Source organism: Agrobacterium radiobacter, assembly GCF_040801995.1.
Taxonomy (GTDB): domain Bacteria; phylum Pseudomonadota; class Alphaproteobacteria; order Rhizobiales; family Rhizobiaceae; genus Agrobacterium; species Agrobacterium radiobacter.
Genome location: NZ_JBEGHX010000002.1, coordinates 455,856 through 571,198, shown reverse-complemented (window position 1 = coordinate 571,198; position 115,343 = coordinate 455,856). Strand labels below are relative to the sequence as shown.

The following is a 115,343-nucleotide window of genomic DNA, read 5'->3' as shown; positions in this document are numbered from 1 at the left end:
TGCATCCGGCAGCCCCTCCGCACCCGGCGTGACGGACAGAATGGAGGAGCGGACGGAGGCCTGCGGGAAACGAATGCCAAGCTGGCGGCAAAAGGACGACGCCCAGGCCCCGCCGGACATGATGGCGGTTTTGGTGCGGATCGTGCCTTTTTCGGTGACAACGGCGCTGACACGGCCGCCTTCCGTCTCAAGCCCGCGCGCGGCGCAATTCTGATGCACCGTGCCGCCCAGTTTGATGATGGCGCGCGCCACGGCGGGTGCCGCCATGGAAGGATCGGCCGTACCGTCTGTCGGTGAAAACACACCGCCCTTCCAGCGTTTGCCCGTAGATCGGCCGCGTTCGCTCGCCTCATCGGCGCTCAGCATATGGGTCGTCACGCCTGCGGTAATGGCAAAGTCACGCCAGCGCGCCCAGCCGGCAAGCTCGGCTTCATTGTCGCTCAGATAAAACAGCCCACAGCGCCGAAAGCCCGTGTCCTCGCCGCTCTCTGCGCCAAATTCTTCCCAAAGCGCCAGGCTCTTGGTGGAAATCGGCAATTCGCGGGCGTCGCGGTTCTGCTGGCGGCACCAGCCCCAGTTACGGCTGGATTGCTCCGCCCCGATCAGGCCCTTTTCGACCAGCGCCACCTTCAGACCGCGCCGGGCGAGGTAATAGGCGGCGAAGACACCGACGATGCCGCCGCCGATAATGACGGCGTCCGCAGATGTCGGCAGTTCCGGCGATGTCGTGATCTGTTGCAGCGGGGCGGGCATGGTCGGACTCCTTATATTCGTCCTAATTTACCTCAGCTGGCGTGTAAACGCTGCCAGACTGGGCGTCTTGCCGGAATCTCATGCTGTTGGTGGCCACGTCTGCAACTCTTTATGCTGCACCAAAAAAACATCTCCACGTCGACAGGGCGCGCCCATGTGGTAAGATTTCCGATACCGCGCCAGAATTTTATGCCGCGTGTTCAAAAAACAAAAAAGGGGTTCCGCACGTGATGAAACTTGACCGGATCGATATCAAGATCCTCTATGAACTGCAGAAAAACGGTCGCATCACCAATGTCGAGCTGGCGGAGCTTGTCAATCTGTCGCCCAGCCCTTGCCTGATGCGGGTAAAGAAGCTGCAGGCGGAAGGTTATATCGAGGGTTATTCGGCGCAGATCAACATCAACAAGCTCGGCCAGACGCTGACTGTTTTCACCGAGATTACGCTGAAGAACCACCGCCAGATCGATTTCGCCCGCTTCCTCGGCGTTGTCGAAAAGATCGACCAGGTGGTGGAGTGCCACCTCGTTTCCGGGGGTTACGACTACCTGCTGAAATTCGTCACCTCTGGCATCGTCGAATACCAGTCGATCATGGAGCGACTGACCGATATGGATGTCGGCATCGATAAATATTTCAGCTTCGTGGTGCTGAAATCACCGATCATCAAGTCGCATATGCCGCTGACCAGCCTGTTTCCGCTTTGAGGTGTGGGAAACGGCCCTTTGCAGGGCCGTACTATCTCGTTCTCACCGCTTCGAAAACGCCCGCACCAGCTCCGCATCCTGCTGCAGATTGTCGAGCCATTTCGGGTCGAGTTTCGGCACCGAGGAGAACAGCAGTTTCGAATAGGGGTGGGTCGGCGACTTGATCGCTTCCGTCTCCAGATGCTCTACCTTCTGTCCGCCATACATCACGACGATTTCGTCACAAATGGTCTCCACCACCGAAAGATCATGGCTGATGAAGATGTAAGAGAGGTTCAGCTCCCGCTGCAGTTCCCCGAGAAGATCGATGATCGCGGCCGCGACCACGGTATCGAGCGCCGAGGTGATTTCATCGCAGATGATGAGCGATGGTTCGGCGGCAAGCGCCCGGGCGAAATTGACACGCTGCTTCTGCCCTCCGGAAAGGCCGGAAGGATGGCGATGGCGAACCGAGCGCGGCAGCTTCACCATATCGAGAAGCTGGTCGATCCGAGCATCGCGCGCCTTGCCCTTCATACCGTGATAAAAGGTCAGCGGCCGGCCGAGGATGTCCTCGATGGGTTTGGACGGGTTGAGTGCCGTGTCGGCATATTGGAACACGATCTGCATGCGGCGAAGCTGATCGCCGGTCCGTCGGCGTGCATCGGCATCCAGTTCCTTGCCTTCGAAGATCACATGGCCGCTTGCCGCCGGCAGAATGCCGGCAATGGCGCGCGCAAGTGTCGATTTTCCGCAGCCGGATTCGCCGATAATGCCGAGATTGCGGCCGGGATAGACTGAAAGACTGACGGAATCCACCGCACGCACCAGCGGCATCTTGTCTCCGCCCTTCGTTCCATATCCGGCGATCAGCTCCTCGATATCCAGGAGGGGCGTGGCCTGCTCCTGTTTGACGGGTGTGACAACGCGTGCCTTGTCGTGAAAAGCCGTCAGCAATTCCGTAGTATAGGGATGCTGCGCATTTTCGAGGATATCCGCCGTGGTTCCGGTTTCCTGCACCTCGCCGCCTTTCAAGACCACGATCCGGTCGGCAATCTGGGCGACGACGGCAAGATCATGCGAGACATAAACGCCGCCGATACCGCCCTTGCGCATTGCCGATTTGAAGGCGCGCAGCACCTCGATCTGGGTCGTGACATCGAGCGCCGTGGTCGGCTCGTCGAAGATCACCAGCTTCGGGTTGCCGATCAGCGCCATGGCGGCGGAGAGGCGCTGAAGCTGGCCACCGGACACCTGATGCGGGTAGCGCTCGCCGATGGTCTCAGGGTTGGGCAGCGACAGGGCCTTGAAGAGTTCCACCGCCCGCACCCGCGCCTCCTGCGGCGGCATCAGATGGTGGATGCGGGTGACTTCGATCACCTGGTCGATGATCCTCTGCGCAGGGTTAAAGGCGGCGGCCGCACTTTGGGGCACATAGGTCACCTTCGTGCCGCGGATCGTTGCTCGCTCGGCTTCGGAAAGCTGCACCATGTCGCGACCCGCCACCTTGACGCTGCCGCTGGAAATGCGGCAGCCCGGGCGGGCATAGCCCATCAGCGTCAGCGCAATGGTGGTCTTGCCGGAACCGCTTTCGCCGATCAGCGCAACGATCTCGCCATCGGCGATGTCGATGTCCACACCCTTGATGATGTCGATGCGGCGGCCGGAATCGGTGGTGGCCTCGACTTTCAGTCCGCGGATTTCAACGAGATTGCTCATTATTCACTCCTGTCGCGGATTTTCTGCGGCAGATTGTCGATCAGCAGGTTGACGCTGATCGTCAGGCTGGCAATCGCCAGGGACGGGAAGATGACGGCGGGTGCCGCGAACGGCAGGCCGCCGATGTTTTCGCGCACCAGCGCACCCCAGTCCGCATTCGGCGGCTGCAGGCCAAGGCCAAGGAAGGAGAGGCCCGACAGCAGCAGCACGATGAAGACGAAGCGCACGCCAAGATCGGCCAACACGGGACGGACGATGTTCGGCAGGATTTCGGAACCGATGAGATAAAGCAGGCTTTCGCCGCGCACGCGGGCGACGGTGACGAAATCCATGGTGTTGACATTGACGGCGAGCGCCCGGGCGAAACGATAGGCGCCGGGCGTATAGATGACCGAGAGCGTGATGATCAGCACCGGAATGGACGAGCCGACGGCGGCGACGACGACGAGGCCGAAAAGCTTGCTCGGAATGGAATTCACCGCATCGAGAAACCGGCTCAATGCCGCATCGAACCAGCCGCCGATGACGGCGGCGCACATGCCGAGCACGACGCCGGAGGTGCAGGCGATGGTGACGGCTGCGAGCGATATGCCGACCGTGAAACGCGCGCCCATGAGAATGCGGGAAAACACGTCACGGCCGAGGTAATCGGAACCGAGCCAGAGATCTGATGTCATCGGCCCGAAATAATCGAGATCGACGATTTCACCGACTGGATGCGGTATGAGATACGGCGCCAAGATTGCGACCATGGCCCAGGAAAAAATCATGAGAAAGCCGAAAACGCCGACTGCGTTGATCTTGTAACCCAAACGCGAAGTCCCCGAAGTTGTTTTGATATTGTCGGCCATCAGCGCAGCCTCGGATTGGACATGATGGCGATAATGTCAGCCGTCGTGATGAGGAGGAGATAACCGACGCAGAAGATCATCGCGCAGCTCTGGATCAGCGGCAGGTCGCGGGTTGCGACGCCATCCACCATCAGCTTGGCGATGCCAGGATAATTGAAGATCGTCTCAACGATGATGACGCCGCCGACGAGATAGGAAAGTGACAGCGCCACCGCATTGACGATGGGGCCGAGCGCATTGGGAAGCGCATGGCGAAGCACGATGCGCATGCGCGGTGCGCCCTTCAAAAGCGCCATTTCGACATAGGGCGTATCCAGCGTTTCGATGACGGCGGCGCGGCTCATGCGGATCATCTGCGCTGAGACGACGAAGGTCAGCGTGATGACCGGCATGGCATAGACCCGCAGTACATCGAAAAGCGTGTGAACCTCGCTGACCAGCGAAAGCGCCGGCAGCCATTTCAGGTAAACGGCGAAAAGCAGCACGGCGAGTGTGGCGATCATGAATTCCGGCACCGAGATGACACCGATGGTCAGCACGGTGACGGCCCGGTCATAAAGCGTTCCGCGCAGCATGGCGGAGCTGATGCCAAGCGTGAGCGCCAGCGGCACGGCGATGATGGTGGTAATGCCGGCAAGCTTCATGGAATTGACGAAGCGCGGACCGATAAGATCGGCAATCGCCATGTTGTTGGCATAGGAGGTGCCGAGCTCGCCATGCAGCAGGCCAAAAAGCCAGCGGACGAAACGCAGCAGGGCCGGGTCGTCGAGATGCATGGCGGTGCGCAGGCCCGCCACGGCTTCCGGCGTCGCCGCCTGGCCGAGAAGGATCGTCGCCGTGTCGCCGGGCAGCAGGCTGGTGGCGGAAAAGACGATAAACGACACGATCAGCAGCGTCGTCAGCATGACGACCAGCCGCCTGGCGATAAGGGACAATATCCGGCTGTTCATTCACATGCTCCTGCGACCTGCCTGATTGTGGAGGCTTCCCGCATCCTGCGGAAAACGTGCCGGGCGCATTTTCGCGCCCGGCCCCATGATCTATCAGGCTTCAAGCCAGACGTATTCCGCAAAGGAATAACCCATCATGCCGCCGAGCGGATTGGCTTCCAGCCCCTTTAGCTTGGAGGTGATGGCGTCGACATTCGAAATATAGGCGGGGATGATGGTGCCGGCTTCGTCGGCGATCATCGTTTGCAGTTCGAAGTAGATCTGCTTGCGCTTCTCCATGTCGAGCATGCCGCGTGCTTCCAGCATCAGCTTGTCGAATTTCGGCGACTTGTACTGGCTTTCGTTCCACGGGGCGTCTGAAGCATAGAGCAGCGAGAACAGGATGTCCGGCGTCGGGCGCGGGTTGATGTTGCCGAAATGGACCGGCGCCTTCAGCCAGTAATTGCTCCAGTAACCGTCGGAGGGAACACGCTGCACATCCAGCTTCACGCCGATTTCGGCGGCCGAAGCCTGGATGATCATCGCCATGTCGACCGAAGAGCTTGCTGCATCCGATGCGATGACCGGAATGGACTGGCCGATGAGGCCTGCCTTCTGGAAGTGGAATTTCGCCTTCTCCGGATCGAAGGCTTTCGGCTTGAGATCCGGATTGTGATAGGGGTTCATCGGCGGAACCGGCTGGTCGTTGCCGACTTCACCGAGGCCGCGCAGGGCCGCCTTGACGATCTGCTCGCGATTGACGATCGACTTCATACCGGCAATGAAATCGGCATTGTTGCCGGGCGCCTGGTCGAGACGCATGTTGAGGTTGGTGTAGTTCCCCGATGTCGTCTTGGACAGAACGACACCTTCCTGCTTGTCGAGCAGGCGAAGCGCACGTGGGTTGATGGAGGCCGCGAGCTGGATATCACCCGAGAGAAGGGCGTTGACGCGGGCATTGTCGTCCGAAATCGCCATGAATTCGAAACTGTCGATGTGCGGCCCGCCGGACTTCCAGTAATTGGTGTTCTTGGCCATGATCGAACGGACGCCTGGCTCGAATTTCTCGAGCTTGAAGGCGCCGGTGCCGTTGCCCTTGGAGAAATCCGTGGTGCCGTCGGCAACGATCATGAAATGGTGCAGAGCCAGAATGGATGGCAGGTCGGCATTCGCGTTCGCCAGCGTGATTTCGACCGTGCTCTTGTCGAGAGCCTTGAAGCCGGTCATCTGCGCGGCAATCTTGGCGACCTTGGAGCCGACGGCCGGATCGAGATGGCGCTTCAGCGAATAGACCACGTCGTCGGCGGTCAGGGCCTTGCCGTCATGGAAGGTGACGCCGGAACGCAGCTTCACCGTCCAGGTCTTGGCGTCCTTCGTTTCGATGGCTTCGGCCAGCTCCAGCTGCGGCGTGCCGGAAACATCGAGGAAGCTCAAACGGTTGTAGAGCGCGCAGCAACGAACATAATCCGTCGAAAGCGAGGCTTTCGCCGGATCGAGCGTATCGGCGGTGGAGGAGGACCAGCCGGCGGCCTTTAGCGTGCCGCCGGAGACCGGCGTTGCGGCCACGGCATTTGAGGCGCGACCGAGAATGGCCGAACCGGCGGAAAGGGCGACACCACCCGCCAGCAGCATGTGAAGCAGCTCGCGCCGCGTTGCGCCGCGTCGGATCGCCTGTTCAACGGCGGCATCGTCGGAGCGGGTCCAGTTTGTAATCCTGTCACTCATGGTCTTCCCCTTTTGTATGATTTGTTGAAATGCATCTGAAGAAATTTCAGGCATGCCGCATCCCAGTTCGCGGCACGCCACTGGCGGTGCGGCTTAACCGCCCGTTTGCCTCGCGGCGTCGGCAAGGCCGGCCATTGAGGTAAAGTGATAGTCCGGCTCGGTGAAGTTTTCCGGTTCGATGGTGCCGCCATATCCCTTCTGGGCGTGACGCCGCTCGATCCAGCAATTGGTCATGCCCAGTTTCCGGGAAATGCCGATATCGTGATACTGGCTTTGCGCGACATGGAGAATGTCATCCTTCGATGCGCCTTCGCTCTCCACAAAAGCGAAAACCTTTTCGAAGAAGGCAGGATCGGGTTTTTCCGTGCCGGTATCATCCGCCGTGAAGGCCGCATGAAAGGGATTGCCGAGCTCCTTCGAGAAATATTCGAAGGCCCAGCGCTGGGCATTGGTCATGGCGATGAGGCGATGCGTCTTGGCAAGCTCGGCCATGGCGGCGCGGCTGTCTTCAAAGCCTTTCCAGCTTTTTGCCGCGTCGCGCAGGCGCTCGCCGAAAGCGCGTTCTGCCGGCAGTCCAAGTTGCGGAGCGATGATCAGATAAACGCGGACGAGATCGTCCGGAAACAGGTCGGTCGCGTCGGAGTAACGGGCTGCGCGATAAAGGGCGAGCGCCTTTTCACCATCGACCTCCACGCCGTTTTCCGCGCCGATTGCGGCCAGCGTCGATTTCAGGCCGCCTTCGAAATCGATGAGAGTTCCCACCACGTCGAAGCTCATATATTTGAAGTCGCTCAGTTTTTTGGGCAATGTCGGTCTCCGCTTGGCCGCCTCGGCCTCTTGGGGAGGCTGCGGCAGATTATTCTGTTCCCGGACGGGATCCTTGCCCCGTTCCCATTTGTAATTACGCCCTTTTTTATGGCGTTTAGTGCCTTTTGCATTAATAGTTTGGCACTTTCGGCACGCCGGATACGCCGAAATGGATCGGCTCTTCGGCAGAATATTGCGAATATGCGGTGCGTTGCGACATTTCGAGAGGGTGCCGCAACGCTGCCCTTCTATCGGCTCAGGCCATGGCGGCCCTGACGGCCGGGTCTTCGAGTGTCTGGTCGAGCGTCTTCAGCGTCCGCTCGATAATGGCGTCGATCTCACTATCGGTGCAGCAGAGCGGCGGCGCGTAACCGAGAATGCCGTTTGCAAAGGCGCGCACGATCAGGCCGTTTTCCCAGGCGCGGTCGAAAACCTTGCGTGCAGGGGCCGCTGCAGCCGGCAGCGGCGTCTTTTTGTCCTTGTCGGTCACAAGTTCGATGGCGGCAAGCATGCCGCGGCCGCGCACATCGCCAACAAGCGGATGGTTTTTCAGGCCTTCCAGGCCGGCCATCAGCCTTTGACCGGCACGGCGGCCGTTTTCCAGCAGTCCACCCTCGTAAAGTTTCAGCACTTCGAGACCGACGGCGGCGCTGACAGGGTGGGCGGAGTAGGTGTATCCATGCCCCACGGCGGCATCGCCGGCAAAGTCAGCTATTGTATCATAGACGTGATCCGCCATGAAGACAGCGCCCATCGGCACATAACCTGACGTCAGACCCTTTGCGGCCGTGATGAAATCAGGCACGATGTCCTCGTCGGTGCAGGCAAAGAGCGGTCCGGTGCGGCCGAAGCCGGTGATGACCTCATCGGCGACGAAGAGAATGCCGTAGGAACGGCAGAGGTCGCGCATGGCCTTGATCCAGCCCGGCGGCGGCACCAGAACGCCGCCCGAGCCCTGAATGGGTTCCGCATAAAAGGCGGCGACCCGGTCCGGGCCGATGGCCTCGATCTTGTCTTTGAGAATTTGCAGGGAGGAGGCGATGATCGCGGCCGGATCGTTGCCGGCCGGATTGCGGTAGGCGTAGTGCGACGGAATTTTGTGCTGCCAGTCATAAGGCACACCGAAACCCGCATGGAAAGCGGGTAGCGCCGTGAGACCCGACCCAGCGGTAGTGGAGCCGTGATAACCCTGTTCGATGGAGATGAACTGGTCGCGTTGCGGCTGGCCTTTCGCGTGCCAGTAATAGCGGATGAAGCGGATGGTGCTGTCCACCGCATCGGAACCGCCAAGCGTGAAATAGACATGGTTGAGATCACCCGGCGCGCGGTCGGCGAGTTCGGAAGCAAGCCGGATCGCCGGTTCACTGCCGATATCGAAATAGGCAGTGGCATAGGGCAGCTCACGCATCTGTTTGGCTGCCGCTTCGACGATGCTGTCATGCCCGTAACCGGCATTGACGCACCAGAGGCCGGCAAAACCGTCGATGAGCTGGTGACCGGTCATGTCGGTGACCGTGGCGCCGCTTGCCGATTTCAGCACCCGCACACCAAGCTTCTCATGGCCGCGGAAGGAGGAGACGGGGTGCACCAGATGGGCGCGGTCCAGTTCGATCAGTGAATTGCTTAACATGGGTCTCTCCAGATTCAGCCCAGTGCCTGGCTGGTCAATGCGAATGTTTTCAGTTTTTTGTCCGCGGGGATTTCGGTTTTCGACCGGCGCATGGCGATGCCGCCGCCGACATGGGCAAGGCCACGTTCGGCAAGCCAGGGGCCAAGACCGGTATCGGCGGTGGTATCCACGCGCAGGAATGCGCCGGGGCGCTCGGAAACTGCAAAGGCGATCAAATCCCTAGCGATTTCAGCATTTTCCGCCACGACCGGGCCGATGACCTCGCCGCGCCCGAAGGTGCGAAGGGCGGCAAAACCCTTGATGACGCCCTGTTTCTCAACGATCGCGAAACGTGCCCTGTCGGCAAGCGCTGCAAAGAGCGCCGTGCGATCCGCGCCGAAAGCCTCCGCATCGAGTGCCGCAAGCGCGGCCGGATCAATGGTTTCGACCCAGATGACACCGGTTGGCCTGTCGGTCGTCACCGGAATTCCCTGATGTTGACGCACCTCGCCGCAGGCGACGAAGCCCAGTTTTTCGTAGAGCGGCAGGCCGTCGGCCGTGGCGACCAGACGGCATTCGCGGTCTTCTGCTGCGTCCATTGCCGCCTGCATCAACTGACGCCCGAGGCCGCGGCCGCGCATGCTCTCATCCACGATCACCATATTGACGGTGGCGCAGCTTTCTCCGAGAAGCGTCGCCATGGCGGTGCCGACGACGCGTCCGTTCTCAAGGGCGACAAAACCCTTGCTCAGGGAAAGGACCAGCGCCCAGTCTTCCTTCCGGTGCGGCCAGCCGGCCTGGCGGGAAAGTTCAACGGCCGCGTCGAGGTGGTCCGGTTGAAACATTTGGATATCGATCAGGCTCGCCTGCATGCCGGAACTCCGTTTTTTCTTACTCTTCATTGATAGACTGACGCCGGAAGAAGATTGTCCCGACAAATGGGAAGGTTCGATATGTTTCGCTGTTGCTTTTATCCGCCGCCGCATCTTATGCCGCATCTTGTCCGCACCCGGTCGTAAAACCGGGACGGGCGGCGGCTTTCGGTTGGGCTCAACGCAACTCTCTGCCAAACTGGCGGCTGCATACGCAACAATCTGCTTCCGCTGATGGCAATTGCGGTGCGCCGACCGGGCAAAGGCTTTCTATGATCAATTCATTCCGGCACGGCCGATCCCCAAGCAAGGATGACGACGATATGACCATCTTCCGCCCGAAATACATCTCCTTTGATTGCTACGGCACGCTGATCAATTTCCAGATGGCAGAGGCCGCCCGTGATCTCTATGGTGATCGCCTGGATGAAGCGCAGATGCAGCAGTTCATCAAGAATTTTGCGGCCTACCGTCTTGATGAGATCATGGGCGACTGGAAGCCCTATGCTCAGGTGGTCCACAATTCGCTTTCGCGCAGCTGCAAGCGCAATGGTGTCGCTTTCAAGGATGAAGATGCCACCTTCGTTTACGAGCGCGTTCCGACCTGGGGGCCGCATGCCGATGTTCCGGCCGGCCTTGCGAAGGTTGCGAAGGAAATTCCCCTCGTCATCCTGTCCAACGCCATGAATTCGCAGATCATGTCGAATGTCGAAAAGCTCGGCGCACCCTTCCATGCGGTCTATACCGCCGAGCAGGCACAGGCTTACAAGCCGCGTTTCAAGGCCTTCGAATATATGTTTGACATGCTCGGCTGCGGTCCGGAAGATATGCTGCATGTTTCCTCCTCGTTCCGTTACGATCTGATGTCGGCCCACGATCTCGGCATCAAGAACAAGGTCTGGGTCAATCGCGGCCACGAGCCCGCCAATCCCTATTATGGTTATGTCGAGATATCAGATATTTCCGGCCTGGCAGGCGTGGTTGGATTGTAAGGAAAGGTCGGGACCATGAAGTTCGTCTCCTATTGGCACGATACCGCGCCGCAATTTTCAGGTGCCGCGCAAGGTCCCGTCGAAGGTCATTATGATGTCGCCGTCATCGGCGGCGGCTTCACCGGTCTCGGGGCCGCGCGCCAGCTGGCCAAGGCGGGCGCGCGGGTGGTCGTTCTCGAAGGGGAGCGGGTCGGTTGGGGCGCCTCTGGCCGCAATGGCGGGCACCTCAACAATGGCCTTGCCCATTCCTATCTCTCCGCCAAGGCGGAACTGGGCAAGGAACGCGCGATCGCCCTCTACAAGGCGCTGGACGATTCAGTCGACACGCTGGAAGCACTGATCGCAGAGGAGGGGATTGATTGCAATTTCCGCCGCTCCGGCAAGCTGAAGCTCGCTTCCAAGCCGCAGCATTTCGAAGGTCTGGCAAGGAATTTCGACGCGCTGCACGCCGAGGTCGATCCCGATACGGCTCTCTTGTCGGCTGCTGATCTCGAGGCGGAAATCGGCTCGCCCTTTTATGGCGCCATGCTCTCGAAGAAAAGCGCAATGATGCATATGGGCCGCTATGTGGCCGGCCTTGCCGAAGCCGCCAGCCGCCATGGCGCGGTGATCTTCGAAAAAGCGGCGGTGACGAAACACATCCAGAACGGCAAGCTCCATGATCTGGAAACTGCCCGTGGCAAGGTCACGGCCAACAATGTGCTTGTTGCTACCGGGGCTTACACACCCTCCGGATTCGGTTATTTCCGCCGCCGCATCATCGCGGTGGGTAGTTTCATCATCGCCACGCGGCCGCTGACGGATGCCGAAATCAAGGCTTCGGTTCCCGGCAACCGCACCTATGTCAACTCCATGAATATTGGCAATTATTTCCGGCTCTCGCCTGACAACCGGCTGATCTTTGGTGGCCGCGCCCGTTTTTCCGCAACTTCGGATCAGCGTTCGGACTCCAAAAGCGGTGCGATCCTGACGGAAAGCCTGCATCGCATTTTCCCGCAGCTTGCCCATGTGCCGATCGATTATTGCTGGGGCGGACTGGTTGACATGACCAAGGATCGTTATCCGCGCGCAGGTTTCCATGACGGCGTCTGGTACGCCATGGGCTATTCCGGCCACGGTGCGCAGCTTTCCACCCATCTCGGCATGATCATGGCCGACGCCATTCTCGGGCGGCCGGACAACAATCCGCTGAAGGGGCTGGACTGGCCGGCGGTGCCGGGTCATTTCGGTAAGCCCTGGTTCCTGCCGCTGGTGGGATTCTATTACAAGATGCTGGATAAGATTCAGTAGAAGGGCTGTTAGTTCTTCCGTCATGCCGGACTTGATCCGGCATCCAGCCACCGCGCGTCTGCGCGGTGAAAGAGTTTCTTGCGATCAATGACTTGATCGCACTGGACCCGGACCGAGTCCGGGGCGACGGCGTGTAAATGCTGCCGCTTTTTTCAATCCCACGCTTCAAAAAAAGAAGGGCCGCAGAGCGGCCCTTTAGGCGGGGATGAGAAAAAGGCTCAAGCGAGCCCACCGATATGGAAGGTCTTGATCTCCAGATATTCCTCGATACCGACCTGCGCGCCTTCGCGGCCGAGGCCGGATTGCTTCACGCCGCCGAAGGGGGCGACTTCGGTGGAGATGAGGCCGGTATTGAGGCCGACCATGCCGAATTCCAGCGCTTCGCCCACACGCCAGGCGCGCTTGAGGCTCTCGGTGTAGAAATAGGCGGCGAGGCCGAAGGGCGTGCCATTGGCGATGGCGAGTGCTTCTTCTTCCGTCTCGAAGCGGAAGAGCGGTGCGACGGGCCCGAAGGTCTCTTCGCTTGCCAGAAGCATGCCGGTCGTGGCGTCCGTCAGCACCACCGGTGCCGTATATTGCGGACCTTCCGGCAGATTGCGCGGCTTGGTGATGATCGTCGCGCCCTTGGAAACGGCGTCGTCGATATGGGCGCGGATCTTGGCGATGGCCGGCTCGTTGATCATCGGGCCGATGGAGACCCCCGCTTCCGTGCCGGGGCCGACCCGCATGGCATCGACGCGATCCGCCAGTTTTTTCGCGAAGGCGTCGTAAACACCAGACTGGACGAGAATGCGGTTGGCGCAGACGCAGGTCTGGCCGCCATTGCGGAATTTCGAAATGAGGGCGCCTTCAATGGCGAGATCGAGATCGGCATCGTCGAAAACGATGAAGGGCGCATTGCCGCCCAGTTCCAGCGACAGTCGTTTTATGCTGTCGGCGGCGCCACGCATCAAAAGCGAACCGACGCGGGTGGAGCCGGTGAAGGAAATCTTGCGAACCGTCTCGTTGGCCATGATTTCGTTGCCGATTTCCGTCGGCATGCCGGTGACGATGTTGATGACACCTGCGGGAATGCCGGCCCGTTCGGCGAGCACGCCGAGCGCCAGAGCCGAATAGGGTGTGAATTCCGATGGCTTGATGACCACGGTGCAGCCGGCCGCGAGTGCGGGCGCGACCTTGCGGGTGATCATGGCGTTCGGGAAGTTCCATGGCGTGATGATGCCGCAGACGCCAACAGGCTCCTTCAGCACCACGATGCGCCGGTCCGGCGTCGGTGAAGGAATGGTGCCGCCGCCAATGCGCCGCGCCTCTTCCGCAAACCATTTGACGAAGGATGCGCCATAGCGGATTTCGGCCTTTGCCTCCTCGAGCGGCTTGCCCTGTTCCGTGGTCAGGATCAGGCCGAGATCGTCTATATGCTCGATCATCAGCGCAAACCATTTTTCGAGCAGCGCCGCACGCTCCGCATGGGTCTTCTTCTTCCACGGGCCGAAGGCGGCGTTGGCGGCCTCGATGGCCGCGCGCGTTTCCGCGCTCCCCATATCGGGAACGGTACCGATCACGGCCTGCGTCGCGGGGTCGATGACATCGACCGCCTTGCCCGACGCCGCCGTCTTCCATGCGCCGCCGATCAAGCCCGTCTGGCGAAAGAGTTCTTTGTCCTTCAAGCCCTGCATCATAATTCTCCGAAATCAGTCGAGTGCCGCAAGAATCGCGGCGGTGATGGCGTCTGTCTTGTCCTTACCCGGCACCGTGCCGATACCCCGGCCGGTCGCCGTTTCCAGCGCCGTCATGATGCGCACTGCTGCATCTTTTTCGCCGAGATGCTCGAGCATCATCGCGCCGGACCAGATGGCGGCAATGGGGTTGGCTATGCCGAGATGGGCGATATCGGGGGCCGAACCATGCACCGGCTCGAACATGGAAGGCGCGCTGCGGTCAGGGTTGATATTGGCGGAAGCGGCAAAACCAAGACCGCCCTGAATGGCCGCGCCGAGATCGGTCAGAATGTCGCCGAAGAGGTTGGAGGCGACCACGACATCAAGGCTTTCCGGGGCCATCACCATGCGTGCCGCCATGGCGTCGATGTGATAGCTGGAAACTTCGACATCGGGATATTCGGCAGCGAGCTTGTGTGTCACCTCATCCCAGAAGACCATCGAATATTTCTGGGCATTGGACTTGGTAATGGAAGCGAGCTTGCCGCGACGCTTCTGCGCCTGCTCGAAGCCGAAACGCAGGATACGCTCCACGCCCTTGCGGGTGAAGATCGAGGTTTCGACCGCAACTTCATCATCGGTGCCCTGATGCACGCGGCCGCCCGCGCCGGAATATTCGCCTTCCGTGTTTTCGCGGATGCAGAGAATGTCGAATCCATCGGCCTTCAAAGGTCCCTGCACGCCGGGCAGAAGCCGGTGAGGGCGGATATTGGCATATTGCACGAAGGCCTTGCGGATCGGCAGCAGCAGGCCGTGCAGCGAGACTGAGTCCGGCACTTCCGCCGGCCAGCCGACTGCGCCGAGCAGAATGGCGTCGAAGCCGCGCAGGGTTTCGATACCGTCCTTCGGCATCATCGCGCCGGTTTCCTTGTAGAAGGCGCAGGACCAGGGGAATTCCGTGCCTTCAAGTGCAAAACCGGAGGTTTGGGCGGCGGCGTTGAGCACCTGCCAGGCGGCATCAGTTACGCTTTTGCCGATACCGTCTCCGGGAATGAGTGCGATGCGATGCGTTTTCAAGAGAATTCCCCTGTTACAGTCCAATCAGGACGCTTTTGCTCTTGCGGTTGGCGAGATAGGCCTCCCGTCCGAGATCCTTGCCGATGCCGGAGCGTTTGTAACCGCCTGTCGGCAATATGTGGTCGCGGGAGCGGCCGTAACGGTTGACCCAGATCGTTCCGGCCTGAATGGCGCGTGACAGGCGCATCACACGCGAGACATCACGGCTGAAAAGACCCGCCGCCAGACCGTAAGTCGGATGATCGGAAAGCGCCAGAGCCTCTTCTTCCGTCCGGAAGGTCTGCAGCGTCAGCACCGGTCCGAAGATTTCTTCGGTGACGGCGGGCGATGTCTGGTCGACATTGGCGATCAGTGTCGGCTGGTAGAAATAGCCGGGGCCGTCCATGTTCGCACCGCCTGTCAGGCATTCGCCTCCATGAGCGACGGCGGCCTGAACGATGCCGTCGATGCGCTTGCGCTGCACTTCGGAGATAATAGGCGAATATTGCGACGCCTCGTCCCATGTCGGGCCGGGCTTCACCGCCTTCATGCGGGCGATGATCGCAGCGGAAAGGGCATCTGCCGCACTTTCTTCAACGATGATGCGGGAACCGGCCACGCAGGCCTGCCCGGCATTGGAGAGAATATTGCCGGCGATTGCCGCCGCCGCTTTTTCGATATCGGCATCGGCAAAGACCAGTTGCGGGCTCTTGCCGCCGAGCTCCAGCGTCATGGGCTTGATGCCGGTGCGGGCGATATTGGCCATGATGGCGGCGCCCGCGGCTGTGGAGCCGGTGAAGCTGACCTTGGAGATATCAGGGTGCCCGGTGATGGCATTGCCCGTCACAGGCCCGTCACCCAGTACGATATTGATGAGACCGGCGGGGAGCCCCGCCTTGATCGCCAGCTGTGCCATAAAAATGCTGGAGAAGGGCGTCATTTCCGAGGGTTTCAGCACCACGGCATTGCCGGCGGCAAGCGCCGGGCCGAGCTTCCAGCCCGCCATGGAGACGGGGAAATTCCATGGCGTGATGGCGCCGACGACACCATAGGGTTCGGTCATGATCATGCCGAAGCTCGCATCGTCGGTCGGCACCAGATCGCCGCCTTCTTTGTCGGCGAATTCGGCAAAGAAACGGATTTGCTCGGCGGTGACGGCGATATCGCCGGCGATCAGCTGGCCCACGGGCCGCGTCGAGGAGAGCGCTTCGATTTTCGCCAGCGTCTCGGCTTCCTGTTCGATCAGGTCGGCCCAGCGCTGCAAGACCTTTGTACGCTCACGCGGGCGCACGCCGCCCCAGTTGCTGCTCTTCAACGCAGCCTTGGCAGTCTGCACCGCTTCATCGACCAGCGCTGCATCCGCCTTGGGACAACCGGCATATCCAACGCCATCGGATGGGCGGTGCATGTCGATGCCGTTTGCCGCCGTAACCAGCCGGTCGCCGATAAAATGGCCGATCGGCAGGGACAAGCTGTCTGGATCGAAGCTGAGCGTCATGTGGAATCCTCTCTGGATATGCCCCAACGCTAACCCCTGATGGCAAGCAGCATCGACCGACTGCGGCGCGGGCGGTGAATGAAAATCCTGTTTTGCCACCGGCAGACAGCGCAATCTTCGGCGGCGAAGGCAGGCCGCCGGTCAAACGCCGTAGCGGGCGCTTATCTGCTCGAAAATCTCGGCCATCCGCTCGCAAAGGGGGCGGGGATCATCGCCTTCGTTTTCGACCGCTTCAAACACCCGGTGTTTCAGGAAAAAACGCCATCCCACAGGCGATTTTTGCAGGAATTGGGTCAGAAGATCATAACGTTCCCTCGTCCAGACCGCCTCGAAGGCGAGCCGCTCCGGTCCATAACTGATGATATCGTCCGTCTTTCGGCGCGGTGTGGAGCGCAGGGCGGCCGTCGCTTCTTCATCGATCTCATCGCCGATGAGCGCGACCCCGTAGTGTCTTGCAGCATTTTCTGCCGAGACCGCACCACGCCGCACATCGCGAAGCACGGCCTGTTGCGGGCGGGTGAAGGGGTCGCCGTAACCGCCGGCTCCCGGTCCGATGACACGAATGACATCGCCCGGGCCGCAATGGACGATATCGGTATTGCCGAGCGAGATTTCGCCCTCCGTATCGGGATTGCGGAGAAAGCGGGAAATCAGCCCCGGGCCCGCACCATTGACGCCCCAGCTTGCCATCAGCGAGCGATTGCGGTTGCGTGCCGTGACCACCGTTTCCGGCGAGGATATTTCAAACTCCATGATGGCCGAAAGCCCGCCGCGAAAACGACCTGCCCCGCCGGTATCGCGTTGCAACCCATAACGACGGAAGAGGATCGGCACTTCCGCTTCGCTGATTTCGATCGGCGTGTTGCGCAGAAAGCCGGTGGCGCCACCGGCGCCGTCACTGCCGTCGCAGAAGGGCGTACCGCCGCCACCGCCGCCAACCGGGCCGATGGAGGCCATGACCGGGCGGCCGCTCCGGTCGCTGGTCTTGATGTTCATGATGGCGTTTCCGCCGGGGGAGGCCGCGGGAATAAGCTCGGGCAGGGCCTTTGCGAAAGCGCCGATGGTGACGATCTGGGTCATGGCGCAGGTGAGTGAGCGCATGCCGACAGCGGCCGGGCGTTGACAATTGACGATCGTGCCTTCCGGCAGCACGGCCCGTACCGGGCGCAGGGTGCCGGCGTTCAGAAGCAGGCTGTTATCGAGCGTATAAAGCACATAGGTCAGGCCGACCATGACGAGTGAATGTCGCTCGCGACCGCCGGTCGGCATATTCAGCGACGAGCCGAGCTGCGGATCGCTGCCGGTATAGTCGAGAACCGCCTCGCCGCCGCGGATTTTCAGCGTCAGCGCCACGCGGCATGGCCGGCCGCCAACGGAATCCTCGTCGGCATAGTCGGCAAAGAAGTAATCGCCATCGGGAACCCTGGTGAGGATTTGCCGGGTCTGCTCTTCCGCATAGTCGAAAATCTGGCGCACACCGTCCAGAAAATCATCAAAGCCGAAACGGGCAACGATCTCCTGCATCTTGCGTTCGCCGATGTTGACGGAGGCGATCTGGGCGTGGAGGTCGCCGATATTCTGTTCCGGCATTCGGACATTGGCCTTCATCATGTCGATGATGAAGGGGTCGAGCCTGCCTTTGCGAACGAGCTTGACCGGCGGGATGCGCAGGCCTTCCTGCTCGATTTCGGAAAGCGAGCGGGACAATGAGGCGGGAACCGCGCCGCCGACATCGGTATTGTGGATGTGCCCGACCACGAAACAGGCAATTTTGCCCTCGTGGAAGACCGGTTTCCAGATGTGGATATCCGGCGAGTGGGTGGCGACGAAACCGCTATAGGGATCGTTGGTGATGCAGATATCGCCGTCTTCATACTCCTCGAACATGGAAATCAGCGGCGCGTAATCGATGCCGCTATACCAGGGCGCGCCGAATTGCCGGGGATTGGCGAAGGCGAGCCCCTCGCGCGTCACCACCTGGCAGGAAAAATCCTCGGTTTCCTTGACGAAGGCGGAATGGGCGGTGCGCATCAGCGTGAAGGCCATGGCGTCGGCGGCGGCAGAGCAGAAATTGGCAAGGACCTTGAGGTTGCGGCGATCGATGGCCATGGATCAAAACTCCCTCTTGGTAATGACGAGATTGCCGAAATGGTCCACATGGACGGAGAAGTCGGGCGGCACCACGGTGGTGGTGTCGTCCTGAAGGATGATGGCGGGACCATCGAAATCGTGTCCGGCCGCCAGATCGGCACGATGATAGATAGCCATGTCGTGTTCCATGCCACCAAACCAGCCTTTCGCGTGGAAGCGCGGTTTAGCGGGACCGGTGGCCATGCCTGTCTCCCGAAGAGGGGGCTTCGGTGTTCGGCCGGAAACGACGAGTCTGAGGTTGACCATCTGTACGGCCGCCCGTTCATCGGAATGGCCATAAAGACGGGCATGTTCTTCGTGGAAAGCCTTGTTGATCGCGCCGGCGTCACCTCTGCCCAGCCATTCCGGCTGCAGCGTGGTTTCGATTTCGTAGGACTGGCCGCGATAGCGCATGTCGGCGGAAAGCCGCATGTCGCAATCACCGTTAAAACCCTGTTCCTTCAGCCAGTTGCGGCCGGTCTCCTGCATTTCGGCGAGAAGGGGGGCGAGATCAGAGGCCGCCCTGTCGTCCACCTCGCAATAGGTGGTGCGGATGAAATCATTCTTGAGATCGGCAATCAGGCCGCCGAGCGCGGAAACGACACCGGGGGTGGGCGGCACCACCACACCTTTCATATCCAGTTCGCGGGCAAGGAAACAGGCGAGCATCGCGCCCGCGCCGCCGAAAGCGAAGAGGTGAAATTCGCGCGGGTCGATGGCGAAGCGGGAGGTCAGGGCGTTCACCTCCGCATACATGCCCGAGACGGCGATATCGACGATGTTGCCGGCGAGCGCCTCGACGGAAAGGCCGAGTTTTTCGGCAAGCGGCAAGAGGGCGGCGCGCGCTGCGGCGTGATCGACGGTCACTGCGCCATAACCAAGCGGCATGTGGCCGATGAGGTTGGCGGCCGCCATGGCATCCGTGATCGTCGGGCGGTCGCCGCCCCGTCCGTAACAGGCCGGCCCCGGCGTCGAACCGGCACTTTCCGGTCCCACCTGCAACAGACCGAGACTATCCACCCACGCGACCGAGCCGCCGCCCTGGCCAACGGAACTGACGGAAACGGAGGGAACGTGAATCTGGAAATCGCCGATCAGCTCACCGACCCCATATTGGGCCTCGCCATCAAGAATAACGGCCACATCGGCGCTGGTGCCGCCAATGTCCAGGCTCATCACACGCTCAAAGCCGCTGGCCTTCGCCAGATAACCCGCGCCGATGACGCCGGAAGCGGTGCCCGACAGGATCATCTGCACACATTCGCGCCGCGCCTGATCGATGCCCATGACGCCGCCATTGGTCTTGGTGATGAGCAGCGGGCAGGCAATGCCTTGCCTGCGCAGAACCGTTTCAAAACGGTCGAGATAATGTGCGACGCGCGGCTGGACGTAACCGCTGATGACGGCGGTGACGGTGCGCTCATATTCACGGATGATCGGCCATGTCTCGGCAGAGGAGACCACTGGCAATTGCGGTGCGATGCGCTCGATCATCGCCTTCACGGCCCGTTCGTTTTCGGGGTTACGGTAGGAATGCAGGAAGGCGAGAACGATGCCGTCGCAACCGGCTGCAATTGCTCCGGCGACAGCCTTCGCCACATTCTCTTCGTTCGGCGTGAGCTTTATCTCGCCGGTCGCCAACATACGCTCGGCTATGCCGAAAACCCGTTCACGCGGGATGAGCGGTTCCGGCCGCACGGAATAGAGATTGTGGATCTGCGGGATTTTCAGGCGTGCAACATCAAGCACGTCCTCGAAATTTTCCGTGGTGAACAGGGCGACGTTCTGGCCGTTGCGCTGGATCACCGTGTTGACACCGACGGTGGTTCCATGGGTGAAATAGGAAACGTCCTTCGCTTCGATGCCGTCGCGCTTTTTCAGCGTATCGAGCGCGAGAAGGATTTCTTCTCCCGGCGCATCGGGGCGGGAAAACACCTTCAGGGTGGAAAGCGAGCCGGTCCCATCGTCAAACACGGCAAAATCCGTAAATGACCCGCCCACATCAACGCCAATGCGATATCCCATCTCTTCCGTCTCCTTTTCCAGTCCTGATGATGCTGTCATCGGGACCGGAAAAGGGCCAAGCATTTATGGGGTAAGGGTCATAGCTCCAGGTTATGATGATGGCCGACATGACGTGCAAGTCAGGCTGATCAGCCTTCGCCGGGTTTTGGCACCGTCATGTAATATTCGGGATGCGGTGCGGCGCGATAGCCGGCCTTTTCATAGACGCCATGGGCGTCGCGGGTCGCGAGCATCCAGCTTGATACCGTTGAGAGCTCCGGATGCCTGCGTATCTCGGTGGCGATCCAGGAAGCAAGGCCGCGACCGCGATGATCCTCCACCGTGAAGACATCGCGCAGATAGCCGAAAACGGCATAGTCCGTCACCAGACGGGCGAAGGCGGCCATGGAACCATCGGGGGCGTAGACGCCGACCGGCAGCGAATGCGAAAGCGCCCGCTTCAGCCGGTCGGCGGTCATTCCCTGCGCCCAGTAGGAATCGCGGGCGAGAAAACCATGGACCAGATCGAAATCCACACGCGTCGGATCGGTGCTCAGCACGTAGCCGTCGCGGGTGATTTCGAAAATGGCCGGTTCCCAGTTCATCCGTTCACCGTAACATAGATCTTGCGGACGGTTTCAATGGTTTTCCATACGCCGACGAAGCCCGGCTTCATGACGAAACTGTCGCCCGCCGTATAACGCAGCGGTGCGCCGCCTTCCGGCGTGATTTCGATGACGCCTTCGAGAATATGGCAGAATTCGAAGGTTTCGCCCTTGATCGAACGGCTTTCGCCCGGCGTCGCTTCCCAGATGCCGGTGTGGACGGTGCCGTTGCGGGCTTCGTCCAGCGGCCAGGTTTTGAAGGACGGATCGCCGGAGATGAGGCGTTCCGGCAGGGCCTTGGAAGCTTTCGGTTCGAAGGCGGGATGGGTGTCGATGGTCTTGAGAAGCGGCATGGGTGTCCTTTCCTGGAACGGTATGATCAATATCCGCGGTTGCGGTCGACGAGGCCGAGCGGCTCGAGGCCGGACTGGTATCGTTTGATGTTTTCGACAACGGTGCGTGCTGCCGAATGCGGCTGGGTGACGCTGGCGATATGCGGCGTCAGAAGAATTTTCGGATGGGTCCAGAAACGATGCTCTTCCGGCAGAGGTTCGGGTTCGGTGACGTCGATCACCGCGCCCGAGAGCCCGCCATTATCCAGCGCATCGATGAGGGCGTCGTGGTCGAGCTGCCTGCCGCGCCCGGCGTGAACGAGGCCAGCGCCTTCCGGAAGCATTGCCAGACGTTCGCCGTTCAGAAGTCCCACGGTCTCTTCGGTCAGCGGCAGCAGGCATACGAGAATATCGCTTGTCGAGAGGATGGCGGCCAATCCGGCTTCGCCGTGATGGCAGGTGACGCCGTCGATCGCGCGCGGGGAACGACTCCAGCCAGAAAGCGGAAAACCGAAGGGTTTCAGCCGCTCCAGCGCCGCAACACCCAGCATGCCGAGGCCGAGAACGCCCACGCGGCACTCTTCCGCCTGACGTTGCGGCAAAGCCTTCCAGAGTTGCTGGCGCTGCTGTTTTAAATAGACCGGCAGGTTGCGGTGAAGCGCCAGCACGCCAAGGCTTACATATTCCTGCATCATGCGGATGATGCCTTCATCCACCATGCGCACGACCTTCACATGCGCAGGGACCGCATCGATGTGGAACTGATCGACACCCGCACCGATGGAAAACAGGATTTCGAGATTGCGGTAGCGGCCGATATCATCAGGCACGGTCCAGGTGATGAGGTATCGAACCGCATCGGCATCAACGCTGTCGGCATCCATCGAGAAGGGCAGCTCCGGCAAGTCGCGGGCCAGGGCCTGCCGGAAAATCTCGCCGCGCTTCGCGTCGGAATTGAAGAAAAACGTCATCTGATATCCGTGGTTCCGAAGGTTTAAACCGTGCAGCGGTTCGCCAGTGTTTCCAGCATTGACTGGCAGGCCGAAAGTTCGCCGGCCGTTATGAATTCGTCCGGCTTGTGGGCGCGGCCGATATCGCCCGGACCACAGATGATGGCGTCGATGCCGGCCGCCTGAAAAAGCCCGGCCTCCGTGCCGTAGCTGACGGCGGCGATGCAGGGCGCGCCGGTTAATTCCTCCAGAAGCTTCACGAGCGGCGCATCGGCGGCGAGGGACATCGCCGGATAATCGCTCATCGGTGCCCATTCTATGTCGATGCCCTCAGCGGCGAGCGCTTCGACGCCGTCACGCACCGGCTGGAGCAGGGCGAGCGGCGACACACCGGCAATTGCTCGTGCTTCCAGTTCGATGGCGCAGAGATCGGGAATGATGTTGATCGCCTGTCCGCCTTTCACCGTGCCGATCTGCAGGGAGGAATAGGGTGGCTCGAATGTCGCCTCGAAGGGGCCTTGCGTCAGGGCCTGTGCGGTCTCGACAGCCTTCGCCATGATGCCGGTGATCAAATGGATGGCGTTCACGCCCTGATCCGGCCGCGAGGAATGGCCGGAGCGGCCGCGAATGGTGATGCGTGCAGCGGCCTTGCCCTTGTGGGCGCGCACGGCACGCAGATTGCTCGGTTCGCCGATGATCGCGCCCGCCGGTTTTGCGCATAGTTCCGGCAATCGGGCAATGAGGTGCGGGACGCCGCGGCAGCCCGCCTCTTCGTCATAGGAAAAGGCAATATGAATGGGGCGATTCAGCGCCATGCGCGAAAATGCCGGTGCCGCGGCGAGAACCGTGGCCAGAAATCCCTTCATGTCGGTGGTTCCGCGTCCGTAAAGACGCTCGCCTTCCGCTCTCAGGGTGAAGGGATCGGAGGACCATTCCGGCTCACCGGCAGGCACCACATCCATATGGCCGGACAGGATGTATCCGCTGGTATCTGTCGGCCCGAAGCTGGCGAAGAGATTGGCGCGGTCGCCCTCGGGACCGGCAAGCAGCGATACTTTCGCGCCGTGACTATCCAGATAATCGGCGATCCACCCGGCGATATCGCCATTGGCGGTTCCGACGACCGATGGGAAGCCGACAAGACGCTCCAGAATTTCGATTGCGTTCATGGCTGTCTCCGCCGCTTCAACGTCGAAAAGCTTAGAGTGGCCGGCGGCGTTTATCTGCTGAAATAGGGGTGTTTTCGGTAGATTGTTGTGTCTTTCCAGCGCTTTCGGAAAATTCCTGCCGGCAAGGCTGGTTATCTTCGGATGTCGTGGGCTGGGCTGCCGGGATCAAGGTTCCGCGCCGGAGGGAATGAGAGCCGTTTGTCATGGAGCTGCTCAAGGTCGATAGTTTCGAGTTGCGAACCGTGGATATCGCCGATGTGGAGGCCGATCATCTGCATGCCCTCTCCATGGCTGTCGGATGGCGATACCACGCGAATGAATGGTGTTTCCTGCGTCAATGTGGCATCGGCCTTGCCGCGCTTGACGAAATCGACCGCGTTGTCGCAACCGCCATGCTGTTTCCTTATGATGAAGGTTTCGCAACGGTCGGCATGGTCATCGTTTCCCCCCGTTTGCAGGGACAGGGCGTCGCACCATGGTTGGTGCGGCAACTCATGGCAGATTACCCTGACGCTGCACTGCGGCTGAACGCTACGGAAGCGTCACGGCGGCTTTTTGCCCGGCTGGGTTTTGCCGGAGATGCGGAAAAAGTACATCTCCTTCGTGGCAGGGCGCGCTGCCCTGCCGAGATGCCGACGCTCGGAAGAAAACAGAGGATCGAGCCGCTTTCGGGGGACCATTTGTCCGCTGTTGCGGATCTGGATCAGGCGGCTTTCGGTGTCTCGCGCCAGCGCGTCCTGCAGCGTCTCCTGCGGGAAAATAAGGGTTATGGCCTGTTCGAGGCGGATCGTCTCGTGGCCTTTGCATTGCGGCGCGCAGCGGGACGGGGCCATATTGTCGGCCCGGTCGTTGCGGGTGAGGAAACGCAGGCCATTGCGCTGGTCAGGCGGCATTTTTCCGATCTGGACGATCAGCTCGTCCGTCTCGATGCCGTGCGTGACAGTGGTCTTCTGACCGACTTTCTGACGCAATCCGGCCTGGTGGTGATCGAAACGCTTACCACCATGTCGAAAAACGTGCCGCAACCGGCTGGCTCTGGTTCCGCAATGATTTTCGCCCTGGCTGGCCCGTCTTTGTGCTGAGGTGCGGCACTATCGCAATTGACGCCCCGCCCGTTGCCCCTTATGTGAGAAAGCGACGGTTCCTGCAGCCGAAAGGCGAAGGGATTAATAGGGAACATGGTGCGGGCGATCTTTTTCGCCCAATGCCGTGGCTGCCCCCGCAACTGTAAGCGGATTGTCGTTCATCCCAGTGACGCTTCAAGGCGTCATGCCACTGTATTCTCTGGAATGCGGGAAGGCAGATGAGTGACGCAAATCCGTGAGCCAGGAGACCTGCCGTCAAAATATGAACCATCGTTACGGGCGGGGAAGCCCGGAGGAGGAGATTGTAATGTTATTTCATAACATTTGGTTTGCGTCCCGTCGTCGTTCTCCGTACAAGACGTCCCGCTGTTGCTGCGCGTTCTGACGCCTGCTGCTCTGGAATAAGTTTTACTTTCGACTGGAGAACACATGTTTCATTCTAGACGCCTGCCGGTCCATGCCGGCTTTCTGGCCGCCGCGTTTGCGGTTTTGCCTCTTGCCAACGCTAACGCTGCCGAAACCACTTACCCCCTGACGATCAACAGCTGCGGTCAGGAGATCACCTTCAAACAGGCTCCCGCCCGCACCGTATCCGTCGGCCAGAGCACGACCGAGGTTCTTTATCTGCTCGGGGTTGCTGACAAGGTGGTCGGCACGGCGCTGTGGATCGGCCCGGTTCTGAAGGGCTACGAGGAGGCCAATGCCAAGGTCGAGCGACTGGCCGATAATGATCCGAGCTTTGAGGCGGTTGTCGGCAAGAGACCCGACCTCGTAACGACCCAGTTCCAGTGGCAGATCGGCCCTGAAGGCGTCGTCGGAACGCCGGCGCAATTCGCCGAACTCGGCATTCCCGTCTATACCTCGCCTGCCGATTGCATCGGCAAGGATAATTCCGGCGGTGGCGACGGCGTGCGCAACACCGGCTTCACCATGGATCTGATCTATCAGGAAATCCGCGATCTCGCCAAAATCTTCAACGTGCAGGATCGCGGCGAGGAAGTCGTTGCCGACCTGAAAAAGCGTGAGGAAGCCGCCCGCGCCAAGATCGCCTTGGCAAATGGCAAGCTTTCGGCCGTCTTCTGGTTCTCCAGCGCCGAGCTGGATATCGACCCCTATGTGGCTGGCCGCAACGGCGCGCCCGGTTACATCATGTCCGCGCTGGGCTTAAAGAATGTCATCGAAAGCGATGAGGAATGGCCGACCGTCGGCTGGGAAACCATCGCCAAGGCAAATCCCTCCGTCATCGTCGCCGGCAAGATGGACCGCCGTCGCTTCCCGGCTGACGATGTCGCCGTCAAGCTGAAGTTCCTCGCCAGCGATCCCGTGGCCAGCATCATGCCCGCCGTCAAGGAAGGTCATGTCTTCGAGATGGATGCGCAGGCGATGAACCCGACCATTCGCACCATTGAAGGCATCGAAACGCTGGCTGAAGCGATTTCGGCTGCCGGCCTCGCCAAGTGAACGGTCTTTCCGTCCATTTCGGCAGGGTGGGACTGGCTTTCGCCGCGCTCGCCCTGCTGCTCGTCGCGCTGATGGCTGGAGCGGCCATCGGCGAGACCGCCATTCCTTTTGACGTCGTGGCGAAAACTATCGCCAACCGTGTCTTCCATGCGGGTTATCCGTTGGAGCCGCTGGATGAGGGCATTGTCTGGAGTTATCGCCTCAGCCGCGCCGTTGTCGCCGCCTGCTGCGGGGCTTCGCTGGCGCTCGCCGGGGCGGTGCTGCAATCGCTTCTGCGCAACCCGCTTGCCGATCCCTATATTCTCGGCATTTCCGCCGGCGCCTCCACCGGTGCCGTCGCTGTCGCGCTTCTGGGTTTTGGCGCGGGTTTCCTGACGATGCCGGCCGGCGCGCTCATCGGTGCTTTTGTGGCCTTTTCTCTGGTCAGCCTTCTCGCGGTGCGGGCGGGACATGGCAACAGCGCCATCATTCTGGCGGGGGTGGCCGGGTCGCAGCTGTTCAACGCCATGACCTCTTTCATCGTCACCAAATCCGCCAATGCGGAACAGGCGCGCGGCATTATGTTCTGGCTGCTCGGCAACCTCTCGGGCGTGCGCTGGCCGGATGTCTGGCTGGCGCTGCCGGTCAGCCTTGCGGGTCTTGCTGTGTGTCTCTGGTATGCCCGGGCGCTGGATGCCTTTGCCTTCGGCGGTCAAGCCGCCGCTTCACTCGGTATCCCGGTGCGGTGGGTCTATGCGGTGCTGATCTCGGTTTCGGCAATCATGACGGCCGCGATGGTGTCGCTGGTCGGCTCCATCGGTTTCGTCGGGCTCGTCATTCCCCATGCCGCGCGCATCTTCGTCGGCGTTCGCCATGGCATCTTGCTGCCGGTGACGGCACTGACCGGTGCGGTTTTCATGATAGTCGCGGATATTCTCTCGCGCATCGTCATTCCGGGGCAGGTGCTGCCCATCGGCGTCATCACCGCGCTGGTCGGCGCGCCCGCCTTCGCTTTCATCCTGGGGCAAAAGAGGGCGCGGTCATGAAGTTATCCGCCCACGGCCTGCATTTCCATGCCGGCAATATCGATATCGTGCGCGGCGTTTCGCTCAATGTCGGTTCCGGGGAGTTTCTGGGCATCATCGGCCCGAATGGTTCCGGCAAGAGCACGCTGCTTTCCATGCTGGCGGGAATTCGCAAACCACGCCGGGGGCACGTTACGCTTGGCGAGGAGCCGCTTGCCTCGCTGGGACGCCGCGACCTTGCCCGCCGGCTCGCCTTCGTGGAGCAACAGGCTGAAACGACAGAGCGCATCACCGCACGGCAGGCCGTGGAGCTTGGGCGCACGCCCTATCTCGGGCCGCTTTCCGCCTGGTCACAGAATGACGACGCCATTGTTGATGCGGCACTTGCCAATGTCGACATGGCCGACAAGGCGGAGCGCAACTGGCATCATCTTTCCGGCGGCGAACGCCAGCGTCTGCATATCGCGCGCGCATTGACGCAGGAGCCACATATCCTGCTTCTGGACGAACCGACCAATCACCTCGACATAGGCCATCAGATCGGCCTGCTCGATCTGGTGCGCCGGCAGGGCCTGACCGTCGTTGCGGCGCTGCACGATCTCAATCACGCCGCTATGTTCTGCGACCGCGTCGCCATCATGCATCGGGGTGAGATGATCGCGGTCGGCCCGCCGCGGGACGTTCTGACACCGGCGACAATAGCCGAGGTTTTCGGAGTCAAATGTGTCGTCACCACGGACGAGGGCGGCTTTTCCCATATTCGTTTTCTGCCGGCCCATGGGCGGGCCGAGCACCCAAGGAAAGTATTGGCACGATGATGATGTTGACGATGCTCGCAAACGCCGTTGCAAAGACCAGACTGTTTTGCGCCGCTGCCGCAATTGCCGTGACGGTCACGGGCTTTCCGCTTCAGGCTTCAGCCGAGACCTTCGAGGTGAAAATGCTGAACCGGGGCGAAAAGGGCCCGATGGTATTCGAGCCCGATTTTCTCGAAATCGCGCCCGGCGACCGCGTACGCTTTGTGCCCACTCACAAGAGCCACAATGCCGCGACCATCGATGGCATGGTTCCGGAAGGTGTCGAAGGGTTCAAAAGCCGGATCAATGACGAGTTCGAGACCGGGTTCGAAAAGCCGGGCTTTTACGGCATAAAATGCTCGCCGCATTACGGCATGGGCATGGTCATGCTGATCAAGGTGGGCGATGCGACCCTGCCGCAGAGCTACAGGACGGTGGACGTGCCGGGTCGCGCCAAACCACGGTTCGACGATCTTTTCGAGCAGGCGGAAAAATAAAGCGATGTCGGAGGCCCAGCTGCGGCGGTTGATGTCGCCTCAGCTTTTGCCAGTAACATCCGGCTTCACCGCACATACCGCATAACGATGCTGCAGCCCGCGCAGGACGCCTTTTAGAAGGCTGAAGTTTTTCGCCTGGGCGCGGTGAATGGCCTGAAGTTCCTGATCGATCGCGACAGGTTCGAAACCGGTCGTGCGTAACAGCGCCGCGACATCGCCGGCCCTTGCGCCCTTCGAAAAATAGACCCGCGAGAGGATGCTGTTGAAGGTATTTTCCGGGTCCGCCGGCTTGTGCGGCTGGTCCGGTTTAATGAGGCCGATGTTTTCGAGGCTGGCCGCCAGTTTCTTCACCAGCTTTTCGCGCCAGCCGGTATTCACGAAATCGCCGTCAACGATCAGAAGCCGCCCGCCGGGTTTCAAGACACGGAACCATTCGGCAAAACTCGCCTGTGGGTCCACCAGCGTCCAGACCAGATGACGGGTGATGATGACGTCGGCGCTTTCATCCGGCTCCATGGTGTTTTCGGCATCGCCGACGAAAAAGCGGATGTTGCGTCCACGTTTTTTCGCTTTTTCCCGGGCAAGGGCCAGCATCGTTTCCGACCAGTCCATGCCGGTAACCTGAAAACCGAGATCGTCCATCAGGTGTGAGATGACGCCGGTGCCGCTGGCGAGATCAAGCGCCTTGCGGCCCTCTCCGCGGCCCAGATGTTTCAGGATAAGCGCGTGCCAGGCTGCACGCTCGTCTTCGGAGAAAATTTCATGCCCGGGCGAAAGGTCGAAAGTCGCGGCGCGGCCGGACCAATAGGATTTGATTTCGTCTCTCAGACTGTCGTTTTTGCCGTATTGGATGGTATCGATCATCGGTGTTCAACTCATGTACCGGTCAGTTAAGAATGGCTCTAAAACATAAATGTTGACTAGTACAGTCAGAAAATAATACAGCCGCGCCAGTCAACACTGGAGAGCAATATCCGATGCGCATCTCAGCCAAATCTGCGGCACTTGCCCTTGGCCTTCTCGTATCCGCCGCATGGCCGGCATTCGCCGAAAAGGTCACCGTCAAGGATGTGACGGGCCGCGATGTCGAGGTCAATGTGCCCGTATCGCACGTCATCCTCGGCGAAGGTCGCCAGATTTATTTCCTGGCTGCGCTCGACAAGGAAAACCCTTTCCAGCACGTCGTTGGCTGGCGCGACGATCTGGCGAAAGCTGATCCGGAAACCTATGCCGCCTATCTCGCCAAATATCCCGAGGTTGCCAAGCTGCCCACTTTCGGCGGCATGAAGGACGGCACCTTCGACATCGAGCAGGCCGTTTCGCTGAAGCCTGACGTGATCCTGATGAATATCGACGCCAAGACGGCGACCGAAGAAGCAGGCTATATCGAAAAGCTCGCCAAGGTCGGCATTCCGCTGGTTTACGTCGATTTCCGCGAAAAGCCGATGGAAAATACCGAGCCGAGCATGCGCCTCATGGGCCAGCTGACCGGCAAGGAAAAGATCGCCGAGGACTTCATCAAGTTCCGCGCCGACTCCATCGCCAAGGTCACCGATACGCTTGAAAAGGCCAATCCGAAGAAGCCTGTCGTGTTCATGGAGCGCGCCGGCGGTTACTCCGACGATTGCTGCATGTCTTTCGGCAACGAGAATTTCGGCAAGATGGTCGAGCTTGCCGGCGGCATCAACATGGCCAAGGACATCATTCCCGGCACCTTCGGCAACGTCAATCCGGAACAGATCATCGCCTCCAACCCGGAGCAGGTCATCATCACCGGCGGCAACTGGAACGGTTATGTGCCGGGCGGCAACTGGGTCGGCGTCGGTTATGGCGCGGATCTGAAGGAAGCGCATCGCAAGCTTGAAAACCTGACCAAGCGCCCGGCTTTCACCGGTGTGCAGGCGGTGAAGGACGGCAATGTCCACGCCATCTGGCATCAGTTCTACAACAATCCCTACCAGTTCGTGGCCATTCAGGAAATCGCCAAGTGGCTGCATCCCGACCTCTTTAAGGATCTGGACCCCGAGGCGACCTTCAAGGAGCTGCATGCCCGCTTCCTGCCGCTCGACTACAAGCCCGGCTACTTCGTTTCACTGAAGGACGCCAAGTAATACAGGGACGGTGAAGGGGAGCGCCGTCCGACCGATGGATAAAGCCGCAGCCATGCGGCTTTATCGCTTTGTTTTGGAACTCAATGAGGACTTCTCATGCGGCTCAACGCTCTCAGGCATCTTGCGGTGCTGGCCTTCTCCCTTCTCGCCGTGACGGCTCGTGCCGGGGAAATCACCGATGTCACCGGGCGCAAGGTTGAGCTGGACCTGCCAGCCAAGCGCGTTATCGTTGGTGAAGCCCGTCAGGTGCACGTCATCGCGGCGCTCAAGGGCGAGCAGACCTTTGATACCATCGTCGGCTGGCGTGACGACCTTCTCAAGAAGGATCCCGACAGTTATGCCGCCTATGTCGAGCGTTTTCCGCAGATCGAGAAACTGCCGCGTTTCGGTTATGTGCCGCAGGGCGATTTCAGCCTGGAAACCGCCATCACCCTTTCGCCGGATGTGATCACCCTCAATCTGGAAGCGGAGAAGTCCGCGAAGGAAAGTGGTTTCGAAGAAAAGGCCGCCGCCGCCGGTATCAAGATCATCTATCTCGATTTCCGCATCGATCCTGAAAAGAACAGCGAAGCCTCGGTCGAGATTCTCGGCAAGCTGTTTGGCGCCGAAGAGCGCGCGAGGGAATTCATTGCCTACCGCCGTGCTGAAATCGCCCGCGTGACCGATCGGCTAGCAAGCGTCAAGGACCTGAAGCGCCCGAACGTCTTCATCGAACGTGCGCCCGGCATTTCCGGCGAAAACAATTGCTGCCGCACTTTCGGGCCAGTCAATTTCGGTGCGATGGTCGATCTTGCCGGCGGCCACAATATTGCCGACGGCATCATCAATACGACGTTCGGCGATCTCAATCCAGAGCAGCTCGTCGTTGCCGATCCGGACCATGTCATCGTCACAGGCTCCAACTGGGCGGCCGAATCCGACATCAACCAGTTCGTTCCTGTCGGCCGCGGCGCGGATATGACCCTTTCCCGCGAAAGGCTCGCCAACCTGATGAAGCGCACGCCGTTTCCTGAACTGAAGGCCGTGAAGGAAGGCAATGTCCACGCCGTCTGGCATCAGTTCTATGGCGCGCCTTACGAGTTCTTCCCGATCCAGCAATTCGCCAAGTGGTTCCATCCCGATCTCTTCGCCGATCTCGATCCCGAAAAGAATTTTGAGGAGTTTCACCGCAAATTCCTTCCCGTCACCTACAAGCCGGGCTATTTCGCCTCGCTGGAAAAAGGTTTGAACCAATGAGTTCGCTGAATGAAAGCGCGGTTGGCATCAGTGGGCGCGATCAATATCGCGCCCTTGCCGCGCGCAGGATCATCATCCTCTTCGGGCTTTTTATCGCCCTGTGTTTCAGCATGGCCGCCGACATGGCGCTCGGCCCGGCGCGCTACACGCTCTCCGAGGTTCTGGCGACCATTGCCGATCCGGCTGCCGTCGGAAACCAGCTCCGGGTGGTGATCTGGGATATCCGCATGCCGATCGCGCTGATGGCAGTCACTGTCGGCGCGTCGCTTTCGGTTGCGGGCGCACAGATGCAGACCATCCTGTCAAACCCGCTCGCCAGCCCCTTTACGCTCGGCATTTCCGCCGCGGCAAGTTTTGGTGCGGCGCTGGCGCTGGTTGGCGGCGTGGCGATCTTTCCGGGCGCGGTGCATTACATGGTGCCGATCAATGCCTTCATCATGGCCATGGTCGCGGCCCTCTTCATCCATTTCGCCTCGACGCTTCGCGGAGTGACGGTTGAAACCATCGTGCTGCTCGGCATCGCTCTGGTGTTCACTTTCAATGCGGCGCTGTCGCTGCTTGAATATCTGGCGTCTGAACAGGCGCTTGCCGCCGTGGTTTTCTGGACCATGGGCAGCCTGACCAAGGCGACCTGGGACAAGGTCTATATCACGGCTGCCATCCTCCTCGTCACCGTGCCGATGTTCATGCGCAATGCCTGGGCGCTGACGGCGCTGAGGCTCGGCGATGACAAGGCGGCCAGCATGGGCATCAATGTCCGGCGGCTGCGGTTGACGACCATGCTGACGGTCAGCCTTCTGGCGGCCATTCCGGTTTCTTTTGTCGGCACCATCGGTTTCGTCGGGCTGGTCGGTCCGCACATCGCCCGCATGGTTGTTGGCGAAGACCAGCGTTTCTTCCTGCCCGGCTCGGTGATCTGCGGCGCGCTGCTTCTGTCGGCAACCTCGGTCATCAGCAAGATCCTCATTCCCGGTGCGATCCTGCCGATCGGTGTCATCACCGCGCTTGTCGGCGTACCCTTCTTCTTCGCGCTTATTTTCGGCAACAGGAGACGCGCATGGTAGCGCTCGCACTGAGAGATGTCGGCGCCGCCTATGGGCGCATCACTGTACTCTCCAAGGTCGGCATCGATACGCTGGAAAGCGGTAGTGTTACGGCCGTAATCGGCCCGAATGCCGCCGGCAAGTCCACGCTTTTCAAACGCATCGCCAGCCTGATTTCTGGTCCCGGTCTGGTCGAGCTCTCGGACACGGCGCGTGGCAACCGCGCCATCTGCTATATGCCGCAGGATACCGGTGCGAACGCCGTGCTGACTGTCTATGAATCCGTGCTTCTTTCCGCCAAGCAGGGCGGCGGCTGGCGGGTTCACGATGACGAGCTGTTCGAGATCGACGCCATTCTCAAGGCGCTGAAAATCCACGATCTGGCTTTCCGCGGCCTCGGCGAGCTATCCGGCGGCCAGCGGCAGCTTGTTTCGCTGGCGCAGGCGCTGGCCCGCAAGCCGGAAGTGTTGTTGATGGACGAGCCGACCTCCGCGCTCGATCTCCACCGGCAGATTGAAGTTCTGGGCTTCGTTACCGATCTTGCGCAGAAGACCGGCATGATCGTGCTGATCGCCCTGCATGACCTCAACCATGCGCTTCGTTATTGCGAAAATACGATGGTGATCGCGCGCGGTGAAATGGTGGTGAGCGGCAGTACCGAAGCGGTGATAACCCCTGAAATGCTGCGCGATATCTATCGCATCGATGCCCGTATCGAGCCCTGCTCGCAGGGCAGACCCATGGTCATCGTCGACGGGGCCATCTGACCGGTCAAGACCCGGCCGCATCCGTTGCCGGGTCCGCTTGCCGACGGGCGCTTGGATTCGCAGCCTGCACAAATTCTTGATGATAAAAGTCATGAAATATCTGTTCGAGCCACGGTTTGGATGCTAGAGCTTTGGACGGCAAAACTGCGCGGCCATTCGGGGGACGGCGGGTTTGGTCGATCCCTCAAATTTCTCTCGGTTGAGACATGGGCATACGGGAAGATGACAAGCGTTATAACGCTTACGTCGCGCATAGGGTCGACCTGATCAAATATGCCACCCTCATTCTGGGGTCGCGGGCGGATGCGGAGGACGTGGTTCAGGAAGCATTCCTGAAATTCGTTCCCGAGGCCTCCGGCAATCCTTCCAATCTCAAATCCTATCTCTTCCGCATCGTTCGCAATCTTGCACTCGACAATATCAGGCGCAGCCGCCAGGACCTGAGGGAACGGCCGGACGATACGCCGTTCTGGGGCATGCCGCAGGACAGTGGCACACCGGAGGAACATGCGCTTTTCTGCGATGAAGTCCGGCAGATGCGGACTATTTTGGCCGGTCTGCCGGTTCAGGCAAGGGTGGCATTGGAAATGCACAGATTCGGTGGTTACAATATGGAGGAGATTGCGCGTCACCTCGGCGTGTCCGTGGCCAGCGCACACCGCCTGATCAAGGGCAGCATTGCCGCGATTACCAAAGAAATGAAGTAAATTGTCCTGATTGTGCCGCCCTGTGAAAAAAAACTCTTCGTCAAACGTCTTTATAGCAATGCAGAAGACGACGCTTCTCCTCCGCCCCCCAAAGGAACTGGCCCGGTTCAATGACCATTGATCCAGAGAAAAAAATTGAACTGCCGGCCGGGAAGGCGGAAGAGGCGGCCGACTGGCTGCTGCGTTTGCAGTCGGGCTCAGCCGAACCGCGGCTGAAGGCGGAATTTGAAAAATGGCTGGCGGCTGCGCCCGCAAACCGTCTCGCCTGGGAACGAACATGCAAGACGTGGCGGAACCTCGGTCTGGTAGAGCCGGAATTCAAGAGCCTCTGGGAAGACGCGCCACATCTGCCGGGTGAGGCCGCGACAAAGCCGCAGCGGCGGCGCTGGTCCGTGCGGCATTATGCCGGCGCGGCCGCAGCGGCAGCATCGCTCTGTCTTGCGATGCTGTTCGTTCCAGCATTTTTCGTTCGCCTGGAGGCTGATTATCAGACCACCACCGCTGAAAACCGCACGATAACGCTGGAAGACGGCAGCAAGGTGCAGCTTGCGGCGGCGAGCGCGCTTTCAACGGATTTCACGGATGGCCGTCGCAATGTGACGGTGCTGAAGGGTGAAGCTTTTTTCGATGTCGTGCCGGACAAAACCCGTCCCTTTGTCGTGAAGGCAAAAAGCCTGACCGTTCAGGTGCTGGGCACGGCTTTTGACGTCGACCTGACGGATGGAGTGACGCAAGTGGCGCTGGCGCATGGTTCCGTGGAAGCGTCCTTCCGCAATGAGCCGTCAACGCGGCTCGTGCCGGGCGAGATGCTGATTGTCGATGCTTCCGGCGCGATCCGCAAAGAGACTGTTTCCGTCGAGGATATTGGCGGCTGGCGCAACGGTGAACTCTACGTGGTCGATGCGACGATAGGCTCGGTCGTGGAGCAGATCCAGCGCTACCATCCGGCATGGCTGACGATGGCCGACAAGCGGCTTGCCGAACAGAGGGTGACGGGTTTTTACGATCTGCGCGATCCGGATCGCGCGCTGGAGGCGCTGGTGGAACCGTACAAGGGCAAGGTGCATGCGATTGGCGGCAGCGCCCGCATCATCACCCGTTTCTGAAACACTTCGAAACAAAAAATCATATTTATTTTCAGTAATTTATAAAATTTCTCCCGAAAGTCTGAAAAAAATCGACGAGGCAATCGTCTTTTTGTTGAGTAATCCGGTCAAGATATATCCGGAGCGAAAGACAGGAAGACGAAAGCAATATGCGCCTCCAGACATGCAAGACCGGTTCAGAGGAAAAAGCGGCAAAGCAGGCGCGCAGGGGCGTGCTGCTGGCGACAACGGCGATCGCCGTTTCATTCGCCGCGCCTATTTTTGCTCAGACCGGGACTGACACCGCAAATTCTCAGCGCCCCGGTGGTGAGCAGGGGGCAACGCGGCCATTCAATATTCCCGCCCAGTCACTATCCTCCGTCGTGGGCGCTTTCGGGCGTCAATCCGGCCTTCAGGTCACGCTTGCCACCCCGTCTGCCGGCAATGTGCGCACCAATGCCGTCACTGGCAGTTTCACGGTACGGGATGCGCTGTCGCGGTTGCTGGCGGGAACGGGGGTCAATTTCCGCATCACCGGAAACGGCAGAACCGTCATCATCGGCACGGGGCAATCGACCGTCGATCTCTCGGGGACGGAGGGGACGACGGTTCTCCAAACCATTACCGTGACCGGCAAAACCGGGCGTAATTCCATTGCCGGCTCCGGTTATCAGGGCACGCCCGACTGGGTTTATGAAACGCCTGCCAGCGTCAGCGTGGTTGGCCGTGAGGCGATCCAGTCGGCCGGCGTGCGCAACACGCGCGATGTTTTCAACCGGGTTTCGGGCGTTTATGCCGGCGAAGGCAATGGTAGTTTCCCAACCGTTTCGCCCAATGTGCGCGGTTTGCAGGAAAGCGGCCGCGTGGTCGTCTCCATTGATGGTGCGCGGCAGAATGCGCAGCGTGGTGCGGCTTTCGGCGGCGCGACGAGCTACACCGCAAGCGCCGGGCAGGGTTATGTCGATGTTGCTTTCATCCGTGCCGTCGAAATCGAGAAAATAACCAATGCGCGCTCAGGCAATGCCGGCTCTCTGGGTGGCAAGGTCGAGTTCCGCACCGTCAGCGCCGATGATCTGATTGCCGCAGGTGAGAACAAGGGTGGGGAAGTGAATGTTTCCCGCGGCACCAATGGCTATGATTTTCAGGGCTCGGTTCTCGGCGCCGTCCGCTCGCCGGATGGTCCTCTTTCCTTCGTCGCCGGCTACAGCCGCACGATCATGGATGAATACAAGATCGGAACAAAGGGTGAGGCCCGAAGCACCGCGCTGACGATGAAAGACCTGCTCGGCCGCGATGGCTGGTCCACCTTTTTCAAGGGTGAAGGCGACTTCGGCGACGTGAAGGCCTCGCTTTCCTGGATGCATCAGGAGAATGATTTCGTTCAGGGCGCGTCCACGGTGATCGACCGGGAAAGCGTGCGAAACGACAGCGTTGTTGCGAAGCTGGACTGGGACCCGGAGAGCGAGCTCATCGACTTCAAATCGTCGCTGTGGCTGAACGATAATATGACGCATGAACTTCGTGCGGCGCGCAATAAACTCGATGGAAGCGCTGGCTATGCTTCTGAAACCAATCTCGACATGGGCCTGCGCAGCTTCGGCGGTAGTCTGGAAAATACCAGTCGTTTCGACACGGTGGCGGGTGCACTCAGCCTGAATTATGGAGCGGAAGCCTTCCGGGACATCGCTACCTCCGTGGCCACGAGTGCCACAATCGTGCAAAATCCCGCTTATGCCAGCAGTTACACGGCTTTCAGTCCCGCTGGAAGGCGCGATGTCGCAAGTCTGTTTTTAAACGGGGAATTGGAGCCGGCGGATTGGATCACGCTCAGCGGCGGTGTGCGTTATGATTGGTCGCGCCTGAAAGGGTCAGCGACTTATTACAGCACCCGCAGCTATCTCATCGACACGTCTGTTGCTTGCGATCCCGTTCGTAACCACTATACGGCTCTAGACTATTTCAATCGGGTCTTTCTTCCGGCAAATCCGAGCTGGGCGACACGTTATGCGCTTTATCTCGCGCGTGCCTGGCCCAACGCCTCGGCGGGCTGCATGCCGGGAACCGGTACAACCACGCCGCCGATACCCGTCACCGAATACCCTGAGCACAATGTCGATATCGATCGCACCTACAGCGACTGGCTCCCCTCGGCCACCATCGAACTGAAACCCGTCGACTGGTTCCGCCCCTATGTGAGCTATTCCCAGAGCCTGCGTCCGCCGACAATTCTCGAGGCATTTTTCGCCGGTGCGCGTCCGGGCGATAGCGCCGGATACGAATACGCTCCGAACCAGGCCCTGCGCGCCGAAAAAGCGACGACCTATGAAATCGGTGCGAATATCAGCTTCGATGGCGTGCTGCTGGACGACGATTCCATCCGCATCAAAATGGCCGCCTTTCGCCGGGAGGTGAAGGACTACATCGCTCTCGGTTATCTCGTCACGGATCAGGTCCTCGACCGCACCTATACCAGCTTCATCAATCTTGATGGCACGACCTATATGCGCGGGCTTGAATTTGAGGGCAATTACGATGCCCGCAGTTTCTGGATCGGCGGCTCGGCGACGTTTCTGAAGACGGAATGGCCTGAAAAGACACAGGTTTTCTCCAACAGCACTACCACGACAACGGGTGAGATCGTCGCCTGGCCCGGCGATGTCGCGCCCAAGGTGAAGCTGACGCTCGATGGCGGCATGCGTTTCTTTGATGAGAAATTCTCGTTGGGCGCAAGGCTCAACCACGTCACGCCAACGCAGTCGCGCACGCTCGATACGGAGGGCAATCTGCGTGAGGTGACCGATCCCTACACGACGGTGGATCTCTACGGTTCCTACGCCTTCAACGACAAGGCCACGCTTCGCTTCGCCGTCAACAACCTGACGGACCGCAAATATATCCCGGCAGCCAGCGCCTACACGGCGCCGGGCCGTACCTTTATCGCGACGATGAACGTGAAGTTCTGAAGCGTGGAAGAAATTCTCCGGGCTGGGTTGCAGCCCGTCCCGGAGATGAAACGCCTTCGCTACAGGACGAAGGTACCTCTATTGGCCAGCAAAGGAGTACACCTATGGCTACCACAATTCAACTGACGCAGTCTTCCTCCGACCTGATCGGTTACCTCAACGGTTGGACGAGCGGTTTCGGTTCGACCTATGGTGCGTTCTACGACGCTCAGACCAGCTCTCTCGCCACCACCACCATCGATCCGAACACGACCTATGAGGCGTGGGGCGATGGCAGCTCCGGCGGCAAGGGCATCGTCATGAGCGGCGCTCTGCAGTACTCCCAGGGCAACCTGACGGGTTCGGTCGACAGCATCGTTCTCGGCACCGGCTACAGCCAGTCCACGAGCGGCATCGCCGTCAGCCAGCAGGAACTGCTGATCGATCCCGACAGCGCCTATTCGCTCGCCGGTGCTCGCGATCTTCTCGATCTCGCGGTTTACCAGCTTGCCCGCTTCGGTTCGCTGGCTGGATTCTATGATTATTTTGCCGCCACCGGCACGGTGATCGAGGACACGGCTGCCTCCAACACCCTGACCGGCTTTGCCGGCGCGGATACCTTCGTATTCTCCGGCGGTAATGATGTCGTGCAGGCCGGCCCAACCGGAACCTACGGCTATCAGGATGGCACGGATACGCTCGATGTTTCCGCCTGGGGCGCAACTTCGGTGGACGATTTGTTGTGGTATAATGATAGCGGAAATGCCGTTATCCTTTCTGCAGCAGACACTTCCGTCTCCATCACGCTGAATGGCGTTGATGCAAATGTGCTCGATGCATCGGACTTCATTTTTGCCAACGCATCGGCGCTTGCCGCGTAAAGGAAAAACAGGCTGTGGGCTTTCAAAACCACCAGCAGACGCCGCCGCAGTCCCTCACTGCGGCGGTTGTTTCGCCCCTTAAAAGCACGTTTCTCGGCGTCGCGCTCGTCAGTGGCGTGGTCAACATACTCGCGCTGACGTCGCCGCTCTTCATGCTGCAGGTCTATGACAGGGTGCTGGCAAGCGGCAGCCTGCCGACACTGGTCGGGCTCGCTCTTCTCGCACTTGGCCTTTACGGCTTTCAATGCCTGCTTGATATCATCCGCGCCCGCGTCCTGATCCGTATCGGCGAAGACTTCGATATGCGCCACTCCAGCAGGGTGCATGACGCCGTGGTGCGCCTGCCGCTCGTCAATCGCATGCCGGGCGATGGTCTGCAGCCGTTGCGCGATCTCGATAATGTGCGCGGTTTTCTGTCCGGCACGGGGCCGACCGCGTTTTTTGATCTGCCGTGGATGCCGCTTTATCTCGGCATATGTTTTCTGTTTCATTTCTGGATCGGCGTTACGGCCCTTGCCGGCGCGATACTGCTCGTCTCCCTTACGATCCTTACCAATATTTTCTCGCAGAAGCCGATCCGCGACACCATGGTGGAAAACATGGCCCGCAACCGGCAGCTGGAGGCCTCGCGCCGTAACGCCGAAGTCGTGCAGGCCATGGGGCTGGGTGGTCGGCTTGGCAACCGCTGGCAGAATTCCAACGAGGCCTATCTCGCCGCCAATCGCAAGGCGGGTGATGTGGCCGGCGGTCTCGGTAATATTGCAAAATCCCTGCGTGTGGTGCTGCAATCGGGCATTCTTGCGGTTGGGGCATGGCTTGTCATCAACCAGGAAGCGTCCGGCGGCGTGATGATCGCCAGTTCGATCATGATGGGTCGGGCCTTGGCGCCCGTTGATCTTGCCATCTCCAACTGGAAGTCCTTCGTGGCCGCCCGCCAAAGCTGGGCGCGGCTGAGGGAGCTTTTCGCGCAGATGCCAGCCAATGCCGCCGCCATGGCGCTGCCGAAGCCTGAAAAGGAATTGCGGGTCGAAAACGTCACCATCGTTCCGCCAGGAGAGAGAAAGCCGACGGTCACCGGTCTCGGTTTTGTCGTGAGCGCTGGAAACGCGCTCGGCGTTATCGGCCCCTCCGGCTCGGGTAAATCCACGCTTTCGCGCATTCTCGCCGGCGCGTGGATGCCGGCTGCCGGCAAGGTACGACTGGACGGCGCAAGTTTCGATCAGTGGGACCGGGAAACGCTCGGCCGCCATATCGGTTATCTGCCGCAGGGCGTTGAACTGTTCGACGGCACGATCGGTGAAAATATCTCCCGTTTCGAGGATAATCCCGATCCCGAGGCCATCATCGCGGCGGCCAGGGCTGCCGGCGCGCATGAGCTGATCCTGCGTTTCGAAAAGGGTTATGACAGCGATATCGGCGAGGCGGGTTCGGCGCTTTCCGCCGGGCAGCGCCAGCGCATCGGTCTTGCCCGGGCTCTTTATGGTGATCCCTTCATCGTCGTGCTGGACGAGCCGAACGCCAATCTCGACGCGGAAGGCGAAGCCGCCGTGGTGAAGTCGATTTCTTCGGTCAAGGCGCGGGGCGGTATCGCCGTCGTCGTCGCCCACCGGCCGAGCGCCATCGGTGCCGTCGATTTCATTCTGATGATGGAAGAGGGACGGATGAAGGCCTTCGGCCCGCGCGACGAGGTGTTGTCGAAGGTGCTGCGCGCTCCGCAGGCGCAGACAGCCAAGGGATTTACCGCATCCGCCCAGACGGTCTCGCCGCTGCGCGTCGTCGCCAATACCCAGCCTCAGGTTGCTGTGTTGGAAGAGGTCCGTGAAGAAAGCAGCCAGGAAGGAGATGCGGATGTCAAACATTGATCAGCGCAGCCATGTGTCCCACTCCATCCGCAAACATCTTCTTGCCGGTCTTGCCACTGGCGTTGTGCTGCTGGGTGGTGTCGGCGGGTGGGCCGCGACGACCAATCTTGCCGGCGCGGTGGTTGCCTCCGGCCATCTGGTGGTGGATTCCTACAGCAAGAAGGTGCAGCACCCGAGCGGCGGTGTCGTCGGTGAAATTCTGGTGAACGAGGGCGACAGGGTGAAGGCCGGCGATGTGGTCATGCGCCTCGACGCGACCCAGACCCGCGCCAATCTCGCCATCGTCACCAAACGTCTGGATGAGTTGAATGCGAGGATGGCAAGGCTGGAGGCCGAGCGTGACGATCTGCCGGAACTCGTCTTTCCGCAGACTCTCATCGTGCGAAAGGACGATCCCGATGTCGCCTCCGCCATGCGCAGTGAAACCAAGTTGTTCGAATTCCGCAAATCTTACCGCGAAGGGCGGAAAGCGCAGCTTTCGGAACGCATCACCCAGTTCGAACATGAGATCGAAGGGCTGAAGGCGCAGGAAGTCGCCTATGATAACGGCCTCGCCGTGCTGGAGGCGGAAATTACCTCGCAGAAATCCCTGCGCGAACAGGGTGTCGTGTCCGTGCAGCGGCTGAACAGCCTGCAGACACAGGCCGCGACATTCGGCGGTGAGCGCGGCGAAAAAATCGCTTATCAGGCGCAGACGGCGGGCCGCATCACCGAAACCAGACTGCAAATCCTGCAGATCGATCAGGAATTACGAACCGAGGTCGGTCGGGAACTGCGCGAGATACAGGCCCAGATGGGGGAATTCGTCGAGCGCAAGGTCGCCGCCGAAGACCAGCTGAAGCGCATCGATATCGTCGCGCCGCAATCCGGCATGGTGCATGAAATGGCCGTGCATACCGTGGGCGGCGTGGTGACCCCGGCCGATCCGATCATGCTCATCGTCCCTGACGGCGACGAGCTGGCGCTGGAGGTGCAGATCGTTCCGAAGGATATTGATCAGCTGCAGGTGGGGCAAAAGGCGATGTTGCGCATGACTGCCTTCAACCAGCGGGTCACGCCGGAACTGGAAGGCCATGTCAGCCGCATTGCGGCTGACATCACCACCGATCAGCGTAGCGGCCTCTCCTATTATCTGGCACGAATTTCCGTGCCGGTCTCCGAGCGGCAGAAGCTGAACAATGCGCCGCTGGTGCCGGGCATGCCGGCCGAGGCCTTCATTCAGACCAGCGAAAGGACGGCGCTGTCCTATATCGCCAAGCCGCTGACGGACCAGATCAGCCGCGCCTTCCGGGAGGAATAGGAATTCGAACCCGGCTTCCGGGCGTTATCCATCGTCGCCAAAACGGAAGCCGGCGAACCCTTTTGTCTGTGTCGGGATCGCCCAGACGCCGCCCGAAAATGGTGCTTTGTTCAGCCGGTCCTCGGACATGTTGTGGCGGTGTGATGTCAGGAACAGGATATTGAAATCGGGCCCTCCGAAGCAAGGCATGGTGGGGTGCGGGACAGGGGCCGCGATGACCTCCGCCTGCTTGCCGTCGGGCGTGAAAACGTTCAGCAGACCGGCGGAAACGCCTGCGCTGTAATAAGTGCCGTTGTTATCGAGACAGCCGCCATCGGGTCTTCCTGTCTCTTCCGTCATCTGGGCCACCAGCACGCCTTCATCGAACCTGCCGTTCCTGCTGTCGAATTTTCGCCGTCGTATCCATTTCTGGACGGAATCGCTCTGCCACATGATCGATCCGTCCTGGGAGAAGGCGAGCCCATTGGGGCATGTCAGCCCGGTCTGCATGCGCTCGGTGTTCTTTTCGGTGATCCGCCAAAGTTCGCCATATGGCTCCATGTCCGGGAGCGGCACATTGTGCATGGTTCCCACCCAGAAAGCGCCGTCGGGGCCGATCCGGCCGTCGTTCAGCCGGCAGGGGATGCCGTCCGGTGCCGGAATGGAATGGAGAAGGCGCGTTTTGCCGCTATCCGGATCGAGGATGATAATATCCATACCGCAGGCGACGATAAGATCGCCGTTCTGACAAAGCCCGAGGCTCGATACCGTGTGCGGGAACGACCATTCGCGATAGAAGCCCGGCTCAAGCGCTGCAGATCGCACCGTTCTGCCGAGGATGTCACACCAGAAAAGCACCTGTCGCCGTTCGTCCCAAACAGGGGATTCCGCAAGTGTGCTCATCGTGTCGCAAAGAAGTTTCGCCTGCGACATGGCAAGCGTTTGTGCGGGATTTGCCGTATTCATGATGCTCGAACCGTTGAGAAAGATGCCGCAGAATTATTCGAAATAGTCCTGATGGTTCTCGAAAACCTGCGAAAGAATGCCGAGGACGCGCCTTAAGTGCTTGCGCAAATCGTCGGCCGCACGGGCTTCGTCCCCGGCCTTGATCGCGTCGTAAACCGCCTCGTGTTCGGAGAGCAGGCGTGCCATATGCGCCTCGTCGGTGATGGCGAGTGCACGCAGGCGATCCAGCCCCGCCTTTTCGCGGATCAATAGCGTTTCCAGTCTCTCGAGACCCGTCGCAGCAGCAAGCGCGCTGTGGAACTGGTCGTCATGTACGCGGAAAGCCTTTCTGTCTCCGCGGCGCATGGCTGCACGCTGGCCATTCAGGGCGTGTTCGATCTCCAGCTCGGCTTCCGCCGTCAGGCCGATCTGGCAAAGCCTGCTAACCGCTGCAACCTCCAAGGCCTCGCGGATGAATTGCGCGCTGCGAATGTTCTTTTCCGATAACCTCGAAACATAGGTCCCGCGGCTTGGCAGGGTGACGATCAGGCCGTCATCCCGCAGGCGGCTCAGCGCTTCGCGCACCGGCGTTCGGCTGGAACTGAAGGATTGCCCGATTTCGTTTTCCGAAACCGCCTGGCCGGGAAAAAGCTCCCGCGAAAGGATGGCCGATTTCAGCGCGGAATAGATCTGGTCAACGACCGGACGGTGAAGGTCCAGTCGTTCCATCGTCGGCACGGTGCCACCTGTTACGGGAATTTTCGGCATATACCCTCCAGCGTTTTCATAACCGGTATACCGGAACACAAGTGTGTTGACAACCGGCATACCGGTATGCAAATGATTGCGCATTGGGAAGGAGGCTCCCGAAATGCAAAATATCAAGACCTGCGTCATCGTCGGTGCCGGAATGGTAGCGAAGACGCATGTGCTTGCCTGTGCGGCAAGCCCAGAGAAAATTCGCCTGAAGGGAATCGTTGATGGTGGTTCCGGCCGCGCCAGGGCGCTGGCCGCGGAAGCGTCGAAACACACCGGATACGATGTCGTCGTTTATTCCTCTGTCGAGGAAGCGGCGCGCGATGCGGATGTCGATTTCGCCATCATCGCGACGCCACCGAATGCCCGCATCGATATCGTCGGACAGCTCGCGAAAGCGGGCAAACACATCCTGATGGAAAAGCCCGTCGCCCGGAATACGCAGGAAGCCAATGGTCTTGTGGCTCTCTGTCGTGACGCTGGCGTCACGCTCGGCATCATCTTCCAGCACCGCATGCGGGCTGCATCGCAGAAAGCCCGTGAGCTTGTCGATGGCGGCACGCTCGGAGCGCTGGGGCTCTGCGAAATTTCTGTGCCGTGGTGGCGTGCGCAATCCTATTATGATGAACCGGGCCGCGGCACCCTGGCGCGCGATGGCGGCGGCGTTCTGATCTCCCAGGCAATTCATACGATCGATCTGGCATTGAGCCTCACGGGGCCGGTCGCCCGTGTTCAGGCCATGGCGGCGACGACGCGTTTCCATCGCATGGAAACCGAAGATTACGTTTCTGCCGGTCTGCGCTTCAAGAACGGCGCTGTCGGTTCGCTCGTCGCAAGCACCGCAAGTTTCCCCGGCGCTGCGGAATCGATCCTCCTGCATTTCGACAATGCCAGTATGCGGCTCGCCTCCGGCCTGTTGCATGTCGACTGGCGTGATGGCCGGCACGAGACTTTCGGCGGCGCGGCCGCCGGCACGGGCGGCGGCGCCGATCCCATGGCTTTCACGCATGAATGGCATCAGGGCGTCTTCGAGGATTTCGCAGACGCCATCTCTTCAGGACGCCCGCCGGTCGTCACCGGTGACGCGGCTCTTTTGTCTCACAGATTGATCGACGCGATCATCAACTCGGCCGACACCGGCAAGGAAGTGGAACTGCAGGATGACTAAAGCAATCAAGTTCGTCGCTCTTGGCATAGAGCACCGGCATATTTTCGGCATGGCCCAGAATCTGCTGGACGCCGGTGCGGAATTTGCCGGCTGGTGGACCGAAGGCGAGCCCGATGTCGTGGAGGGCTTCGTCAAACGCTTTCCGAATGTGCCGCGTGCCGCTTCCAAGGAAGCCCTGCTTGCAGATGGCACCATCGACCTCGTGGTGATTGCCGATATCCCCTCCAAGCGTGCCGATCTTGCCATCGCCGCCATGGAAGCCGGCAAGGATGTCATGTCCGACAAGCCCGGCTGCACCACCTTCGAACAGCTCGATCGCCTTCGCCAGACCGTGGCCAAGACCAAGCGCATCTGGACAGTCGATTTCTCCGAGCGTTTTGAAGTTCCGAGCGTGACCAAGGCGGCTGAACTCGTCGCGCAGGGCGCCATCGGCCGCGTTATCCAGACCGTCGGCCTCGGCCCGCATCGTCTGAACCGCCAGATCCGTCCGAAGTGGTTCTTCGAGCGTGAAGCTTACGGTGGCATCATCACCGATATCGCCAGCCACCAGATCGACCAGTTCATGTTCTTCACCGGCTCGACCGAAGTGGAGATCGTGGCTGCCACCGTTGCCAATTATGCCAACCCTGATGATCCGGGCCTGCAGGATTTCGGCGAAGTCGTGCTGCGCGGTGACAAGGGCCACGGTTATATCCGCGTCGACTGGTACACGCCCGATGCGCTGCCGACCTGGGGTGACGGCCGCCTGACGATCCTCGGCACCGAGGGTTACATCGAGCTGCGCAAATATGTCGATGTCGGCAATACGGAAGGCACCGACCGCCTCGTTCTCGTGAATGGCGACCGCTGCGAGTATATTGATGCTTCCGATGCTGGTTTGCCCTATTTCGCCCGTATCTGCGACGATATCCGCAACCGCACGGAAACGGCAATGACGCAGGAACACGTCTTCAAGGTCTGCGACCTCTCGCTTCAGGCACAGGCCAAGGCTGAGGGAGTCTCGAAATGATCGGTGTTGCCATCATTGGCGCCGGCATCGGCGCCCAGCATCTGAGCGGCTATCGCGCACTGCCCAAACGCTTTGTCGTCAAGGCGATCTGCGATCTCGATCTGGAGCGCGCCCGCTCCGTCGCCGGCGATGATACCTCCATTCGTCTGACTACCGATCTCGATGAGGTTCTGGCCGACGAGAGCATCCAGCTCATCGACGTCTGCCTGCCGCCGCACCTGCATTTCCCTGTCACGCTGAAGGCGCATGCTGCGGGCAAAGATGTGGTCTGCGAAAAGCCCCTGGTCCGCTCGCTGGAAGAGGCCAACGCGCTGATCGACTCCGTCAAGAAGACCGGTCGCGGTGTGTTTCCGGTCTTCCAGTACCGTTTCGGACACGCCATGCGGCAGCTGCGCGCGCTGATCGATGCCGGTCTTGCGGGCAAGGCCTTTGTCGCAAGCTCGGAAGTCCATTGGAACCGGGGCGCCAGCTATTACGACATTCCGTGGCGCGGTACATGGAAGGGCGAGTGCGGCGGCGCGATCCTCGGCCACGCCATCCACGCCCATGATCTTCTCTGCCACGTTCTCGGCCCAGTCGACGAAGTTTTCGCCATGGCCGACACGCGCGTCAACAAGATCGAAACCGAAGATTGCGCGGCGCTCAGCTTCCGCATGAAAAGCGGTGCGCTGGCGACGAGCTCGGTCACGCTAGGTGCCGCCGAAGATACCTCGCGTCTGCGCTTCTGCTTTGAAGGGTTCACTGCCGAGAGCGGCACGCTGCCCTACCGCCCGGCTGAAGACACATGGCGTTTCATCGCCCGTGCACCGACGACGCAGGATCAGATCGACGCCGTTCTGGCAACGGTGGCCGATGGCGAAAACGGCTTTGCCGGTTTTGTCGAAGCCATTGCCGACGCGATGGAAGGACGCGGCGGCAAGGAAGTGACGGTTCATGACGGCTTGCAGTCCATCGAACTCGTCACCGCCATCTATCGCTCGGTCAGGGAAGGAAAGCCGGTTCGCCTGTCCGACGCCGCTGAAGGCGAGTGGATCAAGGGCTGGGCACCGCGCGCATCCGCCAACGCATAATCATCTAAAGGGAGGAAACCAGATGACCAGAAAATACAGCATGGCACTGGCGCTCGCCATTGGCGCAGCGTCCTTTGCTGGCGCCGCCCAGGCGGCGCAGGAAGTGCGCTTCACCTGTGCTTATGACGGAAACGGCTGTGAGATCCTCAAGGACATTCTCGCCCGTTACGAAAAGCAGCATACGGACGTCAAGATCGTCACTGACGTCGTGCCTTACAAGGCGCTTCTGGAAGGCCTGCCCGTGCAACTCGCCGGTGGCAGCGGCCCGGATTTCGCAACCGTAACCGACCTTGGCGGTCTCAACCGCTATTATCTCGATCTCACGCCCTATGTGGACGCGAAATATTGGGAAGACAATTTCTCGAACGTGCTGAAATGGTACCGCAGCGGCCCTGACGACAAGGGCATCTACGGCATGCACACCCAGCTCACCATCACCGGCGCTTTCATCAACCGCACCCTGTTCGATCAGGCCAATGTGGCCGTACCCGGCAAGGATGCAACGCTGGACGATTGGGCGAAGGCTGCTAGTGCCGTCGCCAAGGCAACCGGTACGCCCTATCCGATGGCCATCGACCGTTCCGGCCACCGCATTGCCGGTCCGGCCATTTCCTATGGCGCAAAGATTTTCGACGCCGATGGTAAGCCCATTCTCGTCGATGAAGGCTTCACGACCTTCGTGAAGAAATTCGTCGAATGGAACAAGGACGGCACCATGGCGCGCGACGTCTGGGCCGGACAGGGCGGTAACACCTATCGTGACGCCGCGCAGGAATTCATCAACGGCCAGCTGGTCTATTATTATTCCGGCAGCTGGCAGACCGCGCGTTTCGACAGCCAGGTCGGCGATGCGTTTGACTGGGAAGTCGTGCCGCAGCCCTGTGGTGGCGCTGCCTGCACCGGCATGCCTGGTGGTACCGGCGTTGTCGGCTTCAAGCAGACCAAGAACCCGAAAATCGTTGCCGACATCCTGAACTTCCTCGCTCAGGATGAGAATTATCTCGACTTCACCGTTCGCACCCGCAACGTTCCGGCCCACAAGGCCGTGGCCGACAAGGGCGTGACCTATACCGGTGCGACGCCTGCGACGCAGAAGGCCATGAACGCCTGGCTGGACCAGATCCCCGGCCTCAGCCCGATTGCCTACACCTATCAGGGTTACAAGAACAATCGCGCCATGTTCAACATCTCCGTCCAGCGCATCACGCAGGCCATCGTCGGTGAAAGCACCGTTGATGAGGCCATGGCCCGCGCGAAGACGGACCTCGAGGAAGCGTTGAAACAGGCAAAGTGATCCATCGCCTTCCGGCGCGGTGCATGCCGCGCCGCGCCGGATCGAAGGAGGACCCTCATGTATAAATTTCTTGCGCCCGTCATGGGCATCGTCGAACTGCCCTTTGCCTTCCTGCAGAAGGTTCTCGGCCATCGGCGGATCGCGTGGGTATTTCTCACACCAAACCTGATCCTGTTCGCGGTCTTCGCCTTTCTGCCGATCGTGCTGAACATGGCCTATTCCGTGACCGGCAGCGAACACATATTGCTTTCCGAACGCCCTGCCGTGGGCGGCGAAAATTTCTCGGTCCTTCTTTCCTGTCAGAACTACCTCGACCCCAATTCCTGTGAGCGTGACCTGTTCTGGCGCTCCGTCTGGAACACGGTTTTCTTCGTGGTGCTGCAGGTGGGTTTCATGGTCGGCTTTTCGCTGATCACGGCCATCGTGCTCAACCGCGATATCCGGGCGCGGGGGTTCTTCCGTGCCGTCTTCTTCTTCCCCGTGCTGTTGTCGCCCGTCGTTGTGGCCTTGATCTGGAAGTGGATTCTCCAGCGTTTCGGCGTTCTCAACGCCGCGATGGAGGGCCTCGGCCTCGGTTCGGTCGACTGGTTGCTCGAAGCCAATCTTGCCTTCGGCTGGTCGGTCTTCCTCTCAGTCTGGGCGCATATGGGCTTCTACACGCTAATTCTTCTGGCCGGCCTGCAGGCGATCCCGCGCGATGTCTATGAGGCGGCGCAGCTCGACAAGGCAAGCCCTTGGCGCATCTTCCGGCGCATTACGCTGCCGCTGCTTGCACCCACCATGCTCGTCGTTCTCGTCCTGTCGCTCATCAAGGGCGTGCAGACCTTCGATGAAGTCTTTGCCTTCACGGGTGGCGGCCCGGGTTCGGCGACCACCTTCATCATTCAGTTTATCTATCAGACCGGCTTTGCCGGGACGCCCCGCAATTTCGGCCTTGCGGCTGCCGCTTCGCTGCTGCTCGCCGTGGTGCTCGTGGTGCTGACCGCCCTGCAATTCCGGGCAAACAGGAGCAAGGTCGATGGCTAGGATTGGCGCATTTCTGACCCGTACCCGCGGCCGCAACGGTAAGCTGCACTGGACCGACTGGCTGTCCTACGCCTATCTCGGCGTGGCCGTGCTGATGATGTTCGGCCCCGTCGTCTGGCTGGTGCTCTCCTCGTTCAAGACGGAAGCCGATCTGCAGCGTTTCCCGCCGCGCCTCCTGCCCTATGCGCAGGAAACCGTGGTGGTGGACGGGCAGGCAGCGCCGCTGCCGGCCTATGTCGACAAGGATGGCCGCAAGTTCGGCATGATCAGGCGCATCGGCCTCGTTGCCCAGGTGGTTGACCCGGCAAAGCCCACTGAAGTCCTGAAGATGCAGTTCAACGAGCTGAAGCCGGCTGAAAAGGTGGCGCTCGCCACGGAAAACTACACCGAGCTTTTCCAGCGCTTCAATTTCCCGCTCTATTTCTGGAATTCGACCTTCATCACGGTGACCTCAACCCTCATCATGCTGATCGTCAACTCCATGGCGGCCTTTGCGCTCTCGAAATACCAGTTCAAGGGCAGGGGCGTGGTGCTGGCGCTGGTTGTCGGCACGCTGATGATCCCGCAGACCGTTGTGCTGGTGCCGCTGTTTCTCATCACCAGCCAGCTGGGCATGATCAACAGTCTCTGGGGCGTCATCATTCCCGGTGCCGCCACCCCGACCGGTGTCTTTCTGCTCCGGCAATATATGCTGACGATCCCGGATGAAATCCTCGATGCCGCCCGCATGGACAAGGCGAGCGAATGGAAGATCTACTGGCGCATCATCCTGCCGCTCTCGGCGCCGGCGCTTGCCGTTCTGGCGATCCTTGCGATCATGTGGCGCTGGAACGATTTCCTCTGGCCGCTGATCGTGCTGACCCGCAATGACAACTTCACCCTGCAGCTGGCGCTCAACTCCTTCCAGGGGGAGATGACGACGGAATGGAGCAATCTTCTGGCCATGACGGTGCTGACGCTTGCGCCGATCGCGCTGGTCTTCATGTTCCTGCAAAAATACATCGCCACCGGCATTGCATCGACGGGCGGCAAATAATCCTCAGGGAGGAAATACGACAATGGCAAGTATTCAGCTTCGTCAGGTCAAAAAGACATATGGTGCCCTCGATGTGATCAAGGGTGTCGATCTCGATATCAAGCACGGCGAATTCTGTGTTTTCGTTGGCCCTTCCGGCTGCGGCAAGTCGACCCTGCTGCGCATGATCTCGGGCCTTGAGGAATTGAGCGGCGGCGACATCGTCATTGGCGGCGACGTGGTCAACACGGTGCCGGCCGCAGATCGCGGCCTTGCCATGGTGTTCCAGTCCTACGCCCTTTATCCGCATATGACGGTTCGTGAAAACCTGTCCTTCGGGCTTGAGAATATCGGCACACCCAAGAAGGACATCGTTGAAAAGATCAACCAGGTGGCCAAGATGCTGCAGATCGACCAGCTTCTGGAGCGTCGTCCGAAGGATCTGTCCGGCGGTCAGCGCCAGCGCGTCGCCATTGGCCGCGCCGTCGTGCGCGAACCGCGCGTGTTCCTTTTCGATGAGCCGCTTTCCAACCTCGATGCGGAACTGCGCGTCGACATGCGCGGCGAGATTTCCAGCCTGCACCGGCGTCTCGGCAATACCATGATCTACGTGACACATGATCAGGTGGAAGCCATGACCATGGCCGACAAGATCGCCGTTCTGCGCGCCGGCAAGCTCGAACAGTTCGGCGTGCCGCTCGATCTCTATAACCGCCCGGCCAATCTCTTCGTGGCGGGCTTCATCGGCTCGCCGAAGATGAACTTCTTTGCCGGCGAAGTGACCTCAGATGCAACGCCGTCCCTGAAGATCGCCACCGGCGAACTGATCCCCCTGCCGCAGACCGGTTTTGCCTACAAGCCCGGTCAGAAAGTGACGCTCGGTGTCCGTCCGAACCATGTGCAGGCGGGTGGCGAAGGCGCACTGACCATGTCTGTGCGCACCGCCGAACAGCTGGGCGGAGAGTCCTATCTTTACGGCACTCTCGGTGATGGCACCCGGGTGACGCTGCATCTTTCCGGCCAGACCTCGACATCGGCTGACGAAGTCATCCGTCTGTCGGTGCCGCTGGAATACATCCATCTTTTCGATACGACGAGCGGGCTGACGCTCCGGCAGGACTGACAGCTCCAGGCGCAACCCGCAACGCAGGACCATTGACATGACCGATAAAAAACTCCGTTCCGACCGCTGGTTCGCGCCCGACGACCTGCGCAGCTTCGGCCACCGCTCGCGCATGATGCAGCTTGGTTATGCGGAGGAGGATTTCGTCGGCAAACCCGTCATCGGCATCCTGAACACATGGTCGGAGCTCAACACCTGTCATTCGCATTTCCCAGAGCGGGTGAAGGATGTGAAGCGTGGTGTCCTGCAAGCGGGCGGCTTCCCCGTCGAAATGCCATCGCTCTCCGTCGATGAGAGCTTCACCAAGCCGACATCCATGCTCTACCGCAACATGCTGGCGATGGAGACGGAAGAAATGATCCGCTCGCATCCGCTTGACGGCGTGGTGCTGATGGGCGGTTGCGACAAGACGACACCCGGCCTCGTCATGGGCGCGATTTCGGCCGGCGTGCCGATGATCTATCTGCCTGCAGGCCCGATGTTGCGCGGCAATTATGCCGGCAAGGTTCTGGGTTCCGGTTCGGATGCCTGGAAATACTGGGACGAGCGACGTGCCGGTAACGTCACGGACGAGGAATGGCGCGGCGTGCAGGGCGGTATCGCCCGCTCCGCCGGTGTCTGCATGACCATGGGCACAGCTTCGACCATGACCGCCATCACCGATGCGCTTGGCCTCACCCTGCCGGGAGCTTCCTCCATTCCGGCGGTAGATGCCGAACACCAGCGCATGTCGGCAGGTTGTGGCCGACGTATCGTGGAGATGGTGGGCGAGGAGCTGACGCCGGACCGTATTCTGACCGCGACGGCGTTTCGCAATGCCGCCATCGTCGCCATGGCGACCGGTTGCTCCACCAATGCCGTCGTGCATCTGATCGCCATGGCGCGCCGCGCCGGCGTGCCGATGACGCTGGACGAGCTGGACGAACTTGGCCGGGTCACGCCGCTCATCGCCAATGTCCGCCCCTCCGGCAAAGACTATCTGATGGAGGATTTTTATTATGCCGGCGGTCTGCGCGCGCTGATGAAGCAGCTGGAAAGCCGTCTCGACTGTTCGGCGCTGACCGTGACCGGCCGCAGCATGGGTGAAAATCTCGAAGGCGCGAAGGTCTACAACGACGACGTCATTCGCTCGCTCGACAATCCGGTTTATGCGGAAGGCTCGCTTGCGGTGTTGCGCGGCAATCTTTGCCCTGACGGCGCCGTCATCAAGCCCGCTGCCTGCGATCCGAAATATCATGTGCACGAAGGCCCGGCGCTGGTCTTCGACAGCTATCCGGAGATGAAGAAGGCGATCGACGACGAGAACCTTGATGTCACGCCGGATCATGTTCTGGTGCTGCGCAATGCCGGTCCGCTCGGCGGTCCCGGCTTTCCCGAATGGGGTATGCTGCCCATCCCGAAGGCGTTGATCAAGAAGGGCCACCGCGACATGGTGCGCATTTCCGATGCCCGCATGTCCGGCACGTCCTATGGCGCCTGCGTGCTGCATGTCGCGCCGGAAAGCTTCGTCGGCGGCCCGCTCGCGCTCCTGAAAACAGGCGATATCGTGCGCCTCGACCTGCCGCAGCGACGCCTCGACATGCTGGTCAGCGAAGAGGAAATCGCCAGCCGCCGTGCCGCCTGGCAGGCACCTGCGCCGCGTTATGAGCGCGGTTATGGTTATCTCTTCTCCAAGCATGTCACGCAGGCCGATCAAGGTTGCGATTTCGACTTCCTGCAGACGGATTTCGGCCGCACCGCCGGCGAGCCCGATATTTTCTAAGGGGCACCATCATGTTGAAGCGATTGCTCATCACCGGTGCCGGCGGCAAGCTGGGCAGCATGCTGCGCGGGCGGCTTGGCCATGTCGCCGAAATCATTCGTCTTTCTGACGTCGTTGATCTCGGTTCACCAGCATCTCACGAAGAGCTCGTTCGTTGCGCGCTTGAGGACGAGCAGGCGGTCCATGATCTCGTGAGGGGCTGCGAAGGCATCGTTCATCTCGGCGGAGTTTCCGTCGAGAGGGCCTTCGACCCGATTGAGTCTGCCAATTTGCGCGGGGTCTACAATCTCTACGAGGCGGCACGGCTGAACGGCCTGCCGCGCATTCTTTTCGCCTCCAGCAATCACACGATCGGTTATTACCCGCAGGGCAAACAGCTTGCCCCCGATTCCCCCTTTCTGCCTGATGGTCTCTACGGCGTCTCGAAGATTTTCGGCGAGGCGATGGCGAGCCTCTACCATTCCAAATTCGGCCAGGAGACGGCCATTGTCCGCATTGGCTCTTGCGAAGAAAAGCCCTCCAACTGGCGGATGCTGTCGACCTGGCTGAGCTACGGCGACTTCGTTTCGCTGATCGAGGCCACCTTCTGCGTGCCGAAGCTTGGATGCCCGGTCATCTGGGGCGTTTCCGCCAATGATGACAGCTGGTGGGATAATTCCCATGTCGATTTTCTCGGCTGGCAGCGGCGCGATAATGCCGCGCGCTACCGCGCGGAAATCGAACGTGATGTGCCGCGCCCCGATCCCGAGGCTGCGATCGCAAAATATCAGGGCGGCGTCTTCATAGACGAGCCCATTCACAGAACTTGAAACACATCCATCCGCCCATTGCGAGGAGACAGACATGAACAATGAAACGCGCGAAAAACTGATGACGATTTCCGTCGCCACCCTGGCGACGGCGCTTTACAAGCGCGGCCTGCGCAACCAGGTCATCCAGGGCGTGCGCCCGCTGGGCTACAAGGGCAAGAACATGGTCGGCCCGGCCTTCACCCTGCGCTACATGCCGGCCCGCGAAGACCGTAACCAGCTCGTCGAATTCCGCAATCCCGCCCATCCGCAGCGCGTCGCCATCGAAACCTGCCCGCCGGGCCACGTGCTTGTCATGGACAGCCGCAAGGATGCCAGCGCCGCCTCGGCCGGCGATATTCTGGTGACCCGCCTGATGGTTCGCGGCGGTGCGGGCATCGTTTCCGATGGCGGTTTCCGTGATGCGGCCACCATAGCCGAGCTGGATATTCCGGCTTACCACACCCGTCCTTCCAGCCCCACCAACCTGACCAAACACGAGGCGATCGAAATCAACGGCCCGATAGGCTGCGGCGATGCGCCGGTCTTTCCCGGCGACATCATCGTTGGTGACGCGGATTGCGTCATCGTCATCCCCGCGGGCATTGCCGACGAAGTTGCGACCGAGGCGGTGGAAATGACGGCTTACGAAGATTTCGTGGTGGAGCAGGTCAAGGCCGGCCAGACGATCATCGGGCTTTACCCCTGCACCAAGGAAGAACACCAGACGGCTTTTGCCGAATGGCGCAAGAAGAACAACCGCTGAACCTTATAGCCAGCCCAGTGCTTTCGCCGCGCGGATCGCCTCCGCGCGGCGTTTGCAATCCAGCTTGCGGAACAGGTTGCCGAGGTGAAACTTCACCGTCACTTCGGAAATGTTAAGCGTCTGGGCGATCTTCTTGTTCGACATGCCGCTGGCCAGAAGTTGCAGCATCTGCGCTTCCCGCTGCGAAAGCCCGCCATGCAGGGCGCGTGCCTGCGGTGAATTCACCGAGGCGGCGAAAATCGACAGCGCGGTGCGGACATCGGAAGAGGTTTCGATGAAACTGCGGATGCGGCGATTGTTGAGAAGCGGTGATAGGAAGACGCGCTCTTCCGACAGGACGCCGCTGCAGCCAAGGCGGGTTGCCGATTCAAGCGCGGTCAGAATATGGGCACGGGCGGCGGCATTGTCGCGACGCTGGTGCGCGGCATAGCTCTGCCATATTCTGAGCGCGACTTTCTCGCGGTTGGTGACCTTGGGGTTGGCGATCATCGCGTCGATCTGGCGGGAGAGATAGGCGCGCGGCGTGAAAAGATGCACCGCATCGCGCAGCCAGGCCATGACATAGGCGATTTCATCGCGCCGCGTCAGCCGGGAGAGGTCGTCATGTGCGCTCTCCACCCAGTTGCGGCCCATCGGCATGCGGATCGCGGAAAGGGTTGCAGCGGCATCCGCCCAGCGGTTGGCGTTCTGATAGGCGATGGCCGTCCTGATTTCCATCATCGCATGAAATTGCAGCCCTTCCGACAGATGAATCCACAGACCGTCTAGAAAACCCGGGCGAACGGTCATCGGAAAATGGTCGATCAGCACCTGCGAAGCATAATGCAGGGCGAACTGCATGAGGCTCGGCCATATCTCGGCCGCAGCAAAATGATCGAATTCATGTTCGACGAAATGCAGGAGATCGCGGGGCTTTCCGGCCTCATAGGCAAGGCAGGCTTCCGCCAGTCGCAGCATCCGGAACTCCTGCACCGCATCATGCGGCACCTGTTCCAGCCGCGCGCGGGCCTCCTGTGCTGCGTGACGCGCCAGAAGCACATCACCGCTCATCAGCCGCAACACGATCTGGTGCAGGTGGATGAAGAATTCGAGCAGGGGCTGCCCGCCCATCTTGCGCAGATAGATCAGCGCACGGGCAGCAGCCGCCTCCGCCTCGCGGAAATTACGGCGGCGAATTTCAAATTCCAGCAGTGCATTGTAATAGGCCGCCCACTTGCCGTGATCGTCCATGGGATAATCGGCCATGAACTCGGCGAGACGCGTTATCACCGCGTCATTGGGCGTCAGATCTTCGGCAATCATCAGGTTCAGCCGGAAGGTGCGGGCGGCAAAGGAAAAACGCGAACCACGGGCGAGCACCTTCAGCGGATCGAGATAATCCGATCCGAGGCTTTTGCCGAGCAGATGGCGCACGCGCTGCAATTCACCCTGTTTCAGCAATGCGCGGGTAACGGCAAAGAGCACGGTTTCATTCGTTGCGATCATGTCCTGCGAAAACCGCATGATGATCTCGCGAAACCTGTCGACGCTGCTTCGGTAGATCAGTTCGCGGCCATGGGCGCGTTCAAGAATTTGCGCGGCATGGGTCTCATAACCGCGGTCGAGCAGCATCGCCATGGCCGGGAGCGCATGTCCAGCCTTTTCAAAAGCCGATGCGACCTCCACCACGGCGCTGCCGGCCTGCAAGGTGGAGAGACGTTCTCGCGCAGCCAGGGTGAGAAGCCGTATTAGGGTGGGGTGATTTTCGGGGGTTCCAGTCAGGAAGGGCGGCAGCAGTTCTGTCCATTCCGCCTCGGGTTCTGCGGAGGGGTTTTCGAGCCAGAATGAAAGCTCAACCGTCTGGGCGGGTGAAAGATGCGGCAGGTAGTTTTCCCGAAGATAGTCGGCACACAGCTTTTCATCCGGATGCCGGGCAAGCGACAGAAAGGCCGGCCATCCTGCATAATCCTGCAGTACCAGACGCCGCTGTTGAGGGGGGAGGCTTTCGGTCTCATCTTGCCCTAGCGCCAGTTCATCCGGTCCGATGGTAAGCGAACCGCGATGCAGGATCTGCCGGGCCAGTCCGCTTATCCGTTGATCCGGGCGGCAGGCAATGACCATAAAACGCACCGTTTCCAGAATGGCGGCGGGCATGCGCACCGCCCGTGCGAAAACCGGCACGTCCCATAGAAGGCAGTCATTTGCTGCATCGTCGCTTCGCGGCTGGTGCGTGCGGCATATCTGCGTTCCCAGTTCCTTTGCGAGCATTTCCAGCAGCACGCTTTTTCCCGCGCCCGCCGGGGCGCGCAGAAAGATTACGCCGGCGGTTTCGCTGACGATTCGGCGGCAGAGGCGGGTGCGGGGCAGGAGTGTCATTCACAAAGCGATAGGGTATTTAAGCTTGAAAACCTATACTCATCTTTCAAAAAACTATACCTTTCAGAGATTGTTCAAAAGGGGTGGTGGTGAAAACTTGTGCTCAGGCAACTGATGCACAAGGAACGTTCCACCGATGCAGCAACATCCGCTGGTCGCGATTTTGAACAGGCTCGGCGCTTTCGTGCTGGTCATGATCGCCCTGTCCATCATGATTTTCGTTCTCGCCCGCGTGGTGCCGGGTGATCCCGCCCGCATGGCGCTCGGCCCCGCGGCAACGCAGGAACAGGTGGATGCGCTGCGCGGTGAGATGGGCCTCGATAAGCCGCTGGCCGTGCAATATCTCGACTATATCGGCAATGCCCTGCACGGTGATCTCGGCTTCTCGCTGGTGTCGCAGCGTTCTGTCACGACGGATCTGGCACAGACCGTTCCGGCCACCGTCGAGCTGGTTCTGGTCTCGGTTATCTTCATGTTTGCCGTCGCCATCCCGCTCGGTGTCATCACCGCGCATTACCGCGACCGTCCGCTCGACCATATCGGCCGCATCCTGTCGCTCACCGGCGTGACAATCCCGAGCTTTCTTTTCGCCATTACGCTGCAATTGCTGGCCGCCCGCTTTGTCTCCGGCTGGCCGATTATCGGCAGGATCGATCATGCGCTCGGCTGGCAGGGTGGCCCGACGGGTTTCCTCCTGATCGACGGTACGCTGGTCGGACGGTTCGATGTGGTGCTGGATGCGCTGAAGCACCTTGCACTGCCGGCTTTTGCGCTCTCCATGGCCGGCATCGGCCAGATCACCCGCATCACGCGTTCCTCGATGATCGAGAACCAGCGCAAGGATCACGTGCTTACCCTGCAAAGCTTCGGCGTGCCGGAGCGGGTCATCATCTTCCGTTATCTCTTGAAGCTGTCCTCCATCGCGCCGCTGACGATCATGGGGCTCGAATTCGCCTCGCTGATAGGCAATGCCTTCGTGATCGAAATGGTCTTCGCCTGGGGCGGCTTTGCCTCCTACGGACTGAATTCCATCCTTCAGAAAGACCTCAATGCCGTGACCGCCGTGGTGCTGGTGGCCGGCCTGTTCTTCATCGTTGCGAACCTGATCGTTGATGTCCTGATCTCGATCATCGACCCGCGCCTGCGCCGCAAGGAGGCTCGCTGATGGCTGATATGAAAATGCTCGAACCCACCGATCGCGGTTTAAGCGCTGGTTACATGATGTGGTACCGCTTCAGCCGCAATCCGGCGGCGGTCATCGGTTCGCTGATCCTGTTGTCGGTGCTGGTTCTGGCAATCTTTGCGCCCTGGCTCACACCCTATCCCAAACATATCGGCGCTGTCGTCGATTTCCGGGCGCGTCACATGCCGCCGGATCTGGAGCACTGGTTCGGCACCGACAAGGCTGGACGCGACATCTTTTCCCGTACCGTTTTCGGGCTCAGGGTCTCGCTTCTTCTTGTTGTCGGTGTGCTCGGCATTTCGGTTCCCGTCGGCACGGTGCTTGGTCTGATGGCCGGTTATTTCGGCGGCTGGACTGAAAAAATCATCAGCGGCCTGACGAATGTGATGCTGGCCATGCCGCCGCTCGTCATGGCGCTGGCGGTCTCCAACCTTTTGGAACCGACGCTGATGAACGCCATGATCGCGATCACGCTGCTTTGGTGGACCTGGCATGCGCGGCTGATCTATTCGGTATCGAAGTCCATCGCCTCTGAAGACTACATCGAGGCCGCGCGTCTTGCCGGGGCCGGCCCGTTGCACATTCTCTTTCGCGAAATCCTGCCCAATTGCGTCTCGGTCATATCGGTCAAGACGACGCTGGATGCCGCCTTTGTCATCCTCTTCGGTGCGACGCTGAGCTTCCTCGGTTTCGGCGTCAAACCGCCAACTCCCGACCTCGGATCGATGGTTGCCGACGGGCGCCAGTTCATGCCGGATTTCTGGTGGGAGGTCCTCTGCCCCGGAGCGGCAGTGCTTTACGTGACGCTGGGTTTCAATCTGCTGGGCGACGGCCTGCGTGACATGTTCGACGTGGAAAGCTAAAGCGATGACTGAACCGCTTCTCAAGGTCGAAAACCTCAACGTCACTTTCACCAATTATGGCCGCACGCGGCAGGTGTTGCGCGATGTCGCCTTCACGGTTGCCGCCGGCGAGCGCGTGGCGCTGATCGGTGAAACCGGATCTGGCAAGTCGGTCACCGCCAAGGCGATCATCGGCACCCTGCCGAAGAATGCCGCAATCACGTCCGGCGCCGTCGTCATCGATGGCCGGGATGTGCTTGCCATGCCGAGAAGGGAGCGCGAAGCGCTGAAGGGAACGGCGTTTTCGCTGATCATGCAGGACCCGCTGTCGTCCTTCAATCCGGTCTTCAAGATCGGCACGCATCTCGACGATGTCATGCGCTTTGCCGACAAGCGTGACGGCATCAACTCGTCCAAGGCAGAGCGCCGTACTCGCATCGCGGCGGTTCTGCGCCGCGTGCAGCTTGCCGATACCGAGCGGGTCATGAATGCCTACCCGTCCGAGCTTTCGGGAGGCATGCGCCAACGCGTACTGATCGGGCTTGCGCTGTTGCATCAGCCGAAGCTCCTGATCGCGGATGAGCCCGGTACGGCGCTCGACGTGACCACACAAGATGAAATCCTCAATCTCATCAACCAGCTGGTTGCCGAAGAAAATATGGCGCTGTTGATGATCACCCATAATCTCGGCGTCGTGCGCAAGGTGGCTGACAGGGTCGTGGTCATGCACCATGGCGATATCGTCGAGACCGGCCCCTGCACGCAGATCCTGCATGCTCCCGCTGCGGATTACACGCGTTCGCTGCTGGATGCGGTGCCGCCGCTCTACGGCCCACGCGTCACCGATCTGGCGCAAAGCACGCGCCCGCCGATCGTCACCATCGAAGGGCTGAACAAGATTTACGGCAGGCGTAACGGTTACCACGCCGTGCGCGACGTGAACATAACACTGAAGGATGGCGAGATTTTCGGCCTTGCGGGTGAATCCGGCTCCGGCAAGACCTCGGTTGCCCGCATGATTATGGGCCTTTCGCGCCCGACCTCCGGCAATCTCGTCATCGACGCCCCATCTCCGGGGCGTGGCAAACGGCTGACTCAGATCGTCTATCAAAACCCGGGCACTTCCCTCAATCCGAAGCGCACCGTCAGGCAGACGCTTACCCTACCGCTGAAATCCATCGGCATGGATGGGCAGGCGCGCGAAAACCGGATGCAGGAACTGATGGGGCTGGTGCGGCTGCCGCAATCCTATCTCGGCAAATATCCTCATGAGCTTTCCGGCGGACAGAAGCAGCGCGTCGCCATTGCCCGTGCGCTGGCGGCCGAGCCGAAAATCCTCATCCTCGACGAGCCGACGGCGGCGCTGGACGTTTCGGTGCAGAAGACGGTCATCGACCTCCTGCTGCAGCTGCGGGAGGAGCTTGGCCTGACCTATCTGATGATCTCGCACGACCTGTCGCTGATGCGCAATTTCTGCTCGCGCATCGCCATCATGCTGCGCGGCGAGATCGTCGAGGAAGGGGTGACGTCTGCGGTTTTTGCCGAGCCGGAGCATCCCTATACCCGCGCGTTAATCGCGGCGATCCCCGTCGTCACCGACGAGGAAGAGCGTCTGAAACCCACCGTGACCGAGGAAGAGCGCATGCGCTTCCTCGTAAAAACGACCGATTGATAAAAGAGGAGCCTGACGTGTATCGCGTTGGAATTGACGTCGGCGGCACAAATACCGATGCCGTTGTGTTACAGGATAAAACCGTTCTGGCGGGGGTGAAAGCCTCCACCACCGAGGATGTGACATCAGGTGTCATCGAAGCCCTTGAAAAGGTAATCGAGGCGTCGGGCATCGACAGGGCACACATCGGTGCCGTGATGATAGGCACCACGCATTTCACCAATGCGGTGATCGAGCGGCGGCATATGGACGAGGTCGCCGCCATCCGGATCGGCCTGCCGTCCGGCGCCGGCCTGCCACCGATGGTCGACTGGCCGGATGACCTCCGGGAAATCGTTGGTAACCACGGTTATCAGGTCCGCGGTGGATATGAATTCGACGGACGCGAAATCTCAGCCCTCGATGAGGACGAGATTGTCCGCATCGCCGCCGATATCCGCGCAAAGGGCCTGAAGGCCGCGGCCGTCACCTGCGTCTTCAGCGGCATCAATGATGCGATGGAAGTGCGGGCGAAGGATATCCTGCAGGAGCGCTGCCCCGGCCTCCCGGTGGTTATGTCCAAGGATATCGGACGGCATGGTCTGCTCGCCCGCGAAAGTGCTGCGATCATGAATGCCAGCCTTCTTTCGCTTGCGGACCGCACCGTTGCCGCTTTCGGCGAGGCGCTGAAGGCAGCGGGCATAACCTGCCCGTTCTACATCACCCAGAACGACGGCACGCTGATGGCGGCGGATGTGGTGCGCGGCTTCCCTGTGCTCACCTTCGCCTCCGGCCCGACGAATTCCATGCGCGGCGCTGCTTTCCTCACCGGCCTCAAGGATGCCGTGGTCGTGGATGTCGGCGGCACCACCTCCGATGTCGGCTCGCTGTCGCACGGCTTTCCGCGCCAGGCGTCCACGACGGTGGATATTGGTGGCGTACGCACCAATTTCCGCATGCCGGATGTGTTCTCGATCGGTCTCGGTGGCGGCTCGCTGGTGGTCAATGGCGAACATGGCCTCACCGTTGGCCCGAAATCAGTCGGTTACCGCGTCCGCCGTGAGGCGCTCTGCTTCGGCGGCACGACCCTGACTGCAACCGATATCGCTGTCGCCTCCGGCAAGGCGGACGTGGGCGAGAAGGCTCTGGTTTCCACTCTGGACAAGCGGCTGGTGGATGCCGCAGTCAAAAAGATCAACGACATGCTCGAGTCCTGTGTGGAGCGCAGCCGCATCTCGTCATCACCGGTGCCGGTGATCGCCGTTGGCGGCGGCTCCATTCTCATGCCTGACCGTATCGGTGATCTGGATGTCATCCGCCCCGAGAATTTCGCGGTGGCGAATGCCGTGGGTGCAGCGATCGCGCAGATTAGCGGCGAGACGGACCGCGTCTTCTCGCTGATCGAGGGGCGCACGCGTGAAAGCGCGCTTGCGGAGGCGGAGGCCGAGGCACGCGAAAAGGCGATTGCGGCTGGCGCAGTGGCCGAAACGCTGGAAGTCATCGAGCGCGAGGATATGCCGCTTGCCTATCTGCCCGGCAATGCCACCCGCATTCATGTGAAAGTCGTTGGAGAAATGGGAGCCAATCATGGCTGAGACGCGCAAGCTGAAATATGACGAAGCGGCATTGCGTACGCTGACGAGGGAAGATCTCGACGCGCTGGAAATCGGTGCGGGCATTCTCGGCACCGGCGGCGGCGGCAATCCCTATCTGGGCAAGCTACTTGCACTCGAGGCCATGAAGGCCGGTTACGAGATGAAGATCCTTGCGACAGACGCCATCGAGCCGGACGCGCTTTGCATGTCCATCGGCGGCATTGGCGCCCCCGTCGTCGGCGTGGAGCGCATTCGCGAGGGCCGTGAGGGGCTGCGTTGCCTGCGCGCCATGGAAGAGCTGATCCGCACGCCGGTAGACGCCATCGTCTGCGAGGAAATCGGCGGCTCGAACTCCATGAACCCGCTGGTGACGGCGGCGCTTGGTGGCCTGCCGATCCTCGATTGCGACGGCATGGGCCGGGCTTTCCCAGAGATGCAGATGACGACCTTCTCCATCTATGGCCACAGTTCGACGCCATCGGTGATGTGCGACCTGCACGGCAATGCCGTGATCTTCAGCCACGCTGTTTCCGAAGTCTGGCACGAGCGCATGGCCCGCGCCTGCGTCGTTTCTCAGGGCGGCGGCGCAATGCTGGCGACCGCGCCGATGCAGGCCCACTACGTGCACCAGTATGGTATTCCGAAAACCTACACCAAGGCGATCGCGCTCGGCGAGGCGGTGATCCGTGCCCGCAAGCAGCAGGAAGACCCGATTGCGGCAGTCTGCGCGCTTGAAGGCGGACGGCGCATCTTCAACGGCAAGATCACCGATTTGAAACGCCATCTGCGCGGCGGTTTCGCCGTGGGCGATGTCGAGCTTTCCGGCTTCGACGATTGCTCGGGCCAGACGGCGAGCGTGGCGATCCAGAACGAATTCCTGCTGTTCCGCCGTGACGGCAAGGTGGAAGTGACCGTCCCTGATCTGATCGTCTTGCTCGATGTCGATACCGGTTACCCGATCACCACCGAAGTCCTGCGTTACGGCCAGCGCGTGGCCGTGGTCGCGATCCCCTGCCACGATCTGCTGCGCAGCGCCCGCGCGCTCGAAGTCGTTGGACCGGCGGCTTTCGGTTACCCGGACATTCCTTTCTCACCGCTGCCCGTCCCGGTCGGCAAGGCTGCCTAACCATAAGCGGGGCAAATGACCCGCAATAAAGAGGAGAACGACAATGAAAATGCCAGGACTTTCTTCCCGCCTTGCCCTGCTTGCGCTCGGCACGGCAATCGCGTTGCCACTTGTTTCTTCCGTTGCTTTTGCGGATGACAAGGTTTCGGTCGCGGTCAACACGATGCAGATATTCAGCTCGCTCGACCCGGCGAAAGTGACTGACTATACCGGCTACATGGCCATCGTGAACATGTATGACGGCCTGACCACGGTGAACGCCAAGGGCGAAATCGTGCCGCATCTGGCGAAGTCCTGGGATGTTTCGGAAGACGGCCTGACCTACACCTTCCACCTGCGCGACGATGCGGAGTTTCAGGACGGCACGGCGGTAAAGGCTGCCGATCTCGTCTGGTCGATCCAGCGCCTGCTCGGCATCAACAAGGGCCCGTCGAACCTCATCGTCGGCGTCCTGAAGCCCGAAAACGTCACCGCGCCTGACGATGCGACGCTGGTCATGAAGATCGAACGCCAGTTCTCGCCATTCATGGCGGCCACGCCGCTGATGATGGCGATGAACAAGACGCTGATCGAAGCCAGTGCCAAGCCCGAAGACAAATGGGGCGAGGCCTATGTGGGCGAACATTCCGCCGGTTCCGGCCCTTACAAGCTCGTCAGCTACAACCGTTCTGCCGATATGGTCATCGCCCGCAATGCGGACTATTTCCTTGGCTGGACCAAGGGCAAGCCGATTGACGAAGTGCGCTTCGTTCAGACGAGCGACGACGCCACCGTCAAGGCGCTTGCGGAAAAGGGTGAACTTGGCCTTTCCTCGCACGGTCTTGGCAACGACACCTATGAATCCATCGGCCGGATGAAGGGTTACAAGCTCATCCAGACCCGCACCGCCGGCGGTTTCGTCATCAAGCTGAACACCAAGGTTTACCCGACCGACGACGTTCACGTTCGTCGCGCCATTGCCTATGCAACGGATTACAAGACGATCCAGGAAGTGATCTATCCCGGTTTCGACATGCAGGGACCGCTCTCCGACGCTTTCAAGGACGCGCATAACGGCGATATCCAGCCCGGCGTCTACGATCTGGAAAAGGCGAAGGAAGAGCTGGCGAAGTCGAAATATGCCGGCCAGAAGATCACGCTCGTCAACAGCTATGTCGCTTCGCTGGCCTTCGAGGCGGAAGTGGCGCTGCTTTTGCAGTCCAGCCTCGAGCAGATCGGCATCACGCTCGATATCAAGCCGGAGCCGTGGAACCGCATCGTGGAACTTTCCTCCAAGCCCGATACGACGCCCGCATCGACGCAGGTGAACATCTCGCCGACCTACCCGTCGCCGGATGCGATGTTCTACAACCAGTATCATTCCAAGGCATCAGGCACATGGATGTCGATGGAATGGCTGCAGAACGCGGAAATCGACGGGTTGATCGACAAGGTCCGTGCCACGACCGATACCAGCGAACAGAACGCAACCTACAAGGAACTGCAGACCAAGATCGCCGATCTTCAACCGGATGTCTGGGCGGTTGCGCCGAACCGCCGTTATGCGGCGAACAAGTGCCTTCAGGGTTACGAGTTCATTCCCATGCAGAGCTGGGACCTGAACTTCTCCAACTTCCATTGGGACTGCAAGGCGGAGTGATCTCCGTCCCATGAAAAGCGGTCCCGCCGCAGGGCGGGGCCGATGAGACTTGGAACGATAAAGGGAAGGAGCATCGCTTGCGCCGGAAAGGCTGCGGCATGCCCGAGGATGACGCATGATCCAGGAATTTTCCGAAGACGATATCGAACCTCTTGCCACCGGCGCCTGGATTCTGGGAACGGGCGGTGGAGGCAATCCCTATATCTCGACGCTCAATCTGCGCCGTCTTTATGCCGAAGGCAGGCGGGTGAAGGTCATGGACCCCATGGCGCTTGCTGATGACGACATGGTTGCGGTCGTCTCCAAGATGGGTGCACCGCTTGTTGGTCAGGAACGGCTGGGAGACCCCGTTCATCTTGCCCGCGCGGTCGAGGTCATGGAAGATTATCTCGGCAAGCCTTTCCGGGCGATCATGAGCGTGGAAATCGGCGGCTCGAATGCGTTATCGTCCTTCCTCGCCGCCGCCATGCTCGACCGGCCCGTCGTCAATGCCGATGCCATGGGACGTGCTTATCCCGAAGCGCAGATGACCTCATTCGCCATCGGCAACCTGCCGATGTTTCCGCTGTCTCTGGTCGATGTGCGAGACAATGAGGTGATCGTGACGCGCGCTGCATCGTGGAAATGGATGGAGCGCATCTCGCGCAAGGTCTGCACCGAAGTCGGTTCCACCGCCGCCACCTGCAAGGCGCCGCGCACCGGCAAGGAAGTGAAGGAATGGGGCATTCATTACACCGTCACAAAGGCGACCGAACTCGGGCGCGCGGTGATGGAGGCGCGTGCACGCCATGATGACCCGGTTCAGGCGGTTCTCAACCATGAGGGTGGCAAACAGTTGTTCCGCGGCAAGGTGGTGGATGTCGCCCGCGAGACCACCGGTGGCTTTCTGCGCGGCAGTACGACCATTGAAGGCATCGACGCCGATCGCGGCTCACGCATGGAACTTGCCTTCCAGAACGAGTGGGCGGTCGCCTTCCGCGACGGCCAGCCGGTCGCCATGACGCCGGACCTGATCTGCCTTCTCGACACTGTTTCGGGCAGCGCCATCGGCACGGAATCGGTGCGCTATGGCCAGCGTGTCACGGTTATCGCCCTGCCGGCGCCGGAACTCTTGACGACGCCTGCCGGCATTGCTGCCGTTGGCCCGCGTGCCTTCGGTTATGACATTGATTTCAGATCGGTATTCCCATGAAACGCATCGGTATTGACGTTGGCGGCACCAATACGGATGCCGTTCTGATCGATGGAGACGCCATCGTTGCCTCGATCAAGGTTCCGACCACGCAGGATGTCCTGTCCGGCGTGAAGGCGGCCCTCGCTCACGTGTCTGGCCATGTCGGCGCGGCAGATCGCCCGATCGATGCGGTCATGATCGGCACCACCCATTTCACCAATGCTGTCGTGGAGCGCGCCCGGCTGGGGCGAGTTGCGGCCATCCGCATCGCGCTGCCTACCGGTTCTTCACTGCCGCCCATGTGCGACTGGCCGAAGGATCTCTACGAGGCCGTCGATCCGCTGATCTTCATGGTTCATGGTGGCCATGAATACGATGGCAGTCCGCTGGTGCCGATGATCCCGGATGAAATCCGTGAAGCGGCAATGAAAATCCGCGATGCAGGCATTACCTCGATCGCCATTTCGGCAACCTTTTCGCCGCTGACCACGGAGTGCGAGGTGAGGGCGGCGGAGATTGTCCGTTCGGTGATCCCCGATGCACGCATCACGCTTTCCCACACGCTGGGCCGTATCGGGCTTCTGGAGCGCGAAAACGTCGCACTTCTGAATGCCGCCTTGCAGACGCTTGGCAGGACCACGGTACAGGCATTTTCGGATGCGCTGCGCGAAGCAGGTGTAAAGGCGCCGTTCTATCTTACACAGAATGACGGCACCGTGGCGCTTGCGGATGTAGCTGCCGCAAACCCCGTGCACAGCTTCGCTTCCGGCCCGACCAATTCGATGCGTGGTGCCGCTTTTCTCACCGGGCTTTCCGATGCCATGGTGGTGGATGTCGGCGGCACTACCTCCGATATTGGTTGCCTTGTCGGTGGTTTTCCGCGTGAGGCAAATAATATCGTCCATATTGGCGGGGTCCGCACCCTGTTCCGCATGCCCGATCTTCTACCTATAGCACTGGGCGGTGGCACCATTGTCGACCCGCAGACAGGCAAGATCGGCCCGCGCTCGGTTGGGTATCGCATCCTGACCGAAGCCCGCGTTTTCGGCGGTGAGACACTGACGGCATCGGATATCGCCGTTGCGGCTGGCCTGATCGAGATGGGCGACAGGGATCGTGTGAAGGGCCTCGATGCGGCATTCGTGCAGGCGACGCTCGGCCGTATCCGCGACATGGTGGCCGACAGTTTCGACCAGATGAAGACATCAGCCGAAGACGTGCCGCTGGTTGCGGTCGGCGGCGGCGCATTCCTGATACCGGAGCAGGTGCCGGGCGCATCCGAGGTGCTGCGTGTGGAAAATGCAGGCGTTGCCAATGCGCTTGGCGCAGCGATGGCGCAGGTGTCCGGTGAGGTGGATCAGGTCTTTTCCGGGTTGAGCCGCGACGAGGCCCTTGCGAAAGCCGAGACCGAAGCGCAGAACGCAGCGGTCGCTTCGGGAGCGGAGCGCGCGAGCCTCAAGACGCTTGAGGTGGAGGATATTCCCATCGCCTATCTGCCTGGCGGCGCTCGCAGGGTCCGCGTGCGTGTTATCGGCGATATCGCCTTTCATTGATGGTAAGAGGCCCTGCCTGCGGCGGGGCAACAGTGGAGTGAGGATATGACGAAGATCGCACTGGCCATTCACGGTGGTTGCGGGGTTATGCCGGAAGACAGCATGACTCCGGAGGAATGGGAAGCGGCGCGCCACGATCTGGCGGCGGCACTGCGCGCCGGTTATGGTGTACTCAAGGCTGGCGGAACTGCGCTGGAAGCGGTTGAGGCGGCAGTCGTCGTTATGGAGGACAGCCCGCATTTCAACGCAGGCCATGGGGCGGCGCTCAACGAGAATGGCATTCACGAACTCGACGCGTCGATCATGGATGGCAAGACCCTTGCGGCAGGCGCAATCAGCGCCTCTCGCGCCATCCGCAACCCGGTGAAGGCGGCCCGGGCGCTGATGGAGGATGAACGCGCAGTCTATCTCACCGGTGAAGCGGCTGACCGGTTTGCGAAGGAGAGAGGGCTTGCCACGGAGCCTCAATCCTACTTCACCACGCAAAAGCGTGTCGAGGCGCTGGCGGCCATGAAGGCCCATGCCACGGCAGGTACGGAAGCGACGGAAAACGAAAAACACGGAACCGTCGGTGCCGTGGCACTCGATGCTGCTGGGCATCTCGCAGCCGCGACATCCACCGGCGGCTACACCAACAAGCCTGACGGCCGGGTGGGTGACAGCCCTGTGATCGGGGCGGGCACCTATGCACGCGACGGCGCCTGCGCCGTTTCCGGCACCGGCAAGGGTGAATTTTTCATCCGTTACGTCGTCGGCCATGAGATCGCGTCCCGTGTCGCCTATCTCGGGCAGGATCTGGAAACCGCCGCCGGCAACCTCGTCCACAAGGATCTGGCGCCCTACGATATCGGTGCGGGTCTTGTCGCCATCGATGCCGAAGGCAGCATTGCCGCACCCTATAATACGCCCGGCATGTTCCGGGGCTGGGTGACCCCATCAGGAGAGGCCCGCGTCGCCACCCACGACAGGGTCTATGAGGTGGAATTGTAACCGGCGACCGAGCGGACCGCATGACAATGCTAAAAAAACCGGTGACATGAAGGCTTATCGGCGGCAAAAGGTCTGAACCGAAACCGGCTCGTCTTTTCATCCATGGTGCTGGCCTCATGAATATCAAGCAGCTCGAAGTCCTGCGCACGCTTCTGTCCACCGGCTCGACCATCGCCACTGCCAAGGCCATGGGGCTCAGCCAGTCCGGTATCAGCCGGCTTCTGGCGCAGCTCGAGGCGGACCTGTCGCTGACGCTGTTTGCCCGTGACAAGGGGCGGCTGATCCCGACACCGGAGGCGGTGCTTCTTGCGCGGGATGCGGAGAATGTGCTGCTTGCGGTCGATCGCATGTCCGGCCACGCCGAGGATCTGCGCAATGGTGCGGCTGGCCCGGAAATCGTCCGCATCGGCCTGCCAAGCAGCATGTGGGAAAATTTCGCGCCCGCCATGCTGATCGATTATGTCAGGGATTTTCCCGGCGTCCGTATTGAGACCTTTTTCGAAACGACGACCGCCATCAACAAGCTCGTTGGCGAGCGGGTGATCGATCTTGGTTTCCTGCGGATGGAGGGCGAGATTGGCCCGGGCATCGATGTTGAGCGTGTCGCGACCGGCAAAAGCGTCTGTGTGGTCCGTGAGGATCATCCGCTGGCCAAGCTTGACGAAATCACAGTCAAGGACCTGCGCAATGTTCCGCTCATTCTGATCGGCCGCCAGCGGCCGAACCGCATGGCGCTCGATCAGGTTTTCAAAAAGGCCGGCGTCAAGCCGATGGTGAAGATCGAGACCCACACCAACAGTTCCGCCTGCGCCTATGTGGCGCATGGGTTGGGAGTAACGATCATCAGCAGTTTTTATGCTAACCTCTACCGGCATCTTCCCGTTGTTGCCCGACCATTCGTTCCCCAGGCGACGCAGGAGTTCGGTCTTGCCCGCGCTTCCGGCGCACCTTTGTCCATCGCTGCGCAGGCGCTGAGTGATGCCTTGAAGCGGGAAATCCAGCTTTCGCAAAAAATCGACTGAAAACGGGATTTTGGGCGGAAAATCTCATTGTCCTCATCAGGATCAAACGCGCCGTCATTCTGCATAGATATATGACATTTATGCATAATATTGCGCCTTATTTATCAATCCGTCATAGTCGCCAGCAACGAAACCGATAGAGGCGGGATACCATTCCCCGCCATCAATCGTGGGGAACCGATGATAAGATTCATACTGAGCCGTCTTTTGATGGCGCTGCCGACGATCGCATTCGTGTCGATCACGGTCTTCGCGCTCATCCGCTTTATTCCGGGTGATCCGGCTGCCCTGATGCTGGGTGACATGGCGCAACCGGAACAGATCGAAGCGATGAGGACCGAACTCGGCCTCGACAAGTCCATGCCGCAACAGTTCCTCATCTGGGCCGGCAATGTGGTGCAGGGCGATTTTGGCCGCTCCATCGTCAATGACGAGCCGGTGCTGCCGTTGGTCGTGTCGCGCTTCCTCGTCAGCGCCGAGATCGTCGTGGTCGCCGTGCTGCTCGCCAGCCTGATTGCGGTTCCGGCGGGCGTGATCGCCGCCTGGAAGCAGAACAGCCTGACCGATCTTGCCCTTGTTGGAACGGCAACCCTGCTGCTGTCCATCCCGACATTCTGGCTGGGCCTTCTGCTTCTTCTGTTTTTCGGCCTCAAGCTCGGCTGGCTGCCGGTGCTGGGATATGTGTCGATCGGCGACAATCTGGTCGGCGGCATGCTTTATCTGGTCCTGCCTGTCATGACGCTGGTGATCCATGAAATGGGTGTTCTGATCCGCATGGCGCGTGCCTCGACGCTGGAAGTGCTGCGGCTGGATTACATCACCCATGCCCGCGCCAAGGGGCTTTCGGAAAGTGCGGTTCTCTGGCGGCACGCGTTCAAGAACGCCTTCGGCCCGACCTGGACGATGATCGGCCTCATTCTCGGCAATCTTCTTGGCGGCATCGCCGTCATCGAGACGGTGTTCACCATTCCCGGCCTCGGACGGCTGATGGTCGACAGTATTTTTGCCCGCGACTATCCGGTCATACAGGGCTGCCTGTTGTTCGTCTCGCTGTCCTATGTGCTGGTCAACCTGTTCGTCGACCTTCTTTATCCCCTCTTCGATCCGCGTGTGGTTGCCGAATGAAAAAGTTCACACTTAACGGGCTTATCGGCGGCTTTCTCATCGCCCTCCTGCTCATCACTGCCGTGACCGGCCTGTTCTGGACGCCCTATGACCCGATGAAGCTCGGCTTCGCTTCGCGTCTGGCTGCACCCGGTCCGAGCCATCTTCTCGGCACCGACGAATTCGGGCGCGATGTTCTCAGCCGTCTGATGGTCGGCGCGCGCGCCAGTGTCTGGATCGGCTTTCTGACGGTCAGCTTCGCAACGATCTGCGGCACCCTGATCGGCCTTGTCAGCGGTTATGCACGCGGCTGGGTGGATGGCGTTATCATGGCCATCAACAATGCGCTCCTGGCCTTTCCGGGTATTCTACTCGCACTCGGGCTGCTCGCGGTTTTCGGCGCTAATCAGTATGGCATCATCTTCGCACTCGGCATCGCCTATACGCCATCCATGGCCCGCGTGGTGCGCGGTGCCGTGCTTTCTCTGCGTGAGCGGGAATTCATCGAGGCGTCGCTGGTAATGGGCAATGGCGAGATTTACACCATGTTCCGCCACATCCTGCCCAATTGCATTGCGCCGATCACGGTTCTTGCCACCTCCATGTTCGGCTGGGCCATCCTGTCGGAAAGCGCGCTGTCCTTCCTCGGTCTTGGTGTGCCGCCGCCGGCTCCGACCTGGGGCAACATGCTGGCCGCCGGCCGGCCCTTCATCCAGCAGGCCGTGTGGCTCGGGCTTTTCCCCGGTCTCTGCATCGCGCTGACGCTGCTTGGCATCAATCTTCTGGGCGACGCCCTTCGCGACAGGCTTGACCCGCGCATGAGAGGTCTCAAATGACTGATAGTACGCTTCTCACCGTTCGCGGCCTTTCGCTGGAGGTCGCCAGAACCGGCCACCCAGTCGTCAAGGATGTCTCATTCGATATTGCCGCGGGCGAAATCTTCGGCATCGTCGGCGAAAGCGGCTCGGGAAAGACGCTCGCAACCCGCGCGCTTATCTCGCTTTTGCCGCCGGCCATCGCCGTCACCGGCGGGTCGATCATCTACAAGGGGCAGGATGTCATGTCCTTGCCGGTGAAGGAGCTTCGGCGTCTCCGCGGCGCGGAGATCGGCGTGGTGTTTCAGGAGCCGATGACCTCCCTCAACCCATCGATGACGATTGGCCGGCAGCTGGAGGAGGGGCTGATCCTTCACACGAAGTTGTCGCCCGAAGAGCGTCGCGAGAAAATTCTCGACATGCTGCGACGGGTGGGCATCCGCGACCCCGAAGGTGCGCTGGCGGCCTATCCGCACGAGTTTTCCGGCGGCATGCGCCAGCGCATCATGCTGGCCTCGGTCATGCTGTTGAAACCCGCTTTGCTGATCGCCGATGAACCGACGACGGCGCTTGATGCGGTCATCCAGCGCGATGTCATGGAACTGATGGTCGAGCTGACGCGGGCGGAAGGCACTGCCGTTCTCCTCATCAGCCACGACCTGCCCATGGTGGCGCGTTATACCAGCCGCATCGTGGTGATGGAAAAAGGCGCGATCGTCGAGCAGGGCCGCACCGAGGACCTGCTGGATGCGCCGCAGCACCCCTATACGAAAAAGCTGCTTTCCTCCCTGCCATTTCGTGGCGAGCCGCGCGCCGTCGACACGAGCAAGGCGCCGATGGTTTCGGCCCGGAATATCGTCGTTGATTATGCCGGTCGCAAGTCGCTGCTCAAGAAAGCCAAATCGAAGCGGGCGCTGCATGGCGTCAGCATCGATATTCATGAAGGCGAGGTCGTGGCGCTGGTCGGTGGCTCCGGTTCTGGCAAGACCACGCTTGGCCGCACCATCGCCGGTCTCGTCAAGGAAAGCGAAGGGCAAATCCGCTTTCAGGGCCGGGAGCGCAACGAGGACTGGAAAGACTACCGTCTGAATTGCCAGATGGTGTTTCAAGATCCCTATTCCTCTCTCGATCCGCGCATGACCATTCAGGCGCTCGTGGAGGAGGCTCTGCGCCTCGTGCCCGGTCTCGACCAGGCCGCCAAGCGCAAACGCGCGCTGGAAACGCTGGAAGAGGTGGGACTTGGCGCTGATTATGCCACCCGTTACCCGCACGAGCTTTCCGGCGGCCAGCGCCAGCGTGTGGCGATTGCACGCGCCATTGCCCGCCGTCCGCGTTTCCTGATCGCTGACGAACCTGTCTCCGCCCTTGACGTGACGGTGCGGGCGCAGGTGCTCGATCTCTTTTCCGATCTGCAGAAACGTTACGGTTTTTCCTGCCTGTTCATCAGCCACGATCTCGGTGTGGTCGAGCAGGTGGCCGACCGTGTCGTCGTCATGCAGGACGGTCGCATCATCGAAGAGGGCGACCGCGATACGATTTTCGACAGCCCGAGAGAGGCCTATACGCGCCGGCTGCTCTCGGCCATTCCCGCCCTCGACCAGAATGAAAAGGGCGGTGTGACACTGAAATGGCGTCTGGAAGATGAAGTTTAACAGGAAGATGACAATGACTGTGGCTGCCCAACTGAATGCTATCTGTGATGCACAGCCTTTCGTGACACGTTTCATGGTGCGCAATCTCCTGACCGGCGAAGAGATCGGACGGGGAGAAAACGAGGAGACGCCATCGGGCAGCACCCGCAAGACGTCGATCATGATGGCCGTGCTCAAGGCCGCCAGCGAAGGGCGGATCGATCTCGACCAGCCCGTCACCTATGAAAAGAGGCTGGCGGAAGAAGTGGCGAGCGGCATGTTCCGCTATCTGACGCCGGGCATTGTCATTTCCCTGCGCGATGCGCTCGCCGGCATGATGGTGCTGAGCGACAATGTCTGCACCAAGATGGTGCTGGAGAGGCTGACGCTGGAAGAGGTGGATGGTTATTGCAAATCACTCGGCATGGCCAATACCCATCATCGTTTCCTCATTCCGCCGCTGGCGCTGGCGGCCGATCATCCGCTGAAGACCGTCACCACCACGTCCGCGGCGGATCAGGTGCTGCTGCTTCAGACTATTCTCGATGCGCAATCCTCGCCCGAGGCACAGGCAAAACTCGGTTGCAGCCCGCAATTGTGCGAGTGGGCCATGCAGACGCTGAAGAACCAGATTTTGCGTTACGGAATCCGCTCCCGTCTGCCTTTCGAGGCCATGGTGGCGAGTAAGAGCGGACGCGGCAAGCGCGGCCGCATGGATGCCGGCATCGTCTACAGGAACGGCGCGCCGTCTTTCATCATCACCGCCTATACCGATGAAGTGCCGCACACCCTGCCGGACGGCACGCCGGGATACACCATCGCGCTCGAAACGATCGGCCGGCTGGCACAGGCCTGCTGGGACGGGTTTTAATCACTCACAATCAATGACAACAAAGAGGGTAGAACAGTGAAAAAACTTCTTCTTGCAGGCGTTGCCCTGCTCGTGACCGCCAATATCGCGGCGGCCCGCGATATCACCATCGCGCAAAGCTCCGATCTGCGCAGCAACAATCCGGGTGTGAACCGCGACGGCAATACGGACGGGGTTATCCTGCACATCGTCGAAGGCCTTGTCGGTTATAACAATGCCGGCGAGGTGAAGCCGCTTCTCGCCGAAACCGTCGATGTCTCTTCTGACGGCCTGATCTATACTTTCAAGCTTCGCAAGGACGTGAAATTCCACAATGGCAAGCCGCTCACCGCAGAGGATGTCGTCTGGAACTGGACACGTTATCTGAAGCCGGAAACTAAATGGACCTGCCTCAACGATTTCGCGGAAGGCGGAGCCGCACACGTCACCGGCGTCAAGGCCACGGATGCATCCACGGTCGAGATCACCCTCGAAAAACCCTCGGCCGTCTTCCTCGGCCTCATGTCGCGGCCGGAATGCGGTTATACCGGCATGATCTCGCCGGAATCGGTTGCTGCCGATGGCAGCTTCGCCAAGCCGATCGGCACCGGGCCGTTCCAGTGGGACGAGTGGAAGAAGGGCGAATATATCCGTCTTGCCAAAATTGCCGATTATGTTTCGCCGGCAAATGACGGTAAGCCGGATGGCATGGTTGGCTCCAAGCGGCCGCTCGCCGATGGCATCAAGTTCATGGTCATTCCCGATGCCTCGACCGTGAAGGCCGGGCTTGAATCCGGCGTGCTAGATACTGCCGAGATTTCTCCCGATCTCATTCCCGAGTTCAAGACCAATGAGAAGATGCAGCTCATCGTCTCCCGCAACAACGGCAAGAACCTGTTCTACATCCAGACCCGCGACAAGGTGCTGAGCAATCCCGGTGTGCGCCGCGCCATGGCGATGGCGCTCGATCTCGACGAACTGGTCGCGGCTGCATCGAACGGTACGGGTGAAGCCAACGGTTCGATGGTCTCGCAGGATTCGGTCTATTACGACGAGGCCCAGAAGAAGCGTCCGGCCTATGACATCGAAGCGGCCAAGAAGGAGCTGGCCGCCGCCGGTTACAAGGGCGAGCCGATCTCCATCATCGCCAACAAGCGCGGCAACGTGCCGAGCTTCCCGGCTGCCGTCATGGCGCAGGCCATGATGCAGCAGGCGGGTCTCAACGTGCAGATCGAGGTGCTGGATTATGCGACGCAGGTGGATCGCCGCCGTTCCGGCAATTATCAGGTGATCTCGCAGTCGGTCGCCCCGCGTCTCGACCCGGCGCTGATGTATGCCTTCTATGTCGGCAACAAGGACAAGAACGCCTCCCTGATGTGGGATGATCCGAAGGCGATCGAACTGATGAAGGCGGCCTATGTCGAGGCTGACCAGACGAAGCGCCAGAAGATTTTCGACGAATTTCACGAACTGATGCTGAGGGAAATGCCGGGCATCTTCCTTTACGACATGGTCGATGTCTGGGGCGCGACGAAAAAGCTGAAGGGCCAGCCGGTCTGGCAGTCGAACGCCCGTCTCTGGGAAGTCTCGGTCGACAACTGATCTACTATGACCGCGCCGGAGGCGGACTCTGGCGCGGTCTTTCCATCATAGAGCGTAAGGATTTGGCGGAGTTTCCGCCGAAGCGCTTGCGCGTGCCCGCAAAGGGCGGAAATGCGAGGACAAGCCATGAACCGTGATGCCGTGATGTCGATTGCCGCCGAAGTCGAGGCGATGAAGCCCGATTTCACCACCCTGAGCGACAGTATCTGGGATTTTGCTGAGCTGAAATTCGAAGAACGGCAATCTGCCGGCGTTCTGGCTGCAGCGCTTGAGGAAAATGGCTTTGCGGTTCGCCGCGGCGTGGCAGGCATGGAAACGGCCTTCATCGGCGAATTCGGCAGCGGCAAGCCGGTCATCGCCTTCCTCGGCGAATTCGATGCGCTGGCCGGCATGAGTCAGTTGGCCGATGTGGCGCAGGTGCAGCCGCGCGAGGCAGGCGCCACCGGCCATGGCTGCGGCCACAACCTGCTTGGCGTCGGCTCATTGATGGCCGCTATTGCTCTCGCCCGGCATCTGAATGCCAATCATCTTCCCGGCACAGTGCGTTATTACGGTTGCCCCGGCGAAGAAGGTGGTTCCGGCAAGACCTTCATGGTGCGCGCCGGCCTGTTCGATGATGTCGACGCGGCGCTGACCTGGCATCCGGCACCGTTCAACGGCGTACGCTCAACCAATAATCTTGCCGTGCTGGAATATTTCTACCGTTTCAAGGGTGTTGCAGCCCACGCCTCCAACGCCGCCCATCTCGGGCGTTCGGCGCTCGATGCCGTCGAACTCATGAATGTCGGTGTCAACTTCCTGCGCGAACATATGCCGCAGGATTGCCGGGTGCATTATGCGATCACCGATACCGGCGGCAAGGCGGCGAATGTGGTGCAGGCGAAGGCCGAAGTACTTTACCTGATCCGCGCCCCGGAAATGCGCCAGGCGCTCGATCTTGCCGCGCGGGTGGACAAGGTCGCGCGCGGCGCGGCGATGATGACCGAAACCGAGGTGGAGATCGTCTTCGATACCGCTTCCACCAATCTCCTTCCCAACATCACGCTGGAAACGGCGATGCATGAAAACATGGTGGCGCTTGGCCCTATCGCCTTCGACGAGGCGGATATCGCTTTCGCCAAACGCATTCAGGATACTTTCACCGACGAGGCGATCAAAAGCAGCATCCGGCTCTACCAGATAAAGGGCGATGTTTTTTCCAACCGGAAGATCGATGGTTCGACGCCCCTGCATCTCGGCCTGCGGGATTTCGAGGGACAATCGCATTTCCGGGCGGGTTCCACCGATGTCGGTGACGTCAGCTGGGTGACGCCAACCGCGCAGTGCTGGACGCCGGCCTGGGCGGTCGGCACCAATCCGCATACCTGGCAGGTGGTGGCGCAGGGCAAAAGCTCTGCCGCACACAAGGCCATGGCGCATGCTGCCAAGGCAATGGCGTCGACAGGCCTTGCGCTGATGATCTCGCCGGAACTGCTCGCCAACGCCAAGAGGGAGTGGCAGGAAAAGACCGAAGGCAGCAAATATGTCTGCCCGATTCCCGCCGATGTCATGCCTGGCTCCCACCCGTAAGGCGCTACGCACTTCCATTTGCCGCCGTCCGTCTGCCGCCAGATTTCCACAGGCGGCATGGTGAATCGCATGAACGTTCCAAGGTGAAGAAATCCGATGCGCCGCCGGCCTTCTGAAAAGAGGGCCGGCGGATTGCGGTTTGGAATAAATCTTCCATCTCAGCCGAGTTAATCCCAATTCCGAACCGCAAGCCGTAATTTCAACGGCTTATGGTTCCTCGCCCAAAGACCGGGAATGGGGCGAACAGAGCTTTGGCACCTTCATCGGCAATCCGGTCTGGAACGTGCGTGCTCTTGAATGTCCAATCATCACAGTCTTGTGCGCCGCTCCACAGCAGGGCTGCGAAGAAAGCATTGACGTTCGAACCAAAAATGGAATAAATATATCGAACAGACAGAAAATCGGTTTCATTATTCCGTTTTCTGGACGTGAGGAGGTTGCGGCGGGCTTTCGGGTTCGCCTCCGGCTGGGAGAGGCGGCGCCGGACGCCATGGAGGAGAAAAACAATGAGGAAATTTATCATCGGCGCAGCCATGTCTGCGCTTCTCGGCACAGCGGCACATGCGGAGACAGTCGGTGTCTCGATGGCGTTGTTCGACGACAACTTCCTGACAGTGCTGCGCAACGGCATGCAGGATTATTCCAAGGAACTGAAGGGCGTCACCCTGCAGGTTGAGGACGCGCAGAACGACGTCGCCAAGCAGCAGAGCCAGATTCAGAATTTCATCGCGTCCAAGGTCGATGCGATCATCGTCAACCCGGTTGACACGGATGCGACGGCGGCCATGTCGAAGCTTGCCGCCGATGCCAAAATTCCGCTTGTTTACGTCAACCGCCAGCCGGTGAACGTCGACAGCCTGCCTGATGGCCAGGCATTCGTCGCCTCCGACGAAACGGTTGCCGGCACGCTTGAGGCCAAAGAGGTTTGCCGCCTTCTCGGTGGCAAGGGCAATGCGGTCATCATGATGGGCGAGCTTTCCAACCAGGCTGCGCGCATGCGCACACAGTCTGCGAAAGATGTTTTGAAGACCGACGAGTGCAAGGGCATTTCCGTGGTTGAAGAGCAGACCGCGAACTGGCAGCGTACGCAGGGTTCCGACCTCGTGACCAACTGGCTCTCCAGCGGCATCGAGTTCAACGCCGTCATCGCCAACAACGATGAAATGGCGATTGGTGCTCTCCAGGCGCTGAAGGCCGCGGGCAAGGATATGAAAGGCTATGTCGTCGCCGGTGTTGACGCCACGCAGGATGCGCTCGCGGCCATGCAGGCGGGCGATCTCGACGTCACGGTCTTTCAGGATGCGGCGGGGCAGGGCAAGGGTGCTCTCGATGCTGCGCTGAAGCTCGTCAAGGGCGACAAGGTCGAGAAGAAGGTCTACATTCCTTTCCAGCTCGTCACGCCTGAAAACGTCAAGGACTACGTGGCCAAGAACTAACGGCCCCTTCCGGCATCTGCGCCTGTTTCAGGTGATCCCGGAGGCAGATGCCGGTTCCCGTCAGCACTGGGGAGCAAGCTTCGGTGTGTGAGCGGATTGCGATGGGATTTCAGTGAATTCAAAGTGTTACAGCGCCCTTGTGTCGTGATCGGCACGGCGCTGTAAGCCTCCCCGGAGGCAAGGGTGCGCCCTCTGGCAAAACCCTATCTCCGGTCATTTTTGTCTATTGTGGAGGGTGAGATGGTTGTCAGTCCATCGACAATGGCCGCCGTGCGCGCCAGCGGAGCCGTGCCGAATGCGGAGTTTCTTCTCGCAGCGGATGGCGTACGCAAGGAATTTCCCGGCGTCGTGGCGCTCGATGATGTGCAATTCCACCTCAAGCGCGGCACCGTGCATGCGCTGATGGGCGAGAATGGCGCCGGCAAATCGACGCTGATGAAGATTCTCGCCGGCATCTACCAGCCGGACAACGGCGAAATTCGCCTGAAAGGCGCGCCGATCCGTCTCGATTCCCCGCTCGATGCGCTGGAGAACGGCATCGCCATGATCCATCAGGAACTGAACCTGATGGCTTACATGACGGTTGCGGAAAACATCTGGATCCGCCGCGAGCCGAAAAACCGGCTGGGCTTCATTGATCACGGCGAAATGTATCGCCGCACCCAGACCCTGCTTGAGAGGCTGGGTATTGATCTCGATCCGGAAACCCGTGTTGGTGAGCTTTCGGTGGCAAGCCGTCAGATGGTTGAGATCGCCAAGGCGGTTTCCTACGATTCCGACGTTCTCATCATGGACGAGCCGACATCTGCGCTGACGGAGCGCGAGGTCGAGCATCTCTTCCGCATCATTCGTGATCTTAGGGAGCGCGGCATCGGCATCGTCTACATCACCCATAAGATGAACGAGCTGTTCGAGATCGCCGACGAGTTCTCGGTTTTCCGCGACGGCAAATATATCGGCACTCACGCTTCCACCGATGTGACGCGTGACGACATCATCCGCATGATGGTGGGCCGGGAAATCACCCAGATGTTCCCCAAGGAAGAGGTTCCGATCGGCGACGTCGTTCTGTCGGTCAAGAACCTGAACCTTGATGGCGTGTTCCATGACGTCTCCTTTGATGTCCGCGCCGGTGAAATTCTCGGCGTTGCAGGTCTTGTCGGCTCGGGCCGCTCCAATGTGGCGGAAACCGTGTTCGGTGTGACGCCCGCTTCCTCAGGGACGATAACGATCAACGGCAAGCCGGTTTCGATCGACAGCCCGACGAAGGCTATCAGTCACCGCATGGCGTTTCTGACGGAGGACCGCAAGGATACGGGGTGCCTGCTGATCCTCAATATTCTTGAGAACATGCAGATCGCCGTCCTGCAGGACAAATATGTCGCCAATGGTTTCGTGCAGGAAAACGCGCTTTCGGAAGCCTGCGAGGAGATGTGCCGCAAGCTCCGGGTTAAGACGCCGCATCTTTACGAACGTATCGAAAACCTGTCCGGCGGCAACCAGCAAAAGGTTCTGATCGGTCGTTGGATGCTGACCAAACCGCGCATTCTCATTCTGGATGAGCCGACGCGCGGCATCGATGTCGGGGCGAAGGCCGAAATTCACAAGCTGGTTTGCGAGATGGCGCGCCAGGGCGTCGCCGTCATAATGATTTCCTCCGAAATGCCGGAGGTTCTGGGTATGAGCGACCGTGTCATGGTCATGCATGAAGGTCGGGTGACGGGCTTCCTTGATAGAAGTGAAGCCACGCAGGTGAAAGTGATGGATCTCGCATCGCGGTGAGGCGCGCCGGGATTTCTCGAGGAGGAACGATTATGAATACGAACGCCGCCGCCAACACGGAGTTGGATGCAAAATCCGGACGCAAGCCGCACCGGCGCATCCCGCCCGAGGCCAATATATTTTTCGTGCTGATCGGCATTGCGCTGGTTTATGAAATTCTCGGCTGGATTTTCATCGGCCAGAGCTTCCTCATGAACCAGCAGCGCCTGACGATCATGATCCTGCAGGTTTCTGTCATCGGCATCATCGCGGTTGGCGTGACCCAGGTCATCATCACCGGCGGTATCGATCTCTCCTCCGGCTCCGTCGTAGGCCTGACGGCGATGTTGTCCGCCAGCGTGGCGCAATCCTCCACATGGCCGCGAGCTCTCTATCCGGGGCTGACCGATCTGCCTTTCTTCATACCGCTCGCGGTCGGCATATTGGCCGGTACCCTGGCGGGTTTCATCAACGGACAGCTCATCGCGCGTACCAAAATTCCGCCCTTCATCGCAACACTCGGCATGATGGTGACGGCGCGCGGTCTTTCCAAATGGTATACGAAGGGCCAGCCGATCTCGGGGCTCACCGACGGTTTCAACTTCATCGGCACGGGTATCTGGCCGGTCGTGGTTTTCCTCGTCGTCGCCGTCATTTTCCATGTGGCGCTGCGTTATACGCGCTACGGCAAGTTCACCTATGCCATCGGCGCCAACCAGCAGGCGGCCCGCGTCTCCGGTATCAATATCGAGGCGCATCTGATCAAGGTCTATGCGATTGCCGGCATGCTGGCCGGTCTCGCCGGCGTCGTTACCGCTGCCCGCGCGCAGACGGCGCAGGCCGGCATGGGCGTGATGTATGAACTTGATGCCATCGCCGCGGCCGTTATCGGCGGCACGTCGCTCGCCGGCGGTGCCGGGCGCATCACCGGAACGGTGATCGGCACCATCATTCTCGGTGTCATGACGTCGGGCTTCACCTTCCTCAGGGTGGATGCCTATTACCAGGAAATCGTCAAAGGCCTCATCATCGTGGCCGCGGTCGTTGCTGACGTCTACCGGCAGAAGAAACGCGCAAAGCGCTAAATCCTCCTCCCAGACTTGGGGCAGGCCTTCAGGCTTGCCCCTTTTTTGTGTTCTTGTGGGCCGAGGGGATCAGCGGCGGTTCAGACCTTGCTGTTTCGATAGTCGTGGACGGCCTTGCCGAAGGCCTCGAACAATGCCCGTGAGGGTGCGTCTGTCTCGGCCCAATATTCCGGATGCCACTGCACACCAACGGCGAAGCCCTTGGCGTCGATGACGGAAACGGCCTCGATCGTGCCGTCCGCCGCCGTTGCTTCCACCTGCAGGCGTGGTGCGGTCTCGGCAATCGCCTGCCGGTGCAGCGAATTGATCTGGATTTCGCCTGATATGCCAAGATGCTGCGCAATGCAGGAGCCTTCGCGCACATGTACCGGCTGGCGGATGGCGAAGGCCACGTCGCGGTCGTCATGTTCCGGCTTGCGGTGGTCCCATATGCCGGGCTGCTCCTGAATTTCCGAAGCAAGCGTACCGCCCAGTGCGACGTTCAGTTCCTGAATGCCGCGGCAGATGGCCAGCATCGGAATACCGCGCTCGATGGCGCGGCGGATGAGCGGCAGGCTGGTGGCGTCGCGAGCCTGATCGAACGGGCCGTCGCTCTCCTGCGCTTCTTTTCCGTAAAGGGAAGGGTGCACATTGGTGGCGGAGCCGGACACGAGCAGGCCGTCCACCCGGTCGAGAATGGCGTCAACCTCGTTTCCGTCCTCGAAGGCCGGGATGATGAAGGACATGACACCAGCCACTTTCAATGCGGCGGAAACATACTGGTTCTGCGCGGCGTGCCAGTCGGCCCCGGTGAAATGCCTTATGTCGGCGGGTACGGCGATAATTGGTTTTGGCATGGTGGCTCCGGGACGAATCTTCGAAATTTGTGCGACTGCCGGCTGGCCAAGTCAAGCACGCGTTTTGCGTTCTGACGATCCTGTATGCGCCTAAAGTATAAGGCGGTGCCGGGATATTTCAGTTGCAAATAAAATGCGAAGCAGAGTTTCGGAAAATTCCCGGAAAGGCCGGTTTTTCCGTGATTAATTCTTGGCGCGGGTGCTTGTCAGCCGGGCGGTAACCGTGCTTACTTTGCTGTGATGCCTGAACAGCAACGAGGGGAATTCAAAGCTGCGGGCAGCGTTCATATCTGGGAGGATATAGATGGATCGCCGTTCCTTTATGAAAAAAGGTGCGCTTGCGGGAGCTGCCACTGCAGCTCTGGCTGCGCCCGCCATTGCACAGCAGAATACCAAGATCAACTGGCGTCTGACGTCGTCGTTTCCGAAATCGCTCGACACGATCTATGGCGGCGCCGAGGATATCGCCAAACACGTCGCCGCTGCCACCGACGGCAATTTCACCATCCAGCCCTTTGCTGCGGGCGAGATCGTGCCCGGCCTGCAGGCGGCCGATGCCGTGTCATCAGGCACGGTGGAAATGTGCCACACCTGCTCCTATTATTACGTCGGCAAGGATCCGACCTTCGCCATCGGCACGGCGATACCCTTCGGCCTCAACGCCCGTCTGACGAACTCATGGTTCTATGAAGGCAACGGCAACAAGCTACTCAATGAGTTTTACGCCAAACACAATCTCTACGGCATGATTTCGGGCAATACCGGCGCGCAGATGGGCGGCTGGTTCCGCAAGGAAATCAATACCGTCGACGATTTCAAGGGCGTGAAGATGCGCATTGCCGGTCTCGCCGGCAAGGTAGTGGAAAAGCTCGGCGTCGTACCGCAGCAGATCGCCGGCGGCGACATCTATCCGGCGCTGGAAAAAGGCACCATCGACGCGGCGGAGTGGGTCGGTCCTTACGACGACCACAAGCTCGGCTTCCAGAAGGTGGCGAAATATTACTATTATCCCGCTTTCTGGGAAGGTGGCCCGGTCATCCATTCCTTCGTCAATCTGGACAAGTGGAACAGCCTGCCGAAAAACTACCAGACGGCGCTGCAGGATGCCTGCGCTTTCGCCAACACCAGTATGATGGCGAAATACGACGCGAAAAACCCGATCGCCATCAAGCAGTTGGTGTCGGAAGGTGCGGTACTGCGGCCGTTCAGCCAGGAAATCCTCGAGGCCTGCTACAAGGCCGCACTGGAAGTGTACGCCAATATTTCGGCGTCCAATCCGGACTTCAAGAAGATCTACGAGGACCAGGTTGCCTTCAAGCGCGAAGGTTATTTGTGGATGCAGCTTGCGGAATACACTTTCGATACTTTCATGATGATCCAGCAGCGTAACGGCAAGCTCTGATTATTCGGTGACGGCGGACCGAGCAAAGGCCCTGGGGATTTCGATCTCCGGGGTTTTTGTTGTGCGCGCATGCCTTCACGTGTCCGACAACAAAGGATGATTTACGATCAAATCCGTTGTGAGCAAAAGCAGCAGGCTCCGCGACCAGCCGGAGTGTCGGCGGGGATTTGCCACGCCGACCTCGGCAAAGGCCCTGCTCTCAACTGTGGAGGTGATGCGATGTGGAAACCACTGAGCATTGCGTTTGCCGTTAGAAAAAAACCGAACAGGCTGGTCACTGACTGTCCGGCTTCATTTCAAACGATAAGCAAAACGGAAGGCAGGGCTGCAACCCTGTCTTCCACTCCGCAATCATAAGCGTTTCGCCAGGTCCTTACAAGACAGCTCTTACGGTCCGATCTTCGGTGGTTCGCCGAGATTAGGCATGCCTGGCAATCCACCCGGCTGACCGAAATTAGGCATGGTGTTGCCGCCCTGATTGCCAAATGAGGGTATCTCGATCTTGATGGAATTCAGATCGACTTCGGGTGCCTTGTCCAGCCAGTAGGTAACGGATTCCGGCCAGAAGATCACGATGGCGACGAGGATGAGCTGCATGCCGAGCCATGGAATGGCACCCATGTAGATATCCGACGTCTTGACCGTGCGCGGTGCGATGGAGCGCAGGTAGAACAGCGCAAATCCGAAGGGTGGATGCATGAAGCTCGTCTGCATGTTGATGCAGATCAGCACGCCGAACCAGATCAGGTCGATACCGAGCGCCTGTGCGATCGGGGCCAGCATCGGGATGACGATGAAGGCGATCTCGAAGAAATCGAGGAAGAAGGCGAGGAAGAAGATGAAGATGTTGACGAAGATCAGGAAGCCGATGGGGCCGCCCGGAATGCCCGACAGCATATGTTCGATCCACAGCGAGCCGTCCATGCCCTGGAAAACGAGCGAAAAGCAGGTGGCGCCGACCAGAATGAACACCACCATGGAGGTGATATGCATGGTGGAATGCATGCCCTGCTTGACGAGATCCCAGCTGAGGCGGCGGTGCGCGGCTGCCAAGGCCATTGCACCGACGACGCCGAGCGCACCGGCTTCGGTGGGCGTTGCGAGGCCGAGGAAGATGGTGCCGAGCACGAGGAAGATCAGCACGATGGAAGGGACCATGCCCGCCAGCACGCGGAACACCAGCTTGCGGTCGAGTTCGCCGCGCGCTTCCGGCGGCAGCGCCGGCAGGTCCTTCGGCCGTACGATCGACATGAACAGGATGAAGAGCATGAAGATGGCGACTTGCAGGATCGACGGGCCGATGGCGCCGAGATACATGTCGCCCACGGATTTGCCGAGCTGGTCGGCAAGAACGATCAGAACCAGCGAAGGCGGGATGACCTGCGTGATTGTTCCCGATGCGGCGATGACGCCGGTGGCAAGCCGCGGATTGTAGCCGTATTTCAGCATGATCGGCAGGGAGATGACGCCCATGGTGATGACCGAGGCGGCAACCGTGCCGGTAATCGCGCCGAGAATTGCGCCGACGATGATGACGGCATAGGCGAGACCGCCGGGAATGGCGCCGAACAGTTTGCCGGTCCCTTCAAGCAGATCTTCCGCAAGCCCACATCGCTCGAGGATCGCGCCCATGAAGGTGAAGAAGGGGATGGCCAGCAGAAGGTCGTTCGAGACGATGCCGAAGATGCGCAGCGGCAGCGCCTGAAGAAAAGCCGGTGAAAAATGCTCGGTGAAGATGCCGATGATGCCGAAAACGAGACCGACGGTGGCGAGCGAGAAAGCAACCGGAAATCCGTAAAGCATGAAGATGATCATGCCGAGGAACATCAGTGGCGGAAGAATACCATATTCGAACATGGGAAATATCCTGAAGGTTCAGATCGGTGTGATCATTGCAGGGGTTTTTCGTACTTCGTATCGAGCGCATAAAGCCCGTTAAGAGCCCCTATGCGCTTGATGAGTTCGGAAAAACCCTGAAGAACCAGAAGAGCGAAACCGGCGAAAATGATGAATTTCACCGGCCAGCGGATAAGACCGCCGGCATTGGAGGACATTTCGTTCTGATGCCAGGACAGGGTGAACATGGGCCAGGAAAGCCAGGCGAGGTAAAAGCAGCCGGGCAACAGAAACAGCACGATGCCGATAATATCCACCCAGATGCGGCTGCGCGGCGAAATCGCGCCATAAATGATGTCCACTCGCACATGTTCGTTCATGCGCAGCGTATAGGATGCGCCTATCAGCACGATGAAGGCGAACATGTACCACTGGATTTCCAGCCAGCCGTTTGAACTGTAGTTCAGGGCGTAGCGGACCATGGCGTTGCCGGCGCTGACGAGGCAGCAGATGAGCACGAGATAACCGGCGACCTTGCCCAGTGCTTCGCTTGCAAGGTCTATCAGCGCACTTAATTTTAAAAGCGACTTCATATAACTTTCCCCTCTTCCCTTTTCGGGCCCTTTGCGGGTTTATGGCGGAGAGCAAAGCCCGGTATCCCTGCTGCAGCCACGCCTCCACGTGCTTCCGCTGCCACAGGCTCCAGAGTTCCTCCCCACAGAATCCCGTGTATGGTCAGGCGGTTCGAAAAGCAACCAAAACCGCCATGAAACAGCTCGACCGAGCGCCCTTTTCAACCGTTTGCGAAAGAATGTTGCCCTATGGCATGTTTCGCCCGGTTGAGCGGTCGTGCTGCATGCCGTTGCCGCTCTTTCACGCAGAACGCATTGCGCTTTTCGGCGACTTCATGTTACCTCTGGCTACGGAGAATCCGGCATGGGTCCGTGATCGTCCGCGGGCAGATTTCCCCGTACGACGGGCATGACGGATGGAGCAAAGGGGAAGCGGAATGAGCGAACACCACACGGGTCCGGTCGAAGTTGGCGCCGAGATGAATTACGCCGAGCACGAAAAGACCTATAACGGTTTTCTGGCCCTGACGAAGTATGGCACCATGTTGCTGTGCGTGCTGATGCTGGCCATGGTCGCGGGTTTCTTCACCGCCGCCGGCTTCCTTGGCGGTGTGGTCGTCTTTGCGGTGCTGTCGGCCGCGGGTTTCTTTCTGCTGCGCTGAACAATCCCGTTCATGAGCGGTTTCCGTCCTGGAAACCGGGCGATGCCGGATAACCGGAGAGGCCAAGCCATGAAGCGTCTGTTTTATTGTCTGTTTCTGCTGGTGGCGATTGCGCATCCCGCATTGTCGCGCGATCTTTCGCCTGCCGAGCAGGATAGCCTGCGCACACGGATTGAGCGGTTCAGCACGGCTTTGAATGCACAGGATTTTGAGCTTGTCGGCAGGACCGTGCCGCCGAAAATCTTTGAATTCATCGCACGCGACGCGGGTGTTAGTGTGGAACAATTGCGCGGCGCCTTGACCACGCAGATGCAGATGGCGCTTGCGGCGGTCAAGATAACCGAATTCACCATGGATACGCAGGCAATCACTCTTGCGCAAACGCCTGACGGAACGCCCTATGCGCTCGTTCCGACGAAGACGGTGATGGAAACCGGCGGCCAGACGATCGAGGCGAAATCCCACACGCTGGCGCTGATGGATGGTGCGGACTGGTACCTGCTGAGGGTCAGCGACCAGCAACAGGTGACCATCCTGCGCAAGGTCTACCCGTCCTTTGCCGAGGTGGAATTTCCTGAGGATTCCATGCAGCCGGTGAAATAGACCGGCCTCTTTCGTTCAGGAGAAGCGTCCCGGACGGAATGGGTCGACCGAAATTGCCGTGTCCTCGCCGCTGGCCAGCTGCGTCACCAGACGGGCGGTGGCTGCGGATTGTGTCAGCCCCAGATGGCCATGGCCGAAAGCATAGATGACGGAGGGCGTGGCACGGGCCGTGCCGATGACGGGAAGACAGTCCGGCATGGACGGGCGGAAACCCATCCATTGTTTTCCATCCTCCAGCTTCAGTCCGGGCAGGAAACGCCCAGCCTTCTTCAGCATCGCCTCTGCACGGCGGAAATTCGGCTTCAGTTCCAGCCCGCCAAGTTCGACCGCGCCGCCGACACGGATGCCCGTCGCCAGCGGGGTGACGACAAAGCCATGATCGTTGAAGTAAAGCTGGCGCGTCAGGTTGAAAGCGCTGGCGGGAAGGGTGGTGTTGTAGCCACGTTCGGTTTCGAGCGGCACGATGTTGCCAAGCGTCGCGGCAAGCTTCCTCGACCAGGCGCCGCAGGCAATCACCACTTTGTCGGCATCAATCTTGTCGCCGTTTTCAAGCGTAACGATCGTGCTTTCGCCAACGGCATCGATGCGTTCGGCTTCGCCCTTGCGCAGGCTCGCGCCACGGGCAATCACCAGATCGAAAATAGCGCGGGTGAAATCATAGGGGTCGGAGACCTGCAGGCCATCGGGAGAGAATATGGCGTGGCGAAACTGCGGCGCGAGACCGGGTTGCAGCTCTTCGATTTCGTTGCGGCCGACGCGCTCAAAGGTGAAGCCCGCGTTTTCCTTTTCGTCCCAGTCCTTGCGGGCAGCGTTGAGGCTTGCCTCACTGTCGTAAAGATCGAGCGTCCCGGTTTTTGAAACGAGGTGCGAAAGTTCCGGAATGGCGGTGATATGGGCCATTTCCATGGCCGCCAGCCGGTTGATTTCCGTCAGCGATTTCAGCCCGTGGCGGAAGTTGCGCTCGGCGCTGGCGCGCCAGAAACGCCACAGCCAGGGTGCGATCTTCGCCGCATAGGCAGGCGGCACGCTGAGCGGGCCGAGCGGATCGAACAACCAGCGCGGTGCTTTTTTTATGATGCCGGGAGCGGGAATGGGTATGATTTCGGGGAAAGCCAGAATGCCGGCATTGCCGGAACTCGCCCCCCGGGCAACCTCGCCGCGCTCCAGAAGCACTACCTCGCGTCCGGCATTCTGCAGATAAAGCGCCGCCATGGAACCGATAATGCCGGTGCCGATCACCAGCACATCGCATTTCAGGGTTTTGGTCATCGGCGCTCCTGCAACACAAATCTTTCAACCCCGCCATAACAATGAATGCCGCCCGGATGAAAGGCCGCATCGTGTCGCTGGCGCAGAAATATCAGCACTGTGGCAAATAAGCGGTCCCAAATAGACAAGGAGAATATAGTCGCCGTGAAGCATATCGGCAGTCGATTCAGGCTCCCGATCGATAGTTATGGAACATCATTAATCGCTATTTAACGGTGTCCGGCTAGTTTCGCGTGCAGGCGGACCGACCGTTTTTCATCTTTATATTTCGGGGATGGAGGAGGTCTGCACATGGATTACTGTTGGGGGTTCAAAAAAGATGTCTCACCTTTCTAAACTCGGTCTGGACGCTTATGCGGTGCTTGATGCGCTCAGCCGCTCGCAGGCCATCATCGAGTTCGATCTGACCGGCAAGATTTTGAAAGCGAACGATAATTTCTGCAAGGCTGTGGGTTATCAGCAGTCTGAAATCGTTGGGCGCTCCCACCGCATGTTCCTTTCTTCCGAAGATGCGGCTTCGCCTGAATACAAGGCCTTCTGGGCAAAGTTGTCGCGCGGCGAATACGATCAGGGCCAGTACCGGCGTCAGGCCAAGAATGGCGACGAAATCTGGATTGAGGCCTCTTACAATCCGGTGTTTCGTTTCGGTAAACCTTACAAGGTGATCAAGATTGCAACCGACATCACCGCGATCAAGCGCAAGAGCGCCGAGGATGACGGCAAGCTGGCAGCGCTTTCCCGCGCGCAGGCCATGATCGAATTTACGCCCGACGGGAAAATCCTCAGCGCCAACGAGAATTTCCTCGCGACGCTCGGTTACACGGCGGAAGAGTTGATCGGTAAGCATCATCAGATGTTCTGCGAGCCGGCCTATGCCCAGTCTCAGGACTATCGGGATTTCTGGAAGGAACTCGGAAAGGGCCACTTCTCGACCGGGCAGTTCATGCGCCTTGGCAAGGATGGCAAACGCGTTTTCATTCAGGCTTCCTATAACCCGATCATTGATGATCGGGGCCGCGTCTTCAAGGTGGTGAAATTTGCTTTCGATGTGACGGACCGGATGCGCGCGGTCGAAGAACTTGGTGCAGCGCTTGAGCGGCTTTCTCAATGCAATATCCGTATTACGCTGGACAAACCTTTTGTCGGCGAGTTCGAAAGGCTGCGTTGCGATTTCAATAAATCCATCGCGGAATTCCAGAAGACGCTGGAAAATGTTCTCGGCCAGACCGGAGACCTGACCCGCAGCAGCCAGGAGGTCAGCGAAGCCTCCGTCAATCTTGCCGAACGCTCGCGTGAGCAGGCGGTAGCGCTTGAGGAAACGTCGGCAGCGCTCGAAGAAATCACCGCGACGGTCCGATCTTCGACTGAGAATATGAAAGAGACGCGCAAGCTTGTTCAGAGCGCGCGGGCATCCACCGTGGCCTCCACCGAGGTCGTGGAGCGGACAGTCGATGCGATGCAGCGTATCGAGACGGCATCGCGGGAAATCAGCCAGATCATAGGCGTCATCGACGAAATCGCCTTCCAGACCAACCTGCTGGCGCTGAATGCCGGCGTGGAAGCTGCGCGTGCGGGCGACGCGGGCAAAGGTTTTGCCGTGGTGGCGCAGGAAGTGCGCGAACTGGCGCAGCGTTCCGCCAATGCCGCAAAGGAAATCAAGGCGCTGATCAACAATTCCGGCACCGAGGTTCTTGAAGGCGTCCGGTTGGTGGGCGAGACCGGCACGGCGCTGAAGCAGATCGACGCGCTGGTCAGGCACATTGACGGCAACGTCGACATGATCGCCAAGGCGGCGGACGAACAGGCTGTCGGCATCAGTGAGATCAACAAGGCGGTCAATCGGCTGGATCGGATGACGCAGGAGAATGCGGCGATGAGCGCCCGCACCACCGTGATCAGCACCACGCTGGCGCAGGGTGCCGATGCGCTGGCGCAGCTTGTCAGCCTGTTCAAGTTGAACCGCCGCACGACGCAGCGCGAAGACGGATCTTCCGTCCGGTCGGAGTCTCCGAATACCGCCCGGCGGGATCGGACCTCGGCGCGGGCGGCATAAAGATCGGGCCCAGGTCCTCTTAGGGGCACTAACCAGATTTGGTGGATGCGGATGCCTTTGATCGGGCATCCGCAAAGGTTATCCCCGCAGAACCGGTCGTGTGATACCGAGATGGTCGCGCAGGGTCAAGCCTTCGTAGTCCTTGCGGAACAGGCCGCGTTCCTGCAGGAGCGGCACGACCTCGCGGTTGAATTCCTCCAGCCCGCCGGGGAAGAAGGGCGGCATGACGTTGAAACCGTCGGCGGCGCCGTTTTCGAACCATTGCTGCATGCGGTCGGCCACGTCTTTCGCCGTGCCCATGACGATGTGGTGGCCGCGGCCGGCGGCGACGCGCAGCGCCAGCTCCCGGATCGTCAGCTTTTCGCGGCGCGCCAGTTCCGTCAGAAGTTCGGCGCGGCTGCGCAGCTGGTCGGAAATCGGCAGATCGGGCAGCGGGCCATCGAGATCGTAATCGGCAAGGCTGTGGCCGATGCGTTCTTCAAGCAGCGGCATGGCGCTCTTGATATCCGTCCACCGGTTCAGTTCCTTCAGCTTTTCACCGGCCTCTTCAAAGCTTCTGCCGATGATCGGCATGAAGCCGGGCATCACGGCGACGCTGGCCGGATCGCGGCCGAATTTTTCCACGCGCGCCTTGAGGCTGGTGTAAAAGGCCTGCGCTTCGGAAATCGCCTGCTGGGCGGTGAAGACGATGTCGGCGGTGCGGGCGGCGAGATCCTGTCCCGGGCCGGAGGAGCCGGCCTGGATGAGAACCGGGTGGCCCTGCGGCGAGCGCGGAATATTGAGCGGTCCCTTGACCGTGAAATATTTGCCTTCGTGGTTGAGGATATGGACCTTTTCCGGATCGACGTAACGGCCCGCTTGTTTGTCCTTGACGAAAGCATCGTCATCCCAGCTGTCCCAGAGGCCGCGCACCACATTCACATATTCTTCCGCCACGGCATAACGCTCGTCATGCTCAGGATGGTCCTTGGAAAAATTCGCCGCCGTGCGGGCGTATGAGGTGGTGACGATGTTCCACGCCGCGCGGCCGTGGCTCAGATGATCGATGGAAGCGAAGGCGCGGGCGGTGTGGTAGGGCTCGCCATAGGTGGTGGAGGCTGTGGCGGCCAGCCCGATCTTGTCGGTGACCATGGCAAGCGCGGCAAGCAGGGTCAGCGGCTCGAAACGCGCGATCATTGACGGATGGGCGTCGACGCCGCTGGTGAGGCCGTCGGCGAGGAATACCATGTCGAATTTCGCCGCCTCGGCCATTTTCGTAACACGGGTGAGCAGATCGAAATTCTCGCTGCCGGCCTCCGCGTCGGGATGACGCCAGCCGGAAACGTGGTGCCCGGCGCCCTGCAGGAAAAGGCCGAGATGCATCTGTCTTTTGCGTGTCGTGGTGGTCATGGGGATCATGCCTTCATGTCAGTCGAGTTATATTTGCGATACCAGAAGCGTTTCAAGCTTCCTGAGGTCGGCTGCGGTTTTCATGGACCGCACCAGTGCCGGAATGCTGGCGAATTTTTCATTGCCGCCGGTCGCGTCGGCAAATTTTTCGGTCGGGTCATCAATGCCGGGGAGGCCGTCGACACGGCGCGAGAGCACCGTGCCGTCCTTCTTCGTTACGTCGATGACCACGAAACGGGTGGTGGGATCGGGCGAGAGGCGGCGGGCGGTCTCATCATGCCGGCGTGAGATCTTGGCGGAAAGGGCAAGCAGGTCGGCGCGTGTCGGGTGCTCGTCGAAATGGCCGATCCCGAGTGCTCCATCCGTCAGTGCTGCGGCAAAGACATATTCGGCGCTGAAGCGCGCATCGATGCCGGTGGTGGGCGTGGCCGGTCCAACGAGCGCGGCATCACCGCCGGGCGGGAAGGTGATGGTGACCGCCTCGACCTCATCCGGTGTCAGACCATTGCTGTTGCGGAGCGCCAGCGCACCGACGGCAACGGGATGGCTCGCGGTGCAGCAGGGAAAGGCCTTGAGCGTCAATCCGGGAGAAACGATCTGCCAAGGTGCGCCCCAGCCGGAGAGAACGCGTTTCGGCTGTTCTGCATCGAAGGCGAAAGCGGAATAAAAGCCGATGGGATTTTCCAGAAAATCCGGCGCGCCCTGAAAACCGGATCGCGCCAGCCGCGCGGCGGTGAGGCCGGCACGCGTGGCAAGCCCGGCATGCAGCGGCTTGGCTTCATAACCGAATTGCAGGCGAAGTCCGGCCGATTGCGTGGCGGCAAGACCGAGCGCCACGGCCGTGGTCTGAGGATCGAATTTCAGGATATGGGCAATCGCCGCCGCAGCGCCGATGGGGCCGAGTGTGGCGGTGGCGTGGAAGCCGTTTTCGTAATGCTTGGTCCCGAGCGACAGGCCGAGACGCGCCATGGTTTCCAGCCCGACGATATAGGCCGCGATGAAGGCGTCCGCCGTGGAGCCTTCCTCGACCGCGATAGCCAGCAAAGCGGGAATGATGGCGACGGTCGGGTGGCCGCGCACGCTGCCATGGACGTCGTCATAGTCAAGCACATGCCCCGCATGGCCGTTGATGAGGGCTGCGGTAAAGGCATCCGTGCGCAGATCATGGCCGATAATGCCCGCCGTGCCTGACGTGCCCGGTGTAAAGCTGTCGATCAGGATTTTCGTGCTTCTGTCGGCCGCGCCGCCCAGTACACAGGCGAAAAAATCGATCAGCGCCGTGCGGGCGATGGCAACCGCCTCATCGTCGCGTGACGGATCGGAGGCAGCGATGGCCTCGGCCAGATGAAGCGTGAGTTTCTCGTCGGCGGTCATGACATCAGATCCCTTCGCCGTCAGCGACCCGCGCTACCTGTCCTCCGAGACCCTTGACGAAGGCGTTGATGCGGGGATTGGTCGACCTGTAGAAGATGTGCTCCGGCGTGCCCTGATCGACGATCAGGCCGTTTTCGGTGAAGACGATATTATCACTGATTTCTTCGGCAAAACGCATTTCGTGGGTGACGAGAATGCTGGTCATACCGTCATTGACGAGATCACGGATGACGGCGAGCACCTCGCCCACGGTTTCCGGGTCGAGCGCGGAGGTGACCTCATCGAAGAGCACCAGTTCCGGCCGCATGGCCAGCGCCCGGGCAATCGCCACGCGCTGCTGCTGGCCGCCGGAAAGCTGGCCGGGATAGGCATCGACTTTTTGGGAGAGGCGCACTTTCTCCAGCAATTCGCGGGCATGGCGCTCGGCTTCAGCCTTCGGCGTGCCGAGAATCTTGATTGGTGCGATGGTGATGTTTTCCATGACAGTCAGATGCGGGAAGAGATTGAACTGCTGGAAAACGATGCCGATACGCTTGCGCAGTGCGATGCGTTCAGCCTCGGTCTTCAGCTGGTCGACACGGGTGCCGCCGACGGTGATCTTGCCCGATTGCGGAATGAGCAGGCCGTTGATGCAGCGCAGGATGGTGGACTTGCCGGAACCGGAAGGGCCGATGATGGAGACGGCGTCGCCTTTGTTGACCGTGAGGTCGATGCCCTTCAGGACCTGATTGTCACCGAAGGACAGGTGTATGCCTTCCAGTTCGACCAGAGCTTTTGCGGCGGTTTGTGGTGCGGGTGCGGACATGGCTTGTTCCAATCAGCGGGAGGCGAAGCGCCGCTCGAGGCGCTGCGTGAAACGGGAGACGGGATAGCAGAACAGGAAGAACGCCATCAGGACAGTGAGATAGACCACGACGGTAAAATCGTTGCGCTGCACGGCGGTGCTGGCGTCTGTCGCGGCATGCAGAAGCTCATGCACGCCGACCAGCGAGGCGAGCGCCGTACCCATGGTGATCGACGCATAGAGGTTCATCCATGGCGGCAGCGAGCGCTTCACGCATTGCGGCAGGATGATCCAGCGCAGTGTCTGGTTGCGCGAGAAGCCGAGCCCCTGCGCCGCTTCCCATTGTGCGGTCGGAATGGACTGGATGGCGCCGCGGGTGATTTCGGCGATATGGGCGCTGGCCGGAATAGCAAGGCCGACCACGGCCTTGATCCAGTCCGGAAACGGGATGTAATTGCCGAAAGCGACGATCTCGAAGGGGAAGATGTAGGTCGCGGCAAAGATCAGCACCAGATGCGGGGCGTTGCGGAAGATCTGAACATAGGTCAGCGCCGGCGCGCGCACGAGACGGTAGGGCGCAAGCTCCATGATGCCGAGCAGGACGCCGATGAAGGTGCCGATGGCGATCGCCAGGATGCTGATCAGCACGTTCATGGCAAAACCCTTGGCCAGATAGGGCAGCCATTGCAGCAGCACCTGGCCGAGCGAGGGATCGAGGATCAGCCACAGGATGACTGATATCGCCACGCCGAGCAGCAGAATGGTGCCGAAGGGCGGCTTCTTTACCGCCTGTGTTGGAGAAACCACCGCACTCATTGACCGAACCCCGGAACCGCAAGACGCCGTTCAAGCCACAGACCGGCCCTTGCGACGATAAAATTGATGACGCTGAAGAAGATGAGGATGACGATCATCAGCTCGACCACATTGTCGCGCTGCGTCCAGATCAGGATCGAGGCATAGGTGATTTCACCCACTGCAATTGCCGAGCCGACAGTGGTGAGCTTCACCAGATTGACGAGGTTATTGATGATGGAGGGCAGCGCTGTGCGGATCGCCAGCGGAAACTCCACATAGCGTAAAATCTCGAAGGAGCTGAAACCAATCGCGCGGGCCGCCTCGATGGTAGTGGCCGGCACCGCCTCGATACCGCCGCGCAAGGCTTCCGCGTGGAAAGCGGCAATGTGCAGGCCGGTAATGGCGACGACCCAGAAGAAGGGTGTCAGCGGATTGTTCTGTGCGCCGCCGAGTACTTTGGAAATCAGCATGTTAAGCACAAGAAAGCCGCACATCAGCTGCACCAGCGTCGGCGTGTTGCGCGTCAGTTCCACATAGGCGCGGACGGGGCCGGCAAGCCAGGTTTTGCCTGATGTCAGCATGGCTGCGAAAATGAAACCAAAAACGAGGCTGAGCGGCAAAGTGATGGCGACGAGGATCAACGTCATCTTCATGCCGTCGAGCCAGATCTGAACCTCGTAACCGCTGTTCAGAAAGTCATAGTTAAGGCCGAGATGCGCGGCCAGTTCTATGAAGCGCGCTGTAAATGAATCCTGCATCGGAAATCCATGCTGTTATTGCGGGTGCCGTCCGGCGGGCGGCGCCAGAATGGCCTGCCTTGTTATAAAGCAGAAAAGAACGGCAGGCGAAACCGGCCGTTCTTGATGGTTGGGGGAAATCGCGATGATAGCCGCCGCCCTTTCCGTCATGCCGGTCCCCGGAACAAGCCCGGGGATGATCCGGCATCCAGCCGCGGCACGTCCGCGCCGCGAAGGAGACTCTCGTGGTCAAGGACTAGATCGCGCTGGACCCAGACCCGAGCGGGGTTGCCCCGGTCCTTATTGCGCGGCGGAGAGCTTCTTCTTCTGCTCTTCCATATAACCGATGCTAGGCAGGCGGTTGGCCTTGGCGAATTCGATCATCTTGCCGGAAGCGTGCAGTTCCTTGACAATCTTGTCGAGAGCGGCCTGCGTGTCGGCCTCGCCCTTGCGCAGCCAGATGACGGAATCCGACGGGATGAGGTCGGTCGGGATCAGGATGCCGTAATCTTTCCACTCGTCGGCGCGGTCCTGAAGCATCAGGCTCAGCGTACCGTTGACGTGTACGGAAACATCGCAATTGCCGCCCTTCAACGCCAGAAGCGATTCTGGCTGGCTCGGCAGCGCCTTCACCTGTGCGCCATATTGTTCGATTAGCGGCTGGGTGTAGTTGGAGCCTTGCGAAACGCAAGCGATCTTGCCCTTCAGGTCCGGCCAGTCCTTGATGCCACTGTCCTTGCGGCCGATGGCGGCGCCACCCTGGCGGTCATAGGGGGTGGGCACATAATCGAGCGTTTTAGCGCGCTCTTCCGTGTACTGCATGTTGGCGATCAGAATATCGACCTTGCCCTGCTGCAGGAACTGCACGCGGTTTGGCGGCGTCACGGTCTCAGTCACCAGCTCGACGCCGAGACCGGCTGCGAGCGCCTTGGCGACGTCGATGTTGAGACCCTTCTGCTCCTGCGTCTTCGGATCTATAAAGCCGAAAGGCGCGCCGGAGAGGATGACACCGACGGTGAGCTTGCCGCGGCCCTTGATCCGGTCGAGCGTTGCATCCGCGTGGGCTGCGGTTGCCATCGAAGCGATGACAACGGTTCCGGCGATGAGTTTTGCGGCAAATCTGGAGAAAGAGAGGGCCATGGGTATTTCCTTTTGATTGTAGGTGGAAACTACATGAGGCACCCGCCAAGAGCGAGAATTGGCATTGCGCAAAAAATACTATGAATAAAATTGGGTTCCAATAAATCTTTTAGGAAGAAAAATTATCCTAATAATTTGAGATCGTAGAATCTTGTTCTTTGCTTCCGCTATTTTATGTCTGGCCGTGAGGGCGGGAGGATAATCCAGACGCCGTCTGTGGGCCAAATGGCCACATGGAGAGCGAGCGAATGCCGCTTGTTTCTTCTCCCCGCCGGGGAGAAGTCCGCGGCAGCGGGATGAGGGGGCAAGCTCTCGGTTTATCGCTAACGTCGCCCCCTCATCCGACCCTCCGGGCCACCTTCTCCCCGGCGGGGAGAGGAAACGTGCTGAACGTCCCGGCCCGTCTCAACGACCGGCGTTATAGGCCGCGATTGCCGCCATGTTGACGATATCGCTGTCCTTGGCGCCCATCGAGGTGATCTGCACCGATTTGTCGAGGCCGACGAGAAGCGGACCGATGACGGTCGCGCCGCCCAGTTCCTGCAACATCTTGGTGGAGATCGAGGCGGAATGGATGGCGGGCATGACCAGCACGTTGGCCGGACCGGAAAGCCGGGCGAAGGGATACTGGCTCTGCATGCGGTGATGGTTGAGCGCCACATCGGCCGACATTTCGCCATCGACCTCGAAATTGACATTGCGCTTGTCGAGGATTTTCACGGCTTCACGCACCTTGTCTGAGCGTTCGCCGGTCGGCTGGCCGAAGGTGGAATAGGCAAGCATGGCAACGCGCGGCTCGTAGCCGAAACGGCGCGCAAGGTGGGCTGCTTCTTCGGCGATGTCGGCAAGGTCCTCCGCATTCGGCATGTCATGCACGGCGGTATCGGCCACGAAGACGGTGCGGTTGCGCGAAACGACCAGCGAAACGCCGATGACGCGGTGGCCGGGCTTGGTGTTGATGCAGCGGCGGATATCCTCGAGCGCCGTCGAATAATTGCGGGTAACGCCCGTCACTACCGCGTCCGCATCACCCATCGCCACCATGCAGGCCGCGAAATGGTTGCGGTCGTTGTGGACCAGGCGCTGCACGTCACGCAGCAGGAAACCGCCGCGCTGCAGACGCGCATAGAGATAATCGACATAGGCATCGACCCGGCTGGAAAGGCGGGCGTTGGTGATCTCGATATTGGCGCGGTCGAGATCGATGCCGGCGCGCTCCGCATTGGCCTTGATGATATCGTCACGGCCGAGCAGGATGGCGGTGCCGAGGCCTTGAGCGGTGAAGGAAATCGCCGCGCGCATGACCTGTTCTTCTTCGGCTTCCGCAAAAACGACCCGCTTCGGAGAGCGGCGCACCCGCTCGTAAAGGCGCTGTGTGGTCGATGCCATCGGGTCGCGGCGGGCGGAAAGCTCGCGGGCATAGGCGTCGAGATCGGGCAGCTCCCGGCGGGCGACGCCGGTTTCGATGGCGGCCTTCGCCACGGCCACCGGAATGGCCGAGATCAGGCGCGGATCGAAGGGAACCGGGATGATGTATTGCGAACCGAAGCGCGGGCGGTTGCCCTGATAGGCGGCGGCCACATCATCAGGCACATCTTCGCGGGCCAGATCGGCGAGCGCCTGTGCAGCGGCGATCTTCATCGCGTCGTTGATCTGGCTGGCGCGGACATCGAGCGCGCCGCGGAAGATATAGGGAAAGCCGAGGACATTGTTGACCTGGTTCGGGTAATCCGAACGGCCGGTCGCCATGATGGCGTCGTCGCGAATGCGTGAGACTTCCTCGGGAGTGATTTCGGGATCCGGATTGGCCATGGCGAAGATGATCGGCTTCGGCGCCATGGAGCGGATCATCTCTTCGCTGAAAGCGCCCTTCTGCGACAGGCCGAACACCACATCCGCACCCTTCATGGCTTCGGCCAGCGTGCGGTTGCTGGTTTTTACCGCGTGGGCGGATTTCCACTGGTTCATGCCTTCGGTGCGGCCCTGGTAGATCACGCCCTTGGTGTCGCAGAGCGTGATGTTTTCAGGGTTGAAACCCATGGCCTTGATGAGGTCCATGCAGGCGATTGCCGCAGCACCCGCGCCGTTGCAGACGAGCTTCGTGGTTTTGAAGTCACGCCCGGTCAGTTCGATGGCGTTGATGAGGCCGGCGGCGGCGATGATGGCGGTGCCGTGCTGGTCGTCATGGAAAACGGGAATATCCATCAGTTCGCGCAGGCGGCTTTCGATGATGAAACATTCCGGCGCCTTGATGTCTTCCAGATTAATGCCGCCGAAGGAGGGGCCGAGGTAACGCACGCAATTGATAAATTCATCAGCGTCTTCGGTGTCGACCTCGAGATCGATGGAGTCGACGTCGGCGAAGCGCTTGAAGAGAACGGACTTGCCCTCCATGACCGGCTTGGAGGCGAGCGCGCCGAGATTGCCGAGACCGAGGATGGCGGTGCCGTTGGAGATGACCGCCACCATGTTGCCGCGCGTGGTGTAGTCGTAAGCGGTCGCCGGATTTTCGGCGATGGCTTTCACCGGTACGGCCACGCCAGGCGAATAGGCAAGCGACAGATCCCGCTGCGTCGCCATCGGTTTGGTCGGGGTGATTTCCAGTTTCCCCGGTCTGCCTTCCGCGTGGAAATCCAGGGCTTCCTGATCCGTAACCGATGTTCTTGTGCTGGCGGGTTTCGTCGTGTCGGACATGGGCTGAGCGTGCTTTCCTGTCGATAATAGTGTAAAAATATCCGCCGTTGTTATTGTATTTTTCGCGCGCCTGCCAAGCCTTGAATGTTGTTCAGTGCAGCAAATTTAAGCGTGATGAAATTTGCGGCCGATTCAATCGATTAATTCCTGTCTTTCGTGTCAGAGGCTCGGCCGATAGGCATGACGGGCCATGTTCACGAAGGCTTCGACATGCAGGGCGAGGGCGCCGCGCCTGACGACCAGCACACAATCGGACCACGCATCCGCGCTCTCCAGTGGCACGCCGGCAATGCCCCTTGCGGAACGCACGGTGGTTTCCGGCAGGATGGAAATGCCCGCACCCGCCTCCACGAGCGCGAGGATCGTATTGACGTTGGCGATACGCATGCCGATTTCCGGCGTGCAGCCGGCATCCTCGAAAAGCGAAAGCGCGCTGCTGCTGAGGCCAAGGCCAATCTCGTCAACCGGCAACAGCAGTTTTTCGCGCACGATATCGCCGACCGAAATCCGCGAGCGGTGGGCGAGTGCGTGCCGTTCCGGCAAGGCGACGCAAAGTTTCGAACGATCGAAGGGCATGGCGCGCAAGGTCTGCGGCAGCGAGGGAAGGGGCGCGCGAATGAAGGCAACATCGGTCTTGCGGGTCGCCACCTGCTCGATCAGCTGCTCCATCGTCATGCCGGGCAACAGTTCAAGCGTCACATCAGGGTGTTCGTCGCCATAGCGGGTAATCAGCGCCGGCAGTTTGCGTTCCGCCATGACACTGGTGCCGTAGCCGATGCGCAGCGTGCCGAGCTGGCCGCGCCTGATCTGCTGCGCCTTTTCCAGCGCGCCTTTGGTGCGGGCAAGGATTTCTTCCGCCTCGATGAGCATGGATTGGCCGGCAGGCGTGAGTTCCACACCGCGATTGATGCGGTGAAAGAGCTTGAAGCCCAGATTTTCCTCCAGCTGCCGGATACGCTGGGTCACAGCAGGCTGGGCGATGCCGAGCTGCAGGGCGGCGGCGCGAAAGTTTCTGGCCCTTGCGGCTTCCACGAATATTGTGAGTTGGCGAATATCCATCGGCGGACAGGTCTTTGTGTTGTCGGGCTTGGTGTGATATAAGTATAGCTTATCAAAATTGCCCGTCTTGCGCATTGTCATCTTGTCGCAGGCGACGTTATACCGCAGCCAGTGTTTCGGTCGTCTTTGCCGCTTATGCGGGCATTGGCGATACGAACCGGGGAGGATTTGTTCAAGCACCTTGTCCGCCGTCCATGGGGCCGGCGGTTACCTGCAGCGAATGGGTCAAAATGACAGTCACGACGGAAGTCTTCCCCACCATTGTTCCCCGTTCAGCCGCGCCGCCTCCGGCGCATCTTCGCCTGGCCGCAATGGCCGCGAACTGTCCCGGCTTTGCCGGACACTGAACGATCATCGGGCTTCAGCCTTTTTGGCGGCTCTTCTAACCGGACATTCTTTCATGGGTAATCCAGCAACTTCACTATCGCTCCCAGCCAGATTATGGCTGTTGGTGCTCGGCGCGGTCATCATTGCCGCAGGCCTGTTCTTCGCCATTGGCGGCGGCCAGCTCGCGGCCCTCGGCGGCAGCCTTTACTTCATTGCGGCGGGCATCGCGTTGATCGTCTCCGGCCTGCTCATCCTGTTGCGCAAGCCTGCCGGCGCGCTTCTCTTCGGCCTTGTCGTCGTCCTCACCGGCGCCTGGGCGGTGTGGGAAGCCGGATTGCACTTCTGGCCGCTCATTTCCCGCCTTCTGGCGATAGGTGTCGGCGCCACGGTCGTTGCGCTCTCCTATCCGCTTTTGCGCCGTGCGGCAGGCAAGGCCCCGGCATATGGCACTTCCTTTGCCATTGCCGCCATTCTCGCCATCGCTTCCGGTGCAGGTTTTGCCGGCATGTTCGTGCCGCATCCGACCGTCGCCTTCAATGGTGAGGCGGCCGCGCTGACGCCGGTAACCCCGGAAACCGAGCAGAAGAACTGGGAGCATTACGGCAATACATCCGGCGGCAGCCGCTTTGTCGCGCTCGACGAAATCACCCGTGACAACGTCAAGAACCTCGAAGTCGCATGGACTTACCATACCGGCGACACCCCGATCAGCCCCGGCGCGAATGGTGCGGAAGATCAGGAAACGCCGCTGCAGGTTGGCGACACCGTGTTCCTTTGCACGCCGCACAACAATGTCATCGCTCTTGATGCCGATACCGGCGCTGAGAAATGGAAGACAGAAATCAATGCGAAATCCTCCGTCTGGATGCGCTGCCGCGGCCTTGCCTATTTCGATGCCAAGGCGCCGCTGAAGCAACCGACCGCCCCGGGCTCCACGCCTGTCGCGCCGGCGGTGGTTGCCGAAGGCGCGCTTTGCCAGCGCCGCATTCTGATGAACACCATCAATGCGGAACTGATTGCGCTTGATGCCGACACCGGCGCGTTCTGCCCGGATTTTGGCACCAATGGCCGTGTCGATCTGAAGATCGGTCTCGGCGATGCGCCGGACCCGCAATATGTGCTGACCTCCGCGCCTACACTGGCGGGAACGACCGTCGTTGTCGGCGGCCGTATCGCCGACAACGTGCAGGTGGATATGCCGGGTGGTGTCATGCGCGGTTTCGATGTGGTGACCGGCGCGCTTCGCTGGGCCTTCGACCCTGGTAATCCTGATATCACCGGACTGCCGCCCGAAGGGCAGACCTACACGCGTTCCACGCCCAACGTCTGGGCGTCCATGTCTTACGATCCGGAGCTGAACACGGTCTTCATGCCGGTCGGCAGCCCTTCGGTGGACTTGTATGGCGCGACGCGCACGCCGCTCGACCATAAATATGGTGCTTCGATGCTGGCGCTCGATGCCACTACCGGCCGGGAAAAATGGGTCTATCAGACGGTTCATAACGACCTCTGGGACTTCGACGTGCCGATGCAGCCAAGCTTCATCGATTTCCCAAAAGCGGATGGAACGACTGTTCCGGCACTGGTCTTCGGCACCAAGGCGGCGCAGATCTATGTTCTCGACCGGGCGACCGGCCAGCCGCTGACGAAGGTTGAAGAAGTTCCGGTCAAACCCGCCAATATTCCGAACGAGCCCTATGCGCCGACACAGCCGCGCTCGGTCGGCATGCCCGAGATCGGTGCGCAGACCCTGACGGAAGCGGATATGTGGGGCGCCACTCCGTTTGACCAGCTTCTTTGCCGTATTGCCTTCAAGGGAATGCGCTACGAGGGGCTTTATACGGCGCCGGGTACGGACCTCTCCCTGTCATTCCCGGGTTCGCTCGGCGGCATGAACTGGGGCGGTCTTTCGACTGACCCGACGACGAACACCATTTTCGTCAATGACATGCGCCTCGGCCTCTGGATTCAGATGAAGGAAGCCGCACCCAGCAAGGCAACGGCAAGCGGCGGCGAAAGCGTCAATACCGGCATGGGCCTCGTGCCTATGAAGGGTACGCCCTATGCCGTCGACAAGAACCGTTTCCTTTCGGCTCTCGGCATTCCCTGCCAGGCTCCGCCCTATGGCACGATGACCGCGATCGACATGAAGACCCAGAAGATCAAGTGGCAGGTGCCTGTTGGTACCGTCGAGGATACCGGGCCGCTCGGCATCAAGATGGGCCTGCCGATCCCGATCGGCATGCCGACGCTTGGCGGCACGCTCGCCACACAGGGCGGTCTCGTCTTCATCGCCGGCACGCAGGATTATTATCTGCGCGCTTTCGATACGGCGACCGGCAAGGAAGTCTGGAAGACCCGCCTTCCGGTCGGCAGCCAGGGCGGTCCGATGAGCTACAAGTCTCCGAAGACCGGCAAGCAATATGTCGTCATCTCGGCCGGTGGTGCGCGCCAGTCGCCCGATCGCGGCGACTATGTGATCGCCTACGCGCTGCCGGATTGATCTTGGCGGTTTATCACTCTGAAAAAGGAACCCCGGGGGCATGGTCCCCGGGGTTTTTCTTTGCCCTTGGCCGGAATGCGAGGCCATTCCGTGCGGAACCTTGCACTCTCCCTTGCGTTAGGAAAACGGTCCTGCCGGCAAAACCCCGCCGTTCACCAAGCTTTCACAAGGCGAATTTATGAGCTTGCGCTTATCCGCCCGTGAACCGATGATGGCGGCATTTCGAAATATGTATATTGTCCGGCGCGCCGGGAAATTTTTAGAGTTGGAAAGGTTTTGTTGTGAAGGAACAATCTCGAAAGATCACGCCGGTTCTTCTTGCCGGCGGTGCTGGTTCCCGGCTTTGGCCGGTATCGCGCGATCAGTTGCCCAAGCAGTTCCAGCCGCTGGTCGGCAATCTTTCGACCTATCAGCAGACGCTGCAGCGGGTGGGCGACAAGAGCCTTTATGCCGAACCGCTGGTGATCACCAACGAGGATTTCCGTTTCTTCGCTCGCCGCCAGGCGGAAGAGATCGATCTGCCGGCAACGGTGGTGCTTGAGCCCGCCCGCCGCGACAGCGCCGCCGCGATGGCCGCCGCCGCCGTGCTTGCCGAGCGCCGCGAGCCCGGATGCCTGGTGCTGGCGCTTGCCGCCGACCATGTGGTGCTCGATGCCCAAAAGTTTTCCGATGCCGTGAAGCTCGGCGCAAAAGCCGCCGATCAGGGCAATATCGTCGTCTTCGGCCTCGTGCCGACCGAGCCGCGTACCTCCTACGGTTATATCAAACCGGGCGAGGCGATCGACGGCGAGGAAGACCTCAGCACCGTCGATGCTTTTGTCGAGAAGCCGGATGTGAAGACGGCGATCTCCTACTTGGAAAAAGGTTATCTCTGGAACTCCGGCAACTTCCTGTTCCGTTCCGATGTGATGATCGCCGAACTGAAGGCCTTCGCGCCAGAGATCCTTGCCGCGGTGACGCAGGCGGTCGAGCAATATGAAAGCGACCTCGGTTTCGTGCGCCTGCATCAGGAAAGCTTCGAGGCTTCCCCGAAAAACTCCATCGACTATGCGGTGATCGAGAAGACCAAGCGTATGGCGGTGGTGCACGGCCATTTCCGCTGGTCGGATATCGGCAGCTGGGATGCGATCTGGGAGATTGCCGACAAGCGCGGCAACGACAACGCACTGGAAGGTAACGGCGTCTTCATCGATTCCGAAGGCTGCCTCATCCACTCCACGCAATTGCTGACGACGGTGGTGGGCGCGAAGGACATGGTGGTGGTGGCCACCAAGGATGCGGTTCTGGTGGTGCCGAAAAACCGGGTGCAGGATGTGAAGGGTCTGGTGGAAAAGCTGAAGGACAGTGAACACGCGCCACAGACGCAGACCCACAAGCGCGTCTACCGCCCCTGGGGTTATATCGAACACATGTATGTGGACGAGCGTTACCGGGTGGGCCACATCACGGTCGATCCCGGCCACCGCATTTCGTTCCAGAAACACTACCACCGCTCCGAACACTGGATCGTCGTGAAGGGAACCGCGACTGTCACGATCGGCGAGGAAACCCGGCTGCTGACGGAAAACCAGTCGGTTTATATCCCGATCGGCCAGCCGCACCGGCTGGCAAATGAGGGGCAGATTCCACTCGAACTGGTCGAAATCCAGACCGGAGCCTATATCGGCGAGGACGATGTCATCCGCATCGAGGATGATTACAAGAGGCAATAGGGGCACTGCCTATGCAAAGGGAACATAAGGCGAGGCGGACATAAGTCCGCTTCGCCTTTTTTGGTTCAGGCGGCTAGCGCGTTCAGGCAATGGGCAAAGCCATGGGACAGTATCGCCGCTTCCAGTCCCCGACGCCAGAATAGCCACCCGAAGATGAGGCCGGGAATAAAGTTGCCGAGCAGCACCGCAAGGACGAGCGCAGGTTGCGGCTGAGCGGCGATCGTGAACAGAAACGGCAGATGGCCGGCGGCGAAGAGAGCTGCGGCGATTATGATGGCAGCCCATACAAGAGATGATCGGATTTCCCCGCTTCCTGTCATGCGCCAGAGGGCCCATGCGAAAAACGACATCAGGCCCCACCGGGTCAGCAGCTCTTCCGTGATGCCGCCATATAAAATCCGGGTCGCCAGCGGGACGTCAAATCTGGTCATTTTTGCCAGGGTTGCCGCATCCGTGATCATGGGCAGGATCACCGACGAATAGATGATCATCAACACGGCGACGGCAATGCCCGCCGCAAGCGCAGGCGGCAACTGTCTTCGCAGCACTGCGCGCGTATTGTCACCCTGCAACCAGCTATCGATCAACGGGGCGCCAAGCCCGAGTTTCGCGGCAAGAGCCTGACCGGTTGCCACCGCTGTAACGGTCAGGATTGCCGGCTGGACGAGGATCAGCAGGCGCATAGCCAATGAAGCTTGCTGCCCCGGTATAAGCTGCTCAAACGTTGCCAGTAAAAGCGATGCGACACCGGTCAGTCCGATGATCAAAAGAATATGCCAGCGTTTCATGGTCTCTTTCGCCTGTTTTCTCACCATGAGGTCTGTAAATGACCGGCATTGCGTTTGGATTACGCGGTCCAATCCCCTGCGTCGCTTGGCTGTTCGGCATATTTACTGCCCGTTCGAAATGCCTCCTGACGGTGGTGGCGAGATTCGTATTTTAGGCGGTTGCCTAATCAAAAATCTTCGCATACGTTCCAACTGCAACGTTTCAGTGAGGGAGGAGACTCATGCGAATGCGTGTTATTTCTGCGGCTTTTCTGGCCAGCGTCATGATTCCGGCGGGTATTGCCGGGGCCACCGATCTTGAGGTGACCCATTGGTGGACATCAGGCGGCGAAGCCGCTGCCGTCGCCGAACTGGCCAAGGCTTTCGACGCGACCGGCAATAAATGGGTGGACGGCGCGATTGCCGGTTCGGGCGGCACGGCCCGGCCGATCATGATCAGCCGCATCACCGGTGGCGACCCGATGGGTGCCACCCAGTTCAACCACGGCCGGCAGGCGGAAGAGCTTGTCCAGGCAGGCCTGATGCGCGATCTTTCCGATGTTGCCGCAAAGGGTAACTGGAAAGATGTGATCAAGCCGGCAAGCCTGCTCGACAGCTGCACCATCGACGGCAAGATTTATTGTGCGCCGGTCAATATCCATTCCTGGCAATGGCTGTGGCTTTCCAATGCGGCCTTCAAAAAGGCGGGCGTAGAGGTTCCGAAGAACTGGACGGAATTCGTCGCAGCCGCACCGGCGCTGAAAAAGGCGGGCATCCAGCCGCTCGCGCTTGGCGGCCAGGCATGGCAGGCGAACGGCCTGTTCGACACGCTGACGCTTTCGATCGGCGGCAAGGACCTTTATCAGAAGGTCTATGGCGACAAGGATGCCGAAGCGGCAGCCGGTCCTGATATGGCGAAGATTTTCGCAGCTGCCGTCGAGGCCCGCGACATGGCCAAGGGCACCAATGTTCAGGACTGGAATCAGGCCACGAATATGGTGATAACGGGCAAGGCCGGCGGCCAGATCATGGGCGACTGGGCACAGGGCGAATTCCAGCTTGCCAATCAGAAAGCCGGCACGGACTATTCCTGCCTTCCCGGTCTGGGTCTCAGTGAATACCTCACCACGGGTGGCGACGCCTTTTATTTCCCTGTTTTGAAAGACGAGGCGAAAACCAAGGCGCAGGACGTTCTTGCCGCAACCATTGTTGATCCGAAAACGCAGGTTGCCTTTAACCTGAAAAAAGGCTCGCTGCCGATCCGCGGCGACGTCGACCTCAATGCAGCCAATGACTGCATGAAAAAGGGTCTGGCAATTCTGGCCAAAGGCAATGCGCTGACCAGCACCGACCAGCTGATTTCTGCCGATACGCAGAAACAGAAGGAAGACCTGATGGCGGAGTTCTTCGCGGGCTCGATGTCGGCAGAAGACGGGCAGAAGCGCTTCGCGGACATTATCGGTTCGGCTGACTGATTGTAATCTCTCCGGATCGGGGAGCGGTTCGCTGCTCCCCTTTCCAACGTCCGGCTTGCGCCAGAACAGTTGGCACTGGTCGGGGTTTCACGCGGCGGGGCTTTTTGCTCGGTCGTTGACTGTAACGTTACAGGAGGAGGTAACATGGCAGGTCAAACGCGCTCAGGGCGTCCCAACCAGCTTTTCCGCAATCTCAATTCCAAGATTGCCTCCATTCCCATGATCCTAACCGCCATGGTGATCTTCCTCGGCGGAACGATCTGGACGGTGATTTATTCCTTCACCAATTCCAAGCTTCTGCCGCGGGCAAGCTTCATCGGTTTTGACCAATATGAGCGGCTGTGGGCAGCGCCGCGCTGGATCGTGTCCATCCAGAATCTCGCGATATACGGCGTGCTGTCGCTGATCTTCAGCCTCGTCATCGGCTTCGTGCTGGCGGCGCTGATGGACCAGAAAATCCGGTTTGAAAACACCTTCCGCACGATATTTCTTTATCCCTTCGCCTTGTCCTTCATCGTTACCGGCCTCGTCTGGCAATGGTTGTTGAACCCGGAATTCGGCATCCAGTCCGTGGTCCGCTCGATGGGTTGGGAAAGCTTCACCTTCGATCCGCTCTATAATTCCCAGATCGTCATTTACGGCATCTTGATTGCAGCGCTCTGGCAGGGCACGGGGCTCGTCATGTGCCTGATGCTCGCCGGTCTTCGCGGTATCGATGAGGATATCTGGAAAGCTGCACGCGTCGACGGCATTCCGATGTGGAAGACCTATATTCTCATCATCATTCCCATGATGCGGCCCGTCTTCATCACCACGCTCGTCATCATCGCCAGCGGCATCGTCAAGGTTTACGATCTGGTGGTGGCGCAGACCAGCGGTGGGCCGGGCATTGCCTCCGAAGTGCCGGCGAAATATGTCTATGACTACATGTTTCAGGCGCAGAACCTGGGGCAGGGCTTCGCCGCCTCGACCATGATGCTTCTGACCGTCGCCATCATCGTCATCCCATGGGCCTACCTCGAATTCGGAGGCAAGAAGCGTGGCTAATATCAGCACACTGAACACGGTCGCCGCCGCAACCGATGCGGTTGCCCAGGACCTTTCCGGCCCGCGCGGCAAGAAGCCAAGGAAAACCTTTTCCCGCCGCAACATCATTCTTTACGGCACGCTGTTCGTTGCCGCCGCCTATTACCTGCTGCCGCTATACGTGATGGTTGTCACCTCGCTGAAGGGCATGCCGGAAATCCGGCTGGGCAACATCTTTGCGCCGCCGGTGGAAATCACCTTTGAGCCCTGGGTGAAGGCCTGGGCCAATGCCTGCACGGGATTGAACTGCGACGGGCTTTCGCGCGGATTCTGGAACTCGGTGCGCATTCTCGTGCCTTCGGTGGTGATCTCGATCATCGTCGCTTCCGTCAGCGGTTACGCCATGGCGAACTGGAAATTTAAGGGTTCGGAGCTGTTCTTCTCCATCCTCATCATCGGCGCCTTCATTCCCTATCAGGTGATGATCTATCCGATCGTTATCGTGCTGCGCGAAATGGGCGTCTATGGCACGCTGACCGGCCTCGTCATCGTTCACACCATCTTCGGCATGCCGATCCTGACGCTGCTGTTCCGCAACTATTTCGCCGCGCTGCCGGAAGAGTTGTTCAAGGCGGCGCGTATCGATGGCGCCAATTTCTGGCAGATCTATCTCCGTATCATGCTGCCCATGTCGCTGCCGATCTTCGTTGTGGCGATGATCCTGCAGGTGACCGGCATCTGGAACGACTTCCTGTTCGGCGTGGTGTTCACGCGGCCGGAATATTATCCGATGACCGTGCAGCTCAATAACATCGTCAACTCCGTGCAGGGCGTGAAGGAATACAACGTCAACATGGCCGCAACCCTTCTGACCGGGGCCGTGCCGCTGATCGTCTATTTCGTCTCCGGCAGGCTTTTCGTCCGCGGCATTGCTGCAGGCGCAGTAAAAGGTTGAGTTATATGAACAAAAGCGTTTCCATTCGCGATCTTTCCCTGTCCTTCGGTGCCGTCACCGTGCTGAAAGACCTCAATCTCGATATTTACGACGGCGAATTCCTCGTGCTGCTCGGCTCGTCCGGCTGCGGCAAGTCGACCCTTCTCAACTGCATTGCCGGCCTTCTGGAACCGACCGACGGGCAGATATTCATCAAGGACCGCAACGTCACCTGGGAGGAACCGAAGGATCGCGGCATCGGCATGGTGTTCCAGTCCTATGCGCTTTATCCGCAGATGACGGTGGAGAAAAACCTGTCCTTCGGCCTTCAGGTCGCAAAGGTGCCGAAAGAGGAAATCGACCGGCGCGTGAAACGGGCGGCGGGCATCTTGCAGATCGAGCCGCTGCTGAAACGCAAGCCTGCCGAACTGTCCGGCGGCCAGCGTCAGCGCGTGGCGATCGGCCGGGCGCTGGTGCGGGATGTGGATGTCTTCCTGTTCGATGAACCGCTCTCCAACCTCGACGCCAAGCTGCGCTCGGAACTGCGCGTCGAAATCAAGCGGCTGCACCAGTCGCTGAAAAACACCATGATCTATGTGACGCACGACCAGATCGAGGCGCTGACGCTGGCGGATCGCATCGCCATCATGAAAAGCGGTGTCATCCAGCAGCTGGCCGATCCCGTCACCATCTATAACAAACCGCGGAACCTCTTCGTCGCCGGCTTCATCGGCTCGCCCTCGATGAATTTCCTGCGCGGCGAGTTGATCGAAAAGGACGGCAAGGTGGTCTTCACCACCAATGGCGTGACTTTCGCGCTGGACGGTTATCATCCGGAGACGCCGCTTGCCGCCGGCCGTGCCGTGGTTCTGGGTGTCCGCCCGGAACATGTGCGCGTCGATGCCGATATTGTTGGCGGTGAGGTGCACGAGGCGATCGTCGATATCGAGGAGCCGATGGGCGCCGACAATCTGATCTGGCTGAAACATGCCGGGCATACCATGTCCGTGCGTGTCGGCGGCCACAGACGGTTTTCACCGGGCACCAAGGTGCGCCTCGGCCTCGACATGACGATGGCCTCGCTTTTCGACGCGCAAAGCGAGGAACGGCTCTAGAACAGCTTCGATTTTCCCCCCACACAGTCCAAAGACCCAGATCTCTATGGAGGAGACAATGACAGAACTCGGTTTCCAGCTTTACAGCGCCCGCAATTTTCAGCCTTTTTCCGATATTCTGAAAAAGCTTTCGGCGGCGGGTTATAAACATGTCGAAGGCTACGGCGCGATGTATGCGTCGCTGGATGAAGCTGGTCTGAAAGGTCTGCGCGCCGAACTCGATGCCAACGGCCTGACCATGCCAACTGGCCATTTCGGTCTCGATCTTCTTGAGGGCGATCCAAAAAAGGCGCTGAACATCGCGAGAGTTCTGGGCGTGGAGGCGATCTATTGCCCTTACCTGATGCCTGACCAGCGCCCGACAGATGCTGCAGGCTGGTTCGCCTTCGGCAAGCGCCTGCAGGAAGCCGGAAAGCCCTTCGTGGATGCCGGGCTGATCTTCGGCTGGCATAACCACGATTTCGAGTTCAAGACGCTTGACGATGGCTCGACGCCGCAGGAGCAGATTTTTGCCGGCGGCCCGGACCTGAAATGGGAAGCGGATATAGCCTGGATTATCAGAGGCAATGCCGATCCGCTGGCCTGGATCGAAAGCTACGGCAAGCGCATCACCGCCGTGCATGTCAAGGATATCGCGCCCGCGGGAGAGAATGCGGATGAGGATGGCTGGGCTGACGTCGGCCATGGTACAGTGGACTGGAAGGGCCTCGTTGCTGCGCTGAAGGCGAAATCCGCCACGAAACATTTCGTGGTCGAGCACGACAACCCGAAAGATATCGACCGGCTCATCACCCGCTCGATCGCATCGTTCAAAACCTATTGAGTTTCAATTTTTCGGAGTTTCATCATGGCCAGAGATCTTGGCGTCGGCATCATCGGATGCGGCAATATCTCGTCTGCTTATTTCTCGTTGGCGCCGCTCTTCAAGGGCATCAAGGTGCTTGCCTGCGCCGACCTCAACCGCAATGCAGCGGAGCTGAGGGCGGAAGAATTCGGCGTTGTCGCGCAGTCCATCGAGGACCTGCTCGCCAATAAGGATATCGATGTGGTGGTGAACCTCACCATTCCCGCAGCGCATTTTCCGGTGTCGAAAGCCGCACTTGAAGCGGGCAAGCACGTCTATTCGGAAAAGCCGCTGGTGCTTTCGCTGGAAGAGGGTGAAGAACTGCGGCGTATCGCCCGGGAGAAGAACCTCTCCGTTGGTTGCGCGCCGGACACCTTCCTCGGCGGCGCACATCAGCTTGCCCGGCAATATATCGATGAGGGCAAGGTCGGGCGTATCACGTCAGGCACCTGCCATGTGATGAGCCCCGGCATGGAGATGTGGCACCCCAATCCGGGCTTCTTCTTCCTGAAGGGCGGCGGGCCGATCCTCGATCTCGGCCCCTACTACGTCGCCAATCTCATCAACCTCATCGGCCCGGTCAAGCGTGTCGGCGCATTGACGTCAATGGCGAACCCCACCCGCACAGTGACCAGCCAGCCGCTGAACGGTGAGATCATCCCGGTCGAAACGCCGACCAACATCCATGCACTGCTGGAATTCGTGAACGGAGCAACGATCACGCTTTCGGCCAGCTGGGATGTCTGGTCGCATCGCCACGCCAATATGGAACTCTATGGCACGGAAGGCTCGATCTACGTGCCGGACCCGAACTTCTTCGGCGGCGTGGTGGAAGCAAGCGGACGGGACAAGAATATCCAGCCGCTGGAAGACTGGGCGCATCCCTTCGGCATCGCCAATCAGGAAAGCCCGAACGGCCCGCGCGCTAATTACCGCACGGCCGGCCTTGCTGATATGGCGATTGCAATCCTTGAAGGCCGTGATGCACGTTGTTCGCTGGATCGCTCCCTGCACGGTATCGACGTGATGACCTCCATCCTCAAATCCGGGGAAGAGGGGCGCTTCATCGAGATGACCACGACCTGCACCCAGCCGGCAGCGCTCGGCATTGAAGAGGCGCAGGCGCTGCTGCTTTGATGTGACGACCGATCATACAGGCGGCGGAGGCGACTCCGCCGCTTTTTTTGTTTTCGGCGGCAACGGCAGCAACCGGTGCGCTACTGCTGTCATCTTAAAGCTCTTCACAATCCCTTCGCTTTGGTTTAAAGCCGCGCCGTATCCGGTCGCAGCCCACCCGGTCAAAACAAGGGATCCCAACTTATGAAAACCATCGTCATCTGCTCCGGCGGATTGGACTCCGTTTCGCTTGCGCATAAAATCGCCGCGGAACATGAACTTCTCGCTCTCGTCTCCTTCGATTATGGCCAGCGCCACAAGAAGGAACTGGATTTTGCCGCCGATTGCGCGAGGCGTCTCGGCGTGCCGCATCATGTCATCGATATCCGCACCATCGGCGCGCATCTCACCGGCTCGGCGCTGACGGACGATATTGCGGTGCCGGATGGGCATTATGCGGAAGAGACCATGCGCTCCACCGTGGTGCCGAACCGCAACGCCATCATGCTCACCATCGCCTTCGGCCTTGCCGCCGCCCAGCAGGCGGATGCGGTGGCAATCGCCGTGCATGGCGGCGACCATTTCATCTATCCCGATTGCCGGCCGGGCTTCATCGACAGTTTCAACGCCATGCAGGCGCATGCGCTGGAAGGTTACGCCGACGTCAAGCTCTTTGCGCCTTACGTCACGGTCTCCAAGGCGGCGATCGTTACCGATGGCGTGAAATACGGCACGCCCTTCGGCGAAACATGGTCCTGCTACAAGGGGGGGCTACGCCATTGCGGCCGCTGCGGCACCTGCGTGGAACGGCGCGAGGCCTTTCATCTGGCGGGCGTCACCGACCCGACCGACTATGAGGACCCCGATTTCTGGGTGGCGGCGACCCATGCCTATGCGGCGCAGGAGGTGCGCTGATGTTCCGCATCACCAAGGAGTTTCATTTCTCCGCCTCGCACCAGCTGAAAAGCCTGCCGTCTGATCACCAGTGCGCCCGTCTGCATGGGCACAATTACATCGTAGAGGTCGAGCTTACTGGTGAAGAGCTGAACGAGCACGGTTTCGTGCGCGACTATCATGAGCTTGCGCCACTGAAGCACTATATCGACAGCCATTTCGATCATCGCCACCTGAACGACGTTCTCGGCCATGACCGGGTAACGGCGGAATGTCTGGCGAAGCATTTTTATGACTGGTGCAAGATAAGCCTGCCGGAAACCAGCGCCGTGCGGGTGAGCGAAACCGCCAAGACCTGGGCGGAATACCGCCCATGACGGCGGCTGCGCAGAAGGTTCTGGCGAAGGAAGCGGCGATCCGCATCAGCGAAATCTTCGGCCCGACCATTCAGGGCGAGGGGCCGCTGATTGGCCTGCCTACCGTTTTCGTGCGCACCGGCGGCTGCGATTACCGCTGTTCCTGGTGCGATACGCTGCATGCGGTCGACAGCGAGTACCGCGATACGTGGAAACCGATGCCTGTCGAGACGATCTGGCAGGAGGTGCGTCGGCTTTCCGGCGGCTTGCCGCTGACGGTCTCACTGTCAGGCGGCAATCCCGCCATCCAGCCGCTCGGGGCTTTGATCGCGAAGGGGCATGGCGAGGGGTATCGTTTCGCGCTGGAAACACAGGGCAGCATCGCGAAAGACTGGTTTGCCGATCTCGATCATCTGGTGCTGAGCCCGAAACCGCCATCGAGTGGTATGGAAACGGACTGGCAGGCTTTAGAGAACTGTCTTGCCGCCACCGGCGACGGACCGCAGGTGGCGCTGAAGATCGTGGTTTTCGATGATGCGGATTATGCTTACGCCAAAGCGGCATCGGCACGTTTCCCGCATCTGCCCGTTTACCTCCAGCCCGGCAACCATACCCCACCGCCGCCCGATGATGACGACGCGCGCGTGGATATCGATGGTGTGATGGACCGGATGTTGTGGCTGGTGGACAAGGTGAGCGAAGACCGCTGGTTTTCCGCCCGCGTGCTGCCGCAGCTGCATGTGTTGTTGTGGGGGAATAAGCGGGGCGTTTGAAGGGATGCGGATTGGCATATGCCTTTCCCCATCATCCTCGCCCTTGAGGCGAAAATCCACGCGCCGTTGAAGGAAACGGATCCTCGGGTCGAACCCGAGGATGGCGTCGATTGGGAGGAGCGATGTGGAGGAACATCACTCCTCCCTAGCAGCGGCTTGCGCCGCCGCTCTTCTGCAATCAGGCCGAAACGGCCAG

98 protein-coding genes and 1 riboswitch (2 of these 99 cut by a window edge) are annotated in these 115,343 nt (G+C 60.1%); of the genes, 62 read left to right on the top strand and 36 right to left on the bottom strand.

What is annotated here, in order from left to right; translation table 11 throughout:
* A protein-coding gene (locus MRBLRC7O_RS16510; protein ID WP_020812190.1) for an NAD(P)/FAD-dependent oxidoreductase crosses the window boundary here: on the bottom strand, positions 1-753 show its 5' portion. It extends 573 nt beyond the left edge of the window; 753 of the gene's 1,326 nt are visible here — the first part of the coding sequence; the start codon lies at positions 751-753; its stop codon lies beyond the left edge, outside the window.
* Positions 754-983: 230 nt separating this feature from the next.
* Here MRBLRC7O_RS16510 and MRBLRC7O_RS16505 point away from each other — a divergent pair, with 230 nt between their 5' ends.
* Positions 984-1,460, top strand: coding sequence for an Lrp/AsnC family transcriptional regulator (locus MRBLRC7O_RS16505; protein ID WP_003506856.1), 477 nt, complete (start codon positions 984-986; stop codon positions 1,458-1,460).
* A gap of 42 nt (positions 1,461-1,502) precedes the next feature.
* On the opposite strand, the gene MRBLRC7O_RS16500 is transcribed toward MRBLRC7O_RS16505, so the two are convergent.
* From MRBLRC7O_RS16500 to MRBLRC7O_RS16470, 7 genes are all read right to left on the bottom strand, one after another.
* On the bottom strand, positions 1,503-3,158 hold the full coding sequence (locus tag MRBLRC7O_RS16500; protein ID WP_112356232.1) for an ABC transporter ATP-binding protein: 1,656 nt from the start codon (positions 3,156-3,158) through the stop codon (positions 1,503-1,505).
* Positions 3,158-4,009 carry an ABC transporter permease gene (locus tag MRBLRC7O_RS16495; RefSeq protein ID WP_020812188.1) on the bottom strand — a complete coding sequence of 284 codons (852 nt, stop codon included), beginning with the start codon at positions 4,007-4,009 and terminating at the stop codon, positions 3,158-3,160. Before MRBLRC7O_RS16495 ends, MRBLRC7O_RS16500 begins: the two co-directional genes overlap by 1 nt.
* A complete protein-coding gene (locus MRBLRC7O_RS16490) occupies positions 4,009-4,959 on the bottom strand; it encodes an ABC transporter permease (protein WP_020812187.1) in 951 nt (316 codons plus the stop codon). Before MRBLRC7O_RS16490 ends, MRBLRC7O_RS16495 begins: the two co-directional genes overlap by 1 nt.
* Positions 4,960-5,052: 93 nt before the next feature.
* On the bottom strand, positions 5,053-6,663 hold the full coding sequence (locus MRBLRC7O_RS16485) for an ABC transporter substrate-binding protein (RefSeq protein WP_003506850.1): 1,611 nt from the start codon (positions 6,661-6,663) through the stop codon (positions 5,053-5,055).
* 93 nt (positions 6,664-6,756) lie between these two features.
* Complete coding sequence (locus MRBLRC7O_RS16480; RefSeq protein ID WP_020812186.1) at positions 6,757-7,470, bottom strand: HAD-IA family hydrolase; 714 nt, start codon at positions 7,468-7,470, stop codon at positions 6,757-6,759.
* A 256-nt stretch (positions 7,471-7,726) separates the two neighbouring features.
* Complete coding sequence (locus MRBLRC7O_RS16475) at positions 7,727-9,100, bottom strand: aspartate aminotransferase family protein (protein WP_020812185.1); 1,374 nt, start codon at positions 9,098-9,100, stop codon at positions 7,727-7,729.
* A 14-nt stretch (positions 9,101-9,114) separates the two neighbouring features.
* Positions 9,115-9,951 (bottom strand): GNAT family N-acetyltransferase, encoded by an 837-nt coding sequence (locus MRBLRC7O_RS16470; RefSeq protein ID WP_020812184.1) that lies wholly within the window; start codon positions 9,949-9,951, stop codon positions 9,115-9,117.
* Positions 9,952-10,274: 323 nt separating this feature from the next.
* Here MRBLRC7O_RS16470 and MRBLRC7O_RS16465 point away from each other — a divergent pair, with 323 nt between their 5' ends.
* Both MRBLRC7O_RS16465 and MRBLRC7O_RS16460 read left to right on the top strand, forming a co-directional pair.
* Positions 10,275-10,943, top strand: a complete 669-nt coding sequence (locus MRBLRC7O_RS16465) for a haloacid dehalogenase type II (RefSeq protein WP_003506842.1) — start codon at positions 10,275-10,277, stop codon at positions 10,941-10,943.
* 15 nt (positions 10,944-10,958) lie between these two features.
* Positions 10,959-12,233, top strand: a complete 1,275-nt coding sequence (locus MRBLRC7O_RS16460; RefSeq protein WP_020812182.1) for an NAD(P)/FAD-dependent oxidoreductase — start codon at positions 10,959-10,961, stop codon at positions 12,231-12,233.
* 218 nt (positions 12,234-12,451) lie between these two features.
* Here the strand turns inward: MRBLRC7O_RS16460 and MRBLRC7O_RS16455 are convergent, their stop codons facing one another.
* The 9 genes from MRBLRC7O_RS16455 to argE all read right to left on the bottom strand — a co-directional run bounded on the left by MRBLRC7O_RS16455 (position 12,452) and on the right by argE (position 23,635).
* Positions 12,452-13,909 carry an NAD-dependent succinate-semialdehyde dehydrogenase gene (locus MRBLRC7O_RS16455; RefSeq protein ID WP_020812181.1) on the bottom strand — a complete coding sequence of 486 codons (1,458 nt, stop codon included), beginning with the start codon at positions 13,907-13,909 and terminating at the stop codon, positions 12,452-12,454.
* A 15-nt stretch (positions 13,910-13,924) separates the two neighbouring features.
* Positions 13,925-14,968: a tartrate dehydrogenase gene (locus MRBLRC7O_RS16450; protein ID WP_003506836.1), complete on the bottom strand. Its 1,044-nt coding sequence runs from the start codon at positions 14,966-14,968 to the stop codon at positions 13,925-13,927.
* A 13-nt stretch (positions 14,969-14,981) separates the two neighbouring features.
* Entirely contained in the window at positions 14,982-16,445 is a 1,464-nt protein-coding gene (locus MRBLRC7O_RS16445) for an aldehyde dehydrogenase family protein (protein WP_020812180.1), read from the bottom strand.
* 141 nt (positions 16,446-16,586) lie between these two features.
* Positions 16,587-18,554, bottom strand: coding sequence for a hydantoinase B/oxoprolinase family protein (locus tag MRBLRC7O_RS16440; protein WP_020812179.1), 1,968 nt, complete (start codon positions 18,552-18,554; stop codon positions 16,587-16,589).
* 3 nt (positions 18,555-18,557) lie between these two features.
* A complete protein-coding gene (locus tag MRBLRC7O_RS16435) occupies positions 18,558-20,600 on the bottom strand; it encodes a hydantoinase/oxoprolinase family protein (protein WP_020812178.1) in 2,043 nt (680 codons plus the stop codon).
* A gap of 128 nt (positions 20,601-20,728) precedes the next feature.
* The gene (locus tag MRBLRC7O_RS16430; protein ID WP_003506828.1) at positions 20,729-21,184 is read right to left on the bottom strand and encodes a GNAT family N-acetyltransferase; all 456 of its coding nucleotides are present in this window, start codon (positions 21,182-21,184) and stop codon (positions 20,729-20,731) included.
* A complete protein-coding gene (locus MRBLRC7O_RS16425) occupies positions 21,181-21,537 on the bottom strand; it encodes a cupin domain-containing protein (RefSeq protein WP_003524651.1) in 357 nt (118 codons plus the stop codon). Before MRBLRC7O_RS16425 ends, MRBLRC7O_RS16430 begins: the two co-directional genes overlap by 4 nt.
* 26 nt (positions 21,538-21,563) lie before the next feature.
* Positions 21,564-22,487: a 2-hydroxyacid dehydrogenase gene (locus tag MRBLRC7O_RS16420; protein ID WP_020812177.1), complete on the bottom strand. Its 924-nt coding sequence runs from the start codon at positions 22,485-22,487 to the stop codon at positions 21,564-21,566.
* Between the two features lie 23 nt (positions 22,488-22,510).
* Entirely contained in the window at positions 22,511-23,635 is a 1,125-nt protein-coding gene (gene argE / locus MRBLRC7O_RS16415) for an acetylornithine deacetylase (protein WP_020812176.1), read from the bottom strand.
* A gap of 203 nt (positions 23,636-23,838) precedes the next feature.
* Between argE and MRBLRC7O_RS16410 the strand changes: the two genes are divergently transcribed.
* The 5 genes from MRBLRC7O_RS16410 to MRBLRC7O_RS16390 all read left to right on the top strand — a co-directional run bounded on the left by MRBLRC7O_RS16410 (position 23,839) and on the right by MRBLRC7O_RS16390 (position 28,479).
* A complete protein-coding gene (locus MRBLRC7O_RS16410) occupies positions 23,839-24,717 on the top strand; it encodes a GNAT family N-acetyltransferase (protein ID WP_020812175.1) in 879 nt (292 codons plus the stop codon).
* Between the two features lie 39 nt (positions 24,718-24,756).
* A riboswitch (cobalamin riboswitch) is annotated at positions 24,757-24,991 on the top strand.
* A 158-nt stretch (positions 24,992-25,149) separates the two neighbouring features.
* On the top strand, positions 25,150-26,181 hold the full coding sequence (locus MRBLRC7O_RS16405; RefSeq protein ID WP_060726927.1) for an ABC transporter substrate-binding protein: 1,032 nt from the start codon (positions 25,150-25,152) through the stop codon (positions 26,179-26,181).
* Positions 26,178-27,206: a FecCD family ABC transporter permease gene (locus tag MRBLRC7O_RS16400; protein ID WP_003506816.1), complete on the top strand. Its 1,029-nt coding sequence runs from the start codon at positions 26,178-26,180 to the stop codon at positions 27,204-27,206. The genes MRBLRC7O_RS16405 and MRBLRC7O_RS16400 overlap by 4 nt, the downstream gene beginning before the upstream one ends.
* Positions 27,203-28,003 carry an ABC transporter ATP-binding protein gene (locus tag MRBLRC7O_RS16395; protein ID WP_003506813.1) on the top strand — a complete coding sequence of 267 codons (801 nt, stop codon included), beginning with the start codon at positions 27,203-27,205 and terminating at the stop codon, positions 28,001-28,003. The genes MRBLRC7O_RS16400 and MRBLRC7O_RS16395 overlap by 4 nt, the downstream gene beginning before the upstream one ends.
* Entirely contained in the window at positions 28,000-28,479 is a 480-nt protein-coding gene (locus tag MRBLRC7O_RS16390; protein ID WP_060726926.1) for a pseudoazurin, read from the top strand. Before MRBLRC7O_RS16395 ends, MRBLRC7O_RS16390 begins: the two co-directional genes overlap by 4 nt.
* 39 nt (positions 28,480-28,518) lie before the next feature.
* Here MRBLRC7O_RS16390 and MRBLRC7O_RS16385 read toward each other — a convergent pair whose 3' ends face one another.
* Complete coding sequence (locus MRBLRC7O_RS16385; RefSeq protein ID WP_060726925.1) at positions 28,519-29,343, bottom strand: class I SAM-dependent methyltransferase; 825 nt, start codon at positions 29,341-29,343, stop codon at positions 28,519-28,521.
* 113 nt (positions 29,344-29,456) lie between these two features.
* On the opposite strand from MRBLRC7O_RS16385, the gene MRBLRC7O_RS16380 reads away from it, so the two are divergent.
* From MRBLRC7O_RS16380 to MRBLRC7O_RS16335, 10 genes are all read left to right on the top strand, one after another.
* Positions 29,457-30,590, top strand: coding sequence for an ABC transporter substrate-binding protein (locus MRBLRC7O_RS16380; protein ID WP_003506807.1), 1,134 nt, complete (start codon positions 29,457-29,459; stop codon positions 30,588-30,590).
* A 96-nt stretch (positions 30,591-30,686) separates the two neighbouring features.
* The gene (locus MRBLRC7O_RS16375) at positions 30,687-31,826 is read left to right on the top strand and encodes an ABC transporter substrate-binding protein (protein ID WP_020808670.1); all 1,140 of its coding nucleotides are present in this window, start codon (positions 30,687-30,689) and stop codon (positions 31,824-31,826) included.
* Positions 31,823-32,890 carry a FecCD family ABC transporter permease gene (locus tag MRBLRC7O_RS16370; RefSeq protein WP_003506805.1) on the top strand — a complete coding sequence of 356 codons (1,068 nt, stop codon included), beginning with the start codon at positions 31,823-31,825 and terminating at the stop codon, positions 32,888-32,890. The genes MRBLRC7O_RS16375 and MRBLRC7O_RS16370 overlap by 4 nt, the downstream gene beginning before the upstream one ends.
* A complete protein-coding gene (locus tag MRBLRC7O_RS16365) occupies positions 32,884-33,636 on the top strand; it encodes an ABC transporter ATP-binding protein (protein ID WP_003506804.1) in 753 nt (250 codons plus the stop codon). Before MRBLRC7O_RS16370 ends, MRBLRC7O_RS16365 begins: the two co-directional genes overlap by 7 nt.
* 206 nt (positions 33,637-33,842) lie before the next feature.
* Complete coding sequence (locus MRBLRC7O_RS16360; RefSeq protein WP_003506803.1) at positions 33,843-34,343, top strand: RNA polymerase sigma factor; 501 nt, start codon at positions 33,843-33,845, stop codon at positions 34,341-34,343.
* A 110-nt stretch (positions 34,344-34,453) separates the two neighbouring features.
* Positions 34,454-35,449, top strand: a complete 996-nt coding sequence (locus MRBLRC7O_RS16355; RefSeq protein WP_020808671.1) for a FecR family protein — start codon at positions 34,454-34,456, stop codon at positions 35,447-35,449.
* Positions 35,450-35,598: 149 nt separating this feature from the next.
* Entirely contained in the window at positions 35,599-38,391 is a 2,793-nt protein-coding gene (locus MRBLRC7O_RS16350) for a TonB-dependent receptor (protein WP_020808672.1), read from the top strand.
* Between the two features lie 104 nt (positions 38,392-38,495).
* A complete protein-coding gene (locus tag MRBLRC7O_RS16345) occupies positions 38,496-39,251 on the top strand; it encodes a hypothetical protein (RefSeq protein WP_020808673.1) in 756 nt (251 codons plus the stop codon).
* Between the two features lie 14 nt (positions 39,252-39,265).
* The gene (locus MRBLRC7O_RS16340; RefSeq protein WP_112495220.1) at positions 39,266-41,113 is read left to right on the top strand and encodes a type I secretion system permease/ATPase; all 1,848 of its coding nucleotides are present in this window, start codon (positions 39,266-39,268) and stop codon (positions 41,111-41,113) included.
* Positions 41,100-42,413 (top strand): HlyD family type I secretion periplasmic adaptor subunit, encoded by a 1,314-nt coding sequence (locus MRBLRC7O_RS16335; RefSeq protein WP_003506792.1) that lies wholly within the window; start codon positions 41,100-41,102, stop codon positions 42,411-42,413. Before MRBLRC7O_RS16340 ends, MRBLRC7O_RS16335 begins: the two co-directional genes overlap by 14 nt.
* Positions 42,414-42,437: 24 nt before the next feature.
* Here MRBLRC7O_RS16335 and MRBLRC7O_RS16330 read toward each other — a convergent pair whose 3' ends face one another.
* On the bottom strand, positions 42,438-43,358 hold the full coding sequence (locus MRBLRC7O_RS16330) for an SMP-30/gluconolactonase/LRE family protein (protein ID WP_020808675.1): 921 nt from the start codon (positions 43,356-43,358) through the stop codon (positions 42,438-42,440).
* A gap of 33 nt (positions 43,359-43,391) precedes the next feature.
* On the bottom strand, positions 43,392-44,105 hold the full coding sequence (locus tag MRBLRC7O_RS16325) for a GntR family transcriptional regulator (RefSeq protein ID WP_020808676.1): 714 nt from the start codon (positions 44,103-44,105) through the stop codon (positions 43,392-43,394).
* Between the two features lie 103 nt (positions 44,106-44,208).
* On the opposite strand from MRBLRC7O_RS16325, the gene MRBLRC7O_RS16320 reads away from it, so the two are divergent.
* From MRBLRC7O_RS16320 to MRBLRC7O_RS16275, 10 genes are read left to right on the top strand one after another with little or no spacing between them, the layout of a single operon-like run.
* The gene (locus tag MRBLRC7O_RS16320) at positions 44,209-45,261 is read left to right on the top strand and encodes a Gfo/Idh/MocA family protein (RefSeq protein WP_020808677.1); all 1,053 of its coding nucleotides are present in this window, start codon (positions 44,209-44,211) and stop codon (positions 45,259-45,261) included.
* Positions 45,254-46,270, top strand: a complete 1,017-nt coding sequence (locus MRBLRC7O_RS16315; RefSeq protein WP_020808678.1) for a Gfo/Idh/MocA family protein — start codon at positions 45,254-45,256, stop codon at positions 46,268-46,270. Before MRBLRC7O_RS16320 ends, MRBLRC7O_RS16315 begins: the two co-directional genes overlap by 8 nt.
* Positions 46,267-47,340: a Gfo/Idh/MocA family protein gene (locus MRBLRC7O_RS16310; protein WP_003506782.1), complete on the top strand. Its 1,074-nt coding sequence runs from the start codon at positions 46,267-46,269 to the stop codon at positions 47,338-47,340. Before MRBLRC7O_RS16315 ends, MRBLRC7O_RS16310 begins: the two co-directional genes overlap by 4 nt.
* Positions 47,341-47,362: 22 nt before the next feature.
* Positions 47,363-48,634 (top strand): ABC transporter substrate-binding protein, encoded by a 1,272-nt coding sequence (locus tag MRBLRC7O_RS16305; protein ID WP_020808679.1) that lies wholly within the window; start codon positions 47,363-47,365, stop codon positions 48,632-48,634.
* A 57-nt stretch (positions 48,635-48,691) separates the two neighbouring features.
* Entirely contained in the window at positions 48,692-49,660 is a 969-nt protein-coding gene (locus MRBLRC7O_RS16300) for a carbohydrate ABC transporter permease (RefSeq protein WP_003506778.1), read from the top strand.
* Positions 49,653-50,696: a carbohydrate ABC transporter permease gene (locus tag MRBLRC7O_RS16295; protein ID WP_060726924.1), complete on the top strand. Its 1,044-nt coding sequence runs from the start codon at positions 49,653-49,655 to the stop codon at positions 50,694-50,696. Before MRBLRC7O_RS16300 ends, MRBLRC7O_RS16295 begins: the two co-directional genes overlap by 8 nt.
* Before the next feature lie 22 nt (positions 50,697-50,718).
* Complete coding sequence (locus tag MRBLRC7O_RS16290) at positions 50,719-51,798, top strand: ABC transporter ATP-binding protein (protein WP_060726923.1); 1,080 nt, start codon at positions 50,719-50,721, stop codon at positions 51,796-51,798.
* 37 nt (positions 51,799-51,835) lie between these two features.
* On the top strand, positions 51,836-53,560 hold the full coding sequence (gene araD / locus MRBLRC7O_RS16285) for an L-arabinonate dehydratase (RefSeq protein WP_060724821.1): 1,725 nt from the start codon (positions 51,836-51,838) through the stop codon (positions 53,558-53,560).
* 11 nt (positions 53,561-53,571) lie between these two features.
* Positions 53,572-54,369, top strand: a complete 798-nt coding sequence (locus MRBLRC7O_RS16280; RefSeq protein WP_112539591.1) for an NAD-dependent epimerase/dehydratase family protein — start codon at positions 53,572-53,574, stop codon at positions 54,367-54,369.
* Positions 54,370-54,403: 34 nt separating this feature from the next.
* Positions 54,404-55,114: a ribonuclease activity regulator RraA gene (locus MRBLRC7O_RS16275; protein ID WP_003506768.1), complete on the top strand. Its 711-nt coding sequence runs from the start codon at positions 54,404-54,406 to the stop codon at positions 55,112-55,114.
* Positions 55,115-55,117: 3 nt separating this feature from the next.
* On the opposite strand, the gene MRBLRC7O_RS16270 is transcribed toward MRBLRC7O_RS16275, so the two are convergent.
* The gene (locus MRBLRC7O_RS16270) at positions 55,118-57,469 is read right to left on the bottom strand and encodes a helix-turn-helix transcriptional regulator (RefSeq protein ID WP_162690263.1); all 2,352 of its coding nucleotides are present in this window, start codon (positions 57,467-57,469) and stop codon (positions 55,118-55,120) included.
* Positions 57,470-57,605: 136 nt separating this feature from the next.
* Here MRBLRC7O_RS16270 and MRBLRC7O_RS16265 point away from each other — a divergent pair, with 136 nt between their 5' ends.
* From MRBLRC7O_RS16265 to MRBLRC7O_RS16190, 16 genes are all read left to right on the top strand, one after another.
* On the top strand, positions 57,606-58,634 hold the full coding sequence (locus MRBLRC7O_RS16265; RefSeq protein ID WP_060726920.1) for an ABC transporter permease: 1,029 nt from the start codon (positions 57,606-57,608) through the stop codon (positions 58,632-58,634).
* Positions 58,634-59,515, top strand: a complete 882-nt coding sequence (locus MRBLRC7O_RS16260; RefSeq protein ID WP_060726919.1) for an ABC transporter permease — start codon at positions 58,634-58,636, stop codon at positions 59,513-59,515. Before MRBLRC7O_RS16265 ends, MRBLRC7O_RS16260 begins: the two co-directional genes overlap by 1 nt.
* A 4-nt stretch (positions 59,516-59,519) precedes the next feature.
* Positions 59,520-61,166: an ATP-binding cassette domain-containing protein gene (locus MRBLRC7O_RS16255; RefSeq protein WP_060726918.1), complete on the top strand. Its 1,647-nt coding sequence runs from the start codon at positions 59,520-59,522 to the stop codon at positions 61,164-61,166.
* Positions 61,167-61,183: 17 nt separating this feature from the next.
* Positions 61,184-62,740 (top strand): hydantoinase/oxoprolinase N-terminal domain-containing protein, encoded by a 1,557-nt coding sequence (locus MRBLRC7O_RS16250; protein WP_060726995.1) that lies wholly within the window; start codon positions 61,184-61,186, stop codon positions 62,738-62,740.
* Complete coding sequence (locus tag MRBLRC7O_RS16245) at positions 62,733-63,866, top strand: S-methyl thiohydantoin desulfurase family protein (protein WP_013761623.1); 1,134 nt, start codon at positions 62,733-62,735, stop codon at positions 63,864-63,866. Before MRBLRC7O_RS16250 ends, MRBLRC7O_RS16245 begins: the two co-directional genes overlap by 8 nt.
* 43 nt (positions 63,867-63,909) lie before the next feature.
* Positions 63,910-65,505, top strand: coding sequence for an ABC transporter substrate-binding protein (locus tag MRBLRC7O_RS16240; protein ID WP_060726917.1), 1,596 nt, complete (start codon positions 63,910-63,912; stop codon positions 65,503-65,505).
* Between the two features lie 115 nt (positions 65,506-65,620).
* Positions 65,621-66,697 carry an S-methyl thiohydantoin desulfurase family protein gene (locus MRBLRC7O_RS16235; RefSeq protein WP_003506758.1) on the top strand — a complete coding sequence of 359 codons (1,077 nt, stop codon included), beginning with the start codon at positions 65,621-65,623 and terminating at the stop codon, positions 66,695-66,697.
* Entirely contained in the window at positions 66,694-68,232 is a 1,539-nt protein-coding gene (locus MRBLRC7O_RS16230; protein WP_060726916.1) for a hydantoinase/oxoprolinase N-terminal domain-containing protein, read from the top strand. Before MRBLRC7O_RS16235 ends, MRBLRC7O_RS16230 begins: the two co-directional genes overlap by 4 nt.
* A gap of 45 nt (positions 68,233-68,277) precedes the next feature.
* Positions 68,278-69,222, top strand: a complete 945-nt coding sequence (locus tag MRBLRC7O_RS16225) for an isoaspartyl peptidase/L-asparaginase family protein (RefSeq protein WP_060726915.1) — start codon at positions 68,278-68,280, stop codon at positions 69,220-69,222.
* Positions 69,223-69,338: 116 nt separating this feature from the next.
* On the top strand, positions 69,339-70,244 hold the full coding sequence (locus MRBLRC7O_RS16220; protein ID WP_003506755.1) for a LysR family transcriptional regulator: 906 nt from the start codon (positions 69,339-69,341) through the stop codon (positions 70,242-70,244).
* Between the two features lie 180 nt (positions 70,245-70,424).
* On the top strand, positions 70,425-71,369 hold the full coding sequence (locus MRBLRC7O_RS16215; RefSeq protein WP_060726914.1) for an ABC transporter permease: 945 nt from the start codon (positions 70,425-70,427) through the stop codon (positions 71,367-71,369).
* Positions 71,366-72,184 (top strand): ABC transporter permease, encoded by an 819-nt coding sequence (locus MRBLRC7O_RS16210; protein WP_003500526.1) that lies wholly within the window; start codon positions 71,366-71,368, stop codon positions 72,182-72,184. The genes MRBLRC7O_RS16215 and MRBLRC7O_RS16210 overlap by 4 nt, the downstream gene beginning before the upstream one ends.
* Positions 72,181-73,815, top strand: a complete 1,635-nt coding sequence (locus MRBLRC7O_RS16205; protein WP_060726913.1) for an ABC transporter ATP-binding protein — start codon at positions 72,181-72,183, stop codon at positions 73,813-73,815. The genes MRBLRC7O_RS16210 and MRBLRC7O_RS16205 overlap by 4 nt, the downstream gene beginning before the upstream one ends.
* A gap of 13 nt (positions 73,816-73,828) precedes the next feature.
* Positions 73,829-74,665, top strand: a complete 837-nt coding sequence (locus tag MRBLRC7O_RS16200; protein WP_060726912.1) for a serine hydrolase — start codon at positions 73,829-73,831, stop codon at positions 74,663-74,665.
* Between the two features lie 36 nt (positions 74,666-74,701).
* Positions 74,702-76,246 (top strand): ABC transporter substrate-binding protein, encoded by a 1,545-nt coding sequence (locus MRBLRC7O_RS16195; protein ID WP_060726911.1) that lies wholly within the window; start codon positions 74,702-74,704, stop codon positions 76,244-76,246.
* 126 nt (positions 76,247-76,372) lie between these two features.
* Positions 76,373-77,815, top strand: a complete 1,443-nt coding sequence (locus tag MRBLRC7O_RS16190) for a M20 family metallopeptidase (protein ID WP_060726910.1) — start codon at positions 76,373-76,375, stop codon at positions 77,813-77,815.
* Between the two features lie 199 nt (positions 77,816-78,014).
* Here MRBLRC7O_RS16190 and MRBLRC7O_RS16185 read toward each other — a convergent pair whose 3' ends face one another.
* A complete protein-coding gene (locus tag MRBLRC7O_RS16185) occupies positions 78,015-78,350 on the bottom strand; it encodes a hypothetical protein (protein WP_003506748.1) in 336 nt (111 codons plus the stop codon).
* On the opposite strand from MRBLRC7O_RS16185, the gene MRBLRC7O_RS16180 reads away from it, so the two are divergent.
* From MRBLRC7O_RS16180 to MRBLRC7O_RS16170, 3 genes are all read left to right on the top strand, one after another.
* Positions 78,322-79,251, top strand: coding sequence for a sugar ABC transporter substrate-binding protein (locus MRBLRC7O_RS16180; protein WP_060726909.1), 930 nt, complete (start codon positions 78,322-78,324; stop codon positions 79,249-79,251). The two genes, MRBLRC7O_RS16185 and MRBLRC7O_RS16180, sit on opposite strands and share 29 nt — an antisense overlap.
* Before the next feature lie 240 nt (positions 79,252-79,491).
* Positions 79,492-81,033, top strand: coding sequence for a sugar ABC transporter ATP-binding protein (locus tag MRBLRC7O_RS16175; RefSeq protein ID WP_060726908.1), 1,542 nt, complete (start codon positions 79,492-79,494; stop codon positions 81,031-81,033).
* Between the two features lie 32 nt (positions 81,034-81,065).
* Positions 81,066-82,097 (top strand): ABC transporter permease, encoded by a 1,032-nt coding sequence (locus MRBLRC7O_RS16170; protein ID WP_003510336.1) that lies wholly within the window; start codon positions 81,066-81,068, stop codon positions 82,095-82,097.
* Between the two features lie 80 nt (positions 82,098-82,177).
* Here the strand turns inward: MRBLRC7O_RS16170 and MRBLRC7O_RS16165 are convergent, their stop codons facing one another.
* Positions 82,178-82,933, bottom strand: a complete 756-nt coding sequence (locus MRBLRC7O_RS16165) for a gamma-glutamyl-gamma-aminobutyrate hydrolase family protein (RefSeq protein WP_060724803.1) — start codon at positions 82,931-82,933, stop codon at positions 82,178-82,180.
* A gap of 304 nt (positions 82,934-83,237) precedes the next feature.
* On the opposite strand from MRBLRC7O_RS16165, the gene MRBLRC7O_RS16160 reads away from it, so the two are divergent.
* Positions 83,238-84,335: a TRAP transporter substrate-binding protein gene (locus MRBLRC7O_RS16160; protein WP_003510333.1), complete on the top strand. Its 1,098-nt coding sequence runs from the start codon at positions 83,238-83,240 to the stop codon at positions 84,333-84,335.
* A 387-nt stretch (positions 84,336-84,722) separates the two neighbouring features.
* Here the strand turns inward: MRBLRC7O_RS16160 and MRBLRC7O_RS16155 are convergent, their stop codons facing one another.
* Positions 84,723-86,192: a TRAP transporter large permease gene (locus MRBLRC7O_RS16155; protein WP_060724802.1), complete on the bottom strand. Its 1,470-nt coding sequence runs from the start codon at positions 86,190-86,192 to the stop codon at positions 84,723-84,725.
* Positions 86,193-86,224: 32 nt separating this feature from the next.
* A complete protein-coding gene (locus MRBLRC7O_RS16150) occupies positions 86,225-86,764 on the bottom strand; it encodes a TRAP transporter small permease subunit (protein ID WP_003510329.1) in 540 nt (179 codons plus the stop codon).
* A 416-nt stretch (positions 86,765-87,180) separates the two neighbouring features.
* Here MRBLRC7O_RS16150 and MRBLRC7O_RS16145 point away from each other — a divergent pair, with 416 nt between their 5' ends.
* Both MRBLRC7O_RS16145 and MRBLRC7O_RS16140 read left to right on the top strand, forming a co-directional pair.
* Positions 87,181-87,405, top strand: a complete 225-nt coding sequence (locus MRBLRC7O_RS16145; protein WP_003510326.1) for an aa3-type cytochrome c oxidase subunit IV — start codon at positions 87,181-87,183, stop codon at positions 87,403-87,405.
* A 69-nt stretch (positions 87,406-87,474) separates the two neighbouring features.
* The gene (locus tag MRBLRC7O_RS16140; protein WP_003510324.1) at positions 87,475-88,008 is read left to right on the top strand and encodes a type 2 periplasmic-binding domain-containing protein; all 534 of its coding nucleotides are present in this window, start codon (positions 87,475-87,477) and stop codon (positions 88,006-88,008) included.
* 15 nt (positions 88,009-88,023) lie between these two features.
* Here MRBLRC7O_RS16140 and MRBLRC7O_RS16135 read toward each other — a convergent pair whose 3' ends face one another.
* Complete coding sequence (locus MRBLRC7O_RS16135; protein ID WP_077998645.1) at positions 88,024-89,277, bottom strand: NAD(P)/FAD-dependent oxidoreductase; 1,254 nt, start codon at positions 89,275-89,277, stop codon at positions 88,024-88,026.
* Between the two features lie 319 nt (positions 89,278-89,596).
* Between MRBLRC7O_RS16135 and MRBLRC7O_RS16130 the strand changes: the two genes are divergently transcribed.
* Positions 89,597-91,330 (top strand): methyl-accepting chemotaxis protein, encoded by a 1,734-nt coding sequence (locus MRBLRC7O_RS16130; RefSeq protein WP_060726905.1) that lies wholly within the window; start codon positions 89,597-89,599, stop codon positions 91,328-91,330.
* Positions 91,331-91,408: 78 nt separating this feature from the next.
* Here MRBLRC7O_RS16130 and MRBLRC7O_RS16125 read toward each other — a convergent pair whose 3' ends face one another.
* The 8 genes from MRBLRC7O_RS16125 to MRBLRC7O_RS16090 form a co-directional block, all read right to left on the bottom strand.
* Positions 91,409-92,728, bottom strand: coding sequence for an LLM class flavin-dependent oxidoreductase (locus MRBLRC7O_RS16125; protein WP_060726904.1), 1,320 nt, complete (start codon positions 92,726-92,728; stop codon positions 91,409-91,411).
* An 18-nt stretch (positions 92,729-92,746) separates the two neighbouring features.
* On the bottom strand, positions 92,747-94,093 hold the full coding sequence (locus MRBLRC7O_RS16120; RefSeq protein WP_060726903.1) for an MmgE/PrpD family protein: 1,347 nt from the start codon (positions 94,091-94,093) through the stop codon (positions 92,747-92,749).
* 4 nt (positions 94,094-94,097) lie between these two features.
* Entirely contained in the window at positions 94,098-94,898 is an 801-nt protein-coding gene (locus tag MRBLRC7O_RS16115; RefSeq protein WP_003510314.1) for an amino acid ABC transporter ATP-binding protein, read from the bottom strand.
* A 12-nt stretch (positions 94,899-94,910) separates the two neighbouring features.
* Complete coding sequence (locus tag MRBLRC7O_RS16110) at positions 94,911-95,693, bottom strand: amino acid ABC transporter permease (RefSeq protein ID WP_020811963.1); 783 nt, start codon at positions 95,691-95,693, stop codon at positions 94,911-94,913.
* Positions 95,690-96,433, bottom strand: a complete 744-nt coding sequence (locus MRBLRC7O_RS16105; RefSeq protein WP_020811964.1) for an amino acid ABC transporter permease — start codon at positions 96,431-96,433, stop codon at positions 95,690-95,692. The genes MRBLRC7O_RS16110 and MRBLRC7O_RS16105 overlap by 4 nt, the downstream gene beginning before the upstream one ends.
* Positions 96,434-96,712: 279 nt before the next feature.
* Positions 96,713-97,552 (bottom strand): transporter substrate-binding domain-containing protein, encoded by an 840-nt coding sequence (locus MRBLRC7O_RS16100; protein ID WP_003510308.1) that lies wholly within the window; start codon positions 97,550-97,552, stop codon positions 96,713-96,715.
* 405 nt (positions 97,553-97,957) lie between these two features.
* Positions 97,958-100,246 carry an NADP-dependent malic enzyme gene (locus MRBLRC7O_RS16095; RefSeq protein ID WP_003510306.1) on the bottom strand — a complete coding sequence of 763 codons (2,289 nt, stop codon included), beginning with the start codon at positions 100,244-100,246 and terminating at the stop codon, positions 97,958-97,960.
* Positions 100,247-100,405: 159 nt separating this feature from the next.
* Positions 100,406-101,380 (bottom strand): LysR family transcriptional regulator, encoded by a 975-nt coding sequence (locus MRBLRC7O_RS16090; RefSeq protein ID WP_031234230.1) that lies wholly within the window; start codon positions 101,378-101,380, stop codon positions 100,406-100,408.
* 325 nt (positions 101,381-101,705) lie between these two features.
* On the opposite strand from MRBLRC7O_RS16090, the gene MRBLRC7O_RS16085 reads away from it, so the two are divergent.
* Positions 101,706-104,135 (top strand): glucose/quinate/shikimate family membrane-bound PQQ-dependent dehydrogenase, encoded by a 2,430-nt coding sequence (locus tag MRBLRC7O_RS16085; protein ID WP_112539597.1) that lies wholly within the window; start codon positions 101,706-101,708, stop codon positions 104,133-104,135.
* 281 nt (positions 104,136-104,416) lie between these two features.
* Entirely contained in the window at positions 104,417-105,847 is a 1,431-nt protein-coding gene (locus tag MRBLRC7O_RS16080) for a mannose-1-phosphate guanylyltransferase/mannose-6-phosphate isomerase (RefSeq protein WP_020811966.1), read from the top strand.
* A 65-nt stretch (positions 105,848-105,912) separates the two neighbouring features.
* Here MRBLRC7O_RS16080 and MRBLRC7O_RS16075 read toward each other — a convergent pair whose 3' ends face one another.
* Positions 105,913-106,635: a CPBP family glutamic-type intramembrane protease gene (locus MRBLRC7O_RS16075; RefSeq protein ID WP_020811967.1), complete on the bottom strand. Its 723-nt coding sequence runs from the start codon at positions 106,633-106,635 to the stop codon at positions 105,913-105,915.
* A 221-nt stretch (positions 106,636-106,856) separates the two neighbouring features.
* On the opposite strand from MRBLRC7O_RS16075, the gene MRBLRC7O_RS16070 reads away from it, so the two are divergent.
* The 9 genes from MRBLRC7O_RS16070 (at position 106,857) to queE (ending at position 115,147) form a co-directional block, all read left to right on the top strand.
* The gene (locus MRBLRC7O_RS16070) at positions 106,857-108,089 is read left to right on the top strand and encodes an ABC transporter substrate-binding protein (protein WP_020811968.1); all 1,233 of its coding nucleotides are present in this window, start codon (positions 106,857-106,859) and stop codon (positions 108,087-108,089) included.
* Between the two features lie 144 nt (positions 108,090-108,233).
* Positions 108,234-109,136: a carbohydrate ABC transporter permease gene (locus MRBLRC7O_RS16065; RefSeq protein ID WP_003506291.1), complete on the top strand. Its 903-nt coding sequence runs from the start codon at positions 108,234-108,236 to the stop codon at positions 109,134-109,136.
* Positions 109,129-110,070, top strand: a complete 942-nt coding sequence (locus tag MRBLRC7O_RS16060; RefSeq protein WP_020811969.1) for a carbohydrate ABC transporter permease — start codon at positions 109,129-109,131, stop codon at positions 110,068-110,070. The genes MRBLRC7O_RS16065 and MRBLRC7O_RS16060 overlap by 8 nt, the downstream gene beginning before the upstream one ends.
* A gap of 5 nt (positions 110,071-110,075) precedes the next feature.
* The gene (locus tag MRBLRC7O_RS16055) at positions 110,076-111,164 is read left to right on the top strand and encodes an ABC transporter ATP-binding protein (RefSeq protein ID WP_003506294.1); all 1,089 of its coding nucleotides are present in this window, start codon (positions 110,076-110,078) and stop codon (positions 111,162-111,164) included.
* A gap of 58 nt (positions 111,165-111,222) precedes the next feature.
* Positions 111,223-111,987 (top strand): sugar phosphate isomerase/epimerase family protein, encoded by a 765-nt coding sequence (locus MRBLRC7O_RS16050; RefSeq protein WP_003506296.1) that lies wholly within the window; start codon positions 111,223-111,225, stop codon positions 111,985-111,987.
* Between the two features lie 24 nt (positions 111,988-112,011).
* Positions 112,012-113,145, top strand: coding sequence for a Gfo/Idh/MocA family protein (locus MRBLRC7O_RS16045; RefSeq protein WP_020811970.1), 1,134 nt, complete (start codon positions 112,012-112,014; stop codon positions 113,143-113,145).
* Between the two features lie 183 nt (positions 113,146-113,328).
* Complete coding sequence (gene queC / locus MRBLRC7O_RS16040; RefSeq protein WP_020811971.1) at positions 113,329-114,039, top strand: 7-cyano-7-deazaguanine synthase QueC; 711 nt, start codon at positions 113,329-113,331, stop codon at positions 114,037-114,039.
* Positions 114,039-114,395 (top strand): 6-carboxytetrahydropterin synthase QueD, encoded by a 357-nt coding sequence (queD, locus tag MRBLRC7O_RS16035; RefSeq protein WP_003506304.1) that lies wholly within the window; start codon positions 114,039-114,041, stop codon positions 114,393-114,395. The genes queC and queD overlap by 1 nt, the downstream gene beginning before the upstream one ends.
* Entirely contained in the window at positions 114,392-115,147 is a 756-nt protein-coding gene (gene queE, locus MRBLRC7O_RS16030) for a 7-carboxy-7-deazaguanine synthase QueE (RefSeq protein WP_020811972.1), read from the top strand. Before queD ends, queE begins: the two co-directional genes overlap by 4 nt.
* Positions 115,148-115,325: 178 nt before the next feature.
* Here the strand turns inward: queE and MRBLRC7O_RS16025 are convergent, their stop codons facing one another.
* Positions 115,326-115,343, bottom strand: the final stretch of a protein-coding gene (locus MRBLRC7O_RS16025) for a Gfo/Idh/MocA family protein (protein WP_020811973.1). The gene runs 1,032 nt beyond the window's last position; only the last 18 of its 1,050 coding nucleotides appear in the window; the start codon falls outside the window, past its right edge; it ends in the stop codon at positions 115,326-115,328.

What these genes read in the sequence shown, in the direction of transcription:
- MRBLRC7O_RS16505 (WP_003506856.1), top strand. Translation starts at nt 984, where the DNA reads ATGAAACTTGACCGGATCGATATCAAGATCCTCTATGAACTGCAGAAA.
- MRBLRC7O_RS16500 (WP_112356232.1), bottom strand. Translation starts at nt 3,158, where the DNA reads ATGAGCAATCTCGTTGAAATCCGCGGACTGAAAGTCGAGGCCACCACC.
- MRBLRC7O_RS16495 (WP_020812188.1), bottom strand. Translation starts at nt 4,009, where the DNA reads ATGGCCGACAATATCAAAACAACTTCGGGGACTTCGCGTTTGGGTTAC.
- MRBLRC7O_RS16490 (WP_020812187.1), bottom strand. Translation starts at nt 4,959, where the DNA reads ATGAACAGCCGGATATTGTCCCTTATCGCCAGGCGGCTGGTCGTCATG.
- MRBLRC7O_RS16485 (WP_003506850.1), bottom strand. Translation starts at nt 6,663, where the DNA reads ATGAGTGACAGGATTACAAACTGGACCCGCTCCGACGATGCCGCCGTT.
- MRBLRC7O_RS16475 (WP_020812185.1), bottom strand. Translation starts at nt 9,100, where the DNA reads ATGTTAAGCAATTCACTGATCGAACTGGACCGCGCCCATCTGGTGCAC.
- MRBLRC7O_RS16470 (WP_020812184.1), bottom strand. Translation starts at nt 9,951, where the DNA reads ATGCAGGCGAGCCTGATCGATATCCAAATGTTTCAACCGGACCACCTC.
- MRBLRC7O_RS16465 (WP_003506842.1), top strand. Translation starts at nt 10,275, where the DNA reads ATGACCATCTTCCGCCCGAAATACATCTCCTTTGATTGCTACGGCACG.
- MRBLRC7O_RS16460 (WP_020812182.1), top strand. Translation starts at nt 10,959, where the DNA reads ATGAAGTTCGTCTCCTATTGGCACGATACCGCGCCGCAATTTTCAGGT.
- MRBLRC7O_RS16455 (WP_020812181.1), bottom strand. Translation starts at nt 13,909, where the DNA reads ATGCAGGGCTTGAAGGACAAAGAACTCTTTCGCCAGACGGGCTTGATC.
- MRBLRC7O_RS16445 (WP_020812180.1), bottom strand. Translation starts at nt 16,445, where the DNA reads ATGACGCTCAGCTTCGATCCAGACAGCTTGTCCCTGCCGATCGGCCAT.
- MRBLRC7O_RS16440 (WP_020812179.1), bottom strand. Translation starts at nt 18,554, where the DNA reads ATGGCCATCGATCGCCGCAACCTCAAGGTCCTTGCCAATTTCTGCTCT.
- MRBLRC7O_RS16435 (WP_020812178.1), bottom strand. Translation starts at nt 20,600, where the DNA reads ATGGGATATCGCATTGGCGTTGATGTGGGCGGGTCATTTACGGATTTT.
- MRBLRC7O_RS16430 (WP_003506828.1), bottom strand. Translation starts at nt 21,184, where the DNA reads ATGAACTGGGAACCGGCCATTTTCGAAATCACCCGCGACGGCTACGTG.
- MRBLRC7O_RS16425 (WP_003524651.1), bottom strand. Translation starts at nt 21,537, where the DNA reads ATGCCGCTTCTCAAGACCATCGACACCCATCCCGCCTTCGAACCGAAA.
- MRBLRC7O_RS16420 (WP_020812177.1), bottom strand. Translation starts at nt 22,487, where the DNA reads ATGACGTTTTTCTTCAATTCCGACGCGAAGCGCGGCGAGATTTTCCGG.
- argE (WP_020812176.1), bottom strand. Translation starts at nt 23,635, where the DNA reads ATGAACGCAATCGAAATTCTGGAGCGTCTTGTCGGCTTCCCATCGGTC.
- MRBLRC7O_RS16410 (WP_020812175.1), top strand. Translation starts at nt 23,839, where the DNA reads ATGGAGCTGCTCAAGGTCGATAGTTTCGAGTTGCGAACCGTGGATATC.
- MRBLRC7O_RS16405 (WP_060726927.1), top strand. Translation starts at nt 25,150, where the DNA reads ATGTTTCATTCTAGACGCCTGCCGGTCCATGCCGGCTTTCTGGCCGCC.
- MRBLRC7O_RS16395 (WP_003506813.1), top strand. Translation starts at nt 27,203, where the DNA reads ATGAAGTTATCCGCCCACGGCCTGCATTTCCATGCCGGCAATATCGAT.
- MRBLRC7O_RS16390 (WP_060726926.1), top strand. Translation starts at nt 28,000, where the DNA reads ATGATGATGTTGACGATGCTCGCAAACGCCGTTGCAAAGACCAGACTG.
- MRBLRC7O_RS16385 (WP_060726925.1), bottom strand. Translation starts at nt 29,343, where the DNA reads ATGATCGATACCATCCAATACGGCAAAAACGACAGTCTGAGAGACGAA.
- MRBLRC7O_RS16380 (WP_003506807.1), top strand. Translation starts at nt 29,457, where the DNA reads ATGCGCATCTCAGCCAAATCTGCGGCACTTGCCCTTGGCCTTCTCGTA.
- MRBLRC7O_RS16375 (WP_020808670.1), top strand. Translation starts at nt 30,687, where the DNA reads ATGCGGCTCAACGCTCTCAGGCATCTTGCGGTGCTGGCCTTCTCCCTT.
- MRBLRC7O_RS16370 (WP_003506805.1), top strand. Translation starts at nt 31,823, where the DNA reads ATGAGTTCGCTGAATGAAAGCGCGGTTGGCATCAGTGGGCGCGATCAA.
- MRBLRC7O_RS16365 (WP_003506804.1), top strand. Translation starts at nt 32,884, where the DNA reads ATGGTAGCGCTCGCACTGAGAGATGTCGGCGCCGCCTATGGGCGCATC.
- MRBLRC7O_RS16360 (WP_003506803.1), top strand. Translation starts at nt 33,843, where the DNA reads ATGGGCATACGGGAAGATGACAAGCGTTATAACGCTTACGTCGCGCAT.
- MRBLRC7O_RS16355 (WP_020808671.1), top strand. Translation starts at nt 34,454, where the DNA reads ATGACCATTGATCCAGAGAAAAAAATTGAACTGCCGGCCGGGAAGGCG.
- MRBLRC7O_RS16350 (WP_020808672.1), top strand. Translation starts at nt 35,599, where the DNA reads ATGCGCCTCCAGACATGCAAGACCGGTTCAGAGGAAAAAGCGGCAAAG.
- MRBLRC7O_RS16345 (WP_020808673.1), top strand. Translation starts at nt 38,496, where the DNA reads ATGGCTACCACAATTCAACTGACGCAGTCTTCCTCCGACCTGATCGGT.
- MRBLRC7O_RS16335 (WP_003506792.1), top strand. Translation starts at nt 41,100, where the DNA reads ATGTCAAACATTGATCAGCGCAGCCATGTGTCCCACTCCATCCGCAAA.
- MRBLRC7O_RS16330 (WP_020808675.1), bottom strand. Translation starts at nt 43,358, where the DNA reads ATGAATACGGCAAATCCCGCACAAACGCTTGCCATGTCGCAGGCGAAA.
- MRBLRC7O_RS16325 (WP_020808676.1), bottom strand. Translation starts at nt 44,105, where the DNA reads ATGCCGAAAATTCCCGTAACAGGTGGCACCGTGCCGACGATGGAACGA.
- MRBLRC7O_RS16320 (WP_020808677.1), top strand. Translation starts at nt 44,209, where the DNA reads ATGCAAAATATCAAGACCTGCGTCATCGTCGGTGCCGGAATGGTAGCG.
- MRBLRC7O_RS16315 (WP_020808678.1), top strand. Translation starts at nt 45,254, where the DNA reads ATGACTAAAGCAATCAAGTTCGTCGCTCTTGGCATAGAGCACCGGCAT.
- MRBLRC7O_RS16310 (WP_003506782.1), top strand. Translation starts at nt 46,267, where the DNA reads ATGATCGGTGTTGCCATCATTGGCGCCGGCATCGGCGCCCAGCATCTG.
- MRBLRC7O_RS16305 (WP_020808679.1), top strand. Translation starts at nt 47,363, where the DNA reads ATGACCAGAAAATACAGCATGGCACTGGCGCTCGCCATTGGCGCAGCG.
- MRBLRC7O_RS16300 (WP_003506778.1), top strand. Translation starts at nt 48,692, where the DNA reads ATGTATAAATTTCTTGCGCCCGTCATGGGCATCGTCGAACTGCCCTTT.
- MRBLRC7O_RS16295 (WP_060726924.1), top strand. Translation starts at nt 49,653, where the DNA reads ATGGCTAGGATTGGCGCATTTCTGACCCGTACCCGCGGCCGCAACGGT.
- MRBLRC7O_RS16290 (WP_060726923.1), top strand. Translation starts at nt 50,719, where the DNA reads ATGGCAAGTATTCAGCTTCGTCAGGTCAAAAAGACATATGGTGCCCTC.
- araD (WP_060724821.1), top strand. Translation starts at nt 51,836, where the DNA reads ATGACCGATAAAAAACTCCGTTCCGACCGCTGGTTCGCGCCCGACGAC.
- MRBLRC7O_RS16280 (WP_112539591.1), top strand. Translation starts at nt 53,572, where the DNA reads ATGTTGAAGCGATTGCTCATCACCGGTGCCGGCGGCAAGCTGGGCAGC.
- MRBLRC7O_RS16275 (WP_003506768.1), top strand. Translation starts at nt 54,404, where the DNA reads ATGAACAATGAAACGCGCGAAAAACTGATGACGATTTCCGTCGCCACC.
- MRBLRC7O_RS16270 (WP_162690263.1), bottom strand. Translation starts at nt 57,469, where the DNA reads ATGACACTCCTGCCCCGCACCCGCCTCTGCCGCCGAATCGTCAGCGAA.
- MRBLRC7O_RS16265 (WP_060726920.1), top strand. Translation starts at nt 57,606, where the DNA reads ATGCAGCAACATCCGCTGGTCGCGATTTTGAACAGGCTCGGCGCTTTC.
- MRBLRC7O_RS16260 (WP_060726919.1), top strand. Translation starts at nt 58,634, where the DNA reads ATGGCTGATATGAAAATGCTCGAACCCACCGATCGCGGTTTAAGCGCT.
- MRBLRC7O_RS16255 (WP_060726918.1), top strand. Translation starts at nt 59,520, where the DNA reads ATGACTGAACCGCTTCTCAAGGTCGAAAACCTCAACGTCACTTTCACC.
- MRBLRC7O_RS16245 (WP_013761623.1), top strand. Translation starts at nt 62,733, where the DNA reads ATGGCTGAGACGCGCAAGCTGAAATATGACGAAGCGGCATTGCGTACG.
- MRBLRC7O_RS16240 (WP_060726917.1), top strand. Translation starts at nt 63,910, where the DNA reads ATGAAAATGCCAGGACTTTCTTCCCGCCTTGCCCTGCTTGCGCTCGGC.
- MRBLRC7O_RS16235 (WP_003506758.1), top strand. Translation starts at nt 65,621, where the DNA reads ATGATCCAGGAATTTTCCGAAGACGATATCGAACCTCTTGCCACCGGC.
- MRBLRC7O_RS16230 (WP_060726916.1), top strand. Translation starts at nt 66,694, where the DNA reads ATGAAACGCATCGGTATTGACGTTGGCGGCACCAATACGGATGCCGTT.
- MRBLRC7O_RS16225 (WP_060726915.1), top strand. Translation starts at nt 68,278, where the DNA reads ATGACGAAGATCGCACTGGCCATTCACGGTGGTTGCGGGGTTATGCCG.
- MRBLRC7O_RS16220 (WP_003506755.1), top strand. Translation starts at nt 69,339, where the DNA reads ATGAATATCAAGCAGCTCGAAGTCCTGCGCACGCTTCTGTCCACCGGC.
- MRBLRC7O_RS16215 (WP_060726914.1), top strand. Translation starts at nt 70,425, where the DNA reads ATGATAAGATTCATACTGAGCCGTCTTTTGATGGCGCTGCCGACGATC.
- MRBLRC7O_RS16210 (WP_003500526.1), top strand. Translation starts at nt 71,366, where the DNA reads ATGAAAAAGTTCACACTTAACGGGCTTATCGGCGGCTTTCTCATCGCC.
- MRBLRC7O_RS16205 (WP_060726913.1), top strand. Translation starts at nt 72,181, where the DNA reads ATGACTGATAGTACGCTTCTCACCGTTCGCGGCCTTTCGCTGGAGGTC.
- MRBLRC7O_RS16200 (WP_060726912.1), top strand. Translation starts at nt 73,829, where the DNA reads ATGACTGTGGCTGCCCAACTGAATGCTATCTGTGATGCACAGCCTTTC.
- MRBLRC7O_RS16190 (WP_060726910.1), top strand. Translation starts at nt 76,373, where the DNA reads ATGAACCGTGATGCCGTGATGTCGATTGCCGCCGAAGTCGAGGCGATG.
- MRBLRC7O_RS16180 (WP_060726909.1), top strand. Translation starts at nt 78,322, where the DNA reads ATGAGGAAATTTATCATCGGCGCAGCCATGTCTGCGCTTCTCGGCACA.
- MRBLRC7O_RS16185 (WP_003506748.1), bottom strand. Translation starts at nt 78,350, where the DNA reads ATGGCTGCGCCGATGATAAATTTCCTCATTGTTTTTCTCCTCCATGGC.
- MRBLRC7O_RS16175 (WP_060726908.1), top strand. Translation starts at nt 79,492, where the DNA reads ATGGTTGTCAGTCCATCGACAATGGCCGCCGTGCGCGCCAGCGGAGCC.
- MRBLRC7O_RS16170 (WP_003510336.1), top strand. Translation starts at nt 81,066, where the DNA reads ATGAATACGAACGCCGCCGCCAACACGGAGTTGGATGCAAAATCCGGA.
- MRBLRC7O_RS16165 (WP_060724803.1), bottom strand. Translation starts at nt 82,933, where the DNA reads ATGCCAAAACCAATTATCGCCGTACCCGCCGACATAAGGCATTTCACC.
- MRBLRC7O_RS16160 (WP_003510333.1), top strand. Translation starts at nt 83,238, where the DNA reads ATGGATCGCCGTTCCTTTATGAAAAAAGGTGCGCTTGCGGGAGCTGCC.
- MRBLRC7O_RS16155 (WP_060724802.1), bottom strand. Translation starts at nt 86,192, where the DNA reads ATGTTCGAATATGGTATTCTTCCGCCACTGATGTTCCTCGGCATGATC.
- MRBLRC7O_RS16150 (WP_003510329.1), bottom strand. Translation starts at nt 86,764, where the DNA reads ATGAAGTCGCTTTTAAAATTAAGTGCGCTGATAGACCTTGCAAGCGAA.
- MRBLRC7O_RS16145 (WP_003510326.1), top strand. Translation starts at nt 87,181, where the DNA reads ATGAGCGAACACCACACGGGTCCGGTCGAAGTTGGCGCCGAGATGAAT.
- MRBLRC7O_RS16140 (WP_003510324.1), top strand. Translation starts at nt 87,475, where the DNA reads ATGAAGCGTCTGTTTTATTGTCTGTTTCTGCTGGTGGCGATTGCGCAT.
- MRBLRC7O_RS16135 (WP_077998645.1), bottom strand. Translation starts at nt 89,277, where the DNA reads ATGACCAAAACCCTGAAATGCGATGTGCTGGTGATCGGCACCGGCATT.
- MRBLRC7O_RS16130 (WP_060726905.1), top strand. Translation starts at nt 89,597, where the DNA reads ATGTCTCACCTTTCTAAACTCGGTCTGGACGCTTATGCGGTGCTTGAT.
- MRBLRC7O_RS16125 (WP_060726904.1), bottom strand. Translation starts at nt 92,728, where the DNA reads ATGATCCCCATGACCACCACGACACGCAAAAGACAGATGCATCTCGGC.
- MRBLRC7O_RS16120 (WP_060726903.1), bottom strand. Translation starts at nt 94,093, where the DNA reads ATGACCGCCGACGAGAAACTCACGCTTCATCTGGCCGAGGCCATCGCT.
- MRBLRC7O_RS16115 (WP_003510314.1), bottom strand. Translation starts at nt 94,898, where the DNA reads ATGTCCGCACCCGCACCACAAACCGCCGCAAAAGCTCTGGTCGAACTG.
- MRBLRC7O_RS16110 (WP_020811963.1), bottom strand. Translation starts at nt 95,693, where the DNA reads ATGAGTGCGGTGGTTTCTCCAACACAGGCGGTAAAGAAGCCGCCCTTC.
- MRBLRC7O_RS16105 (WP_020811964.1), bottom strand. Translation starts at nt 96,433, where the DNA reads ATGCAGGATTCATTTACAGCGCGCTTCATAGAACTGGCCGCGCATCTC.
- MRBLRC7O_RS16100 (WP_003510308.1), bottom strand. Translation starts at nt 97,552, where the DNA reads ATGGCCCTCTCTTTCTCCAGATTTGCCGCAAAACTCATCGCCGGAACC.
- MRBLRC7O_RS16095 (WP_003510306.1), bottom strand. Translation starts at nt 100,246, where the DNA reads ATGTCCGACACGACGAAACCCGCCAGCACAAGAACATCGGTTACGGAT.
- MRBLRC7O_RS16090 (WP_031234230.1), bottom strand. Translation starts at nt 101,380, where the DNA reads ATGCGCAAGACGGGCAATTTTGATAAGCTATACTTATATCACACCAAG.
- MRBLRC7O_RS16085 (WP_112539597.1), top strand. Translation starts at nt 101,706, where the DNA reads ATGGGTAATCCAGCAACTTCACTATCGCTCCCAGCCAGATTATGGCTG.
- MRBLRC7O_RS16075 (WP_020811967.1), bottom strand. Translation starts at nt 106,635, where the DNA reads ATGAAACGCTGGCATATTCTTTTGATCATCGGACTGACCGGTGTCGCA.
- MRBLRC7O_RS16070 (WP_020811968.1), top strand. Translation starts at nt 106,857, where the DNA reads ATGCGAATGCGTGTTATTTCTGCGGCTTTTCTGGCCAGCGTCATGATT.
- MRBLRC7O_RS16065 (WP_003506291.1), top strand. Translation starts at nt 108,234, where the DNA reads ATGGCAGGTCAAACGCGCTCAGGGCGTCCCAACCAGCTTTTCCGCAAT.
- MRBLRC7O_RS16055 (WP_003506294.1), top strand. Translation starts at nt 110,076, where the DNA reads ATGAACAAAAGCGTTTCCATTCGCGATCTTTCCCTGTCCTTCGGTGCC.
- MRBLRC7O_RS16050 (WP_003506296.1), top strand. Translation starts at nt 111,223, where the DNA reads ATGACAGAACTCGGTTTCCAGCTTTACAGCGCCCGCAATTTTCAGCCT.
- MRBLRC7O_RS16045 (WP_020811970.1), top strand. Translation starts at nt 112,012, where the DNA reads ATGGCCAGAGATCTTGGCGTCGGCATCATCGGATGCGGCAATATCTCG.
- queC (WP_020811971.1), top strand. Translation starts at nt 113,329, where the DNA reads ATGAAAACCATCGTCATCTGCTCCGGCGGATTGGACTCCGTTTCGCTT.
- queD (WP_003506304.1), top strand. Translation starts at nt 114,039, where the DNA reads ATGTTCCGCATCACCAAGGAGTTTCATTTCTCCGCCTCGCACCAGCTG.
- queE (WP_020811972.1), top strand. Translation starts at nt 114,392, where the DNA reads ATGACGGCGGCTGCGCAGAAGGTTCTGGCGAAGGAAGCGGCGATCCGC.